General features: G+C 48.6%; 113 protein-coding genes, 1 tRNA gene and 1 pseudogene (1 of these 115 running past the window's edge). 75 read left to right on the top strand and 40 right to left on the bottom strand.

The window, feature by feature from the left end; all coding sequences use genetic code 11:
* The 5 genes from C1I60_RS01015 to C1I60_RS00995 all read right to left on the bottom strand — a co-directional run.
* Positions 1-74: the start of an NAD(P)H-binding protein gene (locus C1I60_RS01015; protein ID WP_137060108.1), read on the bottom strand. 814 nt of this gene lie to the left of the window's left edge; the window shows 74 of its 888 coding nt (coding positions 1-74); the start codon lies at positions 72-74; the stop codon falls past the left edge of the window.
* A 229-nt stretch (positions 75-303) separates the two neighbouring features.
* Entirely contained in the window at positions 304-1365 is a 1062-nt protein-coding gene (locus C1I60_RS01010; protein WP_137060107.1) for a hypothetical protein, read from the bottom strand.
* A 1100-nt stretch (positions 1366-2465) separates the two neighbouring features.
* A complete protein-coding gene (locus tag C1I60_RS26250; protein WP_137060224.1) occupies positions 2466-2582 on the bottom strand; it encodes a TetR family transcriptional regulator in 117 nt (38 codons plus the stop codon).
* A gap of 114 nt (positions 2583-2696) precedes the next feature.
* Positions 2697-2909: a helix-turn-helix domain-containing protein gene (locus C1I60_RS01000; protein WP_137060106.1), complete on the bottom strand. Its 213-nt coding sequence runs from the start codon at positions 2907-2909 to the stop codon at positions 2697-2699.
* A gap of 35 nt (positions 2910-2944) precedes the next feature.
* Positions 2945-3160 (bottom strand): helix-turn-helix domain-containing protein, encoded by a 216-nt coding sequence (locus tag C1I60_RS00995; RefSeq protein ID WP_137060105.1) that lies wholly within the window; start codon positions 3158-3160, stop codon positions 2945-2947.
* 174 nt (positions 3161-3334) lie between these two features.
* On the opposite strand from C1I60_RS00995, the gene C1I60_RS00990 reads away from it, so the two are divergent.
* Positions 3335-3994, top strand: a complete 660-nt coding sequence (locus C1I60_RS00990; protein ID WP_137060104.1) for a hypothetical protein — start codon at positions 3335-3337, stop codon at positions 3992-3994.
* 425 nt (positions 3995-4419) lie between these two features.
* Here C1I60_RS00990 and C1I60_RS00980 read toward each other — a convergent pair whose 3' ends face one another.
* The 3 genes from C1I60_RS00980 to C1I60_RS00970 form a co-directional block, all read right to left on the bottom strand.
* Positions 4420-5160, bottom strand: coding sequence for a GTP pyrophosphokinase (locus tag C1I60_RS00980; RefSeq protein ID WP_137060102.1), 741 nt, complete (start codon positions 5158-5160; stop codon positions 4420-4422).
* A 114-nt stretch (positions 5161-5274) separates the two neighbouring features.
* Positions 5275-6084, bottom strand: a complete 810-nt coding sequence (locus tag C1I60_RS00975; protein ID WP_137060101.1) for a histidinol-phosphatase — start codon at positions 6082-6084, stop codon at positions 5275-5277.
* A 60-nt stretch (positions 6085-6144) separates the two neighbouring features.
* Entirely contained in the window at positions 6145-7047 is a 903-nt protein-coding gene (locus C1I60_RS00970; protein WP_137060100.1) for a LysR family transcriptional regulator, read from the bottom strand.
* A gap of 427 nt (positions 7048-7474) precedes the next feature.
* On the opposite strand from C1I60_RS00970, the gene C1I60_RS00965 reads away from it, so the two are divergent.
* From C1I60_RS00965 to C1I60_RS00945, 5 genes are all read left to right on the top strand, one after another.
* Positions 7475-7933: a chemotaxis protein CheX gene (locus C1I60_RS00965; RefSeq protein WP_137060098.1), complete on the top strand. Its 459-nt coding sequence runs from the start codon at positions 7475-7477 to the stop codon at positions 7931-7933.
* Positions 7934-7972: 39 nt separating this feature from the next.
* Positions 7973-8752: an SDR family NAD(P)-dependent oxidoreductase gene (locus C1I60_RS00960; protein WP_137060097.1), complete on the top strand. Its 780-nt coding sequence runs from the start codon at positions 7973-7975 to the stop codon at positions 8750-8752.
* 153 nt (positions 8753-8905) lie between these two features.
* Complete coding sequence (locus C1I60_RS00955; protein WP_137060096.1) at positions 8906-10297, top strand: DEAD/DEAH box helicase; 1392 nt, start codon at positions 8906-8908, stop codon at positions 10295-10297.
* 18 nt (positions 10298-10315) lie between these two features.
* Entirely contained in the window at positions 10316-11062 is a 747-nt protein-coding gene (locus tag C1I60_RS00950) for an ABC transporter ATP-binding protein (protein ID WP_137060223.1), read from the top strand.
* 2 nt (positions 11063-11064) lie between these two features.
* The gene (locus C1I60_RS00945) at positions 11065-12288 is read left to right on the top strand and encodes an ABC transporter permease (RefSeq protein WP_137060222.1); all 1224 of its coding nucleotides are present in this window, start codon (positions 11065-11067) and stop codon (positions 12286-12288) included.
* Positions 12289-12406: 118 nt separating this feature from the next.
* Here the strand turns inward: C1I60_RS00945 and C1I60_RS24640 are convergent, their stop codons facing one another.
* Complete coding sequence (locus tag C1I60_RS24640; protein WP_209440990.1) at positions 12407-12523, bottom strand: YjcZ family sporulation protein; 117 nt, start codon at positions 12521-12523, stop codon at positions 12407-12409.
* A 149-nt stretch (positions 12524-12672) separates the two neighbouring features.
* Here C1I60_RS24640 and C1I60_RS00940 point away from each other — a divergent pair, with 149 nt between their 5' ends.
* Positions 12673-14007: an ATP-binding protein gene (locus tag C1I60_RS00940; RefSeq protein ID WP_252361500.1), complete on the top strand. Its 1335-nt coding sequence runs from the start codon at positions 12673-12675 to the stop codon at positions 14005-14007.
* Positions 14008-14125: 118 nt separating this feature from the next.
* Here C1I60_RS00940 and C1I60_RS00935 read toward each other — a convergent pair whose 3' ends face one another.
* The gene (locus tag C1I60_RS00935) at positions 14126-15424 is read right to left on the bottom strand and encodes an aminotransferase class I/II-fold pyridoxal phosphate-dependent enzyme (protein ID WP_137060095.1); all 1299 of its coding nucleotides are present in this window, start codon (positions 15422-15424) and stop codon (positions 14126-14128) included.
* A gap of 219 nt (positions 15425-15643) precedes the next feature.
* Between C1I60_RS00935 and C1I60_RS00930 the strand changes: the two genes are divergently transcribed.
* On the top strand, positions 15644-16429 hold the full coding sequence (locus C1I60_RS00930; RefSeq protein WP_137060094.1) for a helix-turn-helix domain-containing protein: 786 nt from the start codon (positions 15644-15646) through the stop codon (positions 16427-16429).
* Between the two features lie 167 nt (positions 16430-16596).
* On the opposite strand, the gene asd is transcribed toward C1I60_RS00930, so the two are convergent.
* Positions 16597-17394 (bottom strand): archaetidylserine decarboxylase, encoded by a 798-nt coding sequence (gene asd, locus C1I60_RS00925; RefSeq protein ID WP_137060093.1) that lies wholly within the window; start codon positions 17392-17394, stop codon positions 16597-16599.
* An 88-nt stretch (positions 17395-17482) separates the two neighbouring features.
* Positions 17483-18598: a YheC/YheD family endospore coat-associated protein gene (locus tag C1I60_RS00920; RefSeq protein WP_137060092.1), complete on the bottom strand. Its 1116-nt coding sequence runs from the start codon at positions 18596-18598 to the stop codon at positions 17483-17485.
* A gap of 224 nt (positions 18599-18822) precedes the next feature.
* Between C1I60_RS00920 and C1I60_RS00915 the strand changes: the two genes are divergently transcribed.
* Both C1I60_RS00915 and C1I60_RS00910 read left to right on the top strand, forming a co-directional pair.
* On the top strand, positions 18823-19983 hold the full coding sequence (locus C1I60_RS00915; RefSeq protein WP_137060091.1) for a glycosyltransferase family 4 protein: 1161 nt from the start codon (positions 18823-18825) through the stop codon (positions 19981-19983).
* A gap of 47 nt (positions 19984-20030) precedes the next feature.
* Positions 20031-20858 carry a WIAG-tail domain gene (locus C1I60_RS00910; protein ID WP_137060090.1) on the top strand — a complete coding sequence of 276 codons (828 nt, stop codon included), beginning with the start codon at positions 20031-20033 and terminating at the stop codon, positions 20856-20858.
* Between the two features lie 164 nt (positions 20859-21022).
* Here the strand turns inward: C1I60_RS00910 and C1I60_RS00905 are convergent, their stop codons facing one another.
* Entirely contained in the window at positions 21023-22738 is a 1716-nt protein-coding gene (locus C1I60_RS00905) for a M4 family metallopeptidase (protein ID WP_137060089.1), read from the bottom strand.
* 469 nt (positions 22739-23207) lie between these two features.
* Entirely contained in the window at positions 23208-24983 is a 1776-nt protein-coding gene (locus C1I60_RS00900; RefSeq protein WP_137060088.1) for a M4 family metallopeptidase, read from the bottom strand.
* Between the two features lie 562 nt (positions 24984-25545).
* On the opposite strand from C1I60_RS00900, the gene C1I60_RS00895 reads away from it, so the two are divergent.
* The 20 genes from C1I60_RS00895 to C1I60_RS00800 all read left to right on the top strand — a co-directional run bounded on the left by C1I60_RS00895 (position 25546) and on the right by C1I60_RS00800 (position 44732).
* Complete coding sequence (locus tag C1I60_RS00895; RefSeq protein ID WP_137060087.1) at positions 25546-26478, top strand: glycosyltransferase family 2 protein; 933 nt, start codon at positions 25546-25548, stop codon at positions 26476-26478.
* Entirely contained in the window at positions 26475-27410 is a 936-nt protein-coding gene (locus C1I60_RS00890; RefSeq protein ID WP_137060086.1) for a glycosyltransferase family 2 protein, read from the top strand. Before C1I60_RS00895 ends, C1I60_RS00890 begins: the two co-directional genes overlap by 4 nt.
* Complete coding sequence (locus C1I60_RS00885) at positions 27407-28207, top strand: glycosyltransferase family 2 protein (RefSeq protein WP_137060085.1); 801 nt, start codon at positions 27407-27409, stop codon at positions 28205-28207. Before C1I60_RS00890 ends, C1I60_RS00885 begins: the two co-directional genes overlap by 4 nt.
* A complete protein-coding gene (locus C1I60_RS00880; RefSeq protein WP_137060084.1) occupies positions 28204-28935 on the top strand; it encodes a sugar phosphate nucleotidyltransferase in 732 nt (243 codons plus the stop codon). Before C1I60_RS00885 ends, C1I60_RS00880 begins: the two co-directional genes overlap by 4 nt.
* 72 nt (positions 28936-29007) lie before the next feature.
* On the top strand, positions 29008-30519 hold the full coding sequence (locus C1I60_RS00875) for a glycosyltransferase family 2 protein (RefSeq protein WP_137060083.1): 1512 nt from the start codon (positions 29008-29010) through the stop codon (positions 30517-30519).
* A 119-nt stretch (positions 30520-30638) separates the two neighbouring features.
* Positions 30639-30926 (top strand): nucleoside-diphosphate sugar epimerase, encoded by a 288-nt coding sequence (locus C1I60_RS00870; RefSeq protein WP_137060082.1) that lies wholly within the window; start codon positions 30639-30641, stop codon positions 30924-30926.
* A gap of 30 nt (positions 30927-30956) precedes the next feature.
* Positions 30957-31289, top strand: coding sequence for an alpha-helical endospore appendage domain-containing protein (locus tag C1I60_RS00865; RefSeq protein ID WP_137060081.1), 333 nt, complete (start codon positions 30957-30959; stop codon positions 31287-31289).
* Positions 31289-31573 carry a hypothetical protein gene (locus C1I60_RS00860; RefSeq protein ID WP_137060080.1) on the top strand — a complete coding sequence of 95 codons (285 nt, stop codon included), beginning with the start codon at positions 31289-31291 and terminating at the stop codon, positions 31571-31573. Before C1I60_RS00865 ends, C1I60_RS00860 begins: the two co-directional genes overlap by 1 nt.
* A 12-nt stretch (positions 31574-31585) precedes the next feature.
* Positions 31586-31945 (top strand): FliH/SctL family protein, encoded by a 360-nt coding sequence (locus C1I60_RS25045; RefSeq protein WP_137060079.1) that lies wholly within the window; start codon positions 31586-31588, stop codon positions 31943-31945.
* A gap of 181 nt (positions 31946-32126) precedes the next feature.
* The gene (locus tag C1I60_RS00850; RefSeq protein WP_137060078.1) at positions 32127-33218 is read left to right on the top strand and encodes a CgeB family protein; all 1092 of its coding nucleotides are present in this window, start codon (positions 32127-32129) and stop codon (positions 33216-33218) included.
* A gap of 33 nt (positions 33219-33251) precedes the next feature.
* The gene (locus C1I60_RS00845) at positions 33252-34370 is read left to right on the top strand and encodes a CgeB family protein (RefSeq protein ID WP_137060077.1); all 1119 of its coding nucleotides are present in this window, start codon (positions 33252-33254) and stop codon (positions 34368-34370) included.
* A gap of 59 nt (positions 34371-34429) precedes the next feature.
* Positions 34430-36121, top strand: a complete 1692-nt coding sequence (locus C1I60_RS00840) for a glycosyltransferase (protein ID WP_137060076.1) — start codon at positions 34430-34432, stop codon at positions 36119-36121.
* Positions 36122-36243: 122 nt separating this feature from the next.
* Positions 36244-37335, top strand: coding sequence for a non-hydrolyzing UDP-N-acetylglucosamine 2-epimerase (wecB, locus tag C1I60_RS00835; RefSeq protein WP_137060075.1), 1092 nt, complete (start codon positions 36244-36246; stop codon positions 37333-37335).
* The gene (locus C1I60_RS00830) at positions 37328-38314 is read left to right on the top strand and encodes a polysaccharide biosynthesis protein (RefSeq protein ID WP_137060074.1); all 987 of its coding nucleotides are present in this window, start codon (positions 37328-37330) and stop codon (positions 38312-38314) included. The genes wecB and C1I60_RS00830 overlap by 8 nt, the downstream gene beginning before the upstream one ends.
* Positions 38311-39168: a dTDP-4-dehydrorhamnose reductase family protein gene (locus C1I60_RS00825; protein WP_137060073.1), complete on the top strand. Its 858-nt coding sequence runs from the start codon at positions 38311-38313 to the stop codon at positions 39166-39168. The genes C1I60_RS00830 and C1I60_RS00825 overlap by 4 nt, the downstream gene beginning before the upstream one ends.
* Positions 39126-40142 carry an NAD-dependent epimerase/dehydratase family protein gene (locus C1I60_RS00820; protein WP_137060072.1) on the top strand — a complete coding sequence of 339 codons (1017 nt, stop codon included), beginning with the start codon at positions 39126-39128 and terminating at the stop codon, positions 40140-40142. The genes C1I60_RS00825 and C1I60_RS00820 overlap by 43 nt, the downstream gene beginning before the upstream one ends.
* Positions 40139-40849 carry a glycosyltransferase gene (locus C1I60_RS00815; protein ID WP_137060220.1) on the top strand — a complete coding sequence of 237 codons (711 nt, stop codon included), beginning with the start codon at positions 40139-40141 and terminating at the stop codon, positions 40847-40849. The genes C1I60_RS00820 and C1I60_RS00815 overlap by 4 nt, the downstream gene beginning before the upstream one ends.
* Positions 40850-41065: 216 nt before the next feature.
* Positions 41066-41986, top strand: a complete 921-nt coding sequence (locus tag C1I60_RS00810; RefSeq protein ID WP_137060071.1) for an NAD-dependent epimerase/dehydratase family protein — start codon at positions 41066-41068, stop codon at positions 41984-41986.
* A 153-nt stretch (positions 41987-42139) separates the two neighbouring features.
* On the top strand, positions 42140-42904 hold the full coding sequence (locus tag C1I60_RS00805) for a M15 family metallopeptidase (RefSeq protein ID WP_137060070.1): 765 nt from the start codon (positions 42140-42142) through the stop codon (positions 42902-42904).
* A gap of 100 nt (positions 42905-43004) precedes the next feature.
* Entirely contained in the window at positions 43005-44732 is a 1728-nt protein-coding gene (locus C1I60_RS00800; protein WP_137060069.1) for a methyl-accepting chemotaxis protein, read from the top strand.
* Positions 44733-44829: 97 nt separating this feature from the next.
* On the opposite strand, the gene C1I60_RS00795 is transcribed toward C1I60_RS00800, so the two are convergent.
* The 7 genes from C1I60_RS00795 to C1I60_RS00765 form a co-directional block, all read right to left on the bottom strand.
* Positions 44830-45153, bottom strand: a complete 324-nt coding sequence (locus tag C1I60_RS00795) for a PTS sugar transporter subunit IIB (protein WP_137060068.1) — start codon at positions 45151-45153, stop codon at positions 44830-44832.
* Between the two features lie 30 nt (positions 45154-45183).
* Complete coding sequence (locus tag C1I60_RS00790; protein WP_137060067.1) at positions 45184-46620, bottom strand: glycoside hydrolase family 1 protein; 1437 nt, start codon at positions 46618-46620, stop codon at positions 45184-45186.
* On the bottom strand, positions 46613-47671 hold the full coding sequence (gene uxuA / locus C1I60_RS00785) for a mannonate dehydratase (RefSeq protein ID WP_137060219.1): 1059 nt from the start codon (positions 47669-47671) through the stop codon (positions 46613-46615). The genes C1I60_RS00790 and uxuA overlap by 8 nt, the downstream gene beginning before the upstream one ends.
* Positions 47672-47761: 90 nt before the next feature.
* The gene (locus C1I60_RS00780; RefSeq protein WP_137060066.1) at positions 47762-49057 is read right to left on the bottom strand and encodes a PTS sugar transporter subunit IIC; all 1296 of its coding nucleotides are present in this window, start codon (positions 49055-49057) and stop codon (positions 47762-47764) included.
* An 18-nt stretch (positions 49058-49075) separates the two neighbouring features.
* Positions 49076-49444, bottom strand: coding sequence for a PTS lactose/cellobiose transporter subunit IIA (locus C1I60_RS00775; RefSeq protein ID WP_137060065.1), 369 nt, complete (start codon positions 49442-49444; stop codon positions 49076-49078).
* 197 nt (positions 49445-49641) lie between these two features.
* Entirely contained in the window at positions 49642-51567 is a 1926-nt protein-coding gene (locus C1I60_RS00770) for a BglG family transcription antiterminator (protein ID WP_137060064.1), read from the bottom strand.
* Positions 51568-51786: 219 nt separating this feature from the next.
* Positions 51787-52821, bottom strand: coding sequence for a glycosyltransferase family 4 protein (locus C1I60_RS00765; RefSeq protein WP_434784361.1), 1035 nt, complete (start codon positions 52819-52821; stop codon positions 51787-51789).
* Positions 52822-53147: 326 nt separating this feature from the next.
* Here C1I60_RS00765 and C1I60_RS00760 point away from each other — a divergent pair, with 326 nt between their 5' ends.
* The 4 genes from C1I60_RS00760 to C1I60_RS00745 are packed head-to-tail and all read left to right on the top strand — an operon-like array spanning position 53148 to position 57347.
* Positions 53148-54293 carry an ABC transporter ATP-binding protein gene (locus tag C1I60_RS00760; protein ID WP_137060062.1) on the top strand — a complete coding sequence of 382 codons (1146 nt, stop codon included), beginning with the start codon at positions 53148-53150 and terminating at the stop codon, positions 54291-54293.
* A complete protein-coding gene (locus C1I60_RS00755; RefSeq protein WP_137060061.1) occupies positions 54290-55012 on the top strand; it encodes an ABC transporter permease in 723 nt (240 codons plus the stop codon). Before C1I60_RS00760 ends, C1I60_RS00755 begins: the two co-directional genes overlap by 4 nt.
* Before the next feature lie 5 nt (positions 55013-55017).
* Positions 55018-56409, top strand: coding sequence for a GldG family protein (locus tag C1I60_RS00750; RefSeq protein ID WP_137060060.1), 1392 nt, complete (start codon positions 55018-55020; stop codon positions 56407-56409).
* The gene (locus C1I60_RS00745) at positions 56406-57347 is read left to right on the top strand and encodes a DUF4340 domain-containing protein (protein WP_137060059.1); all 942 of its coding nucleotides are present in this window, start codon (positions 56406-56408) and stop codon (positions 57345-57347) included. The genes C1I60_RS00750 and C1I60_RS00745 overlap by 4 nt, the downstream gene beginning before the upstream one ends.
* 117 nt (positions 57348-57464) lie before the next feature.
* On the opposite strand, the gene C1I60_RS00740 is transcribed toward C1I60_RS00745, so the two are convergent.
* Entirely contained in the window at positions 57465-57662 is a 198-nt protein-coding gene (locus C1I60_RS00740; RefSeq protein ID WP_252361516.1) for a YvrJ family protein, read from the bottom strand.
* A 191-nt stretch (positions 57663-57853) separates the two neighbouring features.
* Between C1I60_RS00740 and C1I60_RS00735 the strand changes: the two genes are divergently transcribed.
* Complete coding sequence (locus C1I60_RS00735; RefSeq protein ID WP_137060057.1) at positions 57854-58216, top strand: sigma-70 family RNA polymerase sigma factor; 363 nt, start codon at positions 57854-57856, stop codon at positions 58214-58216.
* A gap of 23 nt (positions 58217-58239) precedes the next feature.
* A complete protein-coding gene (locus tag C1I60_RS25040; RefSeq protein WP_252361499.1) occupies positions 58240-58371 on the top strand; it encodes a hypothetical protein in 132 nt (43 codons plus the stop codon).
* Positions 58372-58475: 104 nt separating this feature from the next.
* On the opposite strand, the gene C1I60_RS00725 is transcribed toward C1I60_RS25040, so the two are convergent.
* Positions 58476-60056: an esterase/lipase family protein gene (locus tag C1I60_RS00725; protein WP_137060055.1), complete on the bottom strand. Its 1581-nt coding sequence runs from the start codon at positions 60054-60056 to the stop codon at positions 58476-58478.
* 193 nt (positions 60057-60249) lie between these two features.
* Between C1I60_RS00725 and C1I60_RS00720 the strand changes: the two genes are divergently transcribed.
* A complete protein-coding gene (locus C1I60_RS00720; protein ID WP_137060054.1) occupies positions 60250-61200 on the top strand; it encodes a YhcN/YlaJ family sporulation lipoprotein in 951 nt (316 codons plus the stop codon).
* Positions 61201-61298: 98 nt separating this feature from the next.
* Here C1I60_RS00720 and nagA read toward each other — a convergent pair whose 3' ends face one another.
* From nagA to C1I60_RS00705, 3 genes are read right to left on the bottom strand one after another with little or no spacing between them, the layout of a single operon-like run.
* Positions 61299-62519 (bottom strand): N-acetylglucosamine-6-phosphate deacetylase, encoded by a 1221-nt coding sequence (gene nagA / locus C1I60_RS00715; protein WP_137060053.1) that lies wholly within the window; start codon positions 62517-62519, stop codon positions 61299-61301.
* Positions 62516-63244 carry a glucosamine-6-phosphate deaminase gene (nagB, locus tag C1I60_RS00710; RefSeq protein WP_137060052.1) on the bottom strand — a complete coding sequence of 243 codons (729 nt, stop codon included), beginning with the start codon at positions 63242-63244 and terminating at the stop codon, positions 62516-62518. The genes nagA and nagB overlap by 4 nt, the downstream gene beginning before the upstream one ends.
* Positions 63245-63246: 2 nt before the next feature.
* Positions 63247-64113 carry a MurR/RpiR family transcriptional regulator gene (locus C1I60_RS00705; RefSeq protein ID WP_137060051.1) on the bottom strand — a complete coding sequence of 289 codons (867 nt, stop codon included), beginning with the start codon at positions 64111-64113 and terminating at the stop codon, positions 63247-63249.
* A gap of 454 nt (positions 64114-64567) precedes the next feature.
* Here C1I60_RS00705 and C1I60_RS00700 point away from each other — a divergent pair, with 454 nt between their 5' ends.
* From C1I60_RS00700 to C1I60_RS00645, 12 genes are all read left to right on the top strand, one after another.
* Positions 64568-64846: an acyl carrier protein gene (locus C1I60_RS00700; protein ID WP_137060050.1), complete on the top strand. Its 279-nt coding sequence runs from the start codon at positions 64568-64570 to the stop codon at positions 64844-64846.
* A 49-nt stretch (positions 64847-64895) separates the two neighbouring features.
* Complete coding sequence (locus tag C1I60_RS00695) at positions 64896-66089, top strand: radical SAM/SPASM domain-containing protein (RefSeq protein WP_137060049.1); 1194 nt, start codon at positions 64896-64898, stop codon at positions 66087-66089.
* 49 nt (positions 66090-66138) lie between these two features.
* Positions 66139-67515 carry a preATP grasp domain-containing protein gene (locus tag C1I60_RS00690; protein WP_137060048.1) on the top strand — a complete coding sequence of 459 codons (1377 nt, stop codon included), beginning with the start codon at positions 66139-66141 and terminating at the stop codon, positions 67513-67515.
* Between the two features lie 17 nt (positions 67516-67532).
* Entirely contained in the window at positions 67533-67778 is a 246-nt protein-coding gene (locus C1I60_RS00685) for an acyl carrier protein (protein WP_137060047.1), read from the top strand.
* Entirely contained in the window at positions 67771-68901 is a 1131-nt protein-coding gene (locus C1I60_RS00680) for a hypothetical protein (RefSeq protein WP_170970715.1), read from the top strand. The genes C1I60_RS00685 and C1I60_RS00680 overlap by 8 nt, the downstream gene beginning before the upstream one ends.
* A gap of 82 nt (positions 68902-68983) precedes the next feature.
* Positions 68984-69976 carry an ABC transporter ATP-binding protein gene (locus C1I60_RS00675; protein ID WP_137060046.1) on the top strand — a complete coding sequence of 331 codons (993 nt, stop codon included), beginning with the start codon at positions 68984-68986 and terminating at the stop codon, positions 69974-69976.
* Positions 69966-70772: an ABC transporter permease gene (locus C1I60_RS00670; protein ID WP_137060045.1), complete on the top strand. Its 807-nt coding sequence runs from the start codon at positions 69966-69968 to the stop codon at positions 70770-70772. The genes C1I60_RS00675 and C1I60_RS00670 overlap by 11 nt, the downstream gene beginning before the upstream one ends.
* Position 70773: 1 nt before the next feature.
* Positions 70774-71586, top strand: coding sequence for an ABC transporter permease (locus C1I60_RS00665; RefSeq protein ID WP_137060044.1), 813 nt, complete (start codon positions 70774-70776; stop codon positions 71584-71586).
* A 91-nt stretch (positions 71587-71677) separates the two neighbouring features.
* A complete protein-coding gene (locus C1I60_RS00660) occupies positions 71678-73171 on the top strand; it encodes a hypothetical protein (RefSeq protein WP_137060043.1) in 1494 nt (497 codons plus the stop codon).
* Between the two features lie 11 nt (positions 73172-73182).
* Positions 73183-74343 carry a UDP-glucuronosyltransferase gene (locus C1I60_RS00655; RefSeq protein WP_137060042.1) on the top strand — a complete coding sequence of 387 codons (1161 nt, stop codon included), beginning with the start codon at positions 73183-73185 and terminating at the stop codon, positions 74341-74343.
* Entirely contained in the window at positions 74340-75386 is a 1047-nt protein-coding gene (locus C1I60_RS00650) for a Gfo/Idh/MocA family protein (protein ID WP_137060041.1), read from the top strand. The genes C1I60_RS00655 and C1I60_RS00650 overlap by 4 nt, the downstream gene beginning before the upstream one ends.
* A 29-nt stretch (positions 75387-75415) precedes the next feature.
* Positions 75416-76804 carry a type III PLP-dependent enzyme domain-containing protein gene (locus tag C1I60_RS00645; protein ID WP_137060040.1) on the top strand — a complete coding sequence of 463 codons (1389 nt, stop codon included), beginning with the start codon at positions 75416-75418 and terminating at the stop codon, positions 76802-76804.
* 134 nt (positions 76805-76938) lie between these two features.
* On the opposite strand, the gene C1I60_RS00640 is transcribed toward C1I60_RS00645, so the two are convergent.
* The 3 genes from C1I60_RS00640 to efeO are packed head-to-tail and all read right to left on the bottom strand — an operon-like array spanning position 76939 to position 81046.
* The gene (locus tag C1I60_RS00640; protein ID WP_137060039.1) at positions 76939-78753 is read right to left on the bottom strand and encodes an FTR1 family iron permease; all 1815 of its coding nucleotides are present in this window, start codon (positions 78751-78753) and stop codon (positions 76939-76941) included.
* A gap of 24 nt (positions 78754-78777) precedes the next feature.
* Complete coding sequence (gene efeB, locus C1I60_RS00635; RefSeq protein WP_137060038.1) at positions 78778-80163, bottom strand: iron uptake transporter deferrochelatase/peroxidase subunit; 1386 nt, start codon at positions 80161-80163, stop codon at positions 78778-78780.
* A gap of 4 nt (positions 80164-80167) precedes the next feature.
* Entirely contained in the window at positions 80168-81046 is an 879-nt protein-coding gene (gene efeO, locus C1I60_RS00630) for an iron uptake system protein EfeO (RefSeq protein WP_137060037.1), read from the bottom strand.
* A gap of 305 nt (positions 81047-81351) precedes the next feature.
* Between efeO and C1I60_RS00625 the strand changes: the two genes are divergently transcribed.
* Positions 81352-81579 (top strand): helix-turn-helix domain-containing protein, encoded by a 228-nt coding sequence (locus tag C1I60_RS00625; RefSeq protein WP_007431813.1) that lies wholly within the window; start codon positions 81352-81354, stop codon positions 81577-81579.
* Between the two features lie 754 nt (positions 81580-82333).
* On the opposite strand, the gene C1I60_RS24335 is transcribed toward C1I60_RS00625, so the two are convergent.
* On the bottom strand, positions 82334-82510 hold the full coding sequence (locus C1I60_RS24335; protein WP_157136339.1) for a hypothetical protein: 177 nt from the start codon (positions 82508-82510) through the stop codon (positions 82334-82336).
* 214 nt (positions 82511-82724) lie between these two features.
* Here C1I60_RS24335 and C1I60_RS00620 point away from each other — a divergent pair, with 214 nt between their 5' ends.
* The 5 genes from C1I60_RS00620 (at position 82725) to C1I60_RS00605 (ending at position 85292) form a co-directional block, all read left to right on the top strand.
* A complete protein-coding gene (locus tag C1I60_RS00620; protein WP_212734419.1) occupies positions 82725-83123 on the top strand; it encodes a hypothetical protein in 399 nt (132 codons plus the stop codon).
* Positions 83120-83374: a hypothetical protein gene (locus C1I60_RS24635; protein WP_212734418.1), complete on the top strand. Its 255-nt coding sequence runs from the start codon at positions 83120-83122 to the stop codon at positions 83372-83374. Before C1I60_RS00620 ends, C1I60_RS24635 begins: the two co-directional genes overlap by 4 nt.
* Positions 83375-83678: 304 nt before the next feature.
* The gene (locus C1I60_RS00615) at positions 83679-84161 is read left to right on the top strand and encodes a hypothetical protein (protein ID WP_137060036.1); all 483 of its coding nucleotides are present in this window, start codon (positions 83679-83681) and stop codon (positions 84159-84161) included.
* Positions 84162-84297: 136 nt separating this feature from the next.
* Positions 84298-84789: a hypothetical protein gene (locus C1I60_RS00610; protein WP_137060035.1), complete on the top strand. Its 492-nt coding sequence runs from the start codon at positions 84298-84300 to the stop codon at positions 84787-84789.
* A gap of 107 nt (positions 84790-84896) precedes the next feature.
* A complete protein-coding gene (locus C1I60_RS00605) occupies positions 84897-85292 on the top strand; it encodes a hypothetical protein (protein WP_170970714.1) in 396 nt (131 codons plus the stop codon).
* A 76-nt stretch (positions 85293-85368) separates the two neighbouring features.
* Here C1I60_RS00605 and C1I60_RS00600 read toward each other — a convergent pair whose 3' ends face one another.
* The 3 genes from C1I60_RS00600 to C1I60_RS00590 form a co-directional block, all read right to left on the bottom strand.
* Positions 85369-86724, bottom strand: coding sequence for a dipeptidase (locus tag C1I60_RS00600; RefSeq protein WP_137060034.1), 1356 nt, complete (start codon positions 86722-86724; stop codon positions 85369-85371).
* 189 nt (positions 86725-86913) lie between these two features.
* Positions 86914-87090: a YjfB family protein gene (locus C1I60_RS00595; RefSeq protein ID WP_137060033.1), complete on the bottom strand. Its 177-nt coding sequence runs from the start codon at positions 87088-87090 to the stop codon at positions 86914-86916.
* 53 nt (positions 87091-87143) lie between these two features.
* The gene (locus C1I60_RS00590) at positions 87144-89114 is read right to left on the bottom strand and encodes a methyl-accepting chemotaxis protein (protein ID WP_137060032.1); all 1971 of its coding nucleotides are present in this window, start codon (positions 89112-89114) and stop codon (positions 87144-87146) included.
* Positions 89115-89278: 164 nt separating this feature from the next.
* Between C1I60_RS00590 and C1I60_RS00585 the strand changes: the two genes are divergently transcribed.
* Entirely contained in the window at positions 89279-89695 is a 417-nt protein-coding gene (locus C1I60_RS00585; RefSeq protein ID WP_137060031.1) for a hypothetical protein, read from the top strand.
* Between the two features lie 146 nt (positions 89696-89841).
* Here C1I60_RS00585 and C1I60_RS00580 read toward each other — a convergent pair whose 3' ends face one another.
* Together C1I60_RS00580 and C1I60_RS00575 are read right to left on the bottom strand one after the other, a co-directional pair.
* Positions 89842-90978 (bottom strand): SGNH/GDSL hydrolase family protein, encoded by a 1137-nt coding sequence (locus tag C1I60_RS00580; RefSeq protein ID WP_137060030.1) that lies wholly within the window; start codon positions 90976-90978, stop codon positions 89842-89844.
* A 223-nt stretch (positions 90979-91201) separates the two neighbouring features.
* Positions 91202-91915, bottom strand: coding sequence for a GT-D fold domain-containing glycosyltransferase (locus tag C1I60_RS00575; protein ID WP_137060029.1), 714 nt, complete (start codon positions 91913-91915; stop codon positions 91202-91204).
* Positions 91916-92153: 238 nt separating this feature from the next.
* Here C1I60_RS00575 and C1I60_RS00570 point away from each other — a divergent pair, with 238 nt between their 5' ends.
* The 5 genes from C1I60_RS00570 to C1I60_RS00550 all read left to right on the top strand — a co-directional run bounded on the left by C1I60_RS00570 (position 92154) and on the right by C1I60_RS00550 (position 97243).
* A complete protein-coding gene (locus C1I60_RS00570; RefSeq protein WP_137060028.1) occupies positions 92154-92861 on the top strand; it encodes a glycosyltransferase in 708 nt (235 codons plus the stop codon).
* 19 nt (positions 92862-92880) lie between these two features.
* Positions 92881-93861 (top strand): polysaccharide biosynthesis protein, encoded by a 981-nt coding sequence (locus C1I60_RS00565; RefSeq protein ID WP_137060027.1) that lies wholly within the window; start codon positions 92881-92883, stop codon positions 93859-93861.
* A gap of 2 nt (positions 93862-93863) precedes the next feature.
* Positions 93864-95213: a nucleotide sugar dehydrogenase gene (locus C1I60_RS00560; protein ID WP_137060026.1), complete on the top strand. Its 1350-nt coding sequence runs from the start codon at positions 93864-93866 to the stop codon at positions 95211-95213.
* Positions 95206-95973: a class I SAM-dependent methyltransferase gene (locus tag C1I60_RS00555; RefSeq protein ID WP_252361497.1), complete on the top strand. Its 768-nt coding sequence runs from the start codon at positions 95206-95208 to the stop codon at positions 95971-95973. Before C1I60_RS00560 ends, C1I60_RS00555 begins: the two co-directional genes overlap by 8 nt.
* Before the next feature lie 151 nt (positions 95974-96124).
* A complete protein-coding gene (locus tag C1I60_RS00550; RefSeq protein WP_137060216.1) occupies positions 96125-97243 on the top strand; it encodes a tetratricopeptide repeat-containing glycosyltransferase family 2 protein in 1119 nt (372 codons plus the stop codon).
* On the opposite strand, the gene C1I60_RS00545 is transcribed toward C1I60_RS00550, so the two are convergent.
* Positions 97235-98113, bottom strand: a complete 879-nt coding sequence (locus C1I60_RS00545; protein ID WP_137060215.1) for a DUF72 domain-containing protein — start codon at positions 98111-98113, stop codon at positions 97235-97237. The genes C1I60_RS00550 and C1I60_RS00545 overlap by 9 nt on opposite strands.
* Positions 98114-98343: 230 nt before the next feature.
* Here C1I60_RS00545 and C1I60_RS00540 point away from each other — a divergent pair, with 230 nt between their 5' ends.
* The 5 genes from C1I60_RS00540 to C1I60_RS00520 all read left to right on the top strand — a co-directional run bounded on the left by C1I60_RS00540 (position 98344) and on the right by C1I60_RS00520 (position 102483).
* Entirely contained in the window at positions 98344-99087 is a 744-nt protein-coding gene (locus C1I60_RS00540; RefSeq protein ID WP_137060025.1) for a class I SAM-dependent methyltransferase, read from the top strand.
* Positions 99088-99110: 23 nt separating this feature from the next.
* Positions 99111-100133, top strand: coding sequence for an MBL fold metallo-hydrolase (locus C1I60_RS00535; protein WP_137060024.1), 1023 nt, complete (start codon positions 99111-99113; stop codon positions 100131-100133).
* Between the two features lie 54 nt (positions 100134-100187).
* Complete coding sequence (locus C1I60_RS00530; protein WP_137060023.1) at positions 100188-100823, top strand: NAD(P)-dependent oxidoreductase; 636 nt, start codon at positions 100188-100190, stop codon at positions 100821-100823.
* Between the two features lie 128 nt (positions 100824-100951).
* The gene (locus C1I60_RS00525) at positions 100952-101590 is read left to right on the top strand and encodes a TetR/AcrR family transcriptional regulator (protein WP_137060022.1); all 639 of its coding nucleotides are present in this window, start codon (positions 100952-100954) and stop codon (positions 101588-101590) included.
* Positions 101591-101697: 107 nt separating this feature from the next.
* Complete coding sequence (locus C1I60_RS00520; protein ID WP_137060021.1) at positions 101698-102483, top strand: SDR family NAD(P)-dependent oxidoreductase; 786 nt, start codon at positions 101698-101700, stop codon at positions 102481-102483.
* A 191-nt stretch (positions 102484-102674) separates the two neighbouring features.
* Here C1I60_RS00520 and C1I60_RS00515 read toward each other — a convergent pair whose 3' ends face one another.
* The gene (locus tag C1I60_RS00515) at positions 102675-103232 is read right to left on the bottom strand and encodes a phosphatidylglycerophosphatase A family protein (protein WP_137060020.1); all 558 of its coding nucleotides are present in this window, start codon (positions 103230-103232) and stop codon (positions 102675-102677) included.
* Positions 103233-103384: 152 nt separating this feature from the next.
* Here C1I60_RS00515 and C1I60_RS00510 point away from each other — a divergent pair, with 152 nt between their 5' ends.
* The 5 genes from C1I60_RS00510 (at position 103385) to C1I60_RS00490 (ending at position 107653) form a co-directional block, all read left to right on the top strand.
* On the top strand, positions 103385-104443 hold the full coding sequence (locus tag C1I60_RS00510) for a GerMN domain-containing protein (protein WP_137060019.1): 1059 nt from the start codon (positions 103385-103387) through the stop codon (positions 104441-104443).
* Between the two features lie 93 nt (positions 104444-104536).
* Positions 104537-105298, top strand: coding sequence for a ribonuclease PH (gene rph, locus C1I60_RS00505; protein ID WP_137060018.1), 762 nt, complete (start codon positions 104537-104539; stop codon positions 105296-105298).
* On the top strand, positions 105298-105930 hold the full coding sequence (locus tag C1I60_RS00500) for an XTP/dITP diphosphatase (protein ID WP_044648295.1): 633 nt from the start codon (positions 105298-105300) through the stop codon (positions 105928-105930). The genes rph and C1I60_RS00500 overlap by 1 nt, the downstream gene beginning before the upstream one ends.
* Positions 105931-106675: 745 nt before the next feature.
* Entirely contained in the window at positions 106676-107008 is a 333-nt protein-coding gene (locus C1I60_RS00495; RefSeq protein ID WP_137060017.1) for a peptidoglycan-binding domain-containing protein, read from the top strand.
* Positions 107009-107023: 15 nt separating this feature from the next.
* On the top strand, positions 107024-107653 hold the full coding sequence (locus C1I60_RS00490) for a DUF4367 domain-containing protein (protein WP_137060016.1): 630 nt from the start codon (positions 107024-107026) through the stop codon (positions 107651-107653).
* Between the two features lie 273 nt (positions 107654-107926).
* Here the strand turns inward: C1I60_RS00490 and asnB are convergent, their stop codons facing one another.
* Complete coding sequence (asnB, locus tag C1I60_RS00485) at positions 107927-109771, bottom strand: asparagine synthase (glutamine-hydrolyzing) (protein ID WP_137060015.1); 1845 nt, start codon at positions 109769-109771, stop codon at positions 107927-107929.
* 164 nt (positions 109772-109935) lie between these two features.
* Here asnB and C1I60_RS00480 point away from each other — a divergent pair, with 164 nt between their 5' ends.
* Positions 109936-110295, top strand: coding sequence for a hypothetical protein (locus tag C1I60_RS00480; protein ID WP_137060214.1), 360 nt, complete (start codon positions 109936-109938; stop codon positions 110293-110295).
* Between the two features lie 295 nt (positions 110296-110590).
* On the opposite strand, the gene C1I60_RS00475 is transcribed toward C1I60_RS00480, so the two are convergent.
* Positions 110591-110884, bottom strand: a complete 294-nt coding sequence (locus C1I60_RS00475) for a magnetosome magnetite crystal formation protein family (protein WP_137060014.1) — start codon at positions 110882-110884, stop codon at positions 110591-110593.
* A gap of 175 nt (positions 110885-111059) precedes the next feature.
* Between C1I60_RS00475 and C1I60_RS00470 the strand changes: the two genes are divergently transcribed.
* Positions 111060-111133: transfer RNA gene (locus tag C1I60_RS00470), tRNA-Arg, on the top strand.
* A gap of 269 nt (positions 111134-111402) precedes the next feature.
* Here the strand turns inward: C1I60_RS00470 and C1I60_RS00465 are convergent.
* Entirely contained in the window at positions 111403-112746 is a 1344-nt protein-coding gene (locus C1I60_RS00465; RefSeq protein ID WP_137060013.1) for a 6-phospho-beta-glucosidase, read from the bottom strand.
* A gap of 172 nt (positions 112747-112918) precedes the next feature.
* Between C1I60_RS00465 and C1I60_RS00460 the strand changes: the two genes are divergently transcribed.
* Positions 112919-113887, top strand: coding sequence for a LacI family DNA-binding transcriptional regulator (locus C1I60_RS00460; protein ID WP_137060012.1), 969 nt, complete (start codon positions 112919-112921; stop codon positions 113885-113887).
* 106 nt (positions 113888-113993) lie between these two features.
* Positions 113994-115187 (top strand): annotated as a pseudogene (locus C1I60_RS00455) (tetratricopeptide repeat protein); the annotation flags it as partial.
* Positions 115188-115343: the final 156 nt, after the last annotated feature.

The following is a 115343-nucleotide window of genomic DNA, read 5'->3' as shown; positions in this document are numbered from 1 at the left end:
GAATCCTCCACCAGACGTTCCACCAGCCTTTTTCCAAAAAAGCGCGTTCCACCTAATACAAGTATCTTTCTCATTCATGAATCACACTCCTTAAGGGATTGGTTTTATTAAGGTAGACGGAATAATGTTCTCAAAGGAAACGGAACGATGAAAGGATTATTTTAGCATAATAACCCAATTTTACGACACAAAAATGGACGTGTTGGAAAATGAGGAGTAGACTCAACTTTTGTTAAAACACTCCTGGTTTTGAATTGATTGTATGGGGGTTGTTTTTCTCACAAGTCATTAGATCCACACTTTTTAAGTGTATCGTTTGTCATTAGAGATGATTGTTTCAATATCATTTGATTCTTCTATTGTTAAATGGTCTTTACTTCCGAGAAGTAGAATTCTTTTGCTACCTGATGCGTAAGTGATATATCTTTTAACTAAGTACTTGTATAGATAATCGATCTCTATTACAGTTTGCAAGATTTCATCAGCGGTTTCTTTGGTAGCCTCAATTAGAGTTGTAGCACATGTGGCCAATTTATTAACTCTTAGCTTTTGTAATTCTATGTTATTCATCTGCCCTTTGAGTTTATTATGCATGATTAGCATAAATTTAATCAGATATGATTCAACCATTTCTTCATTGGTAGTTTCTATTTCTGTAGTTGTTAATGTAATTGGTATGGGGAATATATACGAATAATAAGGTGCGAATCCATGCTTTAATTTATTATATAAGTCGAAAAGAGTGAAGTTTGTTGGTTGTTCTCTTACAATTGATTTAGCAGTTATCTTCATACGTTCAGATATTATTTCTGTTGTTACTGAGATACCTTTCCAAAGTAATTCTTTCTCAGCAGCAGATAAATTAGTGAAAATAGTATCCAGATCATCTTGCGATTGCGGTATTCTGAAGATCTGTCGGATGAATTCTGCACCCTGCTTAGAGAGCATGTCTGTATAAAACTGATTTGGATTACTGTAAGCTAAAAAATGTTCAGCAATATTAGTTCCTTCTGTCACATGTCTTTTACATGCAGAACAAAATCCAGCAAAATCCTCTATTATAGTGCCAAAACGTATGATCATATCACAAAATAAAGCATGTACTGTTAATATGTCATCGTTGGTTTTTATATCATTAACTTTTGAGTTGAAAGTATCATACATGATTCGAAATAATTGTGTTGTATGATTGATTCCGAAGAATGATTTACTCCACAATAGTTGTAAACTTTGCTCATCTAAAGTTGCAAGTGAATTTTGATATTGTAATTGTGCTTCAGGGTTAGGCAGTAATATTAATTTTTTTTCTTTGTTTTCGATTGATGTCTGGATATCGAAATCCAATCCGAAAAATTGTTTTCGCATTTTGAAGTTTCCTTTCATAATGGTAATAAATTCGACTGTGCACATTGAGATTAGAAGTGTACCTCTGTTAATAAAGTAGACACCTAGAATCGAGAAAATAAGGCTGTTTTTTGGTACATAAGTTTGCATTCATTCGGTGTGATATACCCAATGGTTGAGTGAATGTACTTAGCATTATAGAAAATGTAGTGTACTCGAATATGCGCTCCCCGTGTCTTGAATTTTTCTAGGTAAATCATTTTTTTCAGGATGCTATGGAAAGATTCAATACATACATTGTCATAACAGTTACCCTCCGACTTAAGCCCCCCTTCATATTGTATTGGTTCAATCTAGTTTGATATCATGTATTACTTTCCCGATTGAGTGGTGAGAGGACTACTCCGGATAGTTCCTGCTGATTAATCCCAGTCTAGTGCTTGAACGACCAGTTCCTTTGCCATTCTTCCATCCATAAAAAACCTACGATTTTACGGCTGCACAGGTACATTACGCTGGCCCGGTATAGCCAGCTTTCTTCGGTGGGAATTAGATGATACCTCGGCTCATACGGAGTGTTCGGACGAAATTGATTATAATTAAACACATTGTAGCCTTATATTTCTTGACGGTGGCAGGTTTTAGCCCTAAGTCTTACATGATTCGAGCTACTGCTTTCTAAAATATCCGTTTCCTTGTTTATTGAGAACCTTGTTGATTTTCGGGCTACCATATTAGGGCTGAGGTAGACTGGTTCCCAACGAGTTAGTCTGAAAGAAAATATTTTTGAGGTTGAAGACTACATAAACTGTAGAAGACGTATATCCCTTTCCATCGTCTCGACGCGTGTGATATGAGGAATGGAGGTATCCTTGCTTAAATCACGTTTTGGCTATCTTATTGCGCTGTCTTTACTAAATTACGATACTTAGTGAGTATGTTTCGTTTTCTATTTTTGCTCAAGTAACGGAGGGTATGACGGGAGTAGATCTAGAAGGAATTTGTCAAAGATCAGAACTATGATTGCAATTAAGAAATGTGTTGAGCAGTATCCCGAAAAAGATTCTCATGCTTCAATGTCGAGCAATGCCATTTTAGGCTTGCTCGTTGTAATTTGAGTTTCAATAATCCTTAAAGTAGTAATTTAATTGATTTGATAACACGCCTGCTTCTTCAGTTACATCACACATGGAGACGTTAGTATAACCTTCGGTAGATATATATTTAAAGGCAGCTATGGGTTTTTATCAAAGATGTAATGTTTCCTTAACCTCATTCATTTAACTTCGGTCGTCTGTCCGAAAAAACATGGAGTTTTATCTAATCCTTCCAGTTATCCCTGTAGAATTTCTCTACTCTGTCTCATCAAATTGTATTAATTCTGATATGTCCTTAATATCTAAAGCGATGGCGATCCTTGTTAGCATAGCTAAATTTACTTCTTCCCGAGCATTTCTGCATAATTCCGATATTACAGCTTGCCGGACATTTGCCATTTTTGCCAATTGTAACTGAGTGATGTCTCTTTCTTTCATAACGTCTTTAAGTTTTATGATCAGTTCCATCTTAGATTTATCTCCTAACTTGAATTAAGAAGTCATTAGTTCTCTTCTTCTAACTGAATTAATTCGGATAAGTCTGTGATCTCCAAAGCATGGGCGATTTTTTCAAGCATGAGTAGGTTAACTTCTTGTCGATTACCACTACAAAGAGTAGATATTCTGGATTGGGGTATTCCTGTCATAGCTTCTAAGTTTTTTTGAGTGATTCCTTTTGTTTTTAATACTTCCTTTAGCTTAATTTTGATTTTCAACATTAAATAGATGCCTCCGGGATTTTTTTATTGACAATTTATATCTTCAAGAGTATATTTTATTTATCGCTATAAGAGTATATATTTACTGTGAAATTCATCCTAAACAAAAGGATATGCATCATATCCTTGGCTTTGCTATTGCCATTTTACCAAAAAGAATCGGGGGAAATACATATGACTACACTAGAAGACAAAGTCAACAAACAACATATTCTGGACATCGTTCGCATGGAAACAGTTTGGCCGCAAGAAGTGGGAAGCGATGACCAAGAGATACATTATTATCACATCACCGATGCTCTGAACCGTAAATGGCAAACGATAGGCTATAATGTCTCAGACGCTATTGAAGTGTTTGAGAATGGAAAGACTAATGTGTGGACACGAATCATAGAGCCAGCCCCGTTTAACCCCAAATTGACCACGAACAATCTCATTCAAATGTTTCATATCAGTCCCGAAGACGAGCACATCCGTAACGCTATGCAAATCATACTGAACTCGGTTGAAAGGCGCAATGAATTCGTTGCCCGTTCTATTTATATTAACGAACAAGACACTTTTAATCTACTCTGCAATATGAAAGGTGAGTATCTTCGGCAGCATCAGCTTACAGACGAGGAATTTATGAAGCTGTATGCTGCAAATCCTGTTGAAGCCTTATCTGTATATTTTCTGGAGTCTGTAGACATTCATCTGTATTGGGAGTGGGCAGGGGCAGGAGGTACGTGTGAGAAGGCTATTCAATATAAACAGGAGGAACCTGAAATGCCCTTGATTCAAGCGATTGAGAGGGTTGAGGACGAAGTCGACCGCTATGTATCCGGTTATTAACGTGTATGTACAGAACAGGAAGATTAATTAACGGCAAACTGTTTCTGAAGACACTTTCAGGCGATTGGATCAGCCTCCAGATGCTCATTAAACCCGCTATATCGGAGCATCCTAATTTTAAATCTAAAGTTCCTCGTTTAGATACAGTTAAAGGAATCGCTCAAATTAATCCAAACTGCAAGGCTCAAGTTCAATGGTTTAATCTTTTTAAATAACTGCGATGAATGGACATAAAAACGAAATTAAGAATGAGAGGCGGTTGGCAGCGGAGCGAAGAATCTGAATCTGGATAAGCGTAAGCGTTCGCTTTTGCAATGGGATTCAACCCTTTAAAGGGTTTATAAATCCTGAGAATCCCGTTGCAGCAGCGATCGCAAGATCAAATCATTCGCGTAGCGATGAAATCACTAACGAAGCCTGTCCAATTACTCCCCAAGCAGCTTCAAAAAGTTGGCTGGCACCGAAAATTGCTGATTATTAATGATAATCTTCCGAATCTCTTCAATAGAGTCTTCTTCACCTTGGGCGTCTTTAATCTCCTTGATTTCTCGGTGGAGACGTTCCATTTGGAGGTCAAGCGCATTGGCTGAATCTGCCGCATTTTTTAATTCGCGTGTCAGGCTTTCGGGGACGGACTGGTTGTATTTATAAAAGATTTTATGCTCCAGACTGGCCCAGAAATCCATCGCAATCGTCCGAATTTGTACCTCCACGCAGACCAGCTCCTGACAGTCGGACATGAATACAGGAACCTGGATCAGCAAATGCAGACTTTGGTAGCCGTTTGGTTTGGGATTTTTGATGTAATCTTTGACCTCCAGCACCTTCAAATCACTTTGTCTCTGTAACATGTCACTTACATCATAAATGTCCGAAATAAAAGAGCAGGTAATGCGTAGTCCCGCGATATCCTTAATGTGATCCTTGACGGCAGTAAGAGAAAGCTCGCTATTTTTACGAAACATTTTGTTCATGATGCTCTCAGGGGATTTGAGGCGCGATTTGGTATGCTCAATAGGGCTATAATCGTGCAACGCCTGAAATTCCTGCTTTAGTATTTCAATCTTGGTTTCCATTTCATCGAGCGCAAATTTATAGATCAGCATAAAACGCGTGATATCGTGCTTTAGCTTTTTGATCTTGTCCATCGGGTCTTCCAGATACATATGTAATTCTCCTCACACATAGATGTTGTAAAATATAAATAATATTTAAAATAATGGAGCCGTGCAGTTTAAGGTGGTTGGCAGCGGAGCGGCAAATCCCACCTTAAACAAATTTTAAAGCGGCACTGGAATTTTACGTTTTTGTTTAAAATAAACCCATTCGCGGAAGCCAATATCCTTCAGCATCGCCTTCACATCGTCCCAATCTTCGCCTACCCGCACAGGTTTATGGGCATCTGAACCAAAAGTGACCTCTACGCCAAAATGATGCGCTCTTTCCAAAATGGGGACTGACGGATACCATCCGCCACTGAGCTTGGTTTTGCCTGAAGTGTTAATTTCAATCGCCACACCGGACTCTGCAATCACTCTCAAGGTTTCATCAATCGCTTCATCGGCAGGAATATCTGAGAAAGCCGGGAAATTCCCTTTCATGGCGTCGATATGACCCAAAATCTGAAACATACCGCTCCGAGCAGATTCCTGAATGAGCGAATAGTAAGCTTGCTTGACCTCGATTTTGCGAGCATCACTTACTTCGTTCCAACGGTTACGGTTAAAAATGCTGTCTCCCTCAACATTATGGATCGACCCAATGAGGTAGTCGAACGGATAAGGGGCCAGGGTGGAACGGTACAGTTCTGCATAATCAGGGAAATAATCCGTTTCCAATCCGAGCAGCACGTCAATACGGCCTTCATATTCCTTCTGTAGCTGCTGTACCTCTTCTACGTACTCGGCAAGCTGTGATTTCGCCATATAAGTTTTTGGAAAAGCCTGATCCTGCTCGCTGCATAAGAAGGGGGAGTGGTCTGAAATACCAATAGCCTGTAAACCGGACTGAATGCCTGCTTCGATATAGTCCCGAATATTACCGTCTGCATGACCGCAGCGGAAGTGATGGGTGTGCAGATCAAATTTCATAGGATGTCGTCCTTTCGTAATCAAGGTTTGTATTTCGTAGGGTGTTCATAGCTGAGTGCGTTATTCAGAACTGATAAAATTGGTCTCCGGCATACCTTTTAAATCGCTTAGAAACTGCTGCATGGCTGAATTCAGATATCGGCCGGATTTGTAAATGACCCCTACCGGATGGCTAACCTCCAGCTCGGTAATGTGAATCATTTTCAACGTACCCGCGCGTAGCTCAGGAGAGACTGACAGCCTGGAGATAATGGCGGCGCCAAGATTAATCTCTACCATCCGTTTGACTTCCTCGCTGCTGGACAACTCGATCACGACATGAGGCACAATTTGGTGTTTTTTAAATACATCATCCACGAATTTTCGTCCTACCGTATCGGGTGAGAGCAGAATAAGTGGAATTTCCCGAAGGGCTTCAATGGTAGCATGCGGTTGGGAGGCCAATGGATGAGTGGGCGATACGACAAGCTCAAAGGAATCGTAATACAAAATCGAAGTGCTCAAATTGGGATTACGTTCGATCAAGTAACCGATGCCAACATCAATAAGCCCGTTTTCCACCTGCTGATAAATCATGGAGGAAGCCATGGATTGAATGGAGGTTTTGATGAGCGGGAATTGATCCTGAAAGTAGGAAAGTACACGCGGTAAAATTTGAATAGCGATGGACGTTGTAGTGCCGAGCGCAATATGACCCTGCGGCGTTTCGTTCAGATCATACAATTTCTGCCGCAGCTCCTCGACAACACTCAAGATCCGCTCGGCATGTTCCAAAAAAACAGCCCCTCGGTCGGTCAGGGTGACGGGTTGGTTGCGGTCGATCAGAATGGTCTTGAACTCGTCCTCCAGACTTTTGATTTGGGCGGATACCGCCGGCTGCGTCAAATTGAGAAGTTCTCCGGCTTTGCGGAAGCTCATTGTTTTGGAAATCATGATAAGTGTTTCAAGTTGACTGATGTTCATGAAGTTCCTCCTCTCTTTTCTTAATTCTGTCGCAGCAATACAGCCTGAGGATTTTTCACAAATCCACATGTGCATATGTAAAACCATCGTTATGCTTATTTCATTAAATTATAGGTTATTCGAGCGGGAAGGGCAATGAATCGAAGCAGAACACCGTGAAGTATGGTATATTGGAAAATAAAGACTAAAGTCCTGCTATACATCAAAAGTAATCCATTTGAATTCGATGGAAAGCGATGGAATAGGACATTATTCACATTTTTTGTGATTCGGCTATAAAAAATTGCCGGATAGCTGTCGATAAGTGATAGAGAGAGTATTTTATTGAAGGTTGATTCGTTATGCATCATTTTGAAAAATAAAATTCAAATTAAAATGGGACTTTTGTTGTGTGTCTAAAAGCCCATCGTAAAGGGGCGCAATGATCGTGAAGGCAGAAGTGATAAATCCTTTTTTGGAGTCGGCGCGGCGGGTCATTGAACAATTGATCCAAATCTCTCCCTCACCCGGCGATCTCGGTGTGAAAAATGTCGAGCTGGTGGATGACCATATTTGGATTATGATCGGGATGACCGGACAGCTTAGCGGAAATATTGTGTTCGGCCTGAATGAACAGGTAGCGTTGCGCATGGTATCGGCGATGATGGGCGGATTCGTTTTGACTGAAATTGATGAGATGGGCAAAAGCGCCATTTCTGAATTGGGAAATATGATCAGCGGTAATGCCAGCACGATTTTGTCCAATCAGGGGATTGTAGTCGACATTACGCCTCCGCAGGTCATGAAGTCGGAAAACTTGACCTCCTTCGTACCTCAGCGTGCCCTTTATATTCCGCTTACGATGGAAGGGATCGGTGAGCTGGATATTCAGGTGATGATCTCTTAATATTAAAGAAGCAGGTTTCTTTAATATGGAGGGATGTCCATGAGTACATTGCAAAACAAGGTGGTTGTCATTACAGGTGCATCCAGTGGAATTGGTGCCCTCTGCGCACGGTTGCTGAGCGAAAAGGGCGCGATTCCTATTTTGACTGCGCGTTCGCAGGAACGGCTGGAACAAGTGTCAGCCGGAATGAGTGGCAGGCATGAGTTGATCCCTCTGGACGTCACTCGTCAAGAGCAGGTAGAGGCCGTGGCTGCCCGTGTGCTGGAGCAGTTCGGACGGGTCGATATTTTGCTCAACAACGCAGGTTACGGGAAGTTTGATTATTTTCATGAGACAGACTTGACGGAGTTTGAACAAATGATGGATGTGAATTATATGGGCGCTGTCCGCTGTATCAAGGCATTCCTGCCGCAAATGACAGCAAGAGGTACGGGACAGATCGTCAATGTGGCATCCATGGCCGGTAAAATCGGGACAGCCAAATCGTCCTCCTACACAGCAACGAAGCATGCACTGCTAGGGTTCAGCAATGCGCTTCGGCAGGAACTGCGCGGGAGCGGAGTTACGCTAACAACGATTAACCCCGGACCGATTGACACGCCGTTTTTTGACCTCGCTGATCCTTCGGGCGGATATGTTCGTAATGTAGGCTGGTTTATGCTAAAGCCGGACAAGGTGGCTCAGCACATCGTGAGAGCGATGGAGCTTCGCAAGGAGGAGGTTAATCTGCCACGGTGGATATCTCCTTTTCTCAAGCTGTACCAGCTTGCTCCCAGGCTGACCGACAGGTTGGGCCATGGCGTGATGAACAAAAAATAAAAGATGTCCCGCAAACCATGTGATGGTGGAGGGACATCTTTTTTGTCATTTTGAATGAAAGGGAGGTATGACTAAATATCTGCATTTGGTTACAGGGCGGTTTTCGCATATAATGGAGAGTAACGAATTTACGTATAGGGGTTGGACCTTTTCATGACATTGAATTTTGAATCGCTCGGCGTGGAACAAGATCTGTTGACCAAGCTGGCTGAGCATGAGATTACACAGCCTTCGCCAGTTCAGGCGCAGGCTATACCAGAAATGATCAAGGGCAGGCATGTATTGGCGCGTTCGCAGACTGGCACAGGGAAGACGCTGGCTTATTTGCTGCCGCTGCTGCAAGCCATTGACCCGCAGAAAAAGGCCACGCAAAAGCTGATCCTGGCTCCCAGTCAGGAGCTGGCGATGCAAATTGTACGCGAAGGCCAGCGTTATGGGGAGCATCGAGGCATCCGTGTGCTCGGCCTGATCGGTGGAGCGGCCATCAAACGGCAGATCGAGAAGCTGAAGGACCATCCGCAGCTTGTGGTCGGCACACCGGGACGTGTTCGGGAGCTCATCGCTTCCAAGAAGCTGAAAATGCACAATATTACAACTATCGTCATCGACGAGGTGGATCAGATGTTCCAGCTCGGGGGAGCAGGCGATGTCACGAACATCCTGGGCACTGCCCAGCGTGACCGTCAGCTCGTATTTCTGTCCGCGACGCTGAACGACGAAATTCAAGGGCTGGCCAAGCGGGAAATGCAGGATTACGTGGAAATCGGGATTGATCCTGACCAGAAGACGGCCAGCGGTTTGGAGCACTATTACTTTGTATCCGAAGAACGGGATAAGGTGGACATGCTGCGCCGACTGGTGCGTCATTTTAATCCGAGAAAAGCACTGGTGTTCGTCAATACTACCAATGCCATCGGGGAGATTGAGGCCAAGCTCAAGCATATGGGACTGACTACAGCATCCCTATATGGCGATGCGGACAAAGTTACACGTACTAACGTGCTGGCCCAGTTTCGTGCGGACAAGCTCAAGGTGCTGATTGCTTCCGATGTGGCAGCCCGTGGTCTGGATATTGAGGGGCTGGAAATGGTGATCCATTTTGATCCAGCTACGGACAGTCAGGCTTATGTTCACCGTGCAGGACGGACCGGACGAATGGGACGTAAAGGACTGGTTGCGTCGGTTGTTACCGACCGTGAAACGTTCATCATGCGTAAATTTTCCCGTGAACTGGGCATCGACATTGCGGAGCGTGCGTTGCACGGAGGCCGGGTTGTCGTACCGCGTCCGGAGGATGCCAAGCGTGCGCCTGTAAGGCCATCCGAAGCCAGAGCCACTTCTGACGGAGCAGCCACGGAAAGCCGCAAGGCGCCTGCCCGCGGTGAGAACGGTCGTCCTGGCAGAACTGCGGCAAATGGCTCGGCTCCAAGCAAGAGCAAAGGAGCGGCCTTGTCCAAAGCAGGGAAAGCGCAGCGCGAGCGTGAGCGTAAAAACAAGGGAGCGCCAAGATGGCTGAAGGAAAAAGGGTCAAAGCCGAACGGATAAGTGAGAAGAGGGGGAGCCATGGAACAACAGCCTGTATTGCAAATTAATGGACTGACAGGCGGATACAGCGCCAAGCGCCCGGTGCTGCACCAGATTTCTCTGGATGTAAAGCCGGGCGAAATGGTGGGGCTGATCGGTCTGAACGGAGCCGGGAAAAGTACGACGATGAAGCATATTTTGGGCCTGATGACACCACAGGCGGGAGAAATCCGCGTGCAGGGACATAAGCAGGCGGACAATCCCGAGCAGTATCAGGGAGCCATTGCTTTTGTACCCGAGTCTCCAGAGCTGTATCCCGAAATGACCGTGATGGAGCATATGGAATTCACCGCCAGAGCGTATGGAGTCAATGAAGCTGATTTTCGCACTCGCAGTGACCAAATGCTGGACTTGTTCCGTATGCGGGATAAGAGCGGAAGCATGTCGATGCATCTCTCCAAAGGGATGCGCCAGAAAGTGATGATTATGTGCGCATTTTTGGCGGGGCCGCCACTGTATGTCATTGATGAGCCATTTTTGGGTCTGGACCCGCTCGGTATTCGTTCCCTGCTTGATTTTATGCTGGAAATGAAGCGCTCGGGCTCGTCCATTTTACTCAGTTCTCATATTTTGTCCACGATTGAAAATTATTGTGATCGTTTCATTGTGCTTCATCAGGGTGCCATCATTGCACAGGGCACGCTGGACGAAGTGACAGCACAGGCGGGTAAGCCGGGCATGCCGCTGGAAGATGCATTTTATGAGCTGGTACAGGGCAGGGAATGAGCATGGATTTGCAACGTTTGCATAAAGAAAGACGTGCTGCGTTCTGGGGACAAGTGCTGCCTTATCTCGGCTATGTCATTCAGAGCGGCCTGGCGGTCGTCTTCGGCTTTGCGCTGATTGCCTTTGCCGCGTGGTACACGTCGCTGATTATGCATATCCCGCCGGATTTGCCCATCCGCTGGATTATGCTCACTGTAGCCGTTCCGATCGCTCATATGAGCTTCCGTACGTATTTGAACGAAGCCGATATCGTCTTCCTGCGTCCTCAGGAGCATGCGATGCACGAATATTTTAAGTCCAGCCGTATCCGTGGCGTGGTATATAAAATATTTGGTCTGCTGTTGCTGCTTGTGATCGCGTGGCCGTTGTATATCCGCAGCGATACTGCGCCTAAGCCACTACTGCTGACCATACTGCTGTTCGTGCTGCTGAAGCTGCTGTTTAGCTATGGGGGCTGGCAGGAGCTGCGCATGGTATCGCGCAGTGCGAGTATGGCGTATCGTCTGCTTCGCTGGGCGCTGGCCGTGCTGCTGGTAGCCGCATGGCTGTGGCAGCCTCCGCTGCGCAGCTTGCCGTTTATCGTGCTGGTGGGTGTGGTGTACGTGCTTGTCCTGCGTTTTCCGGTCAAGCTGTTGGTGGCATGGGAGAACCTGATCCGTACAGAAGGCGTACAGGCTGCCCGTGTGATGCGTACTTTGGGCTGGTTTGTTGATGTGCCGGCCCTTACGCAGAGAGTGACTCCGCGTCGCTGGTTGTCCTGGTTAGGCGGTAACATACCGTGGGACAAAAGGGGTGCTTATCGTTACCTGCTGTTTAAGACCTTTGTGCGCACAGAGCCTGTGGGGATGGTGATACGACTGGGGATCCTCGGCCTGTTGATTATATGGATCACGCATACGAGCTGGATCGGTATCGCTGTGTATTTATTTTTTATATTCCTGATCGGCGTGCAGATTACTTCGTTAAGGCAGTACCATAAGGATTCGCTATGGCTTCAGCTCTATCCGCTTCCTGTACATACCCGTCGTGCGTCTTTCCTGGACTTTGTTGTCCGGCTGCTGTTGCCGGTTGCGGTCATCCTGTGGCTTCCTTTTTTGTTGAGAGGAACTGAAGGGCTGGTCACCACACTGCTTACGCTGGCTGGTGGAGTGCTGGTAGTATACCTAGTACGAGGCGCTCAGGCGAAAAAATGGCGTCTGGACGGTCAAGATGAGGAAGAAGTTTGATCCTGTGTGTATAAAGTAAAAACAAAGGCTATTCCGTAAGCAGCAAGCGCTGTTTGCAGAATAGCCTTTTTGCGTGGGTACTGCTATGGGTCAGCCGTGGGCGCAGATGTCATTCTGCTTAAATAAAAATCGTTTTGCTGATGATTACTAACAAAATGAACAGCACCAGAATCGTTCCTGTGCTTGTGAATGCGCCGAAACCACCGTAACCGCCTCTTGTTTCTTCTGCTCCCATGCTCATTCTCCTCTCGGTCCTTGTGATGTAGGATACACCGTATATTATGAAGCCGATTTTCGGATTGCGTGGGCCAACGTGGAGGTACATTGCCGGATCGCCTTATTTTTTTCAGCGGATATGAGGGGATAGAGAGGAAAAGACACGTTTTGTCGAGAATAGAAGAAGTATATAATCATTATTACTTGGAAAGTGGGAACGACGAGATGCTGGCAGACAAGCTGCTCGTGAATATATTTCTGGTTTTTGTACCCTTGCTGGTGTACAGCGCTTTATCGGATTATCGACATATGAAACAGACCCCGTTGCTCATGGGAGGGGTGCTGGGTATCTCTTCTGTGCTTTGTCTTATTTTCTCGTATAGCTGGTACGGCTTCCTTTGGGATCTCCGATATGTTCCGCTGATCCTCTCCGTTTTATATTTTGGCCCCGGAGCAGGACTAGTGAATATAACACTCATGATGCTGGCCCGCATTTATGTTGGACCTGATTCCATCGGTGTGGGGCTGCTTAGCATGATGTTATGTTATCTCGTACCTCTCTTGGTGAGAAAAAAATTTATGCAGCTCAAAGGCATGCTGGCCCGGGTATTGATAAACTTGCTCATGAGTGTGTGGATGAATGTGATCATGCTGGTTGTTCTTATGATGCATTCCTGGGCCAACGGCAGACTGAATGAGGATGAAGTCGAGCTGATCAAGGGGATCCTTTGGTTTGCTATAATTCAATTTCTAAGTATCGGAGCTGCCTCTTGCTGGATGGAGTTTAGTCTCGAACGGGAAGAGATGAGAAAAAAGATCAAATATGCTGAACGTCTCAATACGTTAGGGGAACTGGCCGCTTCCATGGCTCACGAAGTTCGTAATCCGTTGACGGTCGTAAAAGGGTTCCTGCAAATGGCCCAGTCAGGGCTGGAAGGAAAAAACCGCAGATATATGGCGCTGGCGCTGGCGGAGGTGGATCGGGCTGAAAGAATCATTAGCGACTATTTGAATTTATCCAAGCCACAGATTGGGAAGACGGAGCTGATGGATTTGTCCGGTATGGTCCAACAGATTGTTCTGCTCCTGAAACCGATGGCGGCCAAGCAAGGCGTAAGAATGCAGACGGAGCTGAGGAATGATATATATCTACATACGGATCGTAATCAACTGTTGCAGGCGTTAATTCATATCACGAAAAATGCGATTGAGGCTGCGGAAGATGGAGGCAAGGTAGACATAAAGCTGGTAGTTCAGGAAGAGAAGGCATGTCTGAATATCAAGGATACTGGAAAAGGCATGAGCCCGGAACATCTGGAACGGGTAGGCACTTTGTTTTTTTCGACCAAAGAAGTAGGAACAGGGCTGGGAACAGCAGTCTCTTTTCGCATGATTGAAGCGATGAACGGCAGTATACGGTATGAGAGCGAGCCGGGAGCGGGTACGGAGGTTATCATTTTGCTGCCGCTGGCACAACAATCTTTGCTGGCTGCTGAGGGATAAGTGCTTCGAGTTGGGAATGAATCGTTCAACAGGGGGTATAAAAAAACGGTATGCCGCAACATCCGGCACACCGCTTAATCCAGCTATAAGTCTAACCAGTTCATACCGACCGATTAGATTAGGCGTTCAATAAGTCTTGCACACCACGATAAACAATGTCGTACAAGTCTTCCAGATATTCTTCCTCGATACAGGAGAACGCGATACGGAGATCATGCTCACCCAGTGCAATCGTTCCCACCCCATATTGCTCCAGCAGATGTGTGCGCAGTTGTTCGGCGGACAAGCCGTTCAGCTTGAGACACATGAAATAACCCGAGTTGAAAGGATAGTAGCTCCATACATCTCCGTATTTTCCGCTATCAAGTAGCGCCTTGACCTTGTTGGCCCGGCCTTTCATGATTTGGAACTTTTCTTCCTTCTGTTGCTCAAAATCCGGTGATTTGAGAGCATCCAGCACGAAGGTTTGCGACGGGTGAGGGCCGCTGGAAATCGTTGCCCGTATAATTCCCAATGCTTTTTGCTCCAGTGCGCTCAGCACGTCCTGATGTTCCGAAGCGAAGGTAATAAATCCGACACGGAAGCCCCAAACGAATTCTTCTTTGGTGGCTCCGTCAATTTTGACTGGTAAAATTCTTGGATGAAGTCCAGCTAACTGGCCGAATAGCGATTCATGCAGGGAGTCCTCGAAGAACAGACCAAAATAAGCGTCATCTGTTACAACTACGACATTGATGCCTGCTTCCGCAGCTTCCTGAATGGCAGCAACAATGGCTTTGCCCTCTTCGACTCCCGGTGTATAGCCAGTCGGGTTGTTCGGGAAGTTCAACACAACAATGGCTTTGCCGTAATCCTTCTGCGCCAGCAGTGCTTCGCGTAACCCATCACTATTAAAATGTTGGTCCTCTGTGAACAATGGGAAATTTACCAATCGTCCATGACGGCGAATACCGAAGGTCAGTTCATAGTTTTCCCAGTTTTTGTCTGGATAAATGACAGCATCCCCTTCATCTGTAAAGAGGTCGGCAACGATGCTCAAACCATGAGTCAGCGCGTTCGTAACCACCGGTAGGCCGTAGCTTTTTCCCGCCAGCGACGGGTTTTCCTTCAGCATTTTTTCCCGCCATACACTACGCAGCTCAGGCTTGCCCGCAGGGGGCGCATAAGGGTACAGGTCCTTGGGGCTGTATGCGGACAGCTTCTCCTGAATGACCCCCAAATGCATAGGGCCGCTACCCTCGGTAGCAATACCAATCGTAGCGTTATATTTTTTAGCAAGTTTCCCCGCCTCTGCCGATTGACTCAAAATTCCTTCTTTTGGGAAATAAATCTCTTTACCTAAAAGAGAAAGCATTTCATATACATGCTCGTTGCCTGCCTGAATGTTGCGGTTTAACTGCGCTGCCAGTGGATTCATTCCGGTTTCATCCTTCCAAGTCATTTTGATTACATATTATAGCATTACACACGGTAAGCGTCACGCAAAAGCGTCCCAGAAAAAGAAAAACACTTACACAAAATTAAAAAGCAAAAATGGAGGAAAAGCTTTATTTTTTGCGTAATGGCTGTTCTGCGCTTATATTATAATTTAACGGGATCTGGGACAACGAAAGAATAGCATAAGGAGGTGCAGGTTTTGCTGGATACGTCTGCGTCATCGTTCATCCTGTTGTCCGCCTTTGCCAAAATTGTGTGCGAGCCGGGCTGGAAATGGCAGGTGCGCGAAAGGCCGATGCCAAACTATGATTTATTTTATGTATGGAGCGGTGAAGGAACGGTTGTATTGAACGGGGAATCCTTTCCGGTAAGCAAAGGAAGTTGCTTCCTGTTCAAGCCGGGGGATGATACTCATGCCACACATAACCCTCAGAAGCCGCTAGTACTTACCTATATCCATTTTGATCTTACCGAGCAGCCGGAGATCATTCCTGCCAGCTATCGAATGCTGGAGGAAATGGTCGAGGTGGAGCATATGCTTGCCAGGTACGTCCGTCTGCGCCTGGAACTCGCTTACGGGGCCGAGGAGGAGGGCAGGCTAATCCTGAAGCAGCTCATGATACATTTGCTGCGTGCCGACCGCAAGGAGCCGCAGGAGCAGCCGGTCAGCCATCAGCTCACCGAAGTCATCCGGGAAACGGCCAATTATGTGCGCCAGCATCCGGGGCTTCCTCATCGCGTCGAGGATTTGGCGGCACGGGCAGGGCTGTCACCGCGCTATTTTTCAATCAAATTCAAGGAGTTGCTGGGTGTTTCCGCTCAATCTCATATCATCAGCATGCGAATTGAGCGCGCACAGCATCTGTTGCTGCATGCCGGAATGAATGTGACTGAGGTGGCAGAGGCTTTGGGATACCGGGATATTTTTTTCTTCAGCCGTCAATTCAAGCAGTACACTGGGAAAAGTCCGTCTGAGATCAGGTGAAGGAATGAGCGGGTGGACAGGCTGTAGCCTAGCGACGGAGAGGTGAACGTGTGGTTCTAAGGATATTCCTATAACGAATAAAAAGATAAACGCCAAAAAGGACCTGAGCAATGCTGCCGGGTCCTTTCATCCGTGTCGCCGTTGCCGTGATGTAACGGCAAATTCGCTTATGCTTTGGGATCGTGCCGGAAGCAACCGAGACGCTGTCCCATTCTAACTACATCTCCCAGCTTCAGCACAGGGTCAGGTTCAAATGTGCCATTTTCGGTCAACAGAACGACGGTTGATCCAAACTCGAAATAGGCGAGATCGTCGCCTTTTTCCCATGAGAGGGCTTCGTCATCGGTGTATTTGATGCTGCTTACATTCATCGCGCCAACCTTGACGACCGCCACCTCGCCGTATTCATGGGCAATGTACGTAATCTGCCGTTCATTGCGGCTCAGAACCGCTCTCATGTGCTGTAAGCCGAAGTCATTCACCGGATATACCTTGCCGCGCAAATGTTCCTTCTCCACCAGTGTACCGGATACCGGCGCATGAATACGATGATAATCAGTCGGGCTGAGATACAGCACAAAAGCATAGCCGTGCGTGTATTTCTCAAGACGCGGCGAACGGTTAAGCAACTCATCCAGCGTATAGTCCTGACCTTTGACATTCAAAATCGTGCCGGATGTAATTGGGCCAGTGAACGTAATCCGCGCATCCACTGGACTGGTCATCACCTCGGCGTTCGTATCAATCGGGCGCATGCCCGCTTTTAATTTGCGTGTAAAATAGGCGTTCAGGGAACGGTATTCCTTCCATTCCTGTTCAGCCTCATGCGTCTGGATCTGGTACGTACGTATAAAGGTGGGGATAAAAAGTCGGCTTGCACCGCTTTGGGCAAAGGAACCCACAACCCGGCACACCCACTTGCGCGATGATAGCTCAGTCATGAGCCGCAGCCACTGTTTTGCCATTTCAGATCCCCCTTGTTCATTTCCGAGCCGTCTTGGCCGGAACATGTCCGGCCGCTCTGAACTATATTGACACAGAATGTGACGTAAATCAATACAGTGGACGGTCGGTGTCCGCCGGGGGCATCCGTTTGAGAAGCCAACGGGCGTAAGCCATCGGCTGAGTGTACGTTTCTTTCCAGACATTGTTCATGCCCGCCTGGCTGAATCCGTAGCGCTGATCGCGGCCGTTGCATTCGATAAAAACAATCTTGCCTTCTTGCGTAATGCCCAGGTCCAGACCGACGTCAGCCAGCCGGGGAAGGTTTTGTGCCAGCCGATGGACGATTTGCAGCGCGAGCCTTTCCAATTCATTCATCAGACGGGCTGTGTTCCATGGCTGAGCCGTCCGTACCTGTGACAGCACCTCTGGCAAGAAACGGGCTGAGCCACCCTGCGCCACATTGGAAACGAAGGTGTGGGAGGGAGCAATTTTGGCAAACATGCCTGTTACGCTCCAAATGCTGCCATATCCGCGTTGAACCGTCACGCGAATATCAAAAGGGCGGTTGTTATACAAAGCGAGCGGTAAAGTTTCCTGCACGATATGAGGACTATGCAACAGCCGCTTGGGCAGAAATGCAGGCAGTTCTCCGGCATGCAGGCGCAGGGTGATCCAGCGCTCCGGTACAGCGGGATGTGCGCATTGTAAGGTCCAGTCACCACGGGAATGTCTCAGACGCATAATTCCTTTGCCGATGCTCCCGCTGCTTGGCTTGATGACGACATCTCCGGTTTGCTCCATCAAGGTACGAATCGAAGCCAGGTTGCCTTGCAGCGTTCGCGGAAGATGAGGGTGCAGCAGAGGGTCTTCCTGCAATATCGCATGTATGTGGTCCTTACGGAAACGGTTTTGTTCATTAAAGATATAAATTCCGTTCTGTACCAGTCTGTTGATGTCACTGGCGTTTTCGTTCTGTCGATAGAGTGTCCGATTGTGGATGACCTGTGGCAACGGGAGAGTCATCTGATGATAGCCGTTACCATGTTTAACAAAAGCCCGGCATGTTCCAGATGGTATATGAATATTCTCCAGACGAAGAAAGCAGGGAATTAGCTCGTAGCTCAATCCGGCGTCTTCGTAATTGACGAGTGATTCATAACCCGTCCTCATGGCGGGGATGCCCCGGTACGTCGCCGGGTTGAGCATGATGCCGACATGCAGCATGGGTATGTCCGCCCTTCCTTGTTGAGACTCTAACTGACAACTCAGTGGTTCTAGTCCATCATATGTTTCAAAGATCGGCCAGGCATGGACGGTTGCCTTGCTGCTTGCCCAAAGTAAGGAGCCAGGCACCTTTCAGGCAGGGAGACGATATGATACACCATGAGTGTAGGAGTGTTGAATGAGCAGGATCGCTTGAATCAGAGAGGAAAGAAGGTGCAGGACTGATGCAGAGGCCGAAGGTAGCAGTCGTTACACCGGGTTCTTTTGTTATACCTTCGCCCCGCAGCAGTTCGGTGGAGCGGGTTATTGCCCATATGGTACCACTGGCCAGCGATAAGCTTCAGGTACAGATATATGGCATACGGGGAGAAGAGGTACCGGATAACGCCGATGTGGACGGGGTGCCCTGCATACGTTATAAGCAAGGGTCAAGCTATATTTCCAAGGTGATTTCCGACCTGAAAAGATGGTCTCCTGCGGTGGTCGATGTACACAACCGCCCTGCTGCGGCATATGCGATCCACAACGCTTTGCCCGATAGCCGGATCGTACTGACTTTGCATTCGACCACTTTCATTCGGGAGCCGTACCTGCAACGGAAGGAAGTGAAACGACTGCTGCAGCCGCTGGAGCGGATCATTGTGAACAGCGCCTACATGCGATCAGTCGTAGCTGCTGACAGCTCTGATGCTGTCAGGCAACGCATCGCTATAAATGAGCTGGGCATTCATCCCGGCGATTTCCTGCCGCGCTGGACACCTGCGGCAGAAGCGGTCAGAGCGGCGCGGCTGAACGATTTTGGCTGGGCAGGCCGCCGGATCATACTATATGCGGGCAGGCTGGTGCCCGGCAAGGGCGTTCATCGGCTGCTCAAGGCCCTGCCGCGTATCGCCCGCGCCTGCCCGGATGTGCTGCTGCTCATTGCGGGCAGTGCCTATTACGGGCAGGACCGTCTCACACCCTATTCGGCGTCGCTGCATCGGCAGATGCGTAAGCTCAGGATGGGGAAGCACGTCGAGTTTCTCGACTATGTTCCTCATCCGGCACTGGCCTCGCTGTACCAGTTGGCCGATGTGACCGTCGTTCCTTCGGTGGGAAATGAGGCCTTCGGGCTGGTCAATCTGGAAGCGATGGCCGCAGGTGTACCCGTAGTTGCTTCCCGTACGGGCGGCATCCCGGAGGTTGTACAACACGGGGAGACGGGCTGGCTTGTGTCATCATCTCCGGGGGAGCAGGAAATGGCTGCTGCCGTCATTGGACTGCTCCAGCAACCTGACTTGCGGCGACGAATGGGAGAGGCAGGGCTTGACGAGGTGCGAAAACGGTTTTTATGGCAGCATTCAGCACAGCGCTGGGCGCAAATCATGCTGGATTGCGTAACGTAGTGACATGGGCCCAGTTGTGAGCATAGGCTATCCTATAGGCATTAGCCATGATTTCCAGCCGAGTGAATGAAGCGGAGCGACCGCTGGTTCACTCCTGTGCCAAAGGAGCGGTCATTATGAACCATCGCATGAACCATAATAGTAAGGATAAAAGAACAGTACGGCGTAACTCTTCCAACGCGGTTCCCTCCCCTCGTATAGACAAAAATAAAACGTCCTCCCCCGGCAACGATAAACCGCTCCAGCGGGAAACGGTGAATGTAAAGTCAATCGTGGATACCCAAGCTCTAACTCATGACCCTATCACTGTGGATGAAGCAGCATGGCGGAAGCACAAGCTTCCCAAGACACTGGAGGAAGCCATGCTGATGAACCGGGCGTCTGTATTGCTGCTGTCTGTGCCAGAGACGAATATGGAATCCGGGACGGAAGACGGCCAGACGTCTGTAACGTCCAGAGGTCAGTCAGAGCAGGAATCGTTGCTGGATTGCTCCATTACCAGTATTCACATTGCCGAAGGCAGACATCGCCCCAAGCAGCAGCGGTTAGCGTTGTCCGCTGACAAGCAAGCTGCTTTTACGGATGATGACGGGCTTCTCCGTAAGCATGCATTTAATTCAAGAGCGGCTGCAACACGGTTTGGCAGCATTTTTTTTCACATTCCCGCAGAAGCGTGCAGGAATGAAGTGAGCATTGTGTTTGAGCAGCCATTCCAGGACGTGCATTATGCAATCACAGGAAATGCGAGCTTACCGGGGGTAACGGTATCTGTCACGAAATGTCAGAGAGATTCGGCGGTGTTTACTGTGGAACGCGGACACGCAGGTTCGATTTGTGAAGGTTTGATTCTGTGGATTGCAATCGGGCACGATTAAAGCACGCCTGCACAGGGTTGCGAATTTTCATTAAACAAGAAAAAGGCGTCCCGATGAAGGGACGCCGTATACATGAGGGGGGAGAGGGCACACTTGTAATGGTAATATCGCCCTCTTTTTATATATTCTAAGTAGAGCCAGAAGATTGCTAGTTTAAGCTCAATTTAATTTACACCTACAGCGTCAAAGGACTTAATAGCAGAAATGACTGCTATTGAATTTTCACCATAGCTGTCCTTGGCTGCCTGGATAACGGCGGCCCGCGCGTTAGAGAAGTTGGAGGTAGAGGTCAAATAGTTCGTAAAGGCATTATAGTAAATATATACAGCCGCTTCGCGCCCGATACCGGTTACCGTTACACCATGGGACGTACCGCCTTGTGCCAGCAAATAATAGGCTTTGTTGATAATACCGCTATTCGTATGGACTCCGCCTTCATCATCATTGTTAGGGTCCGGGTAAAAATTGGAATAGTGATCTGGCTGACCAAATTTTGTAGGATCGGATAGAGAGCGCAGAGCGTCGCCCGGAATGTTAGGCGTATAAATGCCATCTCCAAGAAGCCAGTTGCTGCCATCCATATCATTACCAATAATATCTGAGAAGGCTTCATTCAGCGCACCAGATTCACCGTAATACTCCAGATTGGAGGTGAATTCTGTGACACCGTGGGTGAGTTCATGCCCTACGACATCGGGATCACCGCTGAAAAAGGTAAATAATTTACCATCGCCGTCGCCGTATGTCATTTGAGAGCCGTTCCAGAAGGCATTGTTATATTTTTTGCCGTAATGGACGGTCGAACGGATTTGCATGCCACGTCCATCAATGCTGTCGCGTCCGAATTTTTTCTTATAATAATCGTAGGTTCTAATAGCGTAGGCATGGGCATCAACAGCCGCCGGATCATCCCATACATTATCCGCATCCGTCAAAATAGTACCCGGCGTCGTCTGACGGTTGGCAGCGGTGTAGGTTACGATTCCGCTACTGCGTGTCGAGTCTTTCAACTGATATCCGTTGCCGGAAGCTGTAGTCGTGAACGATTTCATTACACCATCCACGCCGCGGCCGTTGCCCGTTGCGTAGTTGAGGATGTCATACTGGAATACGATTTTTCCGTCTTTGGCATCAATAAAGTAGCGTGTACGCAAAGGTGCAGGCTCCAGAATATTAACCTCTGTCACATAAACCAGCCGTGTGGTCTCACCGTCAGGATAGATGTACAGTTCTGCATTAGGTTCTACACTTGGCTCCAGATTGGCGATTTTGGCAATGGAAATTTGTTTTGAGATTGATAATTCGTTGTTAGATGCCTCTTTGTAAGTATCTTGACTTACACTGCCTTGATCCTGACTACCCTCAGTAACGTTATCGGTGACGGAAGGGTAGGATTGAATCCGTATAGCTGCTTCTTCATACGCGGTATAGACGGCCTGGGTAGCGCTAATTTTTGGAGTGGTGTCTTCAGTGGCATCTTGTTGTTGATCCTCCGAAATAACGGCGCCCAGATAAGAGGTGACTTTACCGGACTTATTCACATGGATGGTCTGCTCAGCTCCATATACGGGAACCCCGTTTACATACTGCTTCAATCGATAATGGTTTACACCGGATTTGTCGCTCGTGCGATCAATAATGCGAAATTGATCACGGACATTAGTGCCGTCTGCACCTAGCAGCGTTTTCTTTTGTCGATTCAAATAACTCCATACAATATTGTCACCCGATACGGATGAAGGAGCCTTCCATTGTTCTGCGTGAAAGGTGGGTGTAAGCTGAGTAGGATCGGGAACAGAATTCTCCGCTGCTGAGGCACCAGGTGCTGCAGCCCCTAATAACATAGCTCCTCCAAGAAGTGAAACCCATACTTTTTTCATTAAAAATCACTCTCCCCAAATTTAGGTCAGGATGATGTACATCCTGTTTTGTTTTTTAGGCATGGCGCCATGTATGTAGGTCTTGCTGCTTTTTAAAACGTGAAGATCATGAAAAAAATAAACTTATGCAAAAAAACAAGTTTAATTTTTTTGTGATTACATCGTTCTGGCTCTGATATTAGCACAGAGAATGTAGGACGAGAAGATGTAAATTACAAATTACTCCAAAATGAGACTAAAGACCCGATTTAGATTGTATTTGTCTTATTTAGTCGAAATTAATCGAATGGTATAGGAGAAACAAAAAGAGCGTCCCGCTGGGGGACGCCATATACATAGGGGGGAGGGGCGCAGTCTTGTAAACTGCACCCCTATTTTTTTTCGTCCATTTTATGAGCAGGGTTAGATGACAGCTGCACAACGACAATGGTCTATGGACGAGGATGAATAAGAGGAATGCAATTATGATTTAGTTAACTCCTACAGCGTCAAAAGATTTGGCGGCTGCGGTTGCTTGCGCTGAATTCGCACCGTAAAGGTCTTTTGCTGCTTGCACCACAGCGGCACGCGTATTGGAGAAGTTGGAAGTAGAAGTCAGGTAGTTCGTAAAGGCACTATAGTAAATTTGGACGGCTGCGTCGCGGCCAATTCCACTTACAGTTACATTATGGAAGGTACCGCCTTGTGCCAACAGATAATATGCTTTATTTATAATGCCGCTGTTGGTATGAACGCCACCGTTATCCGAGCTACCTTTATACAAGTTGGAGTAGTGGTCTGGTTGACTATACAGGGTAGGGTTAGACATAGAGCGCAGAGCATCACCCGCAATGCTTGGCGTATAAATATCATCGCCTACAAGCCAGTTTGTACGTTGGATGTCATTGCCGATAATGTCCGAGAAGGACTCGTTCAGCGCGCCGGATTCCCCATAATAATCCAAATTCGAAGTATACTCTGTAACACCGTGTGTGAGTTCATGACCAACCACATCGGGATCACCACTGAAAGCGATAAATGTGGTTCCGTCCCCGTCTCCATAAGTCATTTGGGAGCCGTTCCAGAAGGCGTTGTTGTAGCGGCTGCCGTAATGAACCGTTGAACGGAGTTGCAGGCCACGTCCGTCAATACTGTTGCGTCCGAATTTGTCCTTATAGTAATCATATGTTTTGGCTGCATAAGCATGAGCATCTACGCCGGCTGGATCATTCCATACGTTATCGGCATCCGTCAGGAGTGTACCTGGGATGGTCTGACGATTGGAGGCCGTGTAGGTCACGATTCCGTTACCGCGTGTTGTGTCTTTTAACTGATAGCTGCTTCCAGACTGCGTAGTGGTGAACGATTTGGTATCACCAAGCACACCTTTACCTGTGCCCGTTGCTTCATTAATGATGTCATACTGGAATACGATCTTGCCATCATTGGCATCAATGATGTAGCGTGTACGCAGCGGCGCAGGTTCCAAAATATTAACTTCTGTTACATAGACCAGACGCGTTGTATCGCCAGTAGGATAGAAGTACAGCTCGGCTTTAGGGTCTACTTCAGGCTGTAAATTGGCAATTTTAGCGATGGAATTTTGTGCTTCAACAGCTTCAATTTTGCTGTCCTTCAATTCACCTGCTTTTTCAAGATTTAGCTTGTCCTTATCAATAAAGATAGTTTGTTCGTTGTTAGCAGCTTCCTTGTAGGTGTCTTTACTTACACTGCCTTGCTCCTTAGCATCTTTAGAGATCGTATTGTCGAAGGAAGGGAGGGCTTGAATCCGTGTAGCGGCTTCTTCATAAGCGGTATATACGGCCTCGGTAGCGCTGATTTTCGGAGTTGTACCTTCCGTAGCCTCTTGCTGCTGATCCTCAGTAATCACGGCCCCCAGATAAGAGGTAACTTCACCAGACTTGTCCACATGAACCGTCTGTTCAGCTCCATATACGGGAATCCCGTTTACATACTGTTTCAGCCGATAATGACTTACACCGGATTTGTCGCTTGTACGATCAATGATGCGAAATTGATCACGGACACTGGTGCTGTCCGCACCTAGCAACGTTTTCTTTTGTCGATTCAAATAACTCCATACAATGTCGTCACCCGATAACGATGAAGGGGCCTTCCATTGCTCGGCGTGGAAGGTTGGCGTAAGCTGATTTGGCTCCGAAACGGAACTTTCCGCAGATGCACCAGACGCTACCGACCCTAATAACATAGCTCCTCCAAGAAGCGAAACCCATACTTTTTTCATTAAAAATTCACTCTCCCCGGTTAATGTCAGAATGAAGACCATCCTGTTAAGAAATAGGCATTGCGCCGTTTATGTAGGTCGTGTTGTCGTCTGGAACATGAAGAAAATGGAACGTGAAGAAGAAAAACCGAAGTGTCTCTCGTGAAGCGTGTGTGAAAAGAGGGTACTCCATTATGAAGCGTACAGCCTGAAAAGGTAACAAACTCCTCCTTTCCTGTCGTATAAGTGAAAGTAAAAATATTCCAGATAATGGGAATTGAATATTTATGCAAAAAAAACAAATGTAAATTTTTTGAACTCCCATCATCTGGCTCTGATATTAGCACAGAGAATGACGTACGAGAAGATGTATGTTACAAATTCATCCAAAATGATTCTTTAGTCCCTAATAACTAATTTATTTAATCGGTTTAATCGGTTTTGTCGAAACTTATCGTAAAATGCAATGTCGAAAAGACTCCACACTTGCCGTTACACACGGGTTTTAGACCGCATAGGTTATGTTGAACTGTCCTAATCAAGCTGTCTATCCATACAGCAGCAAGGGAGGTGAGGCGGTAGCATGAGGAAGCAGACAAGATTTGGATTCAAGGCTAATCGCAGGCGGCATTCCAGTGCTAATTATCCCTACCCAAAGTTGTGGCTGCCTGTACGAACACCATCCGTGCATATCCCATCGGACCCTGTAACAAGAAGAGGGCCCGTCACAGAAGCACAGACAGGTGAAGAACGGTCCCACGGTTCGTCTTCGGCTGAAAAATTGCTGATATCCGTCATTATTCCGGCTATGAATGAGCAAAAAACGATCGGGGCTGTTGTCCGTGAGGCACGCCATGTTCATCCACACACTGAGGTCATCGTGGTCGAGAACGGATCAAGCGACAGGACGGCCAAGGCGGCAAAAGCGGCGGGCGCGCGAGTGCTTTCCTTTCCTCAACCATTAGGGCATGATATTGGTCGCCGCATTGGAGCGGAGGCGGCTTCCGGGCAGGTACTGCTTTTTCTGGATGGTGATATCGTTATTCCCTGCGTCAGACTCAAGCCATTCATACAAGCCATACATGCGGGAGCGGATCTTGCACTGAATGATTATCATGGGCCAGTAGACCGTGCTTCGGTGCATCCTGTGGTTGAAGCAAAGCATGTATTGAATATTTTGTCGAACCGTGCTGATTTAGGAGGGGCATCCATGACTGGAATTCCGCATGCCATAAGTCGAAAGACCTTAAATAAAATAGGTCTAAAGTCCTTAGAGAAACCTCCGTTATTTCAGGCCAAGACGATTACCTCTGGCTTGCGGGTGGTGACTGTTCGTGGAATAGCCGTGGGTAAAGTGAATGCGACCCGCAAAAAAATAAACGGCAGGGACCCGCTTGTGGATGTGGTTGTACAGGATCATCTTGACGCGATTGCCTGGCTTACATCACATTTGGGAACGCGTGCAGGATATACGGATTTGAAACGCAAACGGATCAGAAACGAGGTGAGGCCGTGAGCAGAATGTATCGAAAAGGGAGGCGTGATGACCGAAGCCGGGGCATACGACGTGTACAGCGAAGACATGGAACAACGACTATGATGGATAGCCGCAGGGTGAGGAAACCCGCCCCCCGGCGAGGGAAAATGACCGAAGCAAATCCGCTGGAGGTACGGGCATTGCCCGAGGATATGCTGCTGCGGGGGACAGCCGCCGCAGTGGTCAGCGCCTGCAACGAGGAATCTACGATTGGCGGGGTGCTGAGCGAGCTGGAAAAGCTGCCTCTTACGGACATCATCGTCGTATTGAACGGTTGCACGGATGGCACACGTTCTACAGTAGCGAAGCATCATCCGGGTGTGACTCTCGTCAGCGTGCCGACTCGGCTCGGGCATGATGTCGGACGGGCGGTAGGCGCACGTATGACGCAGGCTGAAATCGTATTGTTCGTAGACGGGGATCTGCCGATTCCTGCGTTTGACTTGCTGCCGTTCCTCTATGCAGTGGATCAAGGAACGGATTTGGCACTTAATGATCTGAGCAGACATTTGCCACCTTACTTCCGGCAGGACAGCGTGACCCGGTGCAAAGGGTTCCTGAACCGCGTGTTGCGCAGGCCGGACCTGGGAGCAAGCTCCTTGACCGCTGTACCGCACGCGTTATCACGACGTTTGCTGGAGCTGCTCGGTCCGGCTATGCTCGCTGTTCCGCCGAAAGCCCACGCTATGGCGATACTGCACGGTATGAAGGTGACGGCAGTACATGCCGTAGACGTCATTGGAACAAACCGCAAGCGGACTATCAATATCGGCAAAGGGAATGCCATGGAGCAATTGATCGTCGGCGATCATGCGGAGGCACTGGCTGGGGTGTTTCAGGTAGCCGGAGCTTTCCCGTTGGGACCTGTTCCAACACGGGCCGACGTCGCCAAAGGGAGGAATGCACGATGAGTCTGACGAGCATTATTATTCCGACCTATAACGGTTTGCACCTGCTCAAGCCGTGTATTGAGGCGATTCGGACACATACGACAGATGTGCCTTATGAAATTATTGTTGCGGACAACGCTTCAAATGACGGAACGGATGATTTTTGTGAAGCCGAGCGGCTGATCAGTATCCGTCTCCCCGAAAACCGGGGTTTTCCGGCAGCTTGTAATCAAGGGCTTCGGCTGGCTTCGGGTGATCAGCTCGTTATTTTGAATAATGATGTGACGGTTACACGGGGATGGTTATCCAATATGCTGGTTGCATTGCGGAGCCAAAGCACAGTGGGACTGGTGGGACCAGTGACGAATTATGCTAGCGGTACTCAGCAGATTGACGGATTAGCAGGAGATCTGGATAGCTGTCTCCAGTTTGCAGAGCAGAATAATGCAAGTAATCCGTCCAGATGGCAGGAGGTCAAGCGGCTGGTCGGGTTTTGTCTGATGTTCCGGCGTGAGCTGATGGAACGGATCGGATTACTGGATGAACGTTTTAACCCCGGGCATTATGAGGATGACGATTATTGTCTGCGCGCACGTGTACATGGCTACAAACTGTTGATGTGCAACGATTGTTTTGTCTATCATCAGGGGAGTGCGAGCTTTTCACGCTCGGAATCTGCCTGGGTCGAAGAGTTGATTGAGCGGAATTATCGTTTGTTTATGGACAAATGGAACATGGACCCCAGAGCGTTCATCGAGACTGGAAATGGTGGATCTTCATTCACCGAACATGCTGTCGAAGGAGGAAGGAAGATATGAAAGGGGTTATTCTCGCAGGAGGAACCGGATCGCGCCTTCATCCGTTGACTTCATTACTCAACAAGCACCTGCTTCCGGTCGGCAAGTATCCCATGATCGTGTATGGTATCGAAAGACTGCGACAGGCGGGAATTACCGATATGCTTCTTATTATTGGCAAACAATCGGCCGGGCTGTATACCGATTTTCTAGGTAGTGGCAGCAATTATGGTGTCCAACTGACGTACCGGATTCAGGAAAAGGCGGGCGGCATTGCAGAAGCACTGGAACTGGCGAAAAGCTACATGGAGCCAGGAGAAAAATTTACTGTTTTGCTGGGTGATAATTTGTTCAAGGAAGATCTGGGACCTGTTATTGAACGGTTCGGTCAGCAGCCTCCGGGGAGCGCCAGGGTATTGTTAAAAAAGGTGGCAGATGCCCACCGCTACGGAGTACCCGTATTTGATCCCGAGCGGCCGGAGAGCATTGTACGGATTGAAGAAAAGCCGCAGCATCCCCAGTCGAGATATTGTGTAACCGGCATCTACATGTACGATACCGCCGTGTTCGATAAGATCCGGCAAATTACGCCTTCGGCGCGTGGTGAGCTTGAAATCACGGATGTAAACAATTGCTATGCAGCAGAAGGCAGGCTTGAATACGACATTTTGCGGCGGTATTGGAGCGATGCGGGGACCTTCGATTCCCTTCAGGAAGCCGGGGTAAAAATGAAAGGCCTTCTCCCCTGATCTCAGCGATACACCATTTATCCGGGTTAGGCATATATTATGGACATAATGCCACCCGGAGGAGTGAACGGCATGAAACGCCTGAGTATAAAAAGGAAACACAGCAAGCGGCTCAGTAAGAAAGGCTATTGGGCGGGATATAAAAGGGGCCGGGAGCAGGGCAGCAGATTGGGCCAGGCTTCGTTCGGCAAGGTTTTTGAAGGCGTCAGTATTATCATTCCGTCCTATAATCAGTTGCATCAACTTCGTACATGTATTCATCGTATTGAGGAAAATACAAGTCAGCCGCATGAAATCATTGTGGTGGATTGCGGCTCAATGGACGGGACACGCATCTATCTGCTTCGTAAAAGCATTGCTGTGCGTTATGCGCTGCTCAAAAAGGACATTCATTTGACAGGCGGCTTGAATCAGGGGCTGATGATGGCGAAAGGCACGACCCTTGTGGTGCTGGACCCAAATGCGCTGGTAACGCCAGGTTGGCTGGATCGTTTGCTGGAGTGCTTGCACAGTGATCCGCGTATTGGTGTCGTCGGGCCTGTAACGAACGGTCCGTTCGGAGAGCAACAGATTGAGGTGCCTTATACGCACGAAAATGAAGCGCGTCATTTCGCTATTTCTCATAATGTTTCCAATCCGGCCGTATGGCGGGAAACCAAAAGTCTGGCCGGATTTTGTATGCTGCTGCGCAGAGAGACGCTGGAAAAGACGGGGTATTGGGACGAAGGCTGCTACAGTGGTCAGGAAGCAGATGCAGATTGGCTGCTGCGTGTACGCATACTGGGGACACGTCTGGTTATTGCGAGAGATGCTTATATCCATTGCACAGAAAGTGATCGGGACACGGCTTATGCCTCTCCCCAGACGACCGGAGAAGGTGGTTTGACGGAGAAAGGGAGTCGGAACCGATCCTTTTTTGTCCAAAAGTGGGGGGATGGGGATAAGCTGCTCCACAACCTGAAGTTCGGAACAGCAGAGCCGGACAGCCAGATACCGCCAACCAAGGACAGACACGTGTCGGCGGCAACCTTTTATCCCGTTGGAGTACTCGTTCAGGGACCGTCCGGTGCAATATATCGGCTGGAGCCAGGGAGAAGGCGGCTTCTGCATAGAGTCAGAGATACAGGAGGCGAAGACGTTGCCCCGGTCAGGGTGTCACAGCTTGATCTAATGGCACTTCCGTTGGTGCCAAAGCCAGAGGTGGCGATTTCTCATGTCGTGGATGTACCTGTAGTTGTACAGCCGGTTGTTCTGCAAAATGTGGAAGCCGTTTGGCCCTCTGCATCTCTTGTGCCAGAAGAACCTGTCCCTGTGCTGGCTGCTCCGGAATTGGAGAACATGCCCGCACTTCCCACGCTTAATGCCCCGGATCAACGCAAGCGGTGGATTGAGGTCCTTTATGCCGAAGGCGGGCAACTTTATCAGATCGGGAACGGCTGGAAAAGGCCGTTCCTTACCCCCTATGCCGCCATGAGCTGGCGGGCAGCTGACTATCGGATTCGGCTGGTATCCCCCGGAGATTTGTCGGATTTGGCGGAGGAGCAGCCTATTATTGCGCCACCTGTGCTGCACGGGCATTTGTAATGATCGGAATAGGCGCTTTTATGCGGAACCGACTCCCCGCTTCCGCATACGCTGTAGTAGCGGAAAGCCTGTAGGCAATTCGTGCGTTCCGCACGGCGGAGCACATTAAGGAGGGCCTTATGCATAACGAGATTGATGATTTGCTGATCCATATTTCGCACTCGCAGCAGCAGATGTCAAGGCTGTTGGATGCGGAGCGGCAGGTGGTCGTGCGCATGTCGCAGATCATACATGAACTGCCGGACGAAGAGCCGCGTTTTGATGGAATTCCGGGCATTCTCGACAGCTCGGGACAAGTAAACAAAAGCATTGTTGCCTACTTGAACGGTATTGCCGATCTTCAGGAAGCAATGGCTGAAATGCTCGTTCGTGTCGTGAAAGAGACGGCATACCCGGACGAGGAGTAACGTACCAACCGGAGGGCAGGGAGTGAACACATGAGTAGGGAAAAAGCAATGATTCATATGCTGGACGCAGCTTCCAAAATGCAATGGAATGTGTCCATGATCCTGGAGGCCAAGGCGGTAGAAGCCGAAAAAATGCGTAATTGGACGCTGAACCATCTGGAGCCTCACGCATTTGACACGGATGAAGAACAATTGGGACGGCCTTTGGAAATTCATGAGCAGATGGTGGAAATGCTGGAGGGTTTAACCCGACTTCAAACCGGACTGTGCAGTAATCTCAAGGCATTACTGGATCAGGATGAGCAGCAGGGTGGCGGATTGGAAGGGATGATGGGAGGAATGGGACCGGGGGATATGAGCTAATGAGCATGAGGCGCGAACGTGAGATCAAGCTGGATATGATGGAGTCCATTGCTGCCAGCCAGCATGCCGTTGCCCGGATGCTGAGCAGTCTTGCGGACTTGACGCCCCATGCGGATATGTCCGCTACCCGTCTGGAAGAAACCATTCGTGTGCTCAGCAACTACCAGGGGAAAATCACGCAGATGTTGGCGGGCATACCATTAAGACGGCAGGTGTATGGTAAACCGACTCAGCCGTGGCTCCAGCTGCCTGTTCCAAAAACGCAACAACGACGAGGAAACTAAGGAGGAATGAGAATGAGAATACGGTGGGAACGCTTTACGCGGGGAAAAGCCCGCAAAAGACGCAAAAGTACCCGGCGTTCGAGTATCCGAAGATTAAAGCTGAGAAGAAAACGCCTGCTTGCTTTAAGACGGCGTAAAAGAGGGCTTCACTCCGCCCGTAGAAGTCGTCCTCATCTGCGTCGGGAGAAAAAACCTCAGCCCACCCAGTCTACAGCTCCTGCTGCGGAGAATCCACAGCCCGAGCCTGTTGTGCTGGAGCATGATCCACAGGCATTCCAGCAGGGATATGATGCTGCCTATAACGAGGGCTTCAATTCAGGCTTTGCCAAAGGCTACGAAGATGGACACCAAGTCGCTTACAAGGCCCAGTAAACCGTGAACATCATCTATTGCTGCTAATTCCCCGAAGCTAACAGCCTCGGGGTTATTTGTTGTTTGGCAGATGGACGGGCAAACGCCAATTTTGTCCGGGCAGTGGCAGTCGTCCATGATGCGTTTGACCCCTCCGCATATAGTTTAGGAGTGACAGAAGTTTATCCTACAACAGGACAGGGTGAAGGAAGTGAATGATCAACGAAGCGGGAATGAACGCGAAGCCTATAGATGTGGCTACCGGGAAGGACGCAGAATGGGGGGGTGCACGGCTGCTCTGTCACAGGTCGTGGCCACGGTGCCTGTTGTTCGCCATTTGAAAGTGCTGTATATTCCGCAAGGCTTTGCCGCAATAGACACAGGGGTACAAGAGGCATTAAGCCAAATATGCAGTGAATTCGTTATCGGTACTCCTGCCAGAATGCTGGCTGATGCCGAAGCACATCGACCCGAGCTCGTACTGGTCATGAACGGGCTGCATGTTTTTCCACCGGATCATCTGGAGCAGGTGCAGCAAATACGGTGCCTGGGTATTCGGACGGCCATATGGTTTGTAGATGATCCTTACTTTACGGAGGATACGGCGTTGATCTGCCAATCCTACGATGTTGTATTTACGCACGAGTTGTCATGCCTGCCGTTTTATCGAAATCAGGGAGTGGCACAGGTATATTATTTGCCGCTTGCTGCGTCAGCCCGGATCTTTTATCCCCAGCGGGTGGAGCGGGAGCACCAGCATGACATTTGCTTTATCGGGAATGCCTTCTGGAACCGCGTAAAGCTGTTTGACCACCTTGCTTCTTTTTTGGCGGATAAAAGGGTGCTAATCGTGGGTGGAAGCTGGGATCGGCTGAAACGTCGGGATGTGCTGGAACGATTTATCCGTCCAATCTTCATGGAGCCGGAGGAAACAGCCAAATATTACAACGGGTCCAAAATTGTTATCAATCTGCATCGTCCTACGGACCCCGGACTGGATAACCGGAATACACATCAGCTGTCAGCGGAGTCCATTAATCCCCGGACCTACGAAATTGCTGCCTGTGGCACGCTCCAGATGACGGACATTCGGAAGGATTTGAGCCGCTATTACCGACCGGGCTATGACATTGAAACCTTTGGTGGAGTAGAGGAATTGAAGGTCAAGCTGGACTACTATCTCAAGCATGACTGGGAACGTGAACGCATGGCTTGGCGCGGGCTGCACACCACCATGCAAAAGCATCTGTACACAAATCGTATGGAAGAATTGCTGGACAAGGCGATGGCCTAAAGTAAACACCCAAAACAGTGAGGAGTGAAAGTGATGACGATATCTACGACAGGACCGTTTGACCCGGCTGCAACCTCCTGGGAAAAGGGGAGAGCTGCGGGAATCAGTGACGGCTACGATGAAGGCTACTTGCGCGGACGCGCCAATGCAATTCTTACCCGGACGAAGGCGGTCTTCCCTTTTCGGCAAATTCATGTGCTGTATGTAACCTCCGGTAAAGGTCTTCCCTATTCTCCACTGGATGAAGCGGTGATTACCACATTGCAAAGTATGACGGCTCAGGTTACTGTAACGGATCCCCGTCAGCCAGTAAGTGATATAGCCGCTCAGCTCCGTCCGAATCTGGTGCTGGCGCTGGATGGGATGGAGCTTCCGCTGGAGCAGGTGAAAGCAGTACGTCAGTTGGGTATTCCTACCGCCATCTGGCTAACGGATGATCCCTATTACACGGACACGACGACCCGAATTGTCCCGCATTATGACCATGTGTTTACGCTGGAGCTGAATTGCATCGAAATGTACCGTCAGCTCGGCTGTGGATCTGTGCATTACTTGCCCTTTGCGGCATTTCTGACTCAATATTTCCCGCTTAGCTCCCCTACTTCTGTACGGCGTGAAATCGGGTTTACCGGCTCGGCCTACTGGAATCGCATCTATTTCTTTAATCCGATTATGCCGCAGCTCATGGCTCGTAATATTAAAATCAACGGAATCTGGTGGGATCGTCTCCCTGATTATCAATCGTATGGGGATAAAATCGAGCTGGGTCGCTGGATGTCTCCGGCTGAGACAAATGATACGTATAACGGCAGCAAAATTGTCATTAATCTTCATCGTTCGCATCAGGATGATTCAGTGAATAACAATGCGCTGAAAATGCCGGGAGCGTCCCCGAATCCGCGCACGTTCGAAATTTCTGCCTGCGGTACCTTGCAGCTGACTGACACACGGGATGATCTGGCTCGTTTTTACAAGCCGGGAGAAGAGATCGAGACGTACAGTTCCCAACAGGAGCTGCTGGAGAAGATTGAGTTTTATTTGACACACGAAAAGGAACGCCGTGAGATTGCCTTGCGTGCTCTGGAACGGACACTGCGTGAGCACACGTATGGTCACCGGATTGACCAACTGCTGTCGATCGTATTTCCATAATTCGGTTATACGCCCGATGGTGTCTATTTTAAAGGAGGTGAACTCCGATCAAACCGAAAATGATGCTATTCAGCCATGTCAGCAACGTCCGCAGCATTACGGGAGCGGAGAAGCTGTTATTGCAATTTTGTGTAGACATTCGTGCGTACTTCAATTGCATTCTGGTGACGCCCGGTGAAGGTCGGCTGACAACGATTGCCCGCAAGCGCGGAATTACCGTCCAAATTCAGAACTTGCCCATGCTGCACGGCATGTACACCCCGTATGAGGGATTGGCGCAGGATGCGGACAATTTGCGAAATCATGCTGCGTACGCACCGTTGCTCCAGTTGTTACGACAAGCGCAGCCTGATGTGGTGCTGGTCAATACCTGTGTGAACGTCATGCCTGCAATGGCTTCCTATGAGTTGAATATTCCGGTGGTTTGGAAAATAACCGAGGTCATTAACCAGAATGAGCATACACCTGTTTCGGTTTCCATCATCGAGCGTTACAGCCGATGGGTCATCGGCATTTCACAAGCCGCTTTGCGGCCTTTGCATAGGGCAGGGCTGACACGTCCGCATACGGTGTTGTCTCCATGCCGTGATATGGATATGCCGTCACACAAAGAGCATGTACTGCAACGGAAACGCAAACGTGGAAAGCTGGGATTGAAGGAATCGCATATTTGTATTGGTTATATTTCTTCCTTTATCTACGAAGCCAAAGGACTGTTGCCTTTTGTTCAAATGGCCCTGAAGCTGTGTGAAACCAATTCTCGCTGTCGCTTCTGGATCATCGGCAGCTCGGTGGACTCGGAATATTACGTGAAATGCGTCTCTCTAATTCGTCAATCCCGCTATAGCCGTCGCTTCCAATTCAGCTCATTTGAGGAATCTGTATCCACCGCTTATAGCGCGATGGATATAGTCGTCATCCCGAGCATGGTAGAGGAAGGCTTTGGTCTGACAGCGCTGGAGGGGCTGGTTTACGGCAAGCCCGTTGTGGCCTTTGCGCAGGGCGGACTGGTGGAGCTGATGGAAGCGACCGGAAATACAGAATTTTTGGTAGAGCCGGGAAATAGCGATATGCTGGCGGAAAAAGTGGGCTATCTGCTTAATCATCCCGAGGAAGTGGAGCGGATTGGTTTACGGAACAACAGCGTTGCTACACGTATTTATGGATCTGATTCCTACCAGAGCAACCTGCACGTCATGGTCAGCCAATGGGTGTTCCATGTTCCGCAATGGTTCCCGTTGATCCAGCAGCCAGGAGGCCCCATTTGGACGCGGGAGGGAGAAGGGCTTCGTCAGGTGACTGCCATACCAGAGGCATATACCAGCACTGTTCGAGAATTTCCCGAATCGGTGGTTTGCCAACTGCCCGCGCTCGGTCTGCCCCCTATCGAGTATGCAGTCATTCCAGGTTTGCCACAGCCACCTGCTCCTGTGCCGGAGCCACTGCCAGACCCGCATCACGGCAAGCGCGGCATTCGGGCGAGACGGCCAGCGACTAGCAAGCATAACAGATCGCGCAATTGCAAGCGCAAGGGTAAGAGCAATACCAGCAGCAGGAGCCATAGCAAGAGCGTTCACTGGTTTCCGCTGTCGGGGCTTCTGCCGAAATCCAGGTCCAGACAGAAGCCCCGGTTGAAACGGAAGCTCAAACGAAAATTCAAGCTCAAGCCTGTGTCGAAGCATCTGCATCCACACAAACGGAAGCAACTGCCGCTCAAGGCTGGACGGCACCACAGACAACGGTCCGGGTGAAAGCACGCCGGACCGTTGAGGTGAACGTTTAGCTGCAGCACAGACAGTTTGCTGGATGGCTATCTCACTTATTAAACTCCACAGTTATTGAAACAACGACAGCAAAGGTGGGTTCCAACACAATGAAAATATTGACCGTGCTCGGCACAAGACCGGAAATTATACGGCTCAGCCTGATCATTCCGAAGCTGGATCGCTATGCAGATCAGCATGTGCTTGTGCATACGGGCCAAAATTACACGGAAAGCCTGAGCGGGCAATTCTTCCGCGAACTGGGACTGCGCGCCCCGGATTATGTGCTTCAGGAGAAGGCAGGGACGCTGGGCAAACAATTGTCTGCGATGTACTCGCAGATGGAGGATATTTTAAACAAGGAGCGCCCGGACCATGTGCTGCTGCTCGGTGATACGAACAGCGCCTTGTGCGCCTTGCTTGCGGAACGTATGGGCTACCCGGTGGTGCATATGGAGGCGGGTAACCGCTGTTACGATCTGGATGTACCGGAAGAGAAGAATCGCCGCGTCATTGACGCGATTTCTACGATTAATATGCCGTATACAGAGCAAAGCAAGCAGCATCTGATACGGGAAGGCTTTCCGAGTCAAAGAATTATATTGACCGGAAACCCGATTTACGAAGTGATGCAGCATTATGAAAATGAGATATCCGACAGCAACATTTTGAAAAAGCTGGAGCTGTCGCCTGGAGAATATTTCCTGGTAACCGCCCACAGAGCTGAAAATGTCGACCACCCGCCGCATTTGCTCGCTATTCTGGATGGCCTGAATCGGGTAGCGCAGCAGTCCGGACAGCGGGTCATTTGCAGCATTCATCCTCGCACTGCCGCTCGTATCGCGAGCCATCCGCCGATTCAGCTTGATCCGCTGGTGGAGTTCCACGAACCGTTCGGTTTTTTTGACTTCGTACTGCTGGAGCGGCATGCCCGCTGCGCTTTGACGGACAGCGGCACCGTACAGGAGGAATGCTGCGTCATGGGTGTACCGACGGTCACGATGCGCCGTACGACGGAACGGCCGGAAACCGTTGATTGCGGCAGCAATATCGTATCCGGGCTGGATGGAGAGGTTATAGCGAACGCGGTAGCCCTAATGATCGGGATGAAGCATAAGTGGCAGTGTCCCGCAGGATATCTGGCGGAGGATGTGTCAGATAAGGTAGTCAAATTTTTGCTTGGAGGGAAACGGCATGTTTGAAAACCAACGTATCTTGGTTACCGGTGGTACCGGCTCCTGGGGGCATGAGCTGGTTACCCAGTTACTGCCGCGTAATCCCAAAGAGGTCATTATCTTTTCGCGCGGAGAATCGAGTCAGGTTGCGATGAACAGGCAGTTTGAGGACGAACGACTTAGCTTCTGCATCGGGGATATTCGAGATAAGGATGCACTGGTTACCGCCTGTCAGGGTGTGGACTATGTATTTCATTTGGCGGCTCTCAAGCATGTGCCTGTATGTGAAGACCAGCCCTACGAAGCACTAAAAACGAACGTGGTAGGCACCCAAAACGTGATCGAAGCCGCTGTCATCAATCAGGTCAAAAAAGTCATTTATATCTCTACTGACAAGGCTGCGAATCCATCCAATTTTTACGGCATGACCAAGGCGATTGGTGAAAAACTGATCGTCTACGCCAATCTGCTGAATAGCGATACACGATTTGTGACGGTGCGTGGTGGTAACGTATTGGGCACGAACGGAAGCGTAGTGCATCTATTTCAAAGCCAGATTCGCCAAAAGGGTACCGTTTCGATCACGGATATGAACATGACCCGTTTTTTCCTGACCCTGCGTGATGCGATTAGTTTGCTGTTCAAGGCATCGGTGGAAAGCATCGGCGGCGAAATATTTATCATGACCATGCCAACCTGCCGCATTTTGGACTTGGCAGAGGTGCTGATTGAGGATTCGGGTGTGGAAAATGTAAATATTGTGGAAAAGGGTGTCCGACCCGGCGAGAAGATTCACGAGATTTTGATGAGCGACTTTGAAAGTCTGACGACGGTTGTGTACGACGAGCAATATTTGATCATTCTGCCAACGCTGAATATTCCCCAACTAAAGGATCGCTATAAGCAATGTCCTCCAGTGTCGTTCAGCAGCTTTAGCTCGGAGTTCAATCTGATGTCCAAAAAGGAGATACGGAGGATTCTCCAGAGCGGGGGGTTCATTAAATGAAGCTGCTTATTTTGGGCGGTAACGGCATGGCAGGCCATATACTGGTTGATTACTTTCAAAAGCAGGGCGGATATCATGTGTTCTACACCACACGTGATCCCAGGAATAAGGGGGGGCTGCTGCTGGATGTGAACGACAGCTTTATGGTAGAGCAACTGGTGCGGAGTGTGCGGCCTGACGTCATTATTAACGCGGTGGGTGTGCTAAACCAGTGTGCCGGAGCGGATCAGATTACAGCGTATCAAATTAACGGCCTGCTGCCGCACCTTCTCCAACGGACGGCGGACAGCATCGGTGCTCGGTTCATTCATATCAGTACGGACTGTGTATTCGAGGGGACGCGGGTACCCGGTTTATATGTAGAAACGGATCAACCTGACGGGACAAGCGCCTATGCATTGACGAAAATACTCGGGGAAGTAAAAGCGCCACGCCATCTGACGATCCGCACCTCCATTATCGGCCCGGAAATCCGGCCGGGGGGCATTGGTCTGCTGAACTGGTTCTTGCAGCAGAGTGGGGACGTTGCTGGGTATCGCCGCGTCTTTTGGAACGGGGTTACAACACTGGAGCTGGCTAAGGCTATACAGGTGTTGATGAATGAGCAACTGGATGGACTCATTCATCTGGTTCATCCTGAACCGATCAGCAAGTATGATCTGTTGCTGTTGTTCAAGAACATCTGGAAGAGAGAGGATATTCGGATCGTGCCGAAGGATGAGCCGGTGCAAGACCGGACACTTCGTTCTACCCGGGCCGATCTGCTCTATGATGTTCCTCACTACAGCATCATGCTGAAGGAGCTGCTGGAATGGACAGAAGCACAGCGGAACAACGTCGGCCCGTCATTGTAATTACCGGAGCGGCAGGCTATACCGGGATGCACGCCTGTCGCCATTTTGCAAAGCTCGGCTGGAAGGTAGCGGCTCTGACCCGCACGGCTGCTTCCGCCCGGGAGCTGATCTTGCAGTTTAACGGTGATGAGAACATCGGCGCAGATTCCGGCACCAGCTTTTGCATCACGCCTTATGTATGCGATTTGCTCGACAAGGAGCGTCTTCGCGAAGTGATTGGCCAGATTGCGCCGGATCATGTGCTTCATCTGGGTGGGAAAAATTCGGTGCCCGAATCATGGCGAAGCCCGCTGCTCTACATGGAATCCAATGTGCTGTCCACGCTGTATCTGCTGGATGCGCTGCGTCCTTTTCCAAAGGCCCGGATTGTCGTGGCTGGTTCCCGGCTAAAGGCAATTTTGCAGGCTCCGTATCATCCATCGCATCCATATAGTCTCAGCAAAAGCCTTCAAGAAGCAGTCGCCCTCTCCTGGAGCACGTTGTTTGACCAATCCGTCATGCTGGCAGAGCCTTGTAATCTGATTGGACCAGGTCCATCCACCGGCTTTTGCGCATTGCTGGCGGGTCATATTATCCGTACGGAGTGCACGTACACGGAGCCAGCAACCGAATCAGCAAGTGAGCCTAGACCCGAGCCGTTCCGGGTATCGTCCCGGCATGCGCAGCGCGATTTTCTCGACGTGCGAGATGCCGTTCGGGCATATGGTGTGCTGCTGGAGCAAGGGGTGTCGGGGCAGGTTTACCCGGTTTGCACAGGCCGCATCATGGAGCTGGGAGATATTGTGGAACGTATGGTTGCACTGGCAGATACACCTGTTGCCATCGAATGGGGGGATGCGGCAGAGTTAGCGTCTACGGATGCATACCAGGCAAAGGAGCTGGAGGACATGGGATGGAGGCCGATCATACCGCTGGGGCAATCGCTGGAGGATATGATACGATACCGCCGAGCCAGAAAGGAAGGAACGATATGAGACCGAGTGTAACGATCGTTATTCCATTTTATAACTGTGGATACGTGAATCAGGCTCTGCAAAGCGCATTAGAGCAAACCTATGGTCCGCTTGAAATTATTGTTGTCGATGACGGGTCCACGACACATACGGGGATGCTTCAGCCTTATCTTCCGTATATACATTATTTAGGTAAAGCCAATGGCGGAACAGCCAGCGCACTGAATCATGGCATCCGGCATGCTAGCGGTGAGTACATTGCGTGGCTCAGCTCAGATGATATTTACCATAGGGATAAAATCAATAACCAGGTATCCTATATGGTGGAGCACGCTGCATATATTTCTCACACGAATTTCAATTTTATCAATCAATACAGCCAAATCACAACTCATCAGGCGGCTGTCTTTCCATCCATACCGGAGTTTTATCGCTTATTCCAGCAAGGGAATCCGGTCAATGGATGTACAGTTATGTTTAAAAAGGAGCTGTTTACACATATCGGTCTGTTCGATGAATTTTTGCCGTATACCCATGATCTGGATATGTGGTATCGGGTCATGCTGGCGGGCTACCCATTTCCTTTTCTGAACGAAGCACTGGTTAACTATCGTTGGCATGATGAAATGGGGACGAAGAAGCACTGGCCCGCTGTTGAACAGGAATATCATATCACCCAGGCACGTTACAAAGATCGTTTCAGTCAGCTATTGAATGGTTTTTCCTAATCAGGCCGGAAGTCTATCAGGGCGGAATGGATAGGGTAGGTAAAGGTATTGTGATGCCGCTGTACAAACAGGATATTGGCTTTTTGCAAGCGGCGCTGAGGTATGTCCTAGATTTGTCTTTAGTGCCTGTGCTTGTGCCTGCGCCAAGCTGTAGAGCATCGCATAACATGATGGGATGGGAAGAAACTTTCTTCGGTTCAAAAGGAGGGTACGCTAGTGAAGGCTTTGGTCACCGGGGGAGCCGGATTTATTGGTTCCCATCTGGTGCGTGCGCTTGCCGATTCGGGCATCAGGGTGCATGTGCTGGATAATCTGACGACCGGGAATGTCGCAAATGTGGACCCGCGCGCGGTCATGCATATGGCGGATATCCGCAGCTCCGAGACCCGGACGCTGCTCATTCGGGAAAGCCCGGATATTGTGTTTCACTTGGCGGCACAGGCCGATGTCCAGCAATCCATCCATCGACCGTATGAGGACGCAGATGTGAATGTGATGGGGACGATTCATCTGTTGCAGGCTTGTCATGAAGCTGGTGTATCCAAGCTGATATTTGCGTCCACATTCGGCGTATACGGTGAACTGCAAAGGCAATGTATTCAGGAAGACGACCCCGTGGAGCCGATTTCGGGCTACGGGCTTTCCAAGCTGACCGCAGAATCGTATATCCGGCTTTTTCATCGGTTATATGGCATGAATTACACGATTTTGCGTTACGGGAATGTGTATGGTCCCGGTCAGGCCGCGAAGGGAGAGGGCGGTATAGTCGCTCTTTTTATGGATCGGCTGAAAAAAGGAAGCCCCTTGCTCATTCACGGCGACGGAACACAAACCCGCGATTTTGTGTACGTCAAGGATGTAGTCAGAGCCAATATGGCGGCTATACATGCAGCGGATCAACGTACAGTACATGTGAGTACGGGACGAACCACGTCCATCAATCGGCTGGCCTACGATTTGCTAAAGCTGCATGGCTCGTCCATTCGGCCCGTATATTCAGCTGCGCGGGCGGGAGACATTCACCATAGCTGTCTTAGCAACGCAGTCGCGAGACATTGGCTTCGGTGGGAACCCCTATATGGCATTTCAGCCGGATTGAAGGAGACGTATGTGAGCAGTATGGGTTTAGGCAAATAAGGCATGTAGCGGGAAAAGCGTGCGATTCAGGAAGGGGCTGGGGGCAGCCTCTTTTTTATGGATAGCCTGGCAGCTACTTATAGGAAAAAATGTCCTCACCTGATACAATGGTCAGCAGTAAGCCAACCAGTTTCACAAAGGGGAGTCTGACCTATGTTGAAAAAGTCTTTAAGAAAAATCGGCATCGCACTGATTACATATGCATTTTTGCTAAATGCAGGTCCTTTTTTCACCGTTGCTGCCGGAGCTTCGGACGGAACAACGGATATCAGTACAACGCAGAACTTGACCATTGAAAAGAAAAATAAATTGCCCAAGGGCTTCGTGTATCTGGATGAAGTGATTCCTGCGGCGCAATATGAAATCCGCTATCATAGTGAAAATAACTTTGTCGGCAGACGGATTGATGGATATAAGGGGCCTTTTGCGATCATGACCCATACCGGTGCAGCGGCTTTAAAAGGGGTCAGCGATGATCTGGAAGCCAGAGGATACCTGTTGAAAGTATACGATGCCTATCGTCCGCAAAAAGCCGTGAATCATTTTGTCAGATGGTCGCAGGATAGCGGTGATCTCAAAATGAAGCAGCAGTATTACCCGAAGCTGGATAAGCGCAATTTGTTCAAGCTGGGCTTCATCGCCAGGAAATCCGGCCATTCGCGGGGGAGCACTGTGGATTTGACGCTGGTGGACATCAAAACGGGGAAGAATGTGGATATGGGGAGTCCGTTTGATTTTTTCGGTGATATTTCCTACTACAACACGAAGCTGATCAGCAAGACACAGCAGGCGAACCGAAAAATTCTTAGGGATGCTATGGTGAAGCGTGGCTTCAAGCCTTACAGCAAGGAATGGTGGCACTTTACGCTGATGAAGGAGCCTTATGCTAAAACATACTTCAATTTTGATGTGGAATAGGAAATATGGGACGATTTAACTAAAAAGGATAGGCAGAAAGACATGTATAATATAAAATGATGTAAATACAAGTTGGATTATCCAAAGGAGCGTTGGCGGGTTGAACAGTCTGTTGTCACGTATGGTGTTGTTTTTTTCGGGCCTTATTGTAATCGGTGGAGCCATTCTGGGTTTTACCTTGTATCAATCTTCGAGCGAGCTGGTGGAAAACTCCATGGGCCAGCAGGCCAAAGCGGTGGCCGAAAGGGCCGCAGCCATGATTAATGTGGACAAATATACAGACATTAAACCCGTTGCAGGGGGAGAGAATGCTTATTTTAATGAGCTTCGTGATCAGCTTAACGAGCTGAAGGAAGCTAACGGCTTCAAGTATTTATACACGCTGGGGAAAGTGGAAGACGGAGGCCAAGCGAGCTATGTGTACATCGTTGACGGCGTGGCTGCTTCCACCGCCAAAGAGGACTATTCGCCGCTAGGCACTCCCGAAAACAATGCGTACCCGGGGATGCTGCATACCTTTGAAACGGGCGAGGCTTCCATAGGCGATCTGACAAAGGATGAATACGGAGCCACCGTCTCGGCTTATGTTCCGATTAAAGGCAAGGACGGCAGTATTACAGGAGTTGTCGGGGCAGATCTGGATGCTACAGAGGTATACAAATTAATGGAAGCATCCAGAAGAACGATGCTGATCGTAGCTGCGATTGTGCTAGTGGTATGTATTCTGTTGGTCTTTGCACTAGCCAAATATTTGACCCGTCCGTTATTAAGGTTGACCAAAGATGTTGCCAAGGTTGGTGAAGGCGATCTGACGGTTGTTATTGATACGAATCGTAAGGATGAAATTGGCCATCTGGCTTCGGCTTTTGGGGTCCTCGTAACGGATACAAGAATGGTAATTGAGGGCATTCGCAAAGGCTCGGACCAGATCCTGTCTTCATCCGGGGATGTGTACAATCATGCCCACGTTACAGCAGAAGCCAGTCGGGATATTTCCATACATATTAAAGAAGCTGCGGTGGGGGCAGAAACCCAGGTACTCCAGGCCATGGAGATGAATAAAGGCATGGAGGACATGACCTCCAGCATGCATCGCATTGCACAATCTGCTGCGATTGTAACGGACTTATCGCAGGAAACTACCGAGAATGCGCATCAGGGTAATGAAGCCATTGTCAGGGCTGTGGATCAAATGAAATCCATTGTAGACTCTACAGCGGCGATGGCTGCCGCCACCAAACAATTAGAGGAGCATTCCGTGGAAATCGGAGAGGTACTCTCCCTGATGACGGATATTGCCGGACAAACCAATCTGCTCGCGCTGAATGCAGCGATAGAAGCGGCTCGGGCCGGAGAGCATGGGCGTGGTTTTGCCGTGGTAGCCGAGCAGGTAAGGAAGCTGGCGACTCAATCCCAGTCGTCCTCGGCGGTTATCGCAGGCATCATCACCTCGGTTCAGCAACAGACTTCCGAGCTGTCCATACAGATGGAGGGAAGCGCCCTTGAAGCCAAGGTGGGAATGGACATTGTAAATGTGGCTGGACAATCCTTTGGCCATATTCATTCCGGTCTGGAGCGGATCACGACACAATTGCAGGAGGTATCGGCTGCCTCGGAGGAAATCACTTCTGTTTCTGAGGAAGTCGCAGCTTCTGTGGATCAGATGGAGGGGATTTCACGGCATGCAGCTGAACACTTCCACCTGATTGCAGAAGCCTCGGATGGGCAGCTAACCTCCATGGAAGGCGTCAGTCAATCGGCGGAGAGTCTGAAAGGGATGTCCGCTGAGCTGCGCCAGTTGATTGGACGGTTTAAGGTGACGGGATAATCAATGTCAATATGTATACCAATATACGGAAAGGCGGCAGCTTCCTGATGGGAGACTGCCGCCTTTTGCTATTCATCGAAAAATGTCTACATGTTCATTAGAATTCGCCAGCCAGCTTCAAGGCTTGATCCAGCACGGCGGCACCGTTTGCTCTACCGTAAGCAATCGTATCAATGACATCCACCGGGATGCCATAAGGAGCTGCAATTTCGGCAACCGGCTTTTTACGCATCCGTACTTGAGGACCAAGCAAAATAGCAATTACAGAATCTTTAACGCCTTCCAGCTCTTCCTTAATGGTACTTTCGGGGATGGCTTCGATGTTAAGCTCTATGGATCTGGCTGCCGCTTCTTTTTTCATCTTGGAAACCAGAATGGATGTGGACATACCCGCAGAGCATGCCAGAATAATTTTTTTCATATTTGAACGCCTCCAGAAATTGATTTTTAATTATTTATACTCTTCATCAAGATCAGCAACAAACGAGCGTTCTTTGATAGCAGATTGATACCAGTAGCCGGACTTCTTCAAATGCCGACTTCGATCATTCTCCAGGTTAATTTCCACCAGTCCATAGCGATTTTTAAAAGCATTCATAGGAGAAACGTTGTCTGTAAAGGCCCACAGCATATAACCTGTACAGTTCGAACCATCCTCTACAGCTTGTAACGTGTAGTATAAATGCTCAGTTATAAAGTCAATGCGATAGTCGTCCTGAATGATGTGCTCCTCATTTTTGAAGACAACTTCATTCTCAATACCCATACCATTTTCCGCGACAAACCACTCAATATTGTTATATTCGTTCTTGATACGCATTCCCATATCGTAAATGATCTTGGGATAAATCTCCCAGCCCCGTGACTTGTTCATTCTTTTACCCGGAAGATCAAAATGCTCATAGTAGTAAGAGGGATGGAAGGGAATATTTTCATTCCACGCTTTGCTCTGCGCCTTGACCCGGTGTGGATAATAGAGATTGATGCCGACGTAGTCCACAGTATGGTCCTTAATGACTGTCAATTCCTCCGTTGTAGCTTCAAACGCAATATCATGCTTGCTCATGAGATCGAACAATTCTTGCGGGTATTCGCCTTTAATAAGCGGGTCCAGAAATACTCGATTGTAAAATAAATCATATACATGTGCAGCATACTGGTCATGAGGAGCGCTGGATCGGGCATAGGTTACTTCAGGATTCAAAATAACACCTATTTTAGCCCCGTTCTGATTATAGTTTTTGGCTTTGAAAAGTTGTACGCATTTCGCAGTAGCCAGCGTTTTATTATAATTCCATTGCATCCACTTCCGCGTATTTTGTTCATAGGGATAGCGAAGGGCATCCAGATAGACACGAGTCTGTACAACAATGGGCTCATTAAATGTAAACCAGTGTTTTACCCGATCTCCGTATCGTTCAAAAACCTTTTCTGCATATTTCACAAACAGTTCCACCACATGCTTGGAAGACCAGCCCTCATATTTGTCCAGCAAATAAGCGGGCACCTCGTAGTGCTCCAGACAAATCATGGGCTCGACCCCACTGGCAATCAACTCGTCAATGACCCGGCTCATATAATCCGCATACGTTTCATCCACGACAACATTCTCATAATCCGTTAAGAAGCGGGACCAATTAATAGAAGTACGATAATGGGTCAGGCCAATCTGCTTCATCAGCGCAATATCCTCAGCGTAACGATTATAGAAGTCGGTTGCACCCGCAGGTCCATATCCATTGTGCCAGACATAGCGGTCATTTTTGTACCATTGGTCGAGAAATGAGTCCTGACCTTCCTTTTTACCGCTCCAGCCCTCTGTCTGCCAGGCGGAAGCCGCAGCACCTATGATGAAATTCGATGGAATTTGTATCGTATGTTTAGCCATTACATGCTTCTCCTTTTCGTACTGTAGATTCCCAAAGGCCCGTTAAGTAGGCCGCTCCCAATGCACGGTCATACAGTCCATAGCCGGGCTTTCCTTCCTCTCCCCAGATCATTCTCCCGTGGTCAGGTCTTACATACCCTTCAAACTGATGACGATGCAGGATATGAATCAGCTCCGCCATATCTATGCTACCCGATTCGGACAGATGCGCTGACTCTTCAAAATCACCGTTAGGATAACGTTTGACATTACGTAGATGAACAAAATGAATCCTTTTCTGCGCGGCGTATTTGTCTAGCATTCCGGGTAAATCATTGTCTGGTGAGCTGCCTAGCGAGCCACTGCAAAAGGTAATACCATTATGCACGGTGGGCTGAAGCTCCAGCAGACGGTCAAAATCTGCTTCCTTGCTAAGGATACGCGGCAGACCCAGAACAGGCCATGGCGGATCATCTGGATGGATCGCCATTTTCACGCCGACCTCTTCGGCTGTGGGAATCACTTCTGCCAGAAAATAAGCTAGATTCTCCCAGATTCCTTCGGCTCCCAGTTCTTTATACTGCTTCATTAAAGCAGGAAGCTTTTGCTTTGGATATGATAAATCCCAACCCGGAAGCGTAAAATCAGCAATGATCGGCTCAATCCTTTTCAGTTCTTCCCCTGAGAAAGCCAATGTCAACGATCCGTCGGGAAGAGGCTTGTCAATGACGGTACGAAACCAGTCAAAGGCAGGCATGAAATTGTAGCAGACGACTTTTACCCCGGCATCACCCAGCCTTCTCAGCGTTTCTTTATAATTGGCAATATAGTTGTCCCTGGTGGGGAGTCCCAGCTTGATCGCTTCATGTACCGGAACGCTTTCCACGACTTCAAATGTAAGTCCCGCTTCCTCGATTTGCTGCTTGAGAGCAGTGATACGGTCCCAAGGCCATACCTCTCCAGGCGGAACGGTATAAACCGCGCTTACAATTCCTTTGATATAAGGGACATGCCGGATGTAAGAGAGTGGAATGGAATCCTGCTCGCCATACCACCGAAAAGTCATTTTCACCATGATCAGCTTCTTCCTTTAAAGTTGGCGTTAACCTGAATCCAATAAGAATACGCTTTCAATTAGGGAATATACCTCCATAGTAGCGCATTATTCAGCCGTTCGCTTGTTGGCAATTTTGACGAACGGAAAATAGATGATAATCGCTACCACAATACAAATGATCTGGGTTACGACGGCGCCAATGCTTCCACCTGTAGACAGGTAGGCATTAATAATAGGCGGAGTAGTCCATGGAACCATGACGACGGCCTTACCTGCAAATCCAAGCAACGTCGAAAAGTAGCCAATCGTTCCTGTGATGAGCGGAGTAATAATGAAAGGGATAGCCATCAATGGATTCAACATAATCGGAAGTCCGAAAATGACAGGCTCGTTAATATTAAACAGGCCCGGTCCAAACGAAAGCTTGGTAATTTCCTTCATATCCTCGCGCTTGGAAGCGATCATAATACAGATCAATAGGGCTAGCGTAATCCCAGAACCACCGATACTCATGTATACGTCCCAGAAAGGCATCGTAATAATGTTCGGAATCGGCAGTCCTTGCTCATAAGCAGTCATATTGACGGTAATCGCTCCAAGAAGCAGGGGTTCACGAATCGGTTTTACCATTTGGTTCCCGTGAATGCCGATCACCCAGAAGATTTGCGCAACCAGCATCAGCACCAGTATACCCGGCAGTCCCTGCACCACGGTCTCCAGCGGTTTTTGCACCACATTATAGACGGCATCATACAGGTAGAGACCTGTAAATTTATGAAAGAAGAATCCAAGCATCGAGAAGACAGTCACCGTAATGATGGTTGGAATGAGTGCCGAGAAAGAAACAGCCACATTGCTGGGAACACTTTCAGGCATTTTAATTTTTAGCTTATCGGACTTGCCCAGCTTGTTGTACAGCTCAACGGATAGAATGCTTATGAAAATACCTAAAAACAAGCTCTTGGTATCCGTAAACTGGCGGGCTATGATATCCGTTACTTTCTGCATTTCCCCGTTAACCATCAACTCTATCGTGGTTGGCGTCACAGATATAAAGCAGATTACAGCGAGTAGTCCAGGGAAGAGGTTTTTCTCCCCGTTAATTTTTCCTAGCTCCAGACCAATCATGAAAATAGCCAGGATGGTAAGGATATTCAAGCTGGCATAGTTAATGCCTGAGAAAATCGGTTTGTACTCTGCCAGGAAGGAGAACGGCTTAAAATGGGCCAGACCATTGACCGGGTCCATCACCATATTGGAAATCAATACAGCAAAGGCCCCGACAATGATGACAGGCATTAATGTGATAAAGGCTGATTTGATCGCTATAATATATTTAAAATTGTTGATTGCATTTGCCACTGATGTGAGGCCGTCGATTAGCTTGTCTTTGATAGCCATGGGATAGCGCCCCTCCCTCTACGATTTGGGTACGAATTGATCAATGCGTTCATACAGGTCTACAAACTCTGAGGCCATATCGCGAATGGTGATAGCATTCATCAAATGATCTTGAGCATGTACCATCATGACCGACATCTCTGTTTTTTCACCTGCTGCTTCCTTATTAATGATTCTGGTTTGAATTTTGTGGGAGGACACCAGTTCTTTTTTAGCTGAGGCTAATTCTTCTTTGGCTTCCTGAAACCTTCCCGCCTTTGCAAGCTCAATCGCCTCCATGGCCGAGCTGCGTGCATTCCCAGCGTATAATATAATTTGGAATACAATTTCTGTATCATCCATGCCCTCCATACTCGCGTCATGCTCTGTAGTTTCATCATTATTCATGTTTGTTTATCTCCCTTCAAAAGCTGCCTTCTTTAGCATTATAAATTGGAATCGCTTTCAACATAACGCACATTATTTCCTCTTCTTAACGGAAATAAATCGTTCTTTCTATATGAAATCTCCATCACTACGCACAAAAAGGGAGAGACCCTGGCCTGTAGGCTTCAGATTTCTCCTGTCTTTACATACTTCTAAGTTCAGCTATTTATATGCAGCACTTCTACGAATTCCGTGTACGTTTTGCAGCGAATAAGCTGCTGGACGAGCTTTTCATTATTTAAAATTTCAAGCAAAATATGATACATACTCTGTAAATCTTCTGATTTGGTGCGCTGTATGCAGAGCATACAAACAAACTGTACCGGCTTGCCATCCCAATCAATAGCTTTTTGTAATGTACAGATGGCCCAAAACGTGGAATCAGCGAAAGGTTCCATCGGATGTGGGATCGCGACAAAATTTCCAAATGAAGTAGGGGAAACGGCTTCACGCTCTATCACAGATTCCAGCAGGGGGCCTTTCACAAGGTCGGCTTCGTGTATTTTTTTGGCTATAAATTCAAGCACCTGGAGTTTGTTATCAAACTTCTGCTGAAGAAAGACCAATTTTTTTCGTACATATTGTACAGCAGGAAGTCTTGCCTCTGAGATTGCTTGTTCAATTTTAGTGATATCGGAACCGCCCAAAAATGTATTCACATGTATCATGGGTACTGAAAGCGGTTCTGAAATGGGGATCGTGCTAATGACAAAGTCCACTGTATCCAACGGCATTTGTTTAAGCTTATAAAATTCAGTGGTTCCCACGATATCCAACCTGGAACCAAAGACCGATTGAAGCTTATAATACAGCAGCTTTGCGCTGCCCAGTCCAGAAGCACATACGATCATGCACCTTTTGGGTGCGCCCTCCATTTTCTTTCTTTCCATCGCGACTCCGATATGAATGGCTAAATACCCAATTTCATTTTCCTCGATGTGTATATGAAGTCGCTGCTTGATGACTTCGGCAGCAATGATACCTGCTTCAAAGGCAAGCGGGTAATTGGCTTTGATCTCATCCAGCATAGGATTCCGCAAATTCATTCCGTATTGATAACGGTTAATGACCGGTTTGAGGTGAAGACAAAAAGCAATCAGCAATTCCTGGTCGTTGTGAATGTTCATTTTCAACTGTTGATCAATTTGGTCTAGTATTTCAATCGTTAGCTCGTAGATATCTTTATCAATGATCTTTTTAATCTCTACTTCATTCAAATGGGCACTAACGACTGTCCTTACACCCAGCAGGTGTACAGCAATGTACGCAACTTCAACAAGTGGAAAGGAGTGCTTCATGTTTTGTTCCAAAGCAGATACGATCTCAGTCGCCACCATAAACTCTTTCTGCGCTTCAATTTTTGTCATCTCCTGCGGATAATACGAAACATACCTTTCTTCACGAATGCGCTTACATGCTATAGCAATATGAATGACCAGATTGTTCAAGGCAATATCCGACAACTGAATATCATTGAACTCAATGCGGTCCAGAATCACTTCTCTGATGTATTCCATCTCTTCGTTAGAAATCAGAGGAGGGTGGGACATCTGCTGCTCGCCTATTTCATCTGTTCTACTAAATATATAATCGGAAATGCAATAACGCAGCTTGGCCTCGTTACCTTTGACTCGAATACCATGATACGGTTTGTTCTCCAGGGATAGTCCGTAGGTTGCCAGTAGCTTGCGCAGTTCTTTGAGGTCATTCTGTAAAGTAGATCGACTAACATACAGGATCTCGGCTAAATCATCAAGTTTGATATATGAATGGGTGAGCAGCAGCTTTTTCATTAAAACACGATTTCTCGCTTCAGAAGAATTCGCTAATGGATAGGGCACATGATTTTCATAATCCTTTAATTGCTTCAGCAGATGATGAAATGCTTGTTCGTCATGAATCTCTAGCTTGTAGCCTGTTCCTTTAAGGGGTTTGACTGCTGCTCCATGCTTTGACAACAGCGCACCCAATTCCTTTAGATCCGTTCGTATGGTTCGAGAGGATACCTTCAATGCATTTGCCAAGTGTTCTCCGTTGACCATCTGTTCTGCAACCAATATACGAAGAATATCAAAAATACGCAAAACGAGCCTCCTTCCATAGCTGTTCTGATGAACAGTATACAACGGTTAAAGTAGATTGGTTATGTAAAAGTAAAAATTTGATGATACGATTGTATTGAAAAAGAAGCTCGACGCGGACAGTGGGTGTACTTTTCTCTGAACGTGGAGGAATAGGCAGGCCGCCTACACGGCGGCTTTATTCTAGAATCATATAACTTCTGCTCCACTTAAAATAATAGCTTACCCCACGCCCAGCGCATCCATCATTTGTCGGAAGGATTGCACATATTTATCCGGTGCTAACAGGTCGACGATCCTTGTCAGCCCCTTCTGGCGAATGGATTCTCGTTGGGACAGGTTGTTCATCAGATCCAGTCCCTCCAATACCGCCTGCAAGATATCTCCTTGCGCATAAAATTTACCCGTTACGTTGTGATCGATGAAGGCTCGCACCCCGTCAGAATCAGAGCTGAGCACGGGACAGCGGCAAGCCATGGCTTCAGCTACGGCGTATCCAAATCCCTCTACCAGTGAAGTGGACAACAGATACCCTCTCGAATCGCCAATCATGGAGTAATACAGAGGCATTTTAGCATGGGGCACGTTGTTGAAACGTTCTACAATGGAGGACAAGCCAAGCTGTGTAACCATGCTCTCGAATTGTGCCTTATCCTCTGGCTGCGAAAGTGTATTATCATAGAACATCCAGATGCGAAGATCCGGGCGGTTTTGCAGCATCCAGTAAGAGATATCAATAAAATGCCTCCAGTTTTTGTTCGGCTCCAGTCGCCCAACCCATGCAATGACCGGATTGATCGGAGGAGTGTTAGGTACATAATTAAATACGCTGGTATCCAGTACGTTTGGAAACACGTAACGCTTAAGCCACGGACACATGCTGGAAAATAGTTCGACCAGATGCGTAGTGGTGGGTAGCAGTACTGCATTGGCGTATCTTTGAAGAAACGGTGTGGCTTCGCCTACTACCAATGCAGCCTCCACATGCGGACCGAAGCCCTGTGATTCATAGATTAGCACACCCTGATACCCCAACATGCGCAGTTTTGCGAGCATTTGGTAATCCGACGAGACGACGATGGCATCGTAACGGTGAATGTGTATCAGACTAGAAATATCTCCCTCGGAAGAAGTCATAAACAAGGGAATATCTCCATGCAGGTTTTGCATCCCCGTACCTTGCTGATAGTAGAGAAGATGACATTCAATCCCATCCTGGCTAAGTGCCTTGCAGCGTTGGCGGTTCAAGGTTTCCACGCCGCCGCTGGGTATATAAAAGGTAAATAGAACTTTGATCTCAATAACCCCCTTCAGCCAATCGAAAGCTTCTTATATACCAAGGTATTCCAGCAAAAGGACAGGGTGTGGGTATCTATGGAAGCCTGGATGGAAACAGCATAAAATTGTGGCTGATGCGGGAATGCAAATGAATATTAGGGCGAGCCGTACAAGTTAACGAGTGTACAAGCACATTTATTCGTTCACATTTTAGACATATTATTTTAAGCTTATATTTAAGTGACTTTAAGCTGGAGTTATATGTGTGGGATTAACATTAGAGTTTAAAGTGTTGAGGGAGAGCTATGATAAAAGAAAGGGTGAAGCGTGTGCTCAAGGTGCAGCAGGTGAGCAAGTGGTACGAGGGCAACCGGGGCGTACATAAGCTGGATTTTGAAATGCAGCGTGGTGAGATTGTCGGGTTTCTGGGGCCTAATGGTGCAGGCAAAACGACAACGATGCGCATGATTACAGGGTATCTCCAACCGAATGAGGGAGTGATTACGATTGATGGCATACCGATTCAGGAGCAGGGCAGACAGGCTCGCTCCAAAATCGGTTATTTGCCGGAAACGCCCCCTCTGTATGGAGATATGTCCGTTCGATCCTATTTAAAGTTTGTGGCGAGCATTCGAGATGTGCCTGCAAGAGAGCAAAAGCTGCGGATTTCCGAGATGATTTCCAGGCTTGGGCTAAACGGACGTGAAAAGCAACTGGTACGCAGTCTGTCCAAAGGGTATAAGCAGCGTTTGGGGCTGGCGGGCGCGATTATTCATAACCCGGATTTGCTGGTGCTGGATGAGCCGACATCAGGTTTGGACCCGAATCAGATTTTGGAGATTCGCCAGCTCATTCAGGAGATTGGAGAGAATCATACGGTGCTGCTCAGCACGCATATTTTGCCCGAGGTGGACGCCTTGTGCAATCGGGTTCTTATCATTCATGAGGGTGAATTGGTGCTGGATGGACGGCCTGATGCGCTAGGCGGATCGATAGAAGACGGATTTAAGGTAAAAGTGGAGGTCAAAGGCAGCCGTGAGCAGGTGCTGAACGTTCTTCGCGCTTGGGGGAAAGTTGAGGTGGAGCTTTTAACATCTGGCTTGTCTCAAGCTGACACAAAGCTGACTGCAACTGAGCAAGATTTGACCGGGCTGTTACTGACAGGCGCTTCCGATGAGGATTTCCGTGAGGAGCTTTTTTATGTGCTGTCTGGTGCGAAGCTTCCGATTATTGAGTTGAAAAAAGAAAGCCTAAGCTTGGAAAATATATTCCAGCAGTTAACGACTCGCGAGTCGAAAACGGGGCAGGCCGATCAAGTGAATGTAGTGGAGCAAGTCGAGCATTCGACGGAAAATAAAGTTTTCGCAGAGGTTACGGAGGACAGCGAGAAGGCTGTGTCCAGCAACGACAAGGCCAGGCGAGACAAGAGTACAGGAGGTGAACGATCATGAGGCGCTTGTTCGCGGTCTGTCAAAAGGAGCTTCAAGCCTATTTATGGACGCCGACAACGTATTTTGCGCTTGCGGTGTACATGCTGCTGACGGGGCTGCTCTTTTACACGAATTTTGTCATGTATCAGCCAAGCATCTTGGACTATCGGCTGGTACTCGGTGACACGCTGTCCATGCTGTTGTTCGTTGTCCCACTGCTCACGATGAGGCTGGTAGCGGAGGAATTCAGACAGGGTACGGATGAGCTGTTACTTACCTCGCCAGTGAGTGTGACAGAAATGATTGTGGGTAAATTTTTGGCGTCGCTGGGCATGCTGCTGATTTTGGTGCTGTGCAGTCTGGCGTACCCGGTCGTGATGTCCTTTTACGGATCGCTGGACTGGACACTGGTATTTACGTCTGTGATCGGTCTGTTTATGCTGGGTGCAGCCATGATGGCCATTGGTCTGTTCGCTTCGACGCTTTCGCAGCATCAGATGATGTCGGCGGTCGTCAGCTTTATTATTTTGCTCGTGTTTTGGATGCTGGATTCGTTTGGTGGACAAACAGGCGCATCTGCGGACTTGCAGCAATGGCTGGAGCCTTTTTCACTAACCGCACGGTTTGACAGCTTCACCAAAGGATTGCTGAACGGAGCCGATGTGCTGTATTACGTGACGGTGGCGGTGCTCTTTTTGCTATTCAGCATCCAGGTGGTCGAACGGAAACGGTGGAGGTGATGAACATGAAAAAATGGCTGGGTCATACCAACAGTGTGGTATTGTCGGTTGCTGCTGCAGGTATTTTTATTTTGCTGACGCTGTTTCTGCGTTCGCTGGGAGGCTTTCAGGTGGATTTGACGGCAGGCAAGCAGTATACGTTGTCTGATCAGACATTGACGGCCATTCAGGGAGTGAAGGAAGACGTACGGCTGATTGCTTTTACAGTATCGACTTCGCAAAATCAAAAGCTGAACCGAGACGTTACGGATATGCTGAGTGAATACGCCAAGCGTAACAGCAAGCTCAAGGTCGAGCAATATGATCTGAATCAGGAGCCGCTGCTGGCCAAGGAATACGGTGTCACCGAAGCATCCATCGTGCTGGTTCAGGGTGAGAAGAAACGTGTTATTGATATAGGTAGTCTGTTTACGCAGGCACAGGGAAGTAGCGAGGGAGCGTACCAGTTTAGCGGGGAAGAAAAGCTGACCAGCGGACTGCTAGGACTATCATCTACCCGTCAGGGAAAAGTCGTTTTCCTGACCGGACATGAGGAAATACCTTTGTCCCAAATGACAGGATTGAGCAGCTCACTGGCACAGGATAATGTAAAAACAGAAGAAGTGCAGCTCAATCAGGCGGGTAGCGTGCCTAAAGATGCATCGGTGCTGGCTATTGTTGGGCCACAACGAGATATCAGCGCGACGGAGCTGAAAAGCATTCGCACCTATTTGGAGGGTGGTGGAAAGCTGTTTCTGGCGTTGGGCTTTCATCCGAACATGCAATCGGACTGGAAAAACCTTGACGCACTGGCGGCGGATTACGGTGTGAAGGATACACATGCGATCGTGGTGGATCAGGAGCAGACGAATACGCTTGGACCTCTGTTTACAGTGCCTACCTTTGGCAGTCATGCAATTACCGATAAGCTGGCGGCCTCCAATCTGTACCCGGTGCTTTCGCTGTCTATTGCTTTGCAAGCAGGGGAGCAGAAGAATTGGAAGACTACGGCCTTGCTCAAATCTTCTGCTGCCAGCTATGGGGAAACGAATATTCAGGGGCTGCTGAACAACGAAACACAGAAGGATGACAAGGACCCGCAGGGGCCGCTTGATCTGGGTTACGCGGTAAATGGCAAGGATGGCAAACCCAAAGCCATTATTCTCGGAACGTCAGCCCTTATGAGTGACACCGAGATCAGCACGGGAGGCAATCGGGATTTTGTGCTGAACAGTCTGAATTATGTACAGGAACAATCTGACGGGCTTACCATTCGTCCTCGTCAGGAGCAGGATTATAAGGTGGTTTATTTGACTCCTGCGCAAGCGAAGACGATAATGACCCTATCCGTGATCGGGTTGCCATTGTTGTTTGCGGCAGCCGGAATCTTATTATGGTGGAGGCGAAGAAGAGCATGAGAAAATGGATACCCACCGTGCTGCTGTTAGTTGTATTGGGAGCGGGTATAGTCTATGCCAAGAGCCAAAACTTTTTTCGTGAACAAGCTCCTGCAGCTCGCCAACTGGTTCAGCTTACGCAGGGGAATATTTCGTCTTTTGCTATAACAGGGAAGGAAGGCAAGACGGTCGAACTTACACAACGTGATGGCAAATGGAGCATGAGCAAGCCGCAGTCTTATCCGTTAAACGGTTATACGATAGACAATTGGTTAGCTGCTATTCAAAATGTGAAGCTTGGTGAGGTGGTGGAATCCTCTCCAAAAGATGTAGCCAAATACGGAGTCAGCGCCACCGACAACCAAATTCAGATCAAGACCAAGGATGGAAGCGAGCATACCTTTGCTTTTGGCGAAACATTGCCTTCCGGAGATGCTGCTTATGTGCTGTCAGATAAAAAAGAGGTAGCCTCCGTACCTGTGGATACCCTTTCCGGGTTGTTACTGGGTGCAGCCGATTTTACGGATACGACGCCGTTTGACTGGGATGATGACAAGCTGAGCGGACTGGAGTGGGAAGGCCAGTCCGCGTCTTGGATGCTTAAGTCATCCGGTGACGGGGGAACCGGGGAAAGCTCTTCCACAGCTTGGACGCTGAATGGAAAGTCGGTAACCAGTGATACGGCGACCTCCTTATCGCAGCAAATCAAAAATCTGGCCAGCAGCCAATCCTTGCGTAAAGCCTCCGAGCTGAACCATCCTGTTCACCGCTTTACGCTGAGCGTATCGCTGGGCAAGCAGGATGAATCGCAGCAGGTGTATCAGGGCTGGACGGTGGACGGTGAACCGGATATCGTATGGGTCGTGCCTCCGCAAAGCAATTGGGCGTATGGTCTGTCCGTATCTGACGTGAAGCGTATTGAACAGGCTGGACATGACCAGGCTCAAGCTGGAAAATGATCATCTGAACACGAGCTTGGAGTATGAGCAGATCCGCAATCAAGCAAATTTTTCGGTATAAAACGAACAAAGAGGCTCCATCGGCGAGGATCGTCGGTTGGAGCTTCTTTGTGTTCATTATTCATCAAGCTTACTGCCTTTGGAAGAATGACGGTTCCCATCGTTTAATTCCTTAATGACCTCAATCAGCTCATGGAGCGAGAGATCTAGCTTATCCAGTTTTTCTTCCATGGTGTGCAGGATGTGTCGCAACAAAATAAAGCAAAGACCTGCCGGAAAGCCTACGTTGGTTATGATAGAAAGAGCATCATCCATCTGCAATGGTTTCCCTCCTTTTTAGCCGTATATAAAGGAAGGTAAATCAAAAGAATCGTATACAACCGACTCAAAAAATAGTATAATAAATAAGAACAAATGTTCTGATTTGGTTGTAAAATGTGTTCTCAAATTACCCTATAATATGAGGATTTAGAAAAGCCAAATCCAAAGAGAAAGGGTGGTTTAAGATGAATCAGTCTCAGCTAACATTGGTTGAGCAATATCGTAAGAAGCTATATCGCATTGCATGGAGAATCCAGTATCGTGCCCGGGTACAGACCAATCATGAATTTGTCATGGAAAAAAACGAAGCCGTCGCTACTCCATCTTTTACAGACTCTGCAAACTCTAAAATGTATACCCTACAGCTCATTAACTCTCTACCATCTGAGATCGGAAAAGCCATCATCTTTGACCTTTACATACTAGACAAAACCGAAGCACAGATTGCAAGAGAGCTGAAGCTATCCCAACAGGCGGTGAATAAATGGAAAAAGAAAATGCTGAATCAATTATCTCAGATGCTGAGTTCATCAAACTGCTCAAATTAGCACGAGGCGGAGATCAGGAAGCTATGAGCAGTATACTTCATCTGTTCGAGGAGGATATTCAGAAAACCAGTCGGTATATCCGAATGTCCCGGGAAGATGCCGTCCAAAGTATTGTGACTGATTTTATAGAAGACTTGAAGCGTGACGATATTTGAAGTGATTAAACCGGACGCAATTATTATGATACAGAAAAGAAAAGGTGTAGGCTTTTGAGGGCCTACACCTTTTCTTCTCTGATATAAATGATTACGTAGGGAGTTTAATCAACATACTTATTCCCGTCAGCGTCAATATAAATGGACTGAACAGCTGTACGGCGGTATGGATAGCCTGCCCCTGTAGTTCCCTCGATTTCATAGGTTACGGAATACATGCCGGGCTTGTCCGCTTTGGACAGCTCGATTTGTCCGGTGGGGTTGACCGTTTTTTGTTGTACCGTCAGACCTTTGGACGCGGGAGTCATTCCTTGCTGTGGATCACCGTAATATTGAACCTGATACGTGACTTGTGTAACGCTTTTAGGGGAATCCTGTGGTTGCAGATTCAGCTTCGGACCTACGGCATTCAGATTATATTTCAGCTCAGGAACTTGAGCGGCCTGATAACGGGCAATCAGGAGATATGCTCCTGTATCAGGAATCGTGGCATTCAGTTTATAGATACCCGGTTTTGGATTTTGAATGACGGCGTTATGATGCCAGGCACCAGCAAAAATTTCGTCATCATAACCTGCTTTCAGATTAACGATCTCGCTTGTACCGTCAGGCTTGGTCAGCTCCAGTTTACTTACACGTTTATCGCTGATCCAGTCCAGATCAATGGATTTGACACCATTTTCAACGGTGAGGATTTCGGAGGCTTTTCCGTTATAGTCTCCGCCGCGGATAAAGTATGAATTGTCGATCTCGCCATAAGTGGATTGTAGAGCAGAAGCAGTCAGGGAAGATGCTGCTGAAAGTGCTTCAGTTTCCTGATTCAATGCTGGAGTGTTTGCTTGGAGGTAGGGTTGGATCAGGGAGAAGACGTAAGAGCCGGTACGCACTTTGGCATGATCCCAGGGTCCGACTTTGACTATACGTCCACCGGGAAGCTTTGCATTATCGACTGTGACCACTCCATCATTTTTGCCAAAGGATGAAAGATAAAGTCCGCCCAGTATGTAGGAAGCGCTTCCGCCAGACCAGTTATCACCAGCAAACGTGAAGAAAGGAATGGTAGTCGCGTTGCTGAGTGCATCAGTCTTGGATCGGAAATACTTCATATAAGATGTCTGTAGAGTGGAGGTACCTGGATTTTGTGAGCCGACAATATCTGCCAGCCATCCGGCCCAGCTACTGTATGCAAGATCTGCAAGCTGTGAGCCATGATGGGGACTGCTGAGGGTGATAACACGTTGTACATAGGGAGCGGCTCCGTTATATACGAGAGCGGTTTGGGTATCCACTCCACCTTTGCTGTGGGCGATGATAATGAGCTTTTTGCCAAAGTGATTACTAATGACCTTAATTTTGTCGGCTAGAAGCTTACCATTGTCCCACATATCCTGTGATGTGCCATTTGCATCGTAAAGATTAATGGTGGCCGTCTGATATCCCGCATCACGTGCGCGCTGAAGCATATCATTGTCATTTTTAGTCCAGACCTCAGCGCTACTGTTCAAACCATGTACAAACAATAACGCAGGTTTAGCAGGATCAACGCGATTAGGTGGCGGGCCTTCTACCCAACTTCCAGCAGGTGCTTTCGGGGCTTCGGGTGTAGTGGAGCCTGCAAAGGCGCCGACGGGGACAAGAGTGACGGACAACAAAAAAATGAGCATCAAAACGGTGATCTTTTTCAAGCTTGAAATCCTCCTTTGTAAAATAAAGTATTTTTCAATCTTATTATACATGGCATCTTGTGGTAAATCATTAATTGTATTTCATATTTACATTAAAAATTTATTTTTTAGTCATTTTTTAGTCAGCATAGCCCTGAGAATCGTAGCGCATCCTAATCTCGTCACACATTTTATATGTATGGAGGATGAGTTCATGCCAGGGACTAAGAAGGTAATCAGTTTAACGATTTCTGCTGCTTTGCTCGCCAGTATGGCTGCTTTGACAGGGTGTGGGACTGCGAATCATAATGTCCGCACGAACACTACCCGCTATAATGCGCAAAGTACACATCATATGGATGGTGTGAACCGTTTCGGAGTTAAGTCCAACGGTATGGACGGAATGCGCTTAAACCAAAATGCCAATGGAACCGGACACCAAATTGGTAACCTGCAAGTCGATCGTAATTTGTCCAAACGTATATCCGAGTTGCCGGATGTAAAATCTGCGACAGTGCTGGTCGGTAATCGTAATGCTTATGTAGCGGTTTCCTTGAAGGATCAAGCCAACGGAACCGGTGTAGGTACTTCAAGCGTTAAAGGTACTAAGCATCCCATGAATACACATGGCATGACTACGTATGGGGTGGATGGTACAAGAGGCAACTATACCACCGATGGCATAACGCCGGGAATTACGGACAATGGAATGAGCCGACCCGTAACACCTCCGCGTCGTGGTGACGGATTGTACGGCACGATGGGTACTGGTTCTTATGGTATGATTCGTGGCTTGGCGGACGGTACCCGCACGGATATCGGACGTACGGATGGCACCACAGTGGAAGGTGCAAGAACTGCGTATGAGCCTAGTACGTTGACCGAAGCCGTCAAAAGTCGCATCGCCAACAAGGTAAAGCAATTTGCACCTTCGATTGAACAGGTGTATGTATCGGCTAACCCGGATTTTGTAAAGCATACCACTGACTTTACACGCAGTGTGCAAAACGGTCATCCGATCAAAGGAATGAGTACCCAATTGGCAGATATCATTCAACGCGTATTCCCGACTCCTGCTGCTGGTGCAACTCATCCAACAAATGGATCAACAACCGCACCAACTCGTCCACAAAATTATACCCCTGCACCTATGAATCATCGCTAATTCACCACATATGTGTGTAATGCCAAAGAAAGAGCTATCCCTCTCGGCGAAATCGCTGAGGGATAGCTCTTTGGTTTAGGGGGAATCATAAGAAGAAACTATCTTCGTATTCCTTTAATCCATACGCCTTGTAGCTTTAAGTCCGCATCCAGTAACAGAACATCTGCTTGTTTGCCTGCTTTAAGCGAGCCTGTTCGATCCGCTATATTCAGGGACTTAGCTGGATTCAGGCTAGCGGCTTGTGACGCCTCGGGAATGGTCAGACCCACATGACGAACCAGATATCGGAAGCCTTCAATCATCGTCAGTGTGCTTCCTGCCAGAGTGACGCCATCTTCCAGTCGTGCCACGCCGCCTTGCACGATTACTGGTAAATCGCCGAGTGTGTAATGTCCGTCCTCCAGCCCGGTGGCAGACATGGCATCGGTGATCAGAATGAGATTGTGCTCACGTTTCAGCTTGGCGAGCAGGGAGACAGCAGCGGGATGTACGTGAATACCATCCGCAATAACTTCCGCTTCAATGCGCGGATCGGCAAGCACGGCTCCGGCGGCTCCCGGCTTGCGGTGATGCAGCGGAGTCATGGCATTAAATGCATGAACCGCATGGTTCAGGCCTGCCGCCACTGCGCGTTCCACCTCTTCATACGTGGCATCCGTATGACCGAGAGCTGCAGTAATGTTATGGCTGCGCAGCCAGGCAATCAGCTCTAGCGCGCCTTCCCGCTCCGGGGCAAGCGTCAGTTGGCGGACAAGGCCGGGATAGCGCTGCTCCCATTCCTGCGCCCAATCCAGATTCGGCGGTTGAATGTGCTCCGGGTTTTGCGCTCCCGGCCAGTTCGGGCTAATGAACGGACCTTCCAGATGTACGCCCTCCAGTTGTGCATAGGGCATAGGCTGCGCCATATAGGCGTGAACCTCACTTAGCACCTGGTCGATTCGCTCTTTTGGTGCGGTCATGGTGGTAGCCAGCATGGCGGTCGTTCCTTGGGAGCCGTGAAAAGAAGTAATCGTATCCAGCACCTGCGGGTCAGCGTCCATAAAGTCCTCGCCGTTACCGCCGTGAACATGAATATCAATAAAGCCCGGCAGCAGGTAGCCGCCTTCCAATCGCACAATGTTGGGCTCCACCGCTATACCCATATTCTGATTTTTCACTACTGCTGCAATTAGATCAGCAGGCAAATCATCCTCTGCACCGGCATATACGATGGATTGCCCCTCAATAGCGACAACCCCTTTTTCAATCATGTGATCTCCAATGACGACCTGTCCATACAGTAGTTGGGTTAAATCGCTATTCGTTTCATCCGAGTTCAAATTAACCAGCCTCCCGCTTCCTGATCCAGTAAAATTAGCACGTTGGGATGACATTGCAGCAGGGAAGCCGGGCATTCTGTGGTTATAGGTCCAGTGAAAGCCTGCTTGACAATGTCTGCCTTATCCGCGCCAAAAGCTACCAGTATAATTTGCTTCGCCTTCAGAATCGTCCCTACACCCATTGTGACTGCTTGCTTGGGTACATCAGCTATATTGCCAAAAAAACGGGCATTTGCTGCACGCGTCCCCTCTTCCAAATCTACCACATGTGTGGCTCCCGTCAGGCCTCGCCCGGGTTCATTAAAGCCGATATGACCGTTGTGGCCAATGCCGAGCAATTGGACATCCACGGGTCCGTGATCCAGAATTGCTTGTTCGTGGGCCGCACATTCTGCTGCCAGATCGGCCGCATTACCGTCAGGTACGCGTGTATGGGCAAGAGGAATGTCGATATGCTGAAACAAGTGCTCATTCATAAAGCTGCGGTAGCTCTGCGGATGTTCGGGGGGCAGGCCAACGTATTCATCAAGATTCACGGAGTAGGCTCGTGCAAAGCTCACCTGTCCCTTACGGTACATTTCTACAAGATGACGGTATATGCCGATAGGTGTACTTCCGGTAGCGAGCCCAAGCATGGCCTGAGGCTTGTTCAGCAGTAAACTGGCGATCACAGCGGCAGCGGTAGCATTCAGGTCTTCACGGCTGTTCAAAATACGTATGTTCATCTTCAGTGGCCCCCTGGTTGTTTTTTGAGCTTGCTTACTTGTTGATATGAACCTTCCAATCTCGGAATATATTTGTCAAAATTCGCGCTGACCATACCTGTAAACAGGATATCTATGATATGAAGCTGGGCAATGCGTGACGCCATATCTCCACGCCGCATCCCTTCTTCCAGCGAGGAGGAAAATAGCGCAATATCCGCAATACCTGCCAGCGTGTTATTTCCGAAGGAGGTCAGGGATAATGTTCTGGCCCCCTGTTCCTGTGCACAGCGCAGAGCCGCGATGGTTTCCTGTGTTTCCCCCGAATAGGAGACGGCAAAGGCGACATCTCCTGGCCCAAGCGAGGAGGCAGAGGTAATCTGCATGTGCGAGTCCGCGAAGGCGGTACTATTTTTTCCAATTCGAATGAGCTTTTGATAAAAATCCTGCGCCACAATCGAGGAGGTCGCCATGCCGTACAGATCAATGCGGCTTGTGGCGGACAGCCATGCAATCGCCTGCTCCAGCTTGCTGAAATCCAGCAGTCGGGTCGTATCCGCAATGGATGCGGTATGATTCGCCTCTATTGCTTCCACGATACGAGAGAGCGAATTTCCGGCGACGATGTCCTGATAGGAGGCTTCACCGTCACTGTTCGAACGGGGCAGCTCGGCGGCCAGCTTCATTTTGAAATCGGGATAGCCTTTAAAATGCAGTGATTTGCAAAACCGCGTAACGGTCGCCGGACTCACCCCACAACGCTCCGACAGCTCCCGAATGCCCAGATGCAGTACATCTCCCGGAGCTTGCAGAATGGATTCCGCCAGCTTGCGCTCTTGGACAGGAAGCTGCTCCAATCTGTGAGTTAATGTATGAAGAATAGGGGACATGAGCAGCGCTCCTTTGGCTATAGAATATTTCGTTCGTGTGAAAATAATTATCGTTAAAATTAATTTTATGAAGAAAAATATTTTCATATGATTTATGTATATTGTAAATTAATCCTGTCTCACATGCAAGAAGATACAAGCAAGTTAAGGCTTTATCCAAGAAATCCGGTGGCGGTGGCGATAGGAGCCACGATCCGACTGCGCACTGGCACCAGAGGTAACCTTTAAGTTCGGATTATATAAAAGAATGACTAAATAAGGTAGCAAAAATTGTCGAAATAACCATACATTAATTTACATATTGTGCGTTATATTTACAAAACAACCTATTGACTTGTCTCTTAAATGGAGGAGTATAATTGAATAAAGTTCCAGTGTAGGAATTTTTCGAGGAGCTTTGCAGATGGCATTGTCGGGCGGCACGAATAGAATCACTCACAAGGAGGAGTTTGCTATGCAAAGCCAAGTGATTGAAATGATCAGCGCGGTCAAGGAAGATCCTGAGCTGATCGGTAAGCTGGATGGACATTCGGACATTATTCATGATGCTGGACTGGATTCGTTGCAGTTGGTTCATTTCATGCTGCAAGTGGAGGATGCGTTTGACGTGGAAATTGATTTTGATTCCTTTGAGCTGGAGCATTTGAGCTCGGTAGATGCGTTTTGCAGCTACATTCAGGGAATCAGCGATGCGGAAAAAGCGCCGCACCCGGAGGGAATGGAGACGGTCTGACGTAAAGCTTGGTACATGTGCCTGAAAATCCATTAAACGAGGTGTTAGCATGCAGCCCAAAAGCAATGTGCTGATTGATGAGAAAGCGTTCAAGCTCATTAAGCGCAACCTGAAAAACGCTTCTGTATCCTACCGTAATGCAACACAGGACCCTGCCTTCAAAACGGACATGCCCCAGACGATCGGTATTAAGCTGACCAACCGCTGCAACCTGAGATGTACGCACTGCTTTGAATGGAACGAGGAAGGCTATCATCATCAAATGGACAAAGAAGAGCAAAACATGGACCTTGCCCCGGATATGCTTCGGCAAATTCTGAGCGAGACGAAGGAGGCCAAGTCCCGACTGTATATGTGGGGCGGAGAGCCGATGTTTCATCGGCGTTTTGACGAAATTTTGGACGTGCTGGCGGAAGATCGACGCGAAATGACCTTTTGTACCAATGGACTGCTCATTGATAAATATTTGGACCGGATTTTGGATTTATCTGAAAATCTGGAGCTGTTAATAGCGATTGAAGGCTTTGAAAGAGAACATGATCTGATTCGTGGTAAAGGCACCTTTCAAAAAACGATGCGGCAGATGGATAAGCTGATTGAACTGCGTGACCAGGGACTGTACAAGGGACGGGTGACCGTCCATGCCGTCATTAACGATAACATGATCGGACGGATGTACGAGTTTCTGCAAATGCTGGAAGACAAGAGGCTGGATCTGGTGCTGTTGACGTTCCCCTGGTATATTTCCAAAGAAACCTCCCTCAAAATGGATGACTATTTTACACAAAACTTTTCTTGGCTCCGACAACTGGAGGAAAAAAATATTAGTAGCTGGCATGCTTTCAAATATAAAATCAACCCGGATAACATCGATCCTTTGATGCAGGAGCTACAGCGGATCAATGAGCGGGTGTGGAACATTCGTGTGCGCTATCAGCCTGGTCTGGACTATGAGGAAATCGACAAATTTATACATGGCGAGGAAATGGTCAGTCGCTGCTCCAATCATTGCCTGGCGCTCACCTCCAGAACGGATATTTTGCCGGATGGTAAGGTCATGCCTTGCAAGTTTTTCAGTGAATTCACGATTGGAAGCTTGCGTGACCACAGTCTGAGGGAAATCTGGAATTCGGATGCGTATGAGAAAACACGCCAAACGATTAATCACGAAGGATTAACGCCGGTGTGCTCCAAATGCAGCGTATTGTATCTGCACGGAGCTGGCTCCCTGAAATATATTTAGTTTCGATCGCAGTTGTTTCTTACTGGATGGAAGAGAGGGATGACAGGACGTGACGACTAAAACCATTAACCTCGTGGAAGCGCTTGCCCATGAACGCGATCATGGAGTCCTGATTTGGCTGTTTAATATTGGTGCAGAGCAGGTATGGCATCCGTCCCCCCGTAAGGGGGGGATGGTAGATCGTGATGAACAGCAGGTGGTAAATCGAATGGAGGAAATGAATCTTCTGTTGTGCCGAAGTCAGGATGTGATCGTGCTGCGGGAACAGCCGGATCAGGCTTTTCTGGACATGCTTCAGCGGTTGGGCTTTAGCCTGCCGCGTATTGAGGTGCCGGAGCCGACTGATCCGTTAACGCCGATTTCGGAGCTGGTGCTGGCGGACGAGGCACTTTTGGCACGGCTGCGTGTGGTTGCGGAAGCAGACCACAGCAGTAGCAGAGCCAAAGCGTGGCTCGTTCCGTATGCGGTTACCCCGCAGGAGGAAGCGATTGCGGAGCGCTGTGGACTGGAGCTGATCGGCGCTCCGTCCTCGATCAGCGCCCGGGTGAATGATAAAATATTCAGCCGTCTGACTGCGCAAAAGCTTGGTTTTGCCGTCAGTGAGGGGGCTGTATGTGCAGACGAAGCGGCGATCCGCAGGGAGTGCGGCAGACTGGCCGACTTGTCGGACGGGCCTGTGAAGCTGATCATCAAGCAGCCGCATGGCGCATCGGGACAAGGCATGTATATGCTGGACGAGCTGTCCAAGCTGGACACGCTACTAAGTGTGATGAAACGCTTTGGCGGTTCATCGCCTTCTTCGGGAGGCTGGCTGGTGGAGCGCTGGCATAACAAGCAGATGGATCTGAACTACCAGCTCTGTATTGACGAGGGCGGTGGGGTGACGATGTTTTCACTGAAAAGGCAAAATGTGGACGGCACGGTGTACACCGGGTCCCGCGTTCCGGCTGAGCTTGGAGCTGCGCTAGAAGAAGAAGTGAGACGCTGTGCTTACCAGTTGGGAACGTATCTGTATTCCATCGGTTATACAGGCATGGCTTCCATTGACGGTTTTGTCGATGAAGGAGGCTTGCTGGTTCCGGTGATCGAGATTAACGGCAGGTTTACCCTGTCTACCTATATTTCGTTCCTGTCGTCGGTCTTGGGAGAGCAGCATAAAACGCTGTCCCGCTACTACCGCAACGTTACCACCACACCGCTGACCTACAGTCGCTTATGCGGCTTGCTGGCAGAGGAAGGCTTGCTCTACACGCCCGAACGCCCCGAAGGGGTGTTTGTTTACACGGCAGGTACGTTGTCTGGTATTCCGGTGAAGCGGGGGTATGTGAATCGGATTTTCACGCTGATTATGGCAGATAGCTGGCAGGAAGCCGAAGCCTATGCGCACAGGCTGGAAGATGTCATTGCGGGATTGGCAAGCTCATAAACCGGGAGGAATTTAGGATGAAGACAGATGTGTATCACGTAGTACCTTTGCTGGAAAAGGTATTGAAGCTGGCTCCAGGTGAGCTGGAACAATTGACGCTGGAGCAGGATTTGCGAACCTTGGGGCTGAATTCCCTATCCGCTGTTGAATTGATTGTAGAGCTGGAAAATGAGCTTGATATTACGATGGAGGACGACGATCTGGTGCTGGAGCATCTTTCTACACTTCAAGGCATTGAACGTCTGCTGAGCAAATATGCATAAGGGGGCGGCAGAGATCAGACCTGTGCAGGCATCGGGCATGGAGAACGTTCATGAGTCCGTTGTCGACTACGCTGCTGAAGAAATAATAGATGCTCATCCAGGGAAGCACTGTGTATATTCCTCCCTGCGCACCTCGCTACGGCGATATGGCGTTAACATGGCCGAATCCGAGCTGTTCATGCTGTGCGGCAGCATGTGCGCGGAGTATAGCGGCGATTTGAAGCGCTTCGGTCCCGAGAAATATCCGGAGCAGCTTCAGGAAATGGCAGCCAGCGGCGGTCCGGTGATTCGGGTCGAGCCGTGGATTGCTGGCGTAAGCAATGAAACCGATCTGCTGCTGGCGCTGACTACAGGCTATGGTACGATGCTGCACACATCGAGTACCGCTTTAACCTACCACGACGTGTATGTGAAAAATTACCCAAGGGGCCATGTCATTGAGCTGTCTGGACTGGACTTGCAGCAGCGAACAGCACAGGTAAATGACAGCTTCCTGCTGGATTCCTCGGGCCATGCCATGACTTACGTCGGTTCCGCCCGGCTCGACGATCTGATGCAGGGGATTATCGAATATGCCTGGCTGGTGGAACAGCCCGCGCCCCTTTCGCCAGGCGAATTGCATGCGGCGTGTGCATACCATATTCGTCAATATGTTACTGGACATGAAGCGATCTGGAGAGGTGTGCCCTCGTCCGATGACCCGGGAAATAACTCCGGAGATGTCGCAGTTGGCAAGCAGGTCAAGCGGGGAGATGAGGGCTATCGTGCCTTTGTCGAGGATTTCCGCCTGCTGACAGACATGGAGGATACGGACTTCCGTACGTACTGCCATGAAATCTATTACAATCTGCGTTTGGGCAGCGCCCTTCATCTGACCGATTACACAGCGGATTATTGCATGCTGCATGAAGAGACATTGGGACCGCGAGCGCAGCATGTGGTGGAATTAGCGCAGTCATTGCATGCGGAATGGCATAAGCTCAACCTGCACATTTACAAAACAGGTCTTCAACTGCGTAAGCAACGGATGCCTGACATTACCGAACGCGCCCTCAGCTTGATTGACAAACAGCGGCACATGCTGGAGGAATTGATGATTTTAGCTGAGCAAGCAGCCGACTAATTAGGCATAACGTATCAGGTAAATCATATCAGGAAACGGCTCACCAAGGTGTCACGGACAGATGAAAGAGGAGGAGAATTGAATGCCGTCCATTACATTGAATCACTTGTCGAAAACGTTTACGTACTATAAAAAGGAGCCGGGCGTGCGCAAATCATTACAAAACCTGTTCAAGCGGGAAAAGCTGACCAAGGAGGCCGTACGGGATGTCAGCTTCACCATTGAGGAAGGCGAAATTGTCGGATTTCTCGGTCCAAACGGGGCTGGCAAAACAACGACGCTCAAAATGCTGTCCGGCATTCTCCATCCCAGTGACGGGGAGGCATCTGTACTTGGCTTTACCCCGTGGAAGCGGCAAAAGGAGTTTAAACGGCAGTTTTCCATCGTGATGGGACAGAAAAACCAGCTCTGGTGGGATTTGCCTGCCAGCGAGTCGTTCGAACTGAACAAGCTTATTTACGAGATAGATGAAAGTCATTACAAGGAGGCGCTGGACGAGCTGGTTACCCTGCTTGGGGTGGAGGAGCAGCTTCATGTTCAGGTTCGGCGCTTATCTCTCGGCGAGCGTATGAAAATGGAGCTGATTGCCGCGCTGCTGCATCGCCCACGGGTCATCTTGCTGGACGAGCCGACCATTGGACTGGATCTGGTTTCCCAGCGGCGCATTCGCGAATTTTTCAAAGCCTATAACCGCACACACCGGACGACCATCCTGCTGACAAGCCATTACATGAAGGATATTGAGGACTTGTGCAGCAGATCCATCATTATCAGCGGGGGAAGACTGGTGTATGACGGGGATTTGAACAAGGTGAATGAGGTGATCGGGGCCCGCAAGCTGCTCAAGGTTCGACTGGAGACCCCTGTACCTGGCCTAACGTTGGCTGGACTTGGCAAGCTGCGCTCCAACTCGGAGCTGGAGGCGGTATTTGAGCTGGATGCAGAAGATACTCTGACCTGGTCCAAAAAGATTTTGGATGCGCTGCCTGTCGTTGATTTTACGATTGAGGACATCCCGTTGGAAGAGGGGATAGCCAATTTGTACGATGGAGGCAGGCTAGCCGATGCGAAATAACAAATATATGAAGGTGCTCCAGCTTGGCATGCAAAACGAAATGGAATACCGGGCCAATTACTGGCTCCAGATGGCGGGGTTCATGCTGCCGATCATGACGCAAATTTTTCTCTGGCTTGCGGTATTCGGTTCTTCGGGACAAGCAAGGGTGCTGGGCTACTCTTTGCCGGAAATGCTGGTGTATGTAGTCATGGCAGGGGTAACCGGGAAGCTGATCGCTACGGGTTTTGAATACGAAATTGCTACAGACATCAAGGAAGGCGGACTGGCCAAATTCATGGTGCAGCCTGTACATTATTTTGCTTACCGTTTTTGTCGGTTTATTGGAGGCAAGGCAGTACAATCCGCAGTAGTACTGCTGGCGGCTGCGATTTTGCTGCTGTGCCTTAGCCTGGAAGGACAAATTAGCTTCGGGCTGTCGTATATCCTGCTTTACATACTGGCGTTGCCAGGGGCGCTGGTTCTCAATTTTGTGGTCTATTACGCGCTGAGCGGCATAGCCTTTTGGGTGACGGAATCGGGGGGACTATTTTACACGTTGTCGCTCGTCATTTATGTAGCTAGTGGCACCGTGTTTCCGCTGACGATTTTTGGAGACGTTTTGGCCCGCATGTTCAGTTTGCTCCCGTTTAGCTACACCGTATTTTTTCCGGTGAACGCATTAACGGGCAAGCTGACCATGCTGGAAGCTGCTGAAGGCATTGGCGTGCAATGGCTCTGGATTGTAGTGCTGGCGGCCGTATCGCGCCGGGTGTGGCAAGCCGGGGTCAAACGCTTTGTCTCGGTAGGAGGTTAACATGAAAAATGTTTTCCGAAACGCTGGGCGTTATATCCGACTGTACTGGAAGTTCGTCCAGTTTTCCGTCATGTCGCAGATGGAATACCGCATTAATTTCATTACTGCTTTTCTGGTTGAAACTGCTTATTTGTTCATCAAGCTGTTGTACGCCTCGGTTCCATACCGGGCCGGGACGGATATTAACGGCTGGTCTCCTGACGCGGTGCTGCTATATATCGGCGTATTTACGATGATGAGCGGTTTTTACAGCGGCTTGTTCTACAGCAATTTTACAAGTCTGCCTGACAAAATCCGTACCGGTTCATTGGATGTGCTCATGACCAAGCCGGTGTCCCTGCAATTTATGGTGACGCTGCGGCAATTTGAGCTGGGCTACACCATTCCAAACGTAGTCGGCGGCGGAATCATGACGGGCATTGGCTGGTATAAGCTCGGTCTGCCGTTTAATTTTGAAACGGTCGGGGGCTTTACTGTGTTGCTCGGTTGCGGAGTGTTGACGGCCTATTCTGTGTTTTTGCTGCCCCAACTGCTAGCCTTCTGGATCATCCGCACGAACGGGGTGACGGAGCTGTCCAACAGCATTTTCGAGACGAACTATGTGCCGATGGCGGTATATAGTAATCTGATCCAGCGTATCGGCTTGTTTGTGCTTCCAGTGTTTGTGATTTGTAATTTTCCACCCATGTTTATTCTGGGCAAAATGGAACCCGGTTTGATCATATGGGCATTCCTCGCCCCGATCTGGCTACTGGCGGTGATCCGCTTTATATGGCAGTTTGCCTTGCGTGATTATACAAGTGCAAGCCAGTAGCGGTACTGCCATATATGAGTTGAAAATATACATGGAAAGCGAATTATTGGGATGGTGCTGTACAAGCGAAGTAGGAAAGGAAGCGAATCATATGAACGCGATACCGAACCAGCGTCATTTGTATATGGGAACGTTCGAGGCGGAGGCTTACTGGCGGGATGCCCAGCTAGCCTCCTTGCCCGCCATTCCTGACCGGGCTTCTTCTGCGATTGTGGCGGCAATGGATGAGCTACTGTTCAGCTTTTGCCAGCCGGGAGATGCGTTGTTGACCCGCTATGCGATTTCGCCTGTACATCGTCAGTATATTGCGCAGTTGGGCTTTCGCCCGGCTGTGAATGAACGGGATTTGACTGAAGGAACGGAGCAGGCGGGGAATGTGTCGGCGGCTTCTGTTTTTGAACTGCTGGGCAGTCGCAAGGCCGATACCAGTACGGGTTTTCCGCAACTGGAGGGATGTGTGCTTAGCCCGTTTGCGGGTTTGCCTCATGTGGAGGAGGCCGCACGCGCCTGGGGTATTACGCTGCATCAGCCGCCGCTGGAAACGATCCGCAAGGTGAATGCCAAAACCTATTCTTCCGATTTAAAACGCAGTCTCGGTCTGCGTCATCCCGGCTATATTGTGACTTCGTTTGCGGATGTAGCCGAGGCGGGACGCAAGCTGCTGCGGGATGGAAGCTTTTTAATCAAGGATGATTTTGGCGTATCGGGCAAAGGAAACCTGCACATTACCTCAACACAGATGCTGGACCGGATTGTATCGTATTTACGTGGACAGGAACGAAAAGGCAAACGCGTACTGTTCCTTCTGGAGCCTTTTCTGGAGAAGGAGCAGGATTTTTCATGCCAATTTACGATTGGTGATAACGGAAGTGTCGATATCCTGTCTGTGCAGTGGCTGGCTAACACCCAATTCGCCTACCGGGAATCGTTGTCGCCGGATCAGGCTTTTATGGAGCGGCTGGAGCGTGAGGGCTATTTTCGCTTAATGCAGGATGTAGGGAAGCAGTTGTATCAGGACGGTTATTACGGCGACGTCTGCATTGACTCGATGACACTTCGGGGTGGGAAGCTGGAGCCTATTATCGAAATTAACGCCCGTAAATCCATGAGTCTGATCAAGCACCAATTGGACACCTTTTTAGCTGGAAAAAATATGCGTGGCACGCTGACGAATTATTCGTTGTCCCATGACGGCAGTTTGTCCTATGAAGAATTGCTGGAAGGGCTGGAACGTGAAGGACTGCTGTTCACAGGTGAACGTGAAGAAGGCGTGATGCCGCTTGGCGCCAATACGCTATATGTGAACACGGGCGGACGAGATGGAGAAAACAGGAATGCAGGTCCTAAAAGCACCCCAAGCAGAAGTACAACGGAGCGCGGGGGTAGGTCGTCTGCCAAGCAGGTTCGTGTTAGCGGGATTAGCAGTGGTGACGGTCCTTCCGTGTCCGGTGGGCCTGAAGGTGTAGCACGTGGAAAAGGTCGTCTTTATTTGGAACTGGTTGCCGCGGGTGATAAGGAAAAAATGCGTCTGACTACGAAGCTGGAGCATTTTTTGGCGGAGCATCATTTTACAGTGCTGAATTAAACGGGAGGCGTATGAGCATGAGTATGCACAAGAGTATGAAGGTAACGATTTTGTGTTCCGGTTTTGGATTGGGCTTTTATACTCCCGGCTTGCTTATGCAAGCGGGTCTTCGCAGGTTGGGTGTGGAGACGGCGATTCATGTATTTGAAAATGTGCTGCCTGAGTCTGCCCGTCTCAAGGTGGACAAAAGCCGCAAAGCGTACCATGATAATTTCGCTGTGGCCTTAATGTCACAGAAGGTTCCGCAGGATATGCGCAATTCGCTTGATCTCGCTGCCATGGAAGCGCTGCTGACCCGATGGATAGAGGAAGATCGGCGGCATTTTATATGTTTGTCCGGCCATTGGATGTATGTGCTGGAGGAGTACCGCAAGCGCAGGGAGCCGGGATCGGTACATGTGGACATTGTGTATATGGATTCCACGCCTTCTCCTTCATGGAAAAATCTAGCCAAGCACAACCCGCATTTTGCCGATGGGTGTGGAGAAATTACATTTTTTGAAAGTGACCAAAATAAAGTCAGCCACTATATTGATGTCCCGGCTGTAGAGCATGTTCCCTTTGAGGCCCGGAAATCCCGCTTATTTGTGCATGGCGGCGGTTGGGGTATGGGCACGTACCGTGAAAAGGTCGGACGGCTGGAAGAGGCGGGCTGGGAGCTTGATTTGCTGCTGTACGATCAGGATCAGCCAGATGAGCAGCGGGACGGTATACGCTATTTCCGAATGGACCCGCAGTGGAGAACATGGCAGCGGAATGAAGCAGGGGAGCATACCTTTCCGCCTTTCGGTGAGGTGAAGGCTGGCGAGGAGACGTTGTATGAGGCCGGGCGGGATTACCATAGCATGCTGGACCAGGCATGTCATGTCCAGGCCATTGTCAGTAAGCCCGGCGGGGGTAGTCTGGCAGATTCGTTCGCCACAGCCACTCCACTCATTATGCTGGAGCCGTTCGGTGTGCATGAAATGCATAATGCGGATCTGTGGGAACGGCTGGGAATGGGGATACGGTACGATACGTGGATGCAAATCTATGGTGGCGGCGCTGAGATTCTGGAGGACATGCACCGGAGGATCTTGGAGTTGCGTAGTCAGACACCACGCTACGTGGAGTCATATGTGAAGAACGTCCAGGTGCATGCAAGCTCAACGGGATTGGAGAAAGGGTCATGAACACCGCTGCCGCCGCACAAGAGCCTGCGGTACGGGATATCCGCTTTGGTCTCATTGGCTGTTCAGCCATTGCCCCTCGTGCGCTGCTGGAGCCGATCCGTTACGTTACCGGGGCCCGTGTAACCGCGCTTGCGAACCGAACCGTTGCCAAGGCAGGAGATTTGGCGGACCGTTTTGGCGTTAGTGTCGTTTATCGGCATGCCGAGGATATGCTGAGCGACCCGGAGATTGACGCCGTGTATATTGCGCTGAGTAACGATCTGCATGCGGAGTGGATCGGTAAAGCATTACAGGCTCACAAGCATGTGCTTGTGGAGAAGCCGTTATGTCTGAATACGGCGGAGCTGGCTCCCCTGGAAGCGGCAGTCGGGCAGAGCAGCGCTCACCTGCTGGAAGGAGTGATGGTGCAGCATCATCCTTGGCAACGCGAGCTGCGCAATATCGTGGATTCCGGTCGCTATGGTCGTTTGCGCTCCATAACAACCAGCCTGTGCATTCCGGCAAAGGACGGACATGCGGAGAATTATAGATCCCGACCGGAGCAGGGAGGGGGATGCTTTTGGGATTTGGGCGTGTATTGGCTCCAGTTTCTTCAGGCAGTCGTTGGACTGGAGCAGGCGGAGTTCCGCAGTCAATCGGATTTCGACGGTCCTAACGGCTGTGACTGGACATTTCGTGCACAGGCCCGCTATCGGGGGGGATTGGAGGCATCCGCCCTCTTTTCATTCGAGCGGACATACCGCTGTGCTCATGTATTGACCTTTGATTCGGCGGTAGTTACTTTGCAGGACTGCTTTCGGGCGAATCTGGGCTTTTATAAAATAACGCTCAAGACGGAAATAACGAAGGATACCATGGCAGTTTCCAAAATGAAAACCGTTTTCGAGCCCATGAACTATTACGTCAATCAGTTGGAGGCGTTTTGCAATATCATCCGGGGAGTCGCGGAGCCTATTCCGTTCCACGAGGCCGCAGAGCGCGTCAGATTGCTGGCAGCTATTCATGAGGCCGCCCGTTCAGGCCAGACGATCTATGCGGAATAGGAAAAAGAAGAAGGGAGGAGATTCAGCAGATGGATAAAAAGGATGAAGCCTTGCTGGAACGCTTCGGCGAACATCCGACGCCATTTTATTATTACGATGGCGACGCGCTGCATGCTCATGTCAGCTCGCTACTATCCCGGCTGCACCCGGCTGTGCGTGTGCATTACGCACTCAAGGCCAATGGCAATGTAGCCTTGGCGGGATTGCTTCGCTCGTTAGGCTGTGGCGTCGAAATCGCTTCGGCCGGAGAAATGTTCGTTGCGATGGAGGCCGGGTATGCCCCAGAAGATGTGTTGTACGCCGGGCCGGGAAAAACGGTAGCCGAACTGAGTGAGGCGGTAGCCTGTGGAATCGGCTGCATTCATGTCGAGTCGGTGCGGGAACTGCGCCTGCTGGAGGATATTGCTGCCCAAGCAGGCGTGTTTGTCCGCGCTGCGGTTCGTGTGAATCCCGATAACGATTTGTCGGGATCGACGATCAAAATGGGCGGCGTTCCTCGTCCCTTTGGTGTGGACGAGGGGCAATTGGATCACTTTTTTACGGTGCTGGAAGATTGTCCACATGTATTTTTCCAGGGCATTCAGGTGTATACAGGTACGCAAATGCTGAAAGCGGATCAGATTTTAGCTTCATTTGCGAATACTCTTCAATTGGCAGAACGGATACAGGATCAGTATGGTGTGGCGATGCATACGGTAAATTTGGGCGGCGGGTTTGGTGTTCCTTATTTTACTCATGAGCAGCCGTTGGATATGGGGCAAGTGATTGACGGACTGAACGCAATGGCCGAGCAAACCCGATCCCGTCTGCCAGGTGTTATGCTGATCATCGAAAGCGGCAGATATCTGGTTGCTCAGGCAGGCATGTATGTCTGTCGGGCGTTGTATACGAAGGAATCCAAGGGAGAGAAGTTCGTTGTGGCTGATGGCGGTATGAACCATTATGCCTCGGCTGCCTTTCGAGGACGTCGGATTAGGGACAACTATCCGGTGCGAATTATGCGTAGACAAGAGGGACAGGAAGTGGTGATTCAGATGGGACAGGGGAAGGACATGCCTGTTCAAGAGGCTGCTGCTGTCGAGCTAACATTAGGGAAGGCCGCAGACCGGATCGGGGAGCCTCAGCCAGAAGCAACCGTGGATCTGGAAACCGTGAGCATTGTCGGGCCGCTTTGTACACCCGAGGATTGTCTTGTGAAAAAAGCGCTGCTTCCTTCGATTCAGGAGGGCGATTATATTGTCATTCCGAATGCAGGAGCTTATGGACTAAGCTATAGTCCGGTGCATTTTCTGGGACATGCTACGCCGGCGGAGCTGCTGGATTTTCGCGGTGAGGTACACATAATTCGTGAGCATGGTGACCGTACGGACTTGCTGCATCATCAGCGTATGATTCCGTTGTTGGAGGACATTTTCTAATCGTAAAAACAGCACTCCGTTTTCAGGACTAAAAAACGCCAAAACCGTCGGCCGATAGAGATCGGCCTGTGTTTTGACGTTTTTTTGCATTCAGGATTTTGCAAAATCCTCAAATATATGCGTGTACTTGGACTTTAACGTAGTTTGGAGCTGCGCATTTCCTGACGTACAAGCTGCCACACCATGAAGATCAGCACAGCGACCTGTGGGATGAACGTTTCCCAAGTCGGATACATGCCCAGCCAGCTAATGGATGGCAGCGAGGAGGCCGTGTGCCCCGGAAGCTTGCCAGCCACCTGAAGCGAATGAATACTTTCGCCGAGAAAGCGAAATACGAGATAGTAAATCAGTATGGTGGCTGTCAGGAAAAAGGCGCGAATCGGCAATCGTACGCTAAACTTGATGATCGCAAATGCCAGCACAACCAATATGACAGTTGCCGAGCCAATACCAATCAGCAATTGAGAGGTTTCGATGACCGGGGCCATACCGATATAAAAGATAGCTGTCTCGGCGCCTTCACGCAAAATCGCAAGCGCAGAAACTGCGAACAGCGACCACAGGCTACCACGTGCCAGCGCGCTGTCTACGCTGTTTTCGACAAAGCGATTCCATGCGGCAGCATTGGATTTGGAATGTAGCCAGCTACCGACAGTCAGCATAAGCACAACCGCGACCAGTCCGGTCACACCCTCTAGCAGCTCACGCATGCTGCCCGATGCGGCGGCCGCGACCAGTGTAGTGAACAGCACTGCCAGGATTCCGCTCAGTACCAGCCCTGTTCCGGCACCGGCCCATATCCAGCGACCAGCCACAGCTTCGCCGCTTTTTTTGGCATACGCCAGCAGAGCCGCGAGCACGAGAATGGCTTCCAGCCCCTCACGCAGCAAAATCAGTGCCGCATCCCAAGCGGTGTAGGAACGCTCTTCCGTCAACGGACGAAGCCTTTCCAGCATCTGATCCAGCGTCTGGATGGCTTTGGCCATGTTCGGTGGAGAAGACAGCAGATAACCGGAAGTCTCGGCCATTTCATTTTCAATCGCGGTATAGGACGCCGGGTCGGAAATTTGCACATGACCTTCCACCGAAGGCCATAGGGCGATGAACCGCCCTACCTTGTCAGCGGCTTGCTCAGGCTGATTGGCTACCGCATCCTGCCGTGCGGATTCGAGGAGCTTGACCGCATCACTTAGCGAGGCTAATGAGCCATTAGCCGCGTTGTTTGCTCCAGCTTCTTGACCCGTGTTCACCAGTTTGCCTTGACTGTAATCCGACAACAAAGCCGTTAGCTCTTGCATTTCCTTGAGAGCCTGTTCTTGTCGTATGGGTTCGGCTTGCATGGAGATGCGAATCAGGCTGATTTTAGTTTCCAGCGCACTATATACCGGAAAATGGTCCGAACGAATCGGTGTCTCCACCTGATACCATGCTTTTACGATCCGGTCGTAATCAGCGCGGGCCGCAGTCCAGTCGCCTTTTTGCATGGCAGCCAGACTGCCCTTCGCCATGGGGAGCAGCTTTTCCGCTGCTTTGGCTCCAGCCGGGGCGGGCTTGTCGCCTTCCGCAGCAGTCACAAATTCGTTGACCGAACGAGCCAGCACGGACAGTGCAGCTTTTGCTGGTTCTCCGCCGCCGCTGGCAAGTGCCTGCTCTGCCTCCGCGAGAGCCTTGTCTACCGCTGCGATATGGGCTGCATCACCACCGTTTGTTTTGGCAGCTTCCCACAGCGTACGGAATTCTTTGACGTCCCTGGAGGCTTCCGTCCATTGGGCTTGTCCCGCCTCCACCAGTGCGCCACCCACCACAGGCATGAGCTGATCATTGGAAGCAGCCTTGGCATCTGTTTGTGCGAAAGCGACCGACCCGGAGCCGGATATGAACGGAGTTGCTGTCAGCAGCAGAGCCACCAGCAGAAATACCCATCCCAAGCTTTTATTGCGCCGATTCATATAAATCCCCTTCCTTGCCTGCTGCTAAAATAACGTATCCCCGATGTAGCCGCCTTGCGATACACCCGGAAAGCAGGCGAACACCGCACTGCCTTTGTGTACAATGTATTCGTTCAGCTTGTCATTGCGCGCAAGCTTCTCCTGAATATGAACGAACTGCTTGAATAGATCACGTTGGTAGCTGATGAACAGCAGCCCGGCATCCAGCTGTCCTGTTTGCTTGTCCAATCCGCTTGAATAAGAATAAGACCGTCGCAAAATATTAATGCTCCCGTCCCCATGAGCCAATGCCACATGAGAGGTGGGGGGCGTGATCGGCTTGCCTTCCGGACTTGTGGCCGCCAGATCAAGCTTGTCGAACTCCTTGGCCTTGCCCAGCGGGGCCCCGCTGCTGCGATGGCGTCCAAAGGTATCCTCCTGGTCGCCCAGTGTCGAGCGATCCCATACCTCTACCCGCATGCGTACGCGTCGCACAGCCATATAGCTGCCGCCGCCCATCCACGCGGGACCGTCACTGGCCTGTGTCCATACCAGTCGGTTCATCTCGTCAGCCTTGGAGGTATCCGGGTTCCCCGTACCGTCCTTGAAGCCGAGTAAATTGCGCGGCGTGCTTCCCGCTGGATCGGCCTGTGCTGTCCGCTGGAAGCCTTCCTGTGTCCAGCGAAGCACCGCCGTTCCTCTGGCGATACGCGCCAAATTACGCAGGGCATGGAAAGCTACCTGCAAATCATTGGCGCATACTTGTACCCCGATATCGCCACCGCACCATTGGTCGTCCAGCGCATCCCCTTGAAAACGGGGCAGCTCACGAAGTCCGGCAGGTTTAAGCCCTGCCAGGCCGTAGCGCCCATCAAAAAAGGACGGACCCACACCAAAGGTAATCGTCATCCGTGACGGCGACAGCCCCGCCGCTTCGCCCGTATCGGACGGAGGCAGATTGAGGTTTTCGTTATCGTTGCCGATCAGCGCGCCGGAAGTCATCGTAGCGGTGGCTTCTGTCCAGGCTTTAAACAGGCTGCGCACCCGTTCCTTGTCACTCGTCGTTAGATCAAAGGCGGCGAAGCAGATGAAATCCTGTGCCGGAGTCACGATACCCGCCTGATGCTTCCCGTAAAAAGGAACCACATCCTTGGTATCCGCATCCGTCATCATGCTTTCGAGCCGTTGACTGGCTGTCAGCACAGCCCCCACGCCGCCGCCGCCGAGCAGGAGCCCCAGTCCCCCGACCCCGGCCAGCTTCAATAGATCTCGGCGTGATACAGATTTACTCTTTGCTGAACGCACATCATTTTCTAGCAGAACATCCTCTGACTTAGCATCCTTTTGGACCAGATCAACCTGTTCTTCACGGGAATCTGCACGCTGCTGTAGTTCCTGTCTCGTTCCCTTTTGCCGCTTGAAGCCTTTCATATCGTTACACTCCTAACAATTTTCCCATTTGGGACAACGGCTCTGCCAGAGCATCAAGGTTTTGGCTCAGCTTTTTAATTTCTTCCGGTTTCAGCTTCGTATAAGATACATAGCCTTCACCTTTCTTGAAAGGAGCCAATTCCTGCTGCAACGCCTCAAAGCGCTCGCCAATTTGCGTTTCCAACGCCGCATCTTTTTGATTCAGATCTGTTTTCAAAATCTCATATATTTTTTGTGCGCCCTCTACATTGGCTGCAAAGTCGTACAAATCCGTGTGGGAATACCGTTCCTCTTCACCCGTCACCTTGGAGGTGGATACTTCGTTCAGCAGCTCGACTGCACCCGTTACCATCAGGCTGGCGTCAATGTTGACCGTCTCCACCTTGGCACGCAGCAGCTTTGCATCACTCAACAGGCGGTCGGAAAACTCGTCCAACCCTTTGGTGGTGTTTTCTTCCCACAACGTTTTTTCAAGCCGGTGAAAGCCGCGCCAGTCCGCTGCATCCACATCACCGTCACGCGCATCAATATTAGGGTCGAGGTCGCCCAGTGCTTCCGCAATCGGTTCAATCCGTTCATAGTACATACGTGCAGGAGCATACAGCGCCTTGGCTTTGTCCAGTTCGCCAGCTTTGACCGCATTGGTGAATTCTTCTGTCTTTTTCACAAACGTATCGCATTGCTGGGTAGCATAGGCACGGTAAGCTGCTACCGCTTGATCAAAATTGGGGGCAGAGGCCGCAGGAGTCGTTGTCTGTGTAGTTGCTCCCGCATCCTTGGTCGTTGCAGCGGGCTGCTGATTAGCAGTTCCAGTTTGTCCGCAGCCTGCGAACAGAATAGAAGAAACCAGCACTCCGGCTGGTACAGCGTAACGTAATTTCATAATCAATGAACACCCTTTCTGGCCAAGCAGGCCATGAACAATAATCTGTAGCGAGATATCTATATCGAATTATTATTTGATAATGATTATCAGTCGCGGTTTTTCTTATCATAAGGCTGCCCCATATGCCTGTCAATACATAAAATTAGACGCAGAGTTTAACGATTCAGCAAAGGCGGAAAATAAGTGCCTAGGCCCATTTTTATACGCATATTGAACCATACCTGAGTACATGACATAAAATGTGTTGACTGTATCCCTTAACCTTGTTACACCACACAAAACCCGAGCAAGGAGGGGTGAAATTGACGAAGGGTAACGACCACAAAAACAAGTTTTTGTTAACTCACCGTGAGCGTGAAGTATTTGAACTGCTTGTGCAGGACAAAACAACACGTGACATCGCCGGACAACTATTTATTAGTGAGAAGACGGTGCGTAACCATATTTCCAATGTAATGCAGAAACTGAACGTAAAAGGTCGTTCACAGGCGGTCGTGGAATTAATCAGGCTTGGAGAATTAAAAATCTGACCTCTTGTTCCTTGCGGGGTGCAAAGTCTTCTCGATAATCTTTCAACAGTGAAGGATGGTCGGGAAGGCTTTTGTTTTTGTGGGATGACCTTGCCAAGTGACCCAACGTAAAAACAAGCGATTGTCACAGAAAAGGACATTCGCTTGTTTTGATCATTTGTAGTTTAAAAATTATAATCCAGAAGCTGTTCCTGACAGTTAGCTATTCTTGATAACTCCGATTTGGGATAGCCAAGTCGGTTTGTTTTTGCGCTGCACATCCAGCAGGAACAATGAATTTTCCCTTTGGAGAATGCACCGTCGAATTTGACGACCCAACCCCAGTGTGCTGAAAGTCGCTTCTTACGCTGAATAACTCGCTTTCTGTGGTGTCTAAAATAGGCTTGATTACGTTTTTTTCGGTTAGGCTTCATTACCATCACGCTCCCTTGGGCAAAGGCTCAGCCCGCAGGAGAAACCAAGGGTATAATCAATACTTCTACGGGCTGAGCGTGATGGTCATCTGATTTAATTGATTAGGCATGAGTCACCTGCTTGGAGTTATTTTAAAGGTGAAAGTGGATCCCAGAAAAAAATTATTCAACGACTTGTTTGTACATCGGTTCGATTGGTATGAAAGACATACAACGGCTGATGTTAAGAACGATTCACAGATAAAATATAATCCATTTCCTTTCAAACACCGTTGATCTAATCACGTTACCAAAAATCAAAAAATCCTTGAGCACTTATACGCTCAAGGATTTTTATTTCTCTATTTTATAAGTTTAATGAGTTGAATTTGAGATTGTTTGGGCAGAGAATCGGAGTGTTCATATACACTGATCAAATAACTGACAACATCATTTTCATTACTTAAACCTAACTCTGTTTTTATGGATTGTAATTTTTCTTTTATATCTTCATACACCATAACACTTTTTCTTTCCAAAATGGATTCGCCTCCCTAAGAGAAAATATATCACACGAATGAATTCAAAAAAAACGAAAATGAATTAAAAAAGGACATTTTTGTGTTCAAAATAATTGACTATGTATTCTAAAATGGTTATTATGAATGCATAATAGGCATAAATGAATTCAAATATATATAGAAATGGCCTCTGGAAATTATTTTTTATAAATTAAAATGAAGGATGAGCCATATGACGAATAAAACAAAGGTCAACAAATTAGCCATCAAGGACATTGTACGTATGGAGCAGGTTTGGGAAGAAGAAAACGATGACACAGGCTTATACTACTACCATATTACAGATGTCCTTAACCGAAAATGGCAGACCATCGGGTTAAACGTATCAGACGCCATTCAAGTGTTTGAAAACGGAAATGATGACGTGTGGACACGTATTATTAAGCCAGCTCCATTTAACTTTAATCTTACTGCTAACGATTTAATCAATATCCTCGAAATCGGACCTGATGATTGGAGTATTCGTAATGCTATCCAAATCATACTGAATACTGTTGAAAGACGCAATGAATTCATCAGCAAAATTAAAAATATAAACTTACATGATATGCTAATGTACTCTATAAAATGAAAAGCCAGTATCTCCGGTACGCTCAACTCCCTAATGAAGAATTCATCAAAATGTATGTTGCGAACCCAGTGGAGGCATTGTCTGTTTATTTCCTTGAGACTGTTGATGTGCATACTTTTTGGGAGTGGCGTGACGCTGGTGGTACATATGAAAAGGCTATTGAGTATAAACGAGATCACTTACTCTGGAAGGTGACGAAAAAAATGATTACACCGCTGAAATATGTAGGAATTTGTACAAAAGTGTTGTAATATATAGGGAAGGAAGAAACTACCATTAGATCATCGCCCACATGAATGATTAATATAGAAGGCTGTACCACAAAGTGATAAAAAGATAAAAATGCATTTTGTGATAGCTTAAGGAGGCGAGTATAGATCCCTGCGAAATCAGTGCTCAGGATATAGACAAAATGGAAGATGACTCGGGTTTTGAGTTATACTTGTATTAAAAGGATCACAATTCAGAAAAGCTCGTTGCTCCAGGTAGCAGTAAGTGGCTTTTGCTTAGGTCTACCTGTGGTATATTCTTGATCGGAGGTGAACGGGGAGACATATGACACAAAACGAACATTTGATGACCTATACGCTGAACAGCGGCATAAAGGGAACAGTCGACCTATCCAATAAGCAGGTTCAGGAATGGATAAAAGCATATCGAATTGGCAGCAAGTTTGTAACGGTAGTTGGTAAACAGTATTTTGGTTTGAATCCTGAATTGGTAGCAGATTTTAAGGTACATAATGAATACTCGGAGCAGCGGGATCATATATCCATGATACAGCCTGCAGTGGTAAGTAAAGCTGTAGACGTAGACCCGTTGGCAGAGGCATACAGTCAGTATAAAACGTTGATTCAGGTAGAGTGCAAATGCGGAGCTTCCTATATAGAAGAGTCGCCGCATAAAAGGACCAAGTGGTCATGCAAGGAATGCAATAACATTGTGTTCCTGGATCGTAAAAAGGGTATGGTGGATACGGAAAAAGGCAAGGCGTGGTACATGACCAACAAATACTATGTGGAAAGACAAAGCAACTGACATCTGTCAGTTGCTTTTATTCTATATGTCCATTCCCTGAGCTTTATAATTCAGCTTTAACCTTTTGCCAAATAATAAAATTGATGTTTTTTGCGCTTTGTAGTACATTATCAAGTGTATTATAAGGAGGCTTCCCATGTACGGACATAGACAAGATGATACTTTATACATCATGACTTACACATTAAATAGCGGTATCAAGGGCACGGTGCCTTTGTCTAATCAACAGATACAGGAATGGCTTGAGTGTTACAGAATCGGCAAGAAATTTGTAACCGAGATTGGCAAAGAGTACTTTGGGCTGCATGCGGAACTGGTGGCTGATTTTAAAGTTCATAATCAATATTCAAGCTATCAGGAAGTCATTATCCCGGTTCAGCAGCCTGATACGGGCTTGAAAGAGCTCTCCCAAGCTTACAAATCGACAGAAACCTTGATCAAAGTAGATTGCAAATGCGGCACCTCGTATGTAACGGAATCTCCCTTTAAGCGGACCAAGTGGTACTGCACCAAATGCCGGGAAATTGTTTTTCTCGACAACAAAAAGGGAATGGTTGACACTTCCAGAGGCAAGGCTCATTATATGACCAATAAGTATTTTGTGGAGCGGGAAACAACTGGCGTATAAGCCGGTTGTTTTTTTGTATATGATTGAAGCATACTCGATAAAAAGATAACGATAGTCAGGTGGTGAACGTCATCCGGGAACATCATACGAACGGCGCAAGGAATCACATGAGCACGAACAGTGTGTACATAAACGAAACACTTCATTTGGAACAAATGATAAGTGACCTGCGGGTGATGGGCTATGTGGCTTTTCATCATCATCCGCAAATTACAGGTGAGCTTGAAGATCCGAAAAAGCTGGAAGAACTGAAAAAGCAACTATTGTCGTTTTTTCAACAGCATCATGTATTGTGGATCGAGCTTGACCCGCTAACGCAATATGCGGTGGTGAACAACATGGGGAAGGCCACGGTGTTGAAACTTATGGGTCGGAAAATGAACCCGCTGCGTGATCTGAGAGCGAACGCTGCTTTGGCCGGGCAACCGCTTCACGAGTTGGATCGGGAAATAGAGCGGTTGAATCGGCTGGTTCATCTGTTGCGCTACACCCGTTTTTCTTAGGCGACGGCAGCCAATGTAAAAAAGCATTCACGAAGCATGGTTGATCACATGCCGTGAATGCTTTTTTGGTATCAGCTTACACAGATTTCAAAAACTCCACGATGGTTAGCAAACCCTTATCGAAATTTTCCAAATTAAAATGCTCATTCGGCGCGTGTAAGTTCTCATCCGGCAAGCCGAAGCCCATCAATACGACGGGTGCAGTTAGCACACGGGAGAAGGTTTCCACGATAGGGATGGAGCCGCCGTCCTTGGTAAACAGGGCGCGTACACCATATACCTTTTCAAAAGCATCCGCCGCTGCTTGCAGAAATGCGTGTGACGGGTCGATGTTAAAGGCGTTTGCTTTTTCACCCTGCTGGATGTTCAGCGTGGCACCTGTCGGAACATGGGCTCGCAGATGGCGCTCGATTTTGTCCAGAATGTCCTGCGGATTCTGGTTGGCAACCAGGCGGCACGTAATTTTCGCATGAGCTTCCTTCGGAATGACCGTCTTCGTGCCTTCACCCTGGAAGCCGCCATACACGCCGTTCAGCTCCAGCGTCGGACGTGCCCCGACACGCTCGACGAAGCTGAATCCTTCTTCGCCGTAGAGGGAATCAAGCGCAAGATCCTTTTGCAGCTTGCTCTCATTAAAATCTTGCTTCACGAACTCTGCTCTCATTTCCGCCGATAGCGGCGCGACATCGTCGTAGAAGCCGTCGATGCTGACGCGTCCCTTGTCGTCATGCAGCGTTGCCAGCAAGGACACCAGAGCATGCAGCGCGTTCGGTACACCGCCGCCAAAGGAGCCGGAATGCAAATCCGTATTGGCCGTGTGGATCGCAACTTCCAGTGAGCACAATCCGCGCAGACCTGTGCAAATGGCAGGCTTGCCTTTTTCGATCAGGGAGGTGTCGGATACCAGTACAGCGTCGGCAGCCAGACGGTCGGCACTTGTCTGCAAAAACTCAAGCAGGTTTGGACTGGACACTTCTTCTTCGCCTTCGATGCAAAATTTGATGTTCAGCGGCAACTTGCCTTCCTGCTTCAAAATGGCTTCGACCGCCTTAATGTGCAAGAATACCTGGCCCTTATCGTCTGTAGCTCCGCGAGCATACAGCTTTCCATCACGGATCGACGGCTCGAACGGTGGAGTTTCCCACAGGTGAAGGGGATCGACCGGCTGTACATCATAGTGGCCGTACACGAGGATCGTCGGTTTGCCAGGTGCATGCAGATAATCCGCGTACACCAGCGGATGGCCTTTAGTCGGAATAATTTCAACGTTCTCCAGCCCGGCAGACGTCAGTTTGGCAGCAAGCCAATCGGCTGCTTTGTTAATGTCACCTTTGTGCTCGGATAATGCGGAAATACTTGGAATGGACAACCATTCCTTCAGCTCATCAAGCTGCTGCTCTCTGACCTTTTCAAAATATGCAGAATAACTCATGATTTATGTATCCTCCTCTTTCAATGTGCATTTTTTTGCTATATCCTCCGAATCAAGGCCGTGGATAATATGTATAGTTTACTACGTTTTGCGTCGAACGAAAAATCATGATGGTCGATGTGATAAAAAAAGACGATCTGCTCCGGTCCGTTTAGACCCGAACAGATCGCCCATCCAATAGCGGTAAAGCTACGCTCGAAGGTCCAGTTGACCCCCGAGATGAGGCTGTACGCTTTTTTCCATCATCTGGATCAGTGCTTGTCCCTGTTCACCAGCTTGATCCTTAGCCATACTCAATACCTTCACGCTTACGGCTTGCGCCAAGCTGGCCTGGCTCATACCCGTTGATAATGCTGCGATATCCATGTTTTCATTCCTCCTTTGTCGTGAAGACTCTTACTATTTATCGGTCAGAACTGTTATTTTATTTCATCCAATTGGAATTGTGCCAGCAAATCCTGGAGCTGTTCTGCCAGCCGGGTTAATTCTGCTGCAGAGGAACCAATCTCTTCCATGGAGGCGAGCTGTTCCTCTGCAGCCGCAGATACCGTCTCGGTATGGGATGCGGCTTCTTCGGCAATACGTGTAATTTCCTCCATACTTCCGACCACTGCACTTGTTCCTTGTGCTACTCCTGCTGTAGAAGCTGAGACGTTGTCGAGTTGCTTCGCCGATTTAACGATCGCTCTACGAATACGGGAGAAGGAGCGACCGGACAGGTCAACCGAATTAATGCCTTCGCTTACGCGTTCTTTGGCAGATTCCATTGCGGTCAGGGCCTCGGATACGCCGTTTTGAATCCCTTGAATTTGCTCACGGATTTGTTGTGCCGAATGAGCGGAGTTTTCCGCCAGCTTGCGGACTTCAGTTGCTACGACAGCAAAGCCTTTACCATGCTCCCCGGCGCGTGCTGCTTCAATAGAAGCGTTCAGGGCAAGCAAATTGGTCTGGCTGGCGATTTCTGTAATGACGGTGACAATGGTTCCGATCCGTCCAGATCTCTCACTCAATGCGCCGATAATCGTATCCAGTTCTTCCACTGTTGTGCGAATGCCGTCAATGGAGACGACACTATTGCCGATATGTTCACTGCCTGTATCCGACGCCTGAATGGCCTGAGAAGAGAACGTGGTCATTTCAGTCATGGCCTCGGTCATAGCCGCGATATCTGTTGACATGTCTGACACACGACCCTGATTTTCCTTGGCGCTGTTGGCCTGTCTCTCGCTGCCTGCCGCCACATCCTGAATGGCTTCGGTCACATGCTCAATCGCGCGGGTTGTTTGTTCTGCACCTGCGGCGAGCTCTTGCGAGGAGGCCGACAGATTGCCAGTCATGGCTTGGATTTCTCTGATCATGTTACGCAGGCTATCCACCGTTTTTTGAAAATATCTCGATAATTCGCCGATTTCATCTGTGCTGTTCGTAGCGACATTGATGGAAAGATTGCCTTGGCTGATAGCATCCATAGAATTACGCAATCTTTGGATCGGTTTGAGTATACTGCTGATTAGCCACAGCGCCAGCACACCGATGACGATAGCTGAAATGACCAGCACCACGATGGTCGTGATGAGGATCGGTTTGGCGGAGGCACTTGTTTCCGACTTGTCCATCGTTCCAGCAATTTTCCAGCCGGTCAGAGCATTAGTTTTAAAAATCAGGCTTTTGGATACGCCATTCAGATCATAATTAAAGCTACCTTCCTTGGAGGCAAACAGTTGCGACAGTTTTTCCCCCAATTGGGTACTTCCGCTGACTTCTGTCGGGTGAGTAACGATACGCTTGGTGGTATCCAATATCATGACATAGCCATTTTGACCGATTTTTAAATTCGTAATTTCCTTTAAATTATTCAGGTTCAGGGAAAGACCGAGAACACCGCTATTGTCAGGAAGCGTACGTGAAATATACACAACGGCGACCTTAGCCGTATTGAGTCCGACAGGGCTGATTACGGTTTGCCCGGGTTTCTCCATGGCCTGCTTGTACCACGGACGCTCACGAGGATCGTTTGTGGAGCCTACGGCTTTGCCAATAATGAGTTTTCCTTCGGGAGTTCCTACGAACATATCGAGGGCTTCCGCATGCATTTTCAAATAGATTTGCAGCTCTGTCAGAATGGCTGCATCTGCTTCTGGACTGCTGTCACTAGCTGTCATCGTAGTAGCGTAATATTCGATATCTGCAATTTTAGCTTGAATCGTCTGAGTCACCGCACGGTCGGCTGCGGTAACGCTAGTTGTCGCACTGTCCATTAATTGTTGGTCTGTCTGATTATACGCTGCCTGATAAGAAAAAGAGCTGACAATAATGCTAGGAACAAGCATGACCAGCAGGAATGCCGCAGTCAATTTTTTGCGTAGTGTTAAAGTTTTCAGTCGTTTCATCAAACCCCCTGCTTTCTATGTGCATTTCATTTCTAAAATGCATAATGTATGTATTTACTATCGGTTATTTTAAGCGGATTTGATAGATTTATTACTAATTTGTCTAATTCAAAGAAGAATTGCTCGCATAGTATGGAGTATCTTGCAATTTGGAGGGATAAACAATGGGTTTTTTTCTAGATATGAGAAGTTCCACAAATTCATCCAAAACAGGTGAGGGTCCCGATATCCAGCTGGGTCCTGAACCGGAGCGATTTGGTTTGATTACCCTGCGAACTTTTCTTGTACCGAGTCCGATTGTGACTTTTAGCGGTTCCATTGGGCTGATTGGTGAACTGGGTGATACGTATGCGGTTGAAATCGTACGTGGCACCGATTATAATCCGAGCGAGGTAGTCTATCGAGCCGAAGGGGTATTGGGAGCTACAGGGGTTAATGAAACGCAAGCTTTTAATGCACAGGATCTTTCCGCGCCATGGGCGATACAAACGGTGTATTCATCTTATATTTCCGGTGTATCGACGACGGTTCGTAATGGTCCGGAGGTATTTACTGGCATCGCTTCGACTCCATTTTTCTAAATATATCAGACGAGTATTTCCTTATTAAGACCTTGCCGCCTGTTCATGGTTTTCCTATGATGGTCCAACACCCAGAACACAAATATCCTGGGTGTTGTGACGTTATGTTTACTTCATGAGCGTGGTTCAACAGAGTTGATTCTGCTTCATGGATTATAATTCTTTAAAATTTCTCGCAAATACCCTGTCAACTCATTTGCCGCTTTGGTATGGGCGAGAAGCCCTGGATGGCTGCGAGACCCTAACGTTTCTTCCGTCGTGTTAGGCAGTTGGAACACGGACACATCCCGATCCCTCGTTCTTTTCTTGTACGCGTCTACCGCCCGGTAGATCGCTGGCATCATCGGAGTACCAAGCATCCCATAGACCCACACAATATGGGCAGCAGGATTACAGGCCCGAAGCTTGACAAGAAAATTTTTGGTAGCGTTTTCAAAAACTTGTAAATCTTCTTCATTGAATGTTCCGTCCTCGTTCAAGCGTTGCTTGTACACTTTCCCGCTTGCTGGGTCCGTCCATGCGGGAGAATAGAAGGCGCCCCCGTCATTAGTCCCCAAATTCACCACGACCACATCTGGCTGCCATGAGGTAAAATCATGATCGGAAAGTGCCCCTAATGCTTCATTTCTCTCTCCGATGAGCATACCACATATCTGCTCATAATATGCGGGTATGTTCGCATGCGGATTATTATCCCAACTCGTCAGGACACCCCATCCGCTTTGTGACAATACTCGGTAATCGGCATTTAGTGCTTCGGCAGTTATGGCAGAATAATTATGTAGTGCCGTGAACAACATGGGAACCCAGTCTGTCTCCTCCCTTGCTCCAATTGCTCCTTCTCCCGAGGTAATGCTGTCACCGATAAATTCCACCTTGTAGGGCTTATCGGTGACCGGCAACAATTCTCCGTCAATCCTTAGGGCATGAATTTGCAGCAAGATGCGCGAGTCAAAACTCATAGGCTGGACGTCCTTGACCACCCGGACATTTTTAACCCTGTCAGGATTCATTCCTCTCAAAAGACAAATCCAATGCCGTCCTGCGGTCACCATCAAGCGACTCATCGGGGCACCATTGATAACAATACTGATCCAGTGCTCATACACCTGGTAATCGGCCTCAATTTCAATCCACAGCTCCGAGCCCTTGATATTCAATTCAATGCCGCTGCCTGTCCAAAACAGAGTTAGTGGTTTAAGTGCTTGCGTAGTTCGACCATGAACCTTTACATGCTTAGCTTTTGGAAGTGGATATGTCTTCAATTTATTGTTATGTGTCATTTACGATATCCTCCTCATGATCTCCAATTTAATGCTTGTTTCTATAATATTGTAAAATAAGTGACGTGAAATCTCAAAGTCTATTTTTAAGCAAGTAAGGTTTCAAGGCTTTATATAGATATTCCATGCGCCCCCGGTTTAGGACGGTTTGTGATAGCCAAAAGCACCAGCAAATCTTGAATTTACTGGTGCTTTTTTTGATATGAGAAGCAGAGGCTATCCATTAATTCGCTTTGCCGAACATCACGATGTTAATCGCCTTGCCGAAGTCTATCCCTACTTTGCCAGTGAGTTCTGCCGTTTTTTGTGCCAGTACGACCGCATTGACCCCGCAGGAGAATAGCCCAATATCAAAGTCATCTTTATGCTCTGTGATCCACTGGAGCGTTTCATTCATTTGTTCATATTGATGAAATGCAAGTGTGTGCGAGATATGCAGTTGATACGGCTCAGCTTCAAGGACGGGCTTCACTTCGGCGGCTGTTCGGGTGACGAGCAGTATGCGCCGATTTTTCAGCATGTCCCAGAAAGCGGGTGTCTCAGCCAAATACCGGTTCAGGCAGGCATGGCAGGTCAGCGCGGGAGAGAGGCCGTAGTGAGTAAAAACCTGGTCAGTCAGCTCTCGCTTCATATAGGATGGCGCTTTAATAGATACGTCATCGTATGGCAGGATGCCAGCAATATCGGCTTTACGTACTGCCTCTGCCACCTCATCTCGCAATTCCTTATTCGGCAGGAACAGTCCTTTTTGCCCAAGATTGGCTTTGATTGCCCATCGTTCCTGTAACACCTTTCCCATCGGCCATACGGTATCCTGAGACAAAATCAAATTTTCGCCATCCCCGATACGAATGAATGAGAAGGGCTGCTGTTGATCCAGTGCCAGTTTTAGGTGATTCAGTACCTCATCGATCTCCAGATACTTTGGCTTAGTCATATATGCTTCCTCCCTGTCTATCTATTGCTGATTTGAAATCGCTCTTGGGATTGCTGCAAAATGCTCAATGGTACAAAACTCTGTAATCTATCATATGTCGAAAGCAGCAAGATTTTTGTATGATCGGCTATTCATTTTTGGATTCTACCTATTTTTGAAAGAGTTGATGCATTTGTACGTGCCGTTTCCCCAGCAGTTCCATAACTTGTGAAGAGACGGTTGAAAGGGAGGAAGATGAATGAATCGCAAGATTGTCATAGAGATTAATTTTAATAACTACGGGATGAATCCCAATCGGCTGACACGGGAGTGGATCAGCGAGCGGTTGGATGTATTCAGAACCTTTACACTGCGCAGCTTGCTTAGTCAGACGAATGCGGATTTCTTGTCTGTCGTCAAGCTGGCAGGTGGATGCAGCGACATCGTGGAGGAGGAACTGGCCGAGCGTGAGCCAATCCCCGGCCACATCCGCTTCGGTACGAGCATCGAAAGCAAGCGTCGCATTCACGCATATATCGAAGGCACGGACGAACTGCTAATTGCCCGAATTGATTCCGACGATTTGTATCACCAATCGTTTGTACAGCAGTTGCATGATTACGAATTTCAGCCGGATACGGTCGCGCTGGTGAACCAGATGGGTTACCTGTGGGATGCCGTAGAAGGTCAGATGGCACCGGTATTTCACCGTTCGCCCTCCTTTTATGTGTTCCGCTATCAAGCGAAGGATTATCTGGATGATTATCGTATTGTCATTCCCGGTAAGGGTACGCATGGCTATGTAACGGAGCTGCCACATGAGGTCATTCCGCTTCGCAACTATGTGAACGTCATTCATGCCGCGAATACCTCGGTGAAAAAAGTACCGGCAAAGGATCGGCTGACAGAGGATGAAATGAAGGCTGTGCTGGCTGAATTTCTGGGAACAGGCACCGCAAATTCGTAACGGTCAGGAGGAGATTGTATTGTTCAAAGGAAAAAAACTGCTGGTGACCGGAGGAACGGGATCTTGGGGGCAGCGTCTGACGACGGAATTGCTCAAGGAGGGGCCAGCGGAAATTCGTATTTTTTCACGAGGTGAATTTGCACAGATTGCCATGCAGCGTCAATTCCAGTCTGATCCCCGGTTGAATTTCGTTATTGGTGATATTCGGGATCTACAAGCATTACAAGAGGCATGTCGCGGGGTGGACTATGTGTTCCATCTGGCGGCGTTGAAGCATGTCCCCGTGTGCGAGAGACAGCCGGAAGAGGCTTTCAAGACGAACGTACACGGTACGCAAAATGTAATTCGGGCCAGCATTGAGCAGGGAGTCACCAAGGTTATTGACGTCTCTACCGACAAGGCAGTTGACCCGGTGAATGTATATGGCATGACGAAGGCGATTGGCGGAAGGCTAATGATTCGTGCCAACGATCTGAGTGAGCGCACCCGTTTTGTGTGCATTCGCGGCGGCAATGTGCTGGGTACGAGCGGAAGTGTTGTTCCGCTGTTCAAGCGCCAGATTGCGGAAGGGCAGGATTTGACGCTGACCAGTCCTGATATGACCCGTTTTTTCCTCACGCTTGGAGAGGCTATTGGCTTGCTGCTGAAGGCTTCTGTGGCGGCGATTGGTGGAGAGACGCTGGTTATGAAAATGAAGGGCTGCAACATTGCAGATCTGGCGGAAGTGATGAAGGAGCAGGCAGGTCAGCCAGCGCTGAAGTTGAAGGGCATCGGCATACGTAGTGGGGAAAAGCTGCACGAAGTGCTGATTTCTCCTTATGAGGTGCCGCACACATACCGCTATGATGATCGTTATTTTGTCATTCTCCCACAGCAGGCAGACAAGCGATTACTGAGCCAGTACGGAGGGCTGGAGCGGGTGAGCTTTGATCAATACCGCTCGGACGATGAGTTAATGGACCGCGCAGGCATTGCTGAGCTATTGCGAGGCATGGAGTAACGATGAGAGAGGTGGGTATTTTGCAACTTATAGATAAAATAAGCAAAGGCACGGTAAAGGTTGCGGTGATCGGCCTTGGTTACGTGGGACTGCCGATGGCTGTGGAAATGGCACGAGCTGGTTATGAGGTGTACGGTGTGGATTCAGATCCGGCCAAAGTAGCCAAGCTGCTTCAAGGACAATCGTACATCATAGATATTGGCGATGATGCGTTGGAGGGGCTGATCGGGCAGCGTCTGTATCCGGTTACGGATGTTAAGGTGCTGGAGCATTCGGATATCGTTGTCATCTGTGTGCCTACGCCACTGACGGATGAGCATCAGCCGGATACTTCTTATATTGAAACGGCTATCGACCAGGCAATCCCCTATTTGCGTAAACAGACGCTAATCATTTTGGAAAGCACGACGTATCCGGGAACAACGGAGGAACTGATCCGTCCAGTGATTGAACAGCGCAGGGACTGGACGATAGGTCAGGATTTTTACGTGTGTTTTTCACCGGAGCGCGTCGATCCGGGCAGTGTTTATTTTAACATTCGGAACACGCCCAAGGTGATCGGTGGCTGTACGTCGGATTGCTTGGCAGCAGGAGTAGCCTTTTACGGCTCCTTTCTGGAGCAAATGGTTCCGGTCAGCTCGACAACCGTTGCGGAAGCCGCGAAGCTATTCGAGAATACGTTCCGCAGCGTTAACATCGGATTGGTCAATGAGCTGACGGCGGCCTGTGAGAAAATCGGCATCAACATATGGGAGGTACTGGATGCGGCAGCAACGAAGCCCTTCGGCTATATGCCGTTCTATCCGGGGCCTGGTATCGGGGGGCACTGTATTCCGATCGATCCGCTGTATTTGTCATGGAAATCCGAACAGCATGGGTTTCCGCTGGAATTTGTGGACTTGGCAGACCGTATGAATCGGCGTATGCCACTGTATATAGCGGAGCGAATTGAAGCTCTGCTTGCCAAGGAGGGCAAAGCCATGAACAAGGCCGAGATCATTTTAGCGGGCGTTGCCTACAAAAAAGACATTGATGATGTTCGGGAATCCCCTGCTCTTGTCCTGTTTGAGCGCCTAAAGGAAATGGGTGCTGTGGTGAGCTTCACCGACCCGTATGTAAAGAGCTTTAAGCTGAACAGCGAGGTCATCCCATCTCGTGTGGCGGATTCCCGACTGTGGGAAAGTGCAGATATCGTCGTGATCACGACGGATCATTCGGTGCTGGATTACCAGCAACTGGTCGACCATGCGCCACTGGTGTTCGATACACGCAATGCGACGGTGCATTGCACAGGTGGGCATGTCGTGATTCTGGGACAACCCGATGCAGGGGGGGCCGCCGCTGTTGGCTAACCGTGATCAAGTGAATGAGCGTTATTACGGGCAGATTAACTCGGAGGAATCCCATGAGGCTACCCGTAGCCGAATCCACTGGATTTGCCGCCATGTGCAGGGTCATACTGTGCTGGATGCTGGATGTAGTCAGGGGATAACGTCCATTTTGCTCGGGCGTGAAGGTTTTGAGGTAACGGCCATTGATTTGGAAGAGGGCAGTATTTCATATGCAAAAAAAGAACTTCGTCAGGAATCTGCACCTGTTCGGGGAAGGGTTCATTTTCATTTAAAGGATATTTCTCTATTCGAACGTCCTCCCGGCGGATTTGACACGATTATTTTAGGCGAGATTTTGGAGCATTACGCACACCCTCATACATTGCTTGCTCATGCCTACCGTTTGCTTCATAAAAAAGGGACGCTCGTCCTTTCCGTACCCTACGGATATCATCCGTTTCACGATCACAAGCGAACCTACTATGCCGGGAGCCTGTCCGGTGTGCTCTATCCTTATTTTGATGAACAAGCGCTGGAGGTGCATCACAAATATTTGTGCTTCGCAGGCCGTAAAAAAGCGAAAGAGCTGCGTGAGGCCAAGCCGGGGGCAGAGCATTTGGCCCGCTGGATGGAGTTGGACGAGGAACAATTCCGGCTGGTGGAGCATCAGTATGTTCGCAAAATGAATCAGCGCAAGGCAGTGCTCGACAAGGCGGTACAGCGAATCCGACGTATGGAGAAGCGGGCTTTGCCACCGGAGAGGGATGCACATCCTGAATAGGTAGGCAAGGCGCAGCATGAAGGGGAAAATGCATATACTGATGGCGGGTCACCGGAAAATAGACCGGGAACACAGCCAACGGTAAAGGGGATGGCGTGAAGTCATGACGACGGAAATGCCCAAAACGCATAGTTGTAGCTTGGAAGGCTCTATAACTAAACCTCCCGTCACCATCAGCTTGTGTATGATTGTGAAAAACGAGGAGCAGACGCTTGCCCGGTGTCTGGATTCGGTGGCGGACCTGATGGATGAAATGATCATTGTGGATACTGGTTCCACGGATCAGACGAAGACCATTGCAGCCCGTTATACGGATCGGCTGTATACATTCGACTGGAACGACGATTTTGCCTCCGCCCGCAACGAATCGTTCGACAAGGCCACTTGTTCCTATATCCTGTGGCTGGATGCGGACGATGTGCTGCTGGAGCCAGATCGGGAGCGCCTGTGTTCCTTGAAGCGGCATTTGTCTACGGCTACGGACATCGACGCGGTGATGATGCCACTCCATCTGGCGGAAGGTGAGCAGGGTGAGCCGTTGTTCACCTCGCGCCGTATTCGTCTCGTAAAGAGGGAGCGCCAATACCGCTGGGCAGGGCGTCTGCATGAGTATCTGGTGATACCCGAGGGGCGAATCGTCCATTCAGATGTGGCTGTAACGCACCGCCGCATGGAAGATCACACGCTCCGTAATCAACGTATTCTTGCCCGCTGGATCAGCGAGACCGACAAGCTGGAGGGACGACTGCTGTATTTTCACGCAAATGAGTGCTTTGATCGCAAGGAATATGCCGAGGCGGCAGAGGCGTTCAATCGCCTGCTGGGTGAGCCAAGCGGCTACCGGGAGGACCGGATTACCGCTTGCGTAAGGTTGGCGGAATGCTATCTTCACCTCGGGGAGCCAGAGCAACAACTGGATATTCTGCTGCGTTCCTTCCGATATGATGTGCCGCAAGCGGACGTGTGCTGTATGATCGGTGACTGGTTTTTTACACGAAAAGAGTGGAGCATAGCCGCCTATTGGTACGAAAAAGCACTGGAGCAGCAGGATGTGTCTGGTTTGAGAGCTGTTCCGCTGCCCTGCTACTCCTGGCTGCCGCATGTACGACTTAGTCATTGCTGCGCCAATCTGGGCAAGCTGGACGCTTCATATGAGCATAACCAAAAAGCTTTGCGATATTTGCCTGAGGACCCGTATTTGCTAGATAACGAGCGCAAGCTAAGGAGTGCTATTCAAAAGCCCTCATCCTCAGTTCGTCCTTCAAAATAGTTCAAGCTGTTCCGGTCTGTTGTTCTCTTCGGGTGGCTTGCGGGGTGGAAAGGGTTTAGGCTCCATGCCGAGCATGGTCATGAGCTGCTTGGCGTTAGCGGCGGCATCTCCACCTGAATTGTTGTTGAACATAACGCACACCTCGCGGCTTTGCTGCTCTAGCTCCAGCAATCGGTCCTTCCATTCGGCCAACTCACTCTCATTATACCGATACAGGTAACGAATCTCTCGCCAGTTGGGTGCGGAGCTTTGATTCCAGCCGGACACATTGCGTCCGTGGAGACGTACCACTGTCAGATTGCTGTCCGTAGCCTGCGGCACAATCGGGACGGACCCCAGTCCCGCCTGCGGCTCGTCGCATACGCTGTGTATCCAGCCTTCCTCACGCATAAATGCCAGCGTTTGCTTTCGAAACTCAGGTGTGAACCAGCTTTGGTGTCTGAATTCAAGTACGGATGGGACCTCTCCCATCCTTTTTTTCGTGTCACGCAGCACGGCGACGTTCTCCCGTGTGCAGTCGAACCAGGGCGGGTATTGGAACAGCACAGCCTTGAGCTTGCCCGCTTCGCGGAGAGGCTGTATGGAGGTATGCAATGCTTCGTACATGGCATCAGTTGTTTTGAAATAAGGCTGTTTGCCGCGCGTATGCCCGGTCATGCCCTGATAGGCTTTGACGAGAAATGAAAATGAGTCAGGGGTTTCGGTCGCCCAGCGTGCCATACGATCTGTGGGCTGCACGGCATAAAAAGAACTATCCATCTCCACCACTGAAAAATGGCTTCCATAGACGCTTAATTTTTGATTGGCTTTGGTGCCGACCGGATACAGATCATCGTGATCGCCCCAACCCGTAAGTCCGATTTGAATCATAACGTTGCCGCTCCTTTCCTTCATGAATAGCATCAAAAGGCGTTCCCTTGATTCATTTTAATGATAAAATGGGATGAATCGCATGAAGCTGGTATGAAGTTCCTATGAATATTTAAGTATAAATATGGTTATTGTAACATGTTTCTTAATCGTAATGTTTTTGAGTTCCAGCTTTAAAAAGCTAATATAGTATGTAATAGAGTGAAATGAGTTCATGGAGGAGAAACAATATGGCAGAATGGTATGAGCAGAGCTTTGGGGAAGATTATTTATTAGTATACAAGCATCGCGATTTTCAGGGGGCCTATCAGGAAGTGCAGAAAATGATCTCTTGGCTCAAATTACCGCAGGGATCCAGCGTATTGGATCTGTGCTGTGGCATGGGACGTCATTCGCTTGCGCTCGCCGATGCCGGCTATAAGGTAACGGGCGTGGATTTGTCCGGTGTGCTGCTGCGTGAGGCACATGCTTCCGATCCCGAAGGACGGGTAAGCTGGCATCAGGGCGATATGAGAGAGGTGCCGCTGGAGGAAAGCTTTGATGCGGTGATGAATTTGTTTACTTCCTTCGGTTACTTTGAGGAGGACACGGAGCAGCTTAAAGTATTAAAAGAAATTTATCGGCTGTTGAAGCCGGGCGGACGTTTTATTATAGATTATTTAAATCCTGCGTACGTAGCTGCTCATCTGGTGCCGCATTCATCACGGGAGGATGAAGGAAATCAGATTGAGGAGCATCGGGTTATCGAGGACGGATTTGTAAAAAAACAGATCGCCATTCGTTCAATAGGATTAGCGGATGAAGAGCCTGCACGCGTGTATCATGAACGTGTCAAGCTGTACCCGTATGAAAAATTTCGTGCTTTGCTGGAGGAAGCCGGACTGTCTGTAGAGCAGGTACATGGAAGTTATAATGAAGATAAATATATCGAAAATGCATCGCCCCGAATGATTTTTGTCGGCGTGCGTGCTTGATACGGAAAGGCGGATGGGAAGCCATGAGGATGCCGGAGCTGACGCCGTGTGAACGAATAGATGGAGGCTTTCAGGTCAAAATATCCATGTCCTTTCCGCTGCGCTGGGTGAACAGCTATGTGCTGAAGGGACAGGACGGATTTACGATCGTAGACCCAGGCCCGCGCAGTACGAATACGGAGGAGGAATGGGAGCATGTCTTCCAGGAGCTGGGGATGTCCTTCGGTGATATCTCGGACATTGTCGTGACTCATCATCACCCGGATCATTACGGCTTGGCGGGCTGGATGCAGCAGCAAGGTCAGGCTCGTGTACATATGTCAGCGCGGAGCCATAAGGAAGCGATGATGATGTGGGGTCGCCCAGATTTACAAGCGGATATCTCTATGCCGATGGAGCAGAGGCTGCCAAGCTTTTTTGTCCGTCACGGCTTTCCTGTGGAGCAGGTAGCGGCCTTGGAGCTGCACATGCAGCAGGCTCATCTGCAAGTGAATCCACAGCCTGACATCACTGTTATTCCTGTCGGGCAGGCTGCCCGTCTGGAATGGGGTGGGCGTAGCTGGCTGCCTATTGAGACAGGGGGGCATGCGCCCGGACATGTCTCTTTGTATGAACCGGATAGCGGCGTTATTTTGTGCGGTGACGCGGTTTTACCGAGGATTTCGCCTAATATCAGTCTGTTGCCGGGGAGCGATGCCCAGCCCTTGCAGTCTTTTTTAGACGGCTTGCAGCGTCTTGGCGAGCTGGAGGTAGTGTGGGCATATCCGGGGCACCGTAATCCGTTTGGTTATTTTCGTGAACGGACACAGGCGTTGCTGGAGCATCATGAAGAACGGCTGGACAAGTTCCATGAGTTGATCCAGCCAGAGGGCAGTACAGCCTATGAGCTGTGTATCGCTGTATTCAGTGACAAGCTGGGTATTCACCAGTTGCGGTTTGCCATGTCTGAAACACTGGCCCATCTGGTGGAACTGGAGCGACGTGGTCGGGCCTCGATGAGCGAGACGAACCATACCGCACGTTTCTATCCACTTTGCGGGAAATAATTGCGGAAAGTTAACAGAAGGACCAACGGCATCCAAGCCGGGAAAGAGGCTGATATGAATTTATTGCTGCTGGGGGCTACCGGTCGCGTGGGGCGTTTTATCCTGGAATATGCGTTGGCAGACGGTCATACCGTTACAGCCCTTGCTCGTTCATCGGACAAGCTGGAGGCATACAAATTAAGATATGGAACGCAGCTTCAGATCGTAGAAGGAAATGCGACCCATGCTGAGGATGTAGCACAAGCGCTGGAGGGCAGGACGACAGCAGTCATCAGCGCGCTGAATACGGACGGAACCACGACCTTATCCGTGAATATGCGTTTGCTGATCCGGCTTATGCAGGAGCAGTCCGTTCCCCGGCTCATTACAGTAGGGACGGCAGGGATTTTGCAGAGTCGGACGGAGCCATGCTTGTATCGGTATGAATCCTCCGAGACCCGGCGGCGCAGCACCCGTGCGGCTGAGGAACACCGCCGGGTGTACGAACTGCTGCGCGATTCAGCGCTGGACTGGACGATAGTCTGCCCAACCTATCTGCCGGACGGAGCGCGGACGGGCATATATCGCGTGGAAAAGGATCTGCTGCCCGAGGGGGGCACACAAATTTCCACCGCTGACACGGCCGATTTTACCTATCGTCAGTTGAGTAGCACCGACTTTCTACACACACGGGTAGGCATTGCCTATTGATGCTGTAGCGATTTTAGGATTTGACAAAAAATCAGATTTAGAATACTATGATTCTTGTTGGTAACAACGTTTCCGGAAAGACCATGTTCAAACTCTATGTTAAAAATAGTAAGGAAGTGCATTAAAAGATGTCCGAGCCATCGCATCCCTATAAAACCTATTCGGAAGTGAAGCTACAGCAGCAGCAATTGCTACGTAAAAATGTCATTGATGCCGCATGTATCCTTCTTGCGGAAGAAGGGCCTGAGGCCGTGACTGTACGACGAGTTGCCCAGAAATTAAGCTGCTCCACCAAAATTATTTACAGTATTTTCGGCAGCAAGGATGGTCTTGCCAATGAAATGTACTTGGATGGATGTCGGCTATTAGCCGAAACCTTTCAACAAGTTCCGAAGACCGATAACGTACTCGCTGATCTGGAAGCTCTAAGCTGGGCGTATTGGCAATTTGCGCAGCTTCATTCGGCCTATTACAAAATGATGTTTGGTGGGGCTTTGTCTGATTTTAAGCCGGATGAACAGAGTCTGGAGGGCACGACAACGGCCCTGTCTCAAATCCTGCAAACCGTCATACACGGTATGGAGCAGGGTGAATTGAAAGAACATGATCCGCTGCTGGTTGTCCGGATGTTTTGGTCTGCTTTACACGGAGTCATACATCTTCAGTTTGCTGGTCATTTTTCAGATATAGACATGGCTCAAGAGGTGTATGCATTTACACTAAAGAATACGCTCCCAGCACTTAAAACACCCTCATCCCAATCTTAAAATATGAAGTGTACTGAGGTCGTCATAGTGGATGACTTCAGCTCATTTTGTAGAAATGGTAACAATGTTTCTAAGATAAAACAACGATACTATGGAGGTTAATAATCATGTTTATGTACGCAAACAAAACAGCTCTGATCACAGGTGCATCATCCGGTATTGGGGAAGCCTTTGCCTATTCGCTGGCAGCTCAAAAATGCAATCTCATTTTGGTGGCACGTAATGAAACGAAGTTGAAGGCGTTGGCTGAAGAGCTCTCTGCTAAATACAATGTAAAGACAACAGTCATCGCACTTGATCTTTCCGCGACAGGAGCGCCGCAAACATTACATCAGGAGGTTCAAAAACATCAACTAAAGGTGGATCTCTTGATTAACAATGCCGGCTTTGCCACCTATGGATACTTCGAGCAGGTTTCAGGAGAACGGCAGCATGAGGAAGTCATGCTCAATGTGGCTGCTTTAGTCGATATCACCCATGCATTTATGCCTGATTTATTGCGTAACCGGGATGGCGGATTAATCAATGTGGCTTCCACAGCCGCATTTCAGCCCGATCCGTATATGGCGGTGTATGGAGCAACCAAAGCATTTGTGCTTTCTTTTACTGAAGCGCTATGGGCAGAAAATCGGAAACGGGGGCTTAAAGTTCTGGCCCTTTGCCCAGGCTCAACAGAAACGCCGTTTTTTGATATTGTTGGCGCAAGTGAAGCGTCAATTGGAGTTAGGGAAACTCCCCAAACCGTTGTGAAGAACGCGCTGAGAGCATTTGAAAAGGGGCGTAGTCACATCATTTCCGGTCGTCAAAACTATTGGGTAGCTCAGGTATCCCGGTTTTTCTCTCGTCAATCCACGCTGGGAATTGTAGAACGTGCACTGCGCCCACAAAAATAAATCAGATTGTATAAATCACATTAGTTTTCCCCATGCGCCGGGTCTGATCGCTTCTCATTTGAAGATCAGACCCGGCATTTTTGCTTATATACAGGTCAAGCGCACAGACGCTACTCCAGCCATGTCTTGTTCTCCTCACCCCCTGCATATATCTGTTGTATTCTAACCGTCGTTATTTAGCGAGTTATTATTTAACGGGTTGTATTCGGGGCGCTTTCCTCCCCAAGCTCCTGCTCGCGTTCTGCCTGCTTGCGATGCGCGATACGACTGCTGGCCGAAGCAGCGATGGCCCCGACAATATCGTCCAGAAACGTATGGATCGGTCCCAGGCTTTTATCGTTCAGTCGTTCCAGCACGCCCGGTTTAAGCTTGTCCACATAACCGTAATTCGTAAATCCAATGCTGCCGTATACATTTACAATGGAAAAAGCCAAGATTTCATCCACTCCGTACAGCCCTTCATCATTTTCGATCATATCCTGCAATGGGGGAAGGAGAGCGCCTTGCTCGGCAAGGATATCCAGTTGGATGCCCGTGAGCACCGCATTTTGGACTTCGCGTTTCATCAGTACCTTTTCCACATTCTCAATACATTCCTCCATCGTTAAATTCGGGTAATATTTTTTTTGCAAAAGCATGACCAGCTCTGCGATTTCCGTAATGTTTACACCACGCTTGTGCAGCCATTCGCGGGTGGCATCGGCTACCTTTTTACTATTCAGGCTATAAGGCATTTTTTTCTTGTCCATAAAGTTGAAGTTCCCCTCCTCGTATCGTTCCTGATTGTTACTGCAATTATGACCAGTGTGTCCAATCGGATGAAAAAGTAGTTATTTTTTACGCGAGGCTCGTATACATATTAGTACAATCTGTACAAAATTGTTAGGGAGGAACTTCATTTATGAACATAAAACATCCATTGCGCGTGACGTCCGTAGTAGGGCTGCTGACCCTGCCGTTGTTGTTGTCCGGCTGTAGCCTTTTTGGCAATGAATCGGCGTCTATTGATCCCCCGCCATCCACGACGGAGCAGTCTATGATCAAAGCGGTGACCGGAAAAGCTCCCGTCAGCACTGGACAACTGAGAGCTGTATTTTTACAGGATCATAACGGTTTGCTGGCCCCGGTATCCTTACCGATTGCTACAGGTGATGTGCAGGCGGATGCCAAGTCGGCGCTGGAAACGCTGGTGGAGGGCGGTCCGTATGCCGGATTATTGCCGGAGGGTTTCAAGGGCGTGCTGCCCCAAGGTACAGAAGTGAAGAGTGTGACGGTGGACAAGAAGAACAAGCTGGCAGTCGTCGAATTCAACAAATCGTTTGGCAGCTACAAGGCACAGGAAGAACGCAAATTAATGGAGAGCTTGACCTGGACCCTGACTGACCGTCCCGATATTCAAAGTGTACAAATCTGGGTGGATGGCAAAAAGCTGAACGAAATGCCTGTTGGCGGCACACCGCTGGATCATCCTCTGACACGTGCAGTAGGCATTAATCTGGAGGTAGGTCATGGCGTTACGCCGCTGGATTCCAGTCCGGTTACGGTATATTTTTCATCCTCATCTCCCGCTGGAGTTCAATATTATGTGCCGGTAACACGGCTGGTCACCCCGGAAAAAGATCGTGTTCAGTCAGCGCTGCATCAGTTGATCCAGGGGCCGCAGACCCAGGATGGACTACAGGAAGTCATGACAGGGGAGACGGCTCTGAAATCTGTGGAACGCTCCAAGGATAACGTGATTACGGTATCGCTCTCGGATGATATGTTTGCCAAGGGAGAAGCGGTGCCTGCCGAGTTTCTGGAATCGGTCGTACTGACGGCGGCAGACAATTCAGAGGATGCGGTTAAAACCAAAATCCGGATTGAGCTGAACGGTGAAAAAAGCGTGATTGGACAAAATAATCAGAATTATGGAGAGCCTGTAGCCAAGCCCCAGCACATTAACGAAATTCCTCTTTAAGGGCGACGAATCGTCCTTGGGGTGCTTTTGCCTGCACACTTTGGTAAAATAAACGTATAAGAACAGGTTGCATACGACGTAGGAGGAAAAAGCATGAGTAGATCTAACGGACGAAACGGTGATGAGCTGCGCCCGATGAAATTGACAGCAGGAGTAAATAAGTATGCGGAGGGCTCTGTTTTTATAGAGGTTGGCGAGACGAAAGTCATCTGTACGGCTACCGTGGAAGAACGCGTTCCACCCTTTATGAAGGGACAAGGAAAGGGCTGGGTAACGGCAGAGTATTCCATGCTTCCGAGGGCGACTCATACGCGTAATCAGCGCGAGGCTGCACGTGGAAAGCTGACAGGCCGGACAATGGAGATTCAACGTCTGATCGGAAGAGCGCTGCGTTCGGTTGTAAATTTGCAGGCGCTGGGTGAGCGTACGATTACGCTGGACTGTGACGTGATTCAGGCGGATGGCGGCACACGCACGACTTCAATTACCGGTTCCTTCGTAGCGCTGGCGATTGCTGTGAATAAAATTGCGCTACAGCACAAGCTGCCTGTTTTTCCAATTACCGATTTTTTGGCATCCGTCAGCGTGGGGGTTGTTGGCGGCAAAGCGCTGCTCGACCTGAACTATGAAGAGGATTCCAAGGCCAAAGTAGACATGAACCTCGTGATGACGGGTGGCGGCAAGTATGTTGAGCTGCAAGGTACGGGTGAAGAAAGTCCGTTCGACCGTCAGGAGCTGGATCAACTGCTCAGCTTGGGTGAACAAGGAATTCTGCAAATGATCGAGCGCCAAAAAGAGGTGCTCGGACCGATTGCAGACAAGATCGGAGCAGGACGTGCGGGGGCTGGGGTCTGATGTTGCTGGAGGGTCCGGTTGTTATTGTCGCTACGAAGAATAAGGGAAAAGTGCGTGAATTCGCACATGCCTTTGCTCCGTTTGGCAAGGAAGTCAAAAGCATGTACGATTACCCCGACATTCCTGATGTCGTTGAGGATGGTAAAACCTTTGCCGAGAATGCGTTGAAAAAGGCCAAAGCGGTCGGAGATGTACTCGGATTGCCTGTGCTGGCTGATGATTCTGGCCTGTGCGTGGATTTGCTGGACGGTGCGCCGGGCGTATACTCGGCCCGTTATGCCGGAGAAGGTGCCAGCGATCACGAAAACAATATCAAGCTGCTTGACGTTCTGGAATCGAAGCAGCTTGGTGATGATACCGGACAGCCTTTGCTAAGCCCGGCTCAATTTGTCTGCACCTTGATTCTGTATAATCCGCAGACAGGGGAGACCTTGGAATCGACTGGCTCGGTGGAGGGCTGGATTACAACGGAAACCGCAGGCAGCGGGGGATTTGGCTATGATCCGTTGTTTTATTTGCCCGAGTTTGAAAAGACGATGGCCGAGCTGACGCTGGAACAAAAGCAAGCCATTAGCCACCGAGGCGTAGCATTGCGTGACTTGGCGAAAAAGCTGGGGAATCCGCAGGCATAGTTTTTAGCAATATAGCTGCTGGGCTTGAGTAATCTTTAGACGCGTCTGTTGTCTCACCGTTTTATTGAACGGCTAAATAATTAGGCTAACATATAACAATAATGAAGGATAGCTGATTATACCCCTGTCAAATAGACAGGGGTATAATCATGTATAGACTTTTGATTTTTCCATTTCCATAAAGCTTACCCAGAATTAAACCCCAGATTAGTTTGGGGTTTAATGGCAGGCGCTGGCGCAAGGAACCAGTTAACCAGCGGAAACAGTAACAGCCTGGTCGGACCCCTTGTGCGGTTCAATTCCGCAGCGTGCCCCTTATAGATTGGGAGGATTGCCCATAGTTTTGTTGAAGAATTACAAAAATAAACTTATAATGTAAGAGAAGACAACCAAATGCAATATGCAGCTATTAATAGTGTAGCTGTATTTTGTACGTTCTTTATTAGTCATAAAACACATACAAATAACCTTTTACATAATCAGTCTGATTAATAAAGTCCATTCTTGTCTCGGGAAGAAGGGGATCATTTCTATTTAATCAGAACAAGGAGTTAAATGAGCCGGACTAAAAATCTAGAATTCTAAAATGGAGGGAATTGCGTTGAAAAGAAACCTGAAATCTGTAATGTCTCTAGCTGTTGCATCTGTGGCGTTAGTAGGTAGTCTCGGGCTTGCAAGCATAGCAAGTGCTGCCAGTGATTTTAGTGGTTTCCCTACTTTGCGCTAAGGCGACAGCGGGGGATATGTGAGAGCATTACAAGCAAATTTATGGGCCTATGGACAACAGGGAACCGTAGGAACGATTGATGGAAGTTTTGGTAGCGGTGTGAAATCAGGGCTCCAAAATTTTCAAAGTTCTAAAGGACTAACAGCAGATGGAATAGCTGGTTCGGGGACTTGGAATAGAATGAACTATAATGTCTCTGTTGAAGTTCCAGGAAGATCTTTCTTCTTATCTACTCCCGACAGTTCGACTTATTACGTGTTTTATGGGACAGGAGATAGTGGTAGTGGTATGAGATATGCAGTTTTGTACAAAACCAATAATAGGACCGTTACTTCAGGTACAGTATATTAATAGGAGGGGTTTAATTTGAAAAAACAATTAGTTGCTATAGCATTAGGTGGCGCACTTGTAATAGGTAGCGGTGCATTTGTATATAATTCCTATGCTGCCGAATCGGAAGTTCCATCACAGGTTCCGGTTGAGACGAAAGCAGGAGCGATTGATGCTTCAACAGCACAAGCGCCGACGGAAACACCAGCAGAGACAGTAGTTGAAAGCTCTACTGATATCGAAGGACTCATAAACATATCTGATGTACCAGCAGAAGATATCCATATTCCTAATCTAGCGCAGGGAGCCTCGCTTAAAACAGCAGCGGCTGGGGACGTAAGTTTGAAACCATTAAACACAACAGCACTAAAAGGCGAGAATGGATTGGTTATTAGACAATCATATCGCGGGAATGATGGAAAAGAAATTATGGTCATTCAAACCGAATCCCACATGGATGAACAGGCTACTATTGAGAGTTTGAAAGACTCATATAAAGAGGAAAAGGTTGAGTCGACTAAAATCAACGACCATACTGCTGTTTATGTTGACGGGCAAGCAAGAAAGGTTGTTCATCTGATTACGAAAGATCACTTTTATACTGTTTCCTCTTTTAATGCCACTCTTGATGAATTGATGGAAATTGCAAAAAATATTCAAGAGTAATTTTTTGGTCGAACTAATTACTAAAAAACACAAACGATCCGTTTGTGTTTTTTAGTTTCCTTTCCCGATCCAGTCATAATTGAGTAAACCGTGCTATGCACATATCTCCTCCAGTTCACTCTATCCATGGTTCATGTGGGATTTTTTGAGTGTCTAATTTGAAGGGGATGGTACCAAGCTGCGGATAGACTTTTTGACATTTATTATTTTCCATACAACCCGAGCTATTCACGTTTTGCCTTGAGGAAGGTTATGTCAGGTTACAACTAACGCTTACCGAATCGCTACCTTGTAAGTGCGCAGCCAGTTATCCACTTGAACCAAATACGCGAACAATTGAGGCCCTGACATCAATTGACCGAACCAGGGCAGATTGCTGGATGCCTCCGGCGAGGCCGCGATATCCCGTACTTTTTGGGCATCAATCAGCTTGAGCAGCGGGGAGGAGGAATCATCCAATAGATCCAGCGCCTGCTTTTTCACAGCAGTAAGATAGGAAGGATTATGCGTTTTGGGATAGGGGCTTTTCTTGCGATACAGCACATCATCCGGCAATACGCCCTCCAGCGCTTTGCGCAAAATCCCCTTTTCACGTCCACCCGTCATTTTAATGCTCCACGGAATGTTCCAAACATACTGTACCAGCCGATGGTCGCAATACGGCACCCGCACTTCCAGTCCGGCCCCCATACTCATCCGATCCTTACGGTCCAGCAGAGTAGGCATAAAGCGGGTGATGTTCAAATAGGACATGACGCGCATTTGCGCGGCTTTATCTGTTTCCCCCGGCAGCTTCGGCACTTCTCCTACGGCTTCCGAGTAGCGGTCGTTCAAATATTCCAAGGGCTTGATCCAGTCCCGCACCTCGGGAGACAGCAGACTGGCTCTCATGTCGGGAGCAACTGACCACGGGAATGTACCCGAATTGAGCATTTCCTCACGATGGAACCACGGATATCCGCCAAACACTTCATCCGCTGCTTCGCCGGAAATAGCGACGGTAGCCCCCTTTTTAATTTCCCTGCAAAAGAGATACAGCGACGAATCCACATCCGCCATACCGGGCAAATCCCGCGTTAGCGTGGAGTTGTTCAGCGCTGCTACGACCTCGGGCGTATCGAATTCGATCCAGTGATGGTTCGTGCCTAGCTCATCGACCATCCGCTGAATCCATGGGGCATCGGCTCCGGGCTGGAACGCATGGGCTTTAAAATGCTTGTCGTTATCCACATAATCGACCGAATACGTATGAACTTGTCCCTGCCCGGTACGCTTGTAATACTCGACAGCCAGCGCAGACAGCGCACTTGAATCCAGACCACCCGACAGCAGGGTGCATACCGGAACGTCTGAAATCAACTGCCGTTCCACCGTATCCAGCAGCAGCTCGCGTACCTTGAGTGCAGTTTCTTCGGTGTTATCCTCATGCGCAAAGCTTTCCAGCTTCCAGTAGGCTTGAATGCGCACACCGTCTCGGCTGTACGTTAGCGTATGTCCGGGGCGCAGCTCCTTCATGGACGAATAGACGCCGTGTCCGGGGGTGCGTGCAGGTCCGATGATGAAAATTTCGGCCAATCCCTCGGCGTCGACTGCGGCTTCTACCGCAGGATGCTGGAGCAGCGCTTTGGGCTCGGAGCCAAATACGAATACGTCTCCGACTTGGCTGTAAAATAACGGCTTTACGCCTAGCCGATCCCGTGCGAGAAATACCTGCTCCCGCTCACTGTCCCAGACCGCAAAGGCAAATATGCCGTTCAGCCGATCCACACAATCAGGGCCCCACTCCATGTAGGCTTCAAGCAATACCTCTGTGTCGCATTGTGTACGGAAAATATGCCCTCGCTGTTGCAGCTCTTTTTTCAGCTCAGGCGCGTTATATATTTCCCCGTTATATACAATCGTATAAGTGATATCCTCAAGCTGGCGGATCATGGGTTGGGCGCCGTTTTCCGGGTCCATGACGCTCAGTCTTCTGTGTCCAAAGGCACACGGGTTGGATATCCAGGTGCCCGCAGCATCCGGTCCGCGATCAGAGAGCGTTCGCGTCATATTGAGCAGCAGCTCCGATTGATGCATTAAGTCTCCGTTCCACTGTATGAAACCAGTAATTCCGCACATGTCTGTTCATCCTCTCTTTGTCGTGTTCATCCAGTGTTGGGATGAAACAAAAACTAAATCCCCAGTTCATCAGTATATATGCCGAAAAGGAGCATAAAATGTCTGTCCGTTCCGAAAACTACAAATGGGGCAACCCGTGTATTCGCAAGGAAGGAGGAAGGCAAATGTACTACATCAAGGATGCTAAAATACGCCGCTTCACCGAGCTTGACGGCGTGCGCTGCGCAGAGGTAGAGGTGCGGCCTGGTGCAGCAGATGACCCGGAACTGCTGGTCTACATTACCGCCACCAATCAGCAGGACAGTCAGGCAGGCTATGACATGATACGCATCATTCGTAATGATGCCGATCTGGCGCTGGATTGGTACGACAATAACCTGCATTCCGCGTTTGAGGAAGTGACGGATAAGGCTTTTACCGACTCCACTCATATTACGGCTGGGGAAGAACGGGAAAAGTTTAAAAGAGAGCTGCTTTCCTATGGGCAGCTTAGCACGGAATTTGCCAAGGAGTTCGGCGTATGAGAATAGGATGCGCCATGCCTCGGCTTTTGTTGATTTGGGCTCCAGCGCCATCGCGGAATCCGCGTGAAAGGAGGGGAAAATCATAGACGGCAAAGCGAAGTACAAGAAGAACAAGGGCAGCAGTTATATTCATAACAATGAATTTGCGGAAGAAGTGCTTGAGAAAAACGTAAGGCATGAAGTGCCAAAAAGTCCTAGACGCTTCGGTAATAAATAAATTTGTCCATTAAAAATTTTTAAAGAAGCCTCCGTATCCCGTTTAACTCGCGGAATGCAGGAGGCTTCTTCTTGAGATTTATGCGGCTTCACGGAGCGTCATAATTCCTTTGTAGATGTTGTAGACAAATACCCCGAGGTAGACCACAGCGAATAGCAGCACAAACCCGATTACAGAGCCTGCATGATTCGCCGTTGCAATAAAATAAAATAGCGGAATCGCCGCGATCATGGGGAAAATGTGCGATAAAATAGCCTTTTTTGCATGTTCCCGAACATACTCGTCCCGTACCGCAATCCATACAATGACAGGCAACAGAAATGGGGCGAAAAAAATACTGAAATAACAAAGTGATGACAATAGACCTCTCACGGACATACACCTCCTTCGTAGCATGGCCTTTTGTACATAATACCCTGACAGCGTCCAAATGATTCCTTTTGTAGCCTGTTTACTGTACGAATGAAAAAAATGCTTGTGACAGTGAACATGGATGTGATATAATAATCAATGCGCTGAATACATAAGGTTTTACGAAATACATTTTGTCCCAGTAGCTCAGCTGGATAGAGCAACGGCCTTCTAAGCCGTCGGTCGGGGGTTCGAATCCCTCCTGGGACGTATAGCTAGAAGTCGAAAGCTCCTGTACAGGAGCTTTTTTTGTGTTGTAGTGGGATGAGAACTCCTTGGGGAGTGTCGGAGCACAAGCAGTGCTAGCATAAACTTCGCAGCCTCAATCGTTGGGAGAATATTCCTCTTACGACGTATAGTAGCAGGTTTATCTACAATCTACGTGGATGTGCAATGAAAAAACGGTCGTGGTCCCATCCGAGGCGGAGGGAGACGACCATTCTGTCATACATCCAGCATGAACAAACTACTTTATAAATTTACACTGTCGCCTTCGTCTTATGCGCAAAAAATTGTGGCAAATGCTCTTTATGCGCTTCCAGCAGCTCATCCAACACGGTTTGAGCAATGTCACCGCTTGGAACGAGTGGATTCAGTGTAAAGGCTTGCAGCGCTGTTGCGTAGTCACCCGTTACCGCCGCTTCAATTGTCAATTCTTCCATCGCCTTCATCACTTGCAGCAAGCCGCGCTGTGCAGGCGGGAATTTGCCAAAGTTTACAGGTTCAGCACCATGCGCACGGATTACACTGGTAATTTCAATCGCGCTGTCATAAGGAACATCATCAATTGCACCATTGTTACGTGTGCTAACCACCATCAGCGTGCCTTTGTTGTTATAGATGGAATTAATAATTTCACAGGCTGCATCACTGTAATGGGCACCGCCACGTTTGGATAATTCCTCTGGTTTGTAATCCAGATTCGGATCTTTATACAGTTCAAACAGGCTTTCTTCGAGACGTTTGACGACTTGACCCCGAGTTCCTTCGTTTTTGGCTTCCTCTAATTCTTCCTTGAGCATGTTGTCTGTCATGTAGTAATACCGATGGTACGGACACGGCAGCATTTTCAATTGACGAACCTGATCATACAGGAAACGCATGTTTCTAATATTTTCAACGACCTTCTCCGGTTTTGCGCCGGGCGCGTACAGCCCTTCAATCACTTGCTCAGTTAATTCGGCCCCGGTTTTGTCATAAACTTTATGCCAGTGAAGATGGTTAATCCCTGCAAATTTAAAGAACAGCTCTTCTTCTGGTTTGTCCAGCACAGCCGATGCACTCTTGATCGCTCCGATGGGAACATTACATAATCCGATGACTTTGTCCCATTGACCATAACGAAGCACCGCTTCGGTGACCATACCTGCAGGATTGGTAAAATTAATCAACCACGCATTTGGACACAGCTCTTTCATATCCTCGACAATACTGAGGATGACAGGAATGGTACGGAAGGCCTTGAACATTCCTCCGGCACCGTTGGTTTCCTGACCGATCATACCGTGTTTTAACGGAATACTTTCATCCTTAATCCGGGCTTCGAGCAAGCCTACCCGAAACTGTGTTGTTACAAAATCGGCATCTACTAATGCTTCACGACGATCCAGCGTCAAATGTACTTCACAATCAATGCCTGCCGCTTTCACCATTCGTTTGGCCATGGCTCCTACGATTTCCAGCTTTTCGCGTCCTGCCTCAATGTCTACCAGCCACAATTCCCGAATGGGAAGCTCTGCATAACGTTTGATGAAGCCTTCTACTAATTCCGGAGTATAGCTGGAGCCGCCACCGATGGTTGCTATCTTTAAGCCTTTTTTCATGATTGTTGCCTCCTGAGTACATTTTTTTAAACCGCTTTCTTAAGCTTCTATTTCACTGTAATCTCTGTAATGCATTACAGGTCAAGAGCTTTTAAAAACTTATTTTGAAAGGATGACCATTATAGGACGAGGGACACGAACATGCTAAAATAGAAAGAACGAGGTGAGGACTATGGCGAATATTCATGAGATTGCAAAGCTTGCGGGTGTATCCTCGGCAACGGTGTCCCGTGTCATTAATAACCACCCGTATGTGAGTGAACCGACAAGACAGCGTGTGCAGGAGGTCATAAACCGACTGGATTACGTTCCTAATTTGAATGCGATTTCTTTAAAAACAGGCATGACCAAGCTCATTGGAATTATTTCAGTTTCATTTAATGATTCATTAAATTTATTTGTGCGTGGTTTTACGATGTATGCTCAGGAGCATGGTTTTAATATAGCGCTTTTTATTACGAATGGGGATAAGGAGCGGGAGCTTGAAGCACTGGAAATGTTGCGAAGAAAGCAGTTGGATGCCTTGGTTTGTATGATTCGCGTCAATGAGTGGAGTGTGATCGAGCATTATACCAAATATGGTCCGATTGTGACATGGCAGCGTGTGACCATAGAGGCAATCCCGTCTGTATTCATGGATCAGTATCAGGGCTATACGCTGGCGCTGGAGCATTTGTATGCCCGAGGATACCGGAAAATTGTAAACGTGTATGGCAATATGCGGGGGCTTAATACGAAGGAACGCATCCGGGCCTATCATGATTTTTGTGAAAAATATGATCTGGACGCTGAGACCTTCCCGCATTTTTATGGATTAAATTCAATAGCAGAGGGTGAACAAATCGCTCACTGGTGGGTAGAACAACCTAACAAGCCGGATGCGTTTGCTTGTTCTACAGATTATTTGGCAGCAGGACTGCTGACCGAAGCACGCAGGCTCGACGTTTCTGTGCCGGATCAATTTGCGGTGGTTGGCTTTGATAACACAGAAATTTCGCATTTGCTTGATTTAACAACGATTCATTATCCAATTGATAAACAGGCTGAGAACGCATTCATCATGATTCGCAACACCCTTGAAGGACTAGAGGAAGCGCTGCATCATTTGGAGTTTAGATTAGTGGAGAGAGTGACCACCTGATTTTGGGAAAGAGCTTTGAGTTGATATGCGAATATAGAGAAAAAGCATATTGACACATGCCAATATTTGGACAATTATATGAGATAAGTTTATAAAGAACGATACAATAGATCATTACATTATCGAACGTTCCCCGGATTGGCGGCGAATTGAGCCAGTATTGTATCGCTGTGCTGAACTGGATAAGCTGGAAGTGATTAAGCGTGTAGTTGGGCATATCATGGACAAGCTGCTATATTCCCCGAAGCTATTTGATGCAGCGGAAATATTATTCGCACAAGGTCGGCACGCTGCTGCGTTGTTGCTCTATGAGGGGGTTGCGGAAGCGGAGAAGTACCAGCACTCTGAACGCTTAGCCATCTGTCAGTATCGTATGTTTACGATTCAGGTTGGAGACGATCAAAACCGAAATCTCAGGGCAGCTACGCTATTTGAGCCCTTTGTCGAACGTCTGGATGAAATAGACCAGCTTGATGCGTTGAAAGATTTGGCGAATGTGTATCGTTCATTGCGTGAATGGGACAAGCTGGATGAAACGGCTAGAAAAATGAGAGATAAAGCGGAAATTCAATATACTTTGAAACATCAGCAGAAGAAGCAAAAGCGCGTGGAGCCTGATAGAAGGCTGAGTCGTCCCATGTTTGTGTACATCACCTATGCCGATTTGTTGTGTGCAAGTGTCTGTGAAGCCCAAGGCGATTATCAACAAGCTCTAGATTATACATACGCCTACGCTAATTTAGATTGGGTCAAAGAGACGGACGAGGATACCCTGCATTGGATCAAACTGTATCAACATTGGGCAGAAGGTAATACCTATGTAAATAAACTCCTGTCTGGAGATACAAGTGTGCTTCTGGATTATGTTGAGTATGTGGGCGACTCATCAAGCGCATCTGAAAAAGAGATAGTCGCCAAGCTGCTAAACATTATGTTGGCTGCTAACCAACATCAATTAGATGTGGATAATATACTTCAACGTTTTGAAAGAGAGATTAATTCTATTACCAAACAGCAATCATCTGCTGATATGTATACTCATCAAGTGGTACCAGAACAAACAACGCTTTTTAAATATGAACTGGCTAAATATTACTTGAGTAGAGGTGGCTACTCGCATGGCTTTCAATACTTGCTAGACGTTTTATCTAAATCATTAGCCATTAATAAAGAAGCTTTTTTCATTAGTTGTATAGCATTATTTGAACAGTTTAAAAAGTTTGCAGACGTTAAGGCTCATGGGAAGTACGAAAGTTTAGTGAGTGAAGGGAAAAGAGATAGATTATTTTATTATTGGTAGTAACTACTGTTTTATTCATGTTAGATTCAAATCCTGTATGTAAATATTATTGATAAGGTGTGGTTAAACAATGTAGAGAAAAATGATTCTTTTGATCAGCGCAACTAGCTTTTTGTTTATTTTAGCTATGCCTGTTCAGCCGCACAGTCATAATCA

The organism is Paenibacillus terrae, from assembly GCF_005217525.1.
GTDB classification, from domain to species: Bacteria; Bacillota; Bacilli; order Paenibacillales; family Paenibacillaceae; genus Paenibacillus; species Paenibacillus terrae_C.
The sequence above is the reverse complement of the archived record's forward strand: the minus strand, read 5'-3'. Positions and strand labels throughout refer to the sequence as shown.

What these genes read in the sequence shown, in the direction of transcription:
- C1I60_RS00795 (WP_137060068.1), bottom strand. Translation starts at nt 45,153, where the DNA reads ATGAAAAAAATTATTCTGGCATGCTCTGCGGGTATGTCCACATCCATT.
- C1I60_RS00480 (WP_137060214.1), top strand. Translation starts at nt 109,936, where the DNA reads ATGTACTACATCAAGGATGCTAAAATACGCCGCTTCACCGAGCTTGAC.
- C1I60_RS00575 (WP_137060029.1), bottom strand. Translation starts at nt 91,915, where the DNA reads ATGACTAAGCCAAAGTATCTGGAGATCGATGAGGTACTGAATCACCTA.
- C1I60_RS00590 (WP_137060032.1), bottom strand. Translation starts at nt 89,114, where the DNA reads ATGAAACGACTGAAAACTTTAACACTACGCAAAAAATTGACTGCGGCA.
- C1I60_RS00995 (WP_137060105.1), bottom strand. Translation starts at nt 3,160, where the DNA reads ATGTTGAAAATCAAAATTAAGCTAAAGGAAGTATTAAAAACAAAAGGA.
- C1I60_RS00865 (WP_137060081.1), top strand. Translation starts at nt 30,957, where the DNA reads ATGAGTAGGGAAAAAGCAATGATTCATATGCTGGACGCAGCTTCCAAA.
- C1I60_RS00545 (WP_137060215.1), bottom strand. Translation starts at nt 98,113, where the DNA reads ATGATTCAAATCGGACTTACGGGTTGGGGCGATCACGATGATCTGTAT.
- C1I60_RS00520 (WP_137060021.1), top strand. Translation starts at nt 101,698, where the DNA reads ATGTTTATGTACGCAAACAAAACAGCTCTGATCACAGGTGCATCATCC.
- C1I60_RS00675 (WP_137060046.1), top strand. Translation starts at nt 68,984, where the DNA reads ATGCCGTCCATTACATTGAATCACTTGTCGAAAACGTTTACGTACTAT.
- C1I60_RS00975 (WP_137060101.1), bottom strand. Translation starts at nt 6,084, where the DNA reads ATGAAATTTGATCTGCACACCCATCACTTCCGCTGCGGTCATGCAGAC.
- C1I60_RS00805 (WP_137060070.1), top strand. Translation starts at nt 42,140, where the DNA reads ATGTTGAAAAAGTCTTTAAGAAAAATCGGCATCGCACTGATTACATAT.
- C1I60_RS00685 (WP_137060047.1), top strand. Translation starts at nt 67,533, where the DNA reads ATGAAGACAGATGTGTATCACGTAGTACCTTTGCTGGAAAAGGTATTG.
- C1I60_RS00990 (WP_137060104.1), top strand. Translation starts at nt 3,335, where the DNA reads ATGACTACACTAGAAGACAAAGTCAACAAACAACATATTCTGGACATC.
- C1I60_RS00920 (WP_137060092.1), bottom strand. Translation starts at nt 18,598, where the DNA reads ATGCTGCATGTCGGCATCATGCTCAACCCGGCGACGTACCGGGGCATC.
- C1I60_RS00665 (WP_137060044.1), top strand. Translation starts at nt 70,774, where the DNA reads ATGAAAAATGTTTTCCGAAACGCTGGGCGTTATATCCGACTGTACTGG.
- C1I60_RS25045 (WP_137060079.1), top strand. Translation starts at nt 31,586, where the DNA reads ATGAGAATACGGTGGGAACGCTTTACGCGGGGAAAAGCCCGCAAAAGA.
- C1I60_RS25040 (WP_252361499.1), top strand. Translation starts at nt 58,240, where the DNA reads ATGAGCAGTATACTTCATCTGTTCGAGGAGGATATTCAGAAAACCAGT.
- C1I60_RS00605 (WP_170970714.1), top strand. Translation starts at nt 84,897, where the DNA reads ATGAGCACGAACAGTGTGTACATAAACGAAACACTTCATTTGGAACAA.
- nagB (WP_137060052.1), bottom strand. Translation starts at nt 63,244, where the DNA reads ATGAACATACGTATTTTGAACAGCCGTGAAGACCTGAATGCTACCGCT.
- asd (WP_137060093.1), bottom strand. Translation starts at nt 17,394, where the DNA reads ATGGCAAAACAGTGGCTGCGGCTCATGACTGAGCTATCATCGCGCAAG.
- C1I60_RS00735 (WP_137060057.1), top strand. Translation starts at nt 57,854, where the DNA reads ATGAATCAGTCTCAGCTAACATTGGTTGAGCAATATCGTAAGAAGCTA.
- C1I60_RS00640 (WP_137060039.1), bottom strand. Translation starts at nt 78,753, where the DNA reads ATGAATCGGCGCAATAAAAGCTTGGGATGGGTATTTCTGCTGGTGGCT.
- C1I60_RS00660 (WP_137060043.1), top strand. Translation starts at nt 71,678, where the DNA reads ATGAACGCGATACCGAACCAGCGTCATTTGTATATGGGAACGTTCGAG.
- C1I60_RS00460 (WP_137060012.1), top strand. Translation starts at nt 112,919, where the DNA reads ATGGCGAATATTCATGAGATTGCAAAGCTTGCGGGTGTATCCTCGGCA.
- C1I60_RS00705 (WP_137060051.1), bottom strand. Translation starts at nt 64,113, where the DNA reads ATGTCCCCTATTCTTCATACATTAACTCACAGATTGGAGCAGCTTCCT.
- C1I60_RS00585 (WP_137060031.1), top strand. Translation starts at nt 89,279, where the DNA reads ATGGGTTTTTTTCTAGATATGAGAAGTTCCACAAATTCATCCAAAACA.
- C1I60_RS00570 (WP_137060028.1), top strand. Translation starts at nt 92,154, where the DNA reads ATGAATCGCAAGATTGTCATAGAGATTAATTTTAATAACTACGGGATG.
- C1I60_RS00900 (WP_137060088.1), bottom strand. Translation starts at nt 24,983, where the DNA reads ATGAAAAAAGTATGGGTTTCGCTTCTTGGAGGAGCTATGTTATTAGGG.
- C1I60_RS00960 (WP_137060097.1), top strand. Translation starts at nt 7,973, where the DNA reads ATGAGTACATTGCAAAACAAGGTGGTTGTCATTACAGGTGCATCCAGT.
- C1I60_RS00650 (WP_137060041.1), top strand. Translation starts at nt 74,340, where the DNA reads ATGAACACCGCTGCCGCCGCACAAGAGCCTGCGGTACGGGATATCCGC.
- C1I60_RS00700 (WP_137060050.1), top strand. Translation starts at nt 64,568, where the DNA reads ATGCAAAGCCAAGTGATTGAAATGATCAGCGCGGTCAAGGAAGATCCT.
- C1I60_RS00840 (WP_137060076.1), top strand. Translation starts at nt 34,430, where the DNA reads ATGATGCTATTCAGCCATGTCAGCAACGTCCGCAGCATTACGGGAGCG.
- C1I60_RS00780 (WP_137060066.1), bottom strand. Translation starts at nt 49,057, where the DNA reads ATGGCTATCAAAGACAAGCTAATCGACGGCCTCACATCAGTGGCAAAT.
- wecB (WP_137060075.1), top strand. Translation starts at nt 36,244, where the DNA reads ATGAAAATATTGACCGTGCTCGGCACAAGACCGGAAATTATACGGCTC.
- C1I60_RS00860 (WP_137060080.1), top strand. Translation starts at nt 31,289, where the DNA reads ATGAGCATGAGGCGCGAACGTGAGATCAAGCTGGATATGATGGAGTCC.
- efeB (WP_137060038.1), bottom strand. Translation starts at nt 80,163, where the DNA reads ATGAAAGGCTTCAAGCGGCAAAAGGGAACGAGACAGGAACTACAGCAG.
- C1I60_RS00905 (WP_137060089.1), bottom strand. Translation starts at nt 22,738, where the DNA reads ATGAAAAAAGTATGGGTTTCACTTCTTGGAGGAGCTATGTTATTAGGG.
- C1I60_RS00525 (WP_137060022.1), top strand. Translation starts at nt 100,952, where the DNA reads ATGTCCGAGCCATCGCATCCCTATAAAACCTATTCGGAAGTGAAGCTA.
- C1I60_RS00500 (WP_044648295.1), top strand. Translation starts at nt 105,298, where the DNA reads ATGTTGCTGGAGGGTCCGGTTGTTATTGTCGCTACGAAGAATAAGGGA.
- C1I60_RS00560 (WP_137060026.1), top strand. Translation starts at nt 93,864, where the DNA reads ATGAGAGAGGTGGGTATTTTGCAACTTATAGATAAAATAAGCAAAGGC.
- C1I60_RS01010 (WP_137060107.1), bottom strand. Translation starts at nt 1,365, where the DNA reads ATGCGAAAACAATTTTTCGGATTGGATTTCGATATCCAGACATCAATC.
- rph (WP_137060018.1), top strand. Translation starts at nt 104,537, where the DNA reads ATGAGTAGATCTAACGGACGAAACGGTGATGAGCTGCGCCCGATGAAA.
- C1I60_RS00915 (WP_137060091.1), top strand. Translation starts at nt 18,823, where the DNA reads ATGCAGAGGCCGAAGGTAGCAGTCGTTACACCGGGTTCTTTTGTTATA.
- C1I60_RS00615 (WP_137060036.1), top strand. Translation starts at nt 83,679, where the DNA reads ATGACACAAAACGAACATTTGATGACCTATACGCTGAACAGCGGCATA.
- C1I60_RS00750 (WP_137060060.1), top strand. Translation starts at nt 55,018, where the DNA reads ATGAAAAAATGGCTGGGTCATACCAACAGTGTGGTATTGTCGGTTGCT.
- C1I60_RS00910 (WP_137060090.1), top strand. Translation starts at nt 20,031, where the DNA reads ATGATTTCCAGCCGAGTGAATGAAGCGGAGCGACCGCTGGTTCACTCC.
- C1I60_RS00875 (WP_137060083.1), top strand. Translation starts at nt 29,008, where the DNA reads ATGAAACGCCTGAGTATAAAAAGGAAACACAGCAAGCGGCTCAGTAAG.
- C1I60_RS00530 (WP_137060023.1), top strand. Translation starts at nt 100,188, where the DNA reads ATGAATTTATTGCTGCTGGGGGCTACCGGTCGCGTGGGGCGTTTTATC.
- C1I60_RS00775 (WP_137060065.1), bottom strand. Translation starts at nt 49,444, where the DNA reads ATGAATAATGATGAAACTACAGAGCATGACGCGAGTATGGAGGGCATG.
- C1I60_RS00610 (WP_137060035.1), top strand. Translation starts at nt 84,298, where the DNA reads ATGTACGGACATAGACAAGATGATACTTTATACATCATGACTTACACA.
- C1I60_RS00955 (WP_137060096.1), top strand. Translation starts at nt 8,906, where the DNA reads ATGACATTGAATTTTGAATCGCTCGGCGTGGAACAAGATCTGTTGACC.
- C1I60_RS00620 (WP_212734419.1), top strand. Translation starts at nt 82,725, where the DNA reads ATGACGAATAAAACAAAGGTCAACAAATTAGCCATCAAGGACATTGTA.
- C1I60_RS00980 (WP_137060102.1), bottom strand. Translation starts at nt 5,160, where the DNA reads ATGTATCTGGAAGACCCGATGGACAAGATCAAAAAGCTAAAGCACGAT.
- C1I60_RS00465 (WP_137060013.1), bottom strand. Translation starts at nt 112,746, where the DNA reads ATGAAAAAAGGCTTAAAGATAGCAACCATCGGTGGCGGCTCCAGCTAT.
- efeO (WP_137060037.1), bottom strand. Translation starts at nt 81,046, where the DNA reads ATGAAATTACGTTACGCTGTACCAGCCGGAGTGCTGGTTTCTTCTATT.
- C1I60_RS00595 (WP_137060033.1), bottom strand. Translation starts at nt 87,090, where the DNA reads ATGGATATCGCAGCATTATCAACGGGTATGAGCCAGGCCAGCTTGGCG.
- asnB (WP_137060015.1), bottom strand. Translation starts at nt 109,771, where the DNA reads ATGTGCGGAATTACTGGTTTCATACAGTGGAACGGAGACTTAATGCAT.
- C1I60_RS00540 (WP_137060025.1), top strand. Translation starts at nt 98,344, where the DNA reads ATGGCAGAATGGTATGAGCAGAGCTTTGGGGAAGATTATTTATTAGTA.
- C1I60_RS00510 (WP_137060019.1), top strand. Translation starts at nt 103,385, where the DNA reads ATGAACATAAAACATCCATTGCGCGTGACGTCCGTAGTAGGGCTGCTG.
- C1I60_RS00580 (WP_137060030.1), bottom strand. Translation starts at nt 90,978, where the DNA reads ATGACACATAACAATAAATTGAAGACATATCCACTTCCAAAAGCTAAG.
- C1I60_RS00970 (WP_137060100.1), bottom strand. Translation starts at nt 7,047, where the DNA reads ATGAACATCAGTCAACTTGAAACACTTATCATGATTTCCAAAACAATG.
- C1I60_RS00950 (WP_137060223.1), top strand. Translation starts at nt 10,316, where the DNA reads ATGGAACAACAGCCTGTATTGCAAATTAATGGACTGACAGGCGGATAC.
- C1I60_RS00755 (WP_137060061.1), top strand. Translation starts at nt 54,290, where the DNA reads ATGAGGCGCTTGTTCGCGGTCTGTCAAAAGGAGCTTCAAGCCTATTTA.
- C1I60_RS00790 (WP_137060067.1), bottom strand. Translation starts at nt 46,620, where the DNA reads ATGGCTAAACATACGATACAAATTCCATCGAATTTCATCATAGGTGCT.
- C1I60_RS00830 (WP_137060074.1), top strand. Translation starts at nt 37,328, where the DNA reads ATGTTTGAAAACCAACGTATCTTGGTTACCGGTGGTACCGGCTCCTGG.
- C1I60_RS00695 (WP_137060049.1), top strand. Translation starts at nt 64,896, where the DNA reads ATGCAGCCCAAAAGCAATGTGCTGATTGATGAGAAAGCGTTCAAGCTC.
- C1I60_RS01000 (WP_137060106.1), bottom strand. Translation starts at nt 2,909, where the DNA reads ATGGAACTGATCATAAAACTTAAAGACGTTATGAAAGAAAGAGACATC.
- C1I60_RS00645 (WP_137060040.1), top strand. Translation starts at nt 75,416, where the DNA reads ATGGATAAAAAGGATGAAGCCTTGCTGGAACGCTTCGGCGAACATCCG.
- C1I60_RS00815 (WP_137060220.1), top strand. Translation starts at nt 40,139, where the DNA reads ATGAGACCGAGTGTAACGATCGTTATTCCATTTTATAACTGTGGATAC.
- C1I60_RS00870 (WP_137060082.1), top strand. Translation starts at nt 30,639, where the DNA reads ATGCATAACGAGATTGATGATTTGCTGATCCATATTTCGCACTCGCAG.
- C1I60_RS00825 (WP_137060073.1), top strand. Translation starts at nt 38,311, where the DNA reads ATGAAGCTGCTTATTTTGGGCGGTAACGGCATGGCAGGCCATATACTG.
- C1I60_RS00820 (WP_137060072.1), top strand. Translation starts at nt 39,126, where the DNA reads ATGGACAGAAGCACAGCGGAACAACGTCGGCCCGTCATTGTAATTACC.
- C1I60_RS00680 (WP_170970715.1), top strand. Translation starts at nt 67,771, where the DNA reads ATGCATAAGGGGGCGGCAGAGATCAGACCTGTGCAGGCATCGGGCATG.
- C1I60_RS00655 (WP_137060042.1), top strand. Translation starts at nt 73,183, where the DNA reads ATGAGCATGAGTATGCACAAGAGTATGAAGGTAACGATTTTGTGTTCC.
- C1I60_RS00670 (WP_137060045.1), top strand. Translation starts at nt 69,966, where the DNA reads ATGCGAAATAACAAATATATGAAGGTGCTCCAGCTTGGCATGCAAAAC.
- C1I60_RS00895 (WP_137060087.1), top strand. Translation starts at nt 25,546, where the DNA reads ATGAGGAAGCAGACAAGATTTGGATTCAAGGCTAATCGCAGGCGGCAT.
- C1I60_RS00935 (WP_137060095.1), bottom strand. Translation starts at nt 15,424, where the DNA reads ATGAATCCACTGGCAGCGCAGTTAAACCGCAACATTCAGGCAGGCAAC.
- C1I60_RS00600 (WP_137060034.1), bottom strand. Translation starts at nt 86,724, where the DNA reads ATGAGTTATTCTGCATATTTTGAAAAGGTCAGAGAGCAGCAGCTTGAT.
- C1I60_RS00515 (WP_137060020.1), bottom strand. Translation starts at nt 103,232, where the DNA reads ATGGACAAGAAAAAAATGCCTTATAGCCTGAATAGTAAAAAGGTAGCC.
- C1I60_RS00945 (WP_137060222.1), top strand. Translation starts at nt 11,065, where the DNA reads ATGGATTTGCAACGTTTGCATAAAGAAAGACGTGCTGCGTTCTGGGGA.
- C1I60_RS00845 (WP_137060077.1), top strand. Translation starts at nt 33,252, where the DNA reads ATGACGATATCTACGACAGGACCGTTTGACCCGGCTGCAACCTCCTGG.
- C1I60_RS00885 (WP_137060085.1), top strand. Translation starts at nt 27,407, where the DNA reads ATGAGTCTGACGAGCATTATTATTCCGACCTATAACGGTTTGCACCTG.
- C1I60_RS00740 (WP_252361516.1), bottom strand. Translation starts at nt 57,662, where the DNA reads ATGGATGATGCTCTTTCTATCATAACCAACGTAGGCTTTCCGGCAGGT.
- C1I60_RS00745 (WP_137060059.1), top strand. Translation starts at nt 56,406, where the DNA reads ATGAGAAAATGGATACCCACCGTGCTGCTGTTAGTTGTATTGGGAGCG.
- C1I60_RS00880 (WP_137060084.1), top strand. Translation starts at nt 28,204, where the DNA reads ATGAAAGGGGTTATTCTCGCAGGAGGAACCGGATCGCGCCTTCATCCG.
- C1I60_RS24635 (WP_212734418.1), top strand. Translation starts at nt 83,120, where the DNA reads ATGAAAAGCCAGTATCTCCGGTACGCTCAACTCCCTAATGAAGAATTC.
- C1I60_RS00760 (WP_137060062.1), top strand. Translation starts at nt 53,148, where the DNA reads ATGATAAAAGAAAGGGTGAAGCGTGTGCTCAAGGTGCAGCAGGTGAGC.
- C1I60_RS24640 (WP_209440990.1), bottom strand. Translation starts at nt 12,523, where the DNA reads ATGGGAGCAGAAGAAACAAGAGGCGGTTACGGTGGTTTCGGCGCATTC.
- C1I60_RS00720 (WP_137060054.1), top strand. Translation starts at nt 60,250, where the DNA reads ATGCCAGGGACTAAGAAGGTAATCAGTTTAACGATTTCTGCTGCTTTG.
- C1I60_RS00535 (WP_137060024.1), top strand. Translation starts at nt 99,111, where the DNA reads ATGAGGATGCCGGAGCTGACGCCGTGTGAACGAATAGATGGAGGCTTT.